Genomic DNA, 115,343 nt, shown 5'->3' with positions numbered 1-115,343 from the left:
TGCCGATTCATCCGCGGACACGGAAGATAGCCGAATCGCTCGGCCTCAAGACCGGCGTGACTTTGCTCGAGCCGGTCAGCTATTTTGATATGCTGCAACTGCTGCAGAAGTGCGAGATCGTGCTGACTGATTCGGGCGGTCTGCAGAAAGAGGCGTATTTCTTCGGCAAGCCGTGCGTGACATTGCGTGACGAAACCGAGTGGGTGGAGTTGGTGGAGGTTGGGGCGAACCGGGTTACCGGCGCGGATGTTTCGAAGATTGTCGCGGCTTGCCGCGAGATGCGGGGGACGACGATTGCGACGGACAGGCGGTTGTATGGGGATGGGGATGCGGCGCGGAGGATAGCGGAAGAGCTGGCTGGCTCTTGATCGCTGACCGGGGGTAGAACGTGAGCAGAAATCCAGGAGCTGAAAAAATTAAGGGAGAAAGTACAGGCAGCCTGTTGCGCCTGGCCGGCCTTCTTACTCTGGGTATTGCGCTGCTCTCCGAAACGCTATTCTTCATAATTGTCTCCACCTGCCCTGTCAATCTACTCGACAAAACTCTCTTACAGTATCCGGACATTTCAGGCAGTATCTTTGTTCGCAACCTTAGTTATTACTCGCCTTCCTGTGGGTGCAAAGGATCACACGAGTTTCCATTTCCATTTCAAGACGCCACGGTCCTCTGTACAATCGATAATGACACTCTCGTACTATGCTCTTATGCGCCGCTTGACACGGGCCTCACCCGTGAACAGGCGGAACAAATGACCACACACGAGGTCTCCTACTTCTACAAGCATCTGCCATTCACAGGTTTTTTCGAGAAGATCACAGCTTTGAATGGCATGTATTCCATCCCATACTTCCTTGACTATGATCAGGTCAGTAAACGCTTCGTTCGTTGGGACCCTAGGGACGATAAGTTGCAGTTACTCGATAGAGATTTCGAGCTGGTCAGAGAAATGACCCCCGATTTGAAGATTGGCGACGTCAACAACAGCATATGGGGGCTTGAATTCGTCAAGGCCGGAATAGCGGTACAGTTTACAGACACATTGCGGATCTACCAACTTGTTGGTGACTCATTGATAGCTACCGACAAGGTATACAGGTCAACAGACCTTGATGCAGTGTCGCATTCGGGAGAATTGGCTATCTTCAGTCGGCGAAGTGAGGATGAAGCAATACCGTACCTGCTGGACATTGCTACTGGAGATGTCAAGAAATTGCACTTCAAGCAGAAGTTCAGGAGCGCATGTTTTTCGCCAAACGATTCACTCATAGCGTACAGCCGTGTAACAAACAATTTGACGGATGACGTTACATTGTTCATTTATGACCTGTATTCGGGCAGGCTACGTAAAACTGGTGTACAAAACGCTGTCGGAATCAAAGCCTGGGTACGAAGCGGGCCGCCCGTGGCAGACAGCCTGGTTCAGTCGGACTGACCAAAATGTCGAACTAAGACTGGATTCCCGCCTGCGCGGAATGATGCGGCTACCTTCTGTCGGGTCGAACGGAGCATGCCCTGAACTTGTTTCAGAGACGAGACCCGAAACCCAACGACTCCCAAAGCGCTCTCGCACCCCAAATTTTTCACTTTCTTCTGAATAATCGATTCGGTACATAGTAGTAGTCATACAACCGGCTCCGGCCGGATAACCTGATAACAACAGATATCGATACAAGGAGAACCCATGAAGGTTTTCGGCATTATCCTCGGTGTCCTGCTACTGCTGGCGATCATCCTCGGTGGATGGATCTGGTCGGCTCGTGGCGGCCTGATCGAGAAAAACACCACTGTCGACCAGCAGTGGGCGCAGGTGCAGAATGTCTATCAGCGCCGATTCGACCTGATCCCGAATTTGGTCGCCTCGGTGGATAATTTCATGCAGCGCCAACAGCAGACGTTGGTTGATGTCATCGCCATGCGTCAGCGCGTGATCGACCTGAAATCGCAGGCCGACAATGCGCTGGGACAGCAGAACCCGGCGTTGCTCGATTCGATCTCCGGTCAGCTCTCCCGCCAGTTGAATTCATTCATCAATGTGGTGGTGGAGCAGTATCCCGAGATCAAAGGGGACCAGAACTATTCCGACCTGATGGCCGCGATCGAGGGTTCCGAAAACCGTATCGCGCAGGAACGGAAAGCGTACAACGATGCCGTGCGCGAGTACAATGTCTACCGTCAGAAAGGGGTCGGCCCGCTGATCGCCGGCGCGATCTTTGGATTCGCATACGAGCGGACTTTCTTTGCGGCACAGGCTGAAGCGCAGACCGCGCCGAGCGTGAAGGATGCCTTCAATTCCGGCCAACCGAGCGGCAACTAACGAGTAGATGACTGTGAAGCGACTGTTCTTTCTTGTCGGGCTTCTCTCTCTGCTGCTGACCCTTCCGGTCGCGGCCAAAGAGACGATCAAATACGATGGTCCGGTCACTGATATGGCCGGACTGCTCTCCAAGTCAGAGGAACAGCAGCTTGAGCAGAAGATCATCAGTTATCGTGAGGCATCAACCAACGAGATAGGTGTGCTGATCGTCCAATCGCTCGATGGGATGGCGATCGAAGACTTCTCGTATGGCATATACAAAAGTTGGGGAATCGGCGCCAAAGGTAAGGACAATGGCGTCCTGCTGGTGATCGCTCTCGATGAAAAGCGGACACGCGTTGAAGTCGGGTATGGCCTCGAAGGCGACCTGACCGATATCGAGTCCTCGCGGCTGATTCGCAAGGATGCTCCCATGTCGGATCTTTTCCGGCAGGGGAAATTTGCCGAAGGGATATCGATGGGGATCGACGGCATAATCCAGGCGATCGGTGGTGAGTACAATCCACCGAAGAAGAAGAAAAGCAAGAAGGATCTCCCCTTCCCGATCGTCGGGCTGGCGATCTTCATGCTCTTTTTCGTTCTGCCGGCGATCCGTCGCAGTAAGCGTGGTTCCTCCTGGACCTCGGGTGGGCCATTCGGCGGGTTCGGTGGCGGCATGATGGGTGGACGCGGCTTTGGCGGCGGTTCATCCGGTGGCGGCGGTGGATTCAGTTTTGGCGGCGGTTCATCCGGCGGCGGCGGCGCCAGCGGTGGATGGTAAGGTGATGTGACATGGCGACACTGGCAGACAAATATTTCTCCAAAAATGACATGGATGCGATCGAAAAAGCGATCGCCGGGGCCGAATCACACTCGGCCGGTGAACTGGTCGTGCAGGTAGCCTCACGCTCCAAAAACTGGTTGCTGGAGAAATCGCTGGTCGCTTCTCTGATCGGTATTGTCTCGCTGATCATTGGACTTTTTCTCACTCGCGAACATGCCTGGGGATACGACTACGACCTGGTTCAGGGAGCGCTTTTTGGAGTTGTTGGTTTTCTGGTCGCGTTTTTTCTGGGCGGCCGACTGATGAAAAATCGGATGCGCTGTCGCGGTATTGTCTGGAAACGCGGACTTGAGCTGTTCTCGCAACTGTCTCCAACCAAAGGACAAACAGCCGTCCTGATCTTTGTTTCGCTTGAGGAAGAACAGGCCGCGGTGATGGCCGACAAACTGATCGCCTCAAAACTACCGGCAGATTACTGGGATAAACCGCATGCGATGATCATGCGCGGCTTCAAGGCCGGTGCGCATGCGGAAGGGATCATCGAGGCGATCCAGGAGATCGGCTCACAATTGACCGCACACTTTCCACGGCAGTCGGATGATACCGATGAACTGCCGAACCGTCCGACCATACTCGACCGCTAGGCGTCTTTTAGAGCGCAATTTCTCTTGCATATTCCATCCTTCCGGCCATAAAATGGACTATGGCTGTCTCTTCCAACGAACTCTATTATATCCTGTTGCTGTTTGCGCTGTTCATCGTGCCGCGTGTATTACAGCGATTTCGCTTGCCGAGCGCAATCACCTGTGTCGGTTTGGGCGCAGTGGCCGGATTGGGATTGGAGCTGTTCCACGGGGATGGGACAGTCCAGATGCTGGCTACTCTCGGAATTGTGGCGCTCTTTCTGTTTGCGGGGCTGGATGTTGACTTTGTCGAGTTGTACCGGCATCGCGGGATAGTGGCACAACATCTGGCGCTGTTCGTGGGTTCATTGGCACTGGTGACCGTGCTCGCAGTATGGCTGTTCAAGCTTGATCTGCGACCGGCTATGCTGGTAGCGCTGGCACTGATCACTCCCTCCACCGGATTCATTCTCGATTCTCTGCATTCGCTTGGCTTGTCGGAACAGGAACGTTTCTGGATCCGGACCAAGGCGATCGCAAGTGAGATTGTCGCATTGCTGGTTCTATTTTTTGTGCTGCAGACAACCACTGTGCCGCAGTTTGCCAAGTCGCTGGGGATCATGGCCGGGCTGGTGATCCTGTTGCCACTGTTATTCAAGATGTTCGCGGACTGGATACTGCCGTACGCGCCGCGGACGGAATTTACCTTCATGGTGATCGTCGCGGTAGCGGCGGCGTTTGTGACTCTGCGGCTGGGGGTCTACTATCTGGTCGGGGCCTTCATTGTCGGACTGGTGGCTCACCGGTTTCAGCACGAGTTACCCGCGCTCGCCTCTGATAAAACCATGCATGCACTGGAGCTGTTTGCATCGTTTTTCATCCCGTTCTATTTCTTTTCCGCGGGCTTGCATCTGGAACGATCTGATTTCAGCCCGCTCGCTTTGTTGGTCGGTGGTGGATTCATCCTGATAATGGTGCCACTTCGACTTCTACCGGTGGCGTTGCACCGACGAATGGTGCTCAAAGAACCGCTCAAGGTTGGGATGCGGATCAGCGCGTCAATGTTGCCGACACTGGTTTTTACTCTGGTACTCGCCGGGATCCTGCGAGATCGCTTTGACCTTCCCGGCTATCTGTTCGGTGGGTTGATCGTGTATACGCTGGCCAATACGTTGATCCCCGGTTTTGCGCTGGGAATATCTCCGTCAAGTTTCATGGAACCAAAGATCACAACAGAGGAATTTCTCCAACCCAGGGATCCCTCGGCCAAGGCGTGAACAGTTCCGGCTGATCGCTATTAGTGGGGCTCAGTATCCAATCGGACAATATCTCCCTCGTGATAGACCGACAAAAACAGCAGCAGATAATCGCGAATATGTCGGGTGATCAGGAAGTTGGTCCGGACATGTTCCTTCCCGTTTTTCCCCAATTTTTCGGCAAATTCCGGCTCCTGTAACAACTGCTTCAGGTAATGCGCGGTCCCTTCGATCGAATGCGACAGCATTCCCGAATAGCGATGGGCGATCTGCAGAGGTATGCCGCCGACCGCCGTTGCGATGACGGGTCTTCCTTTCCAGAGTGCTTCCGAGACAGTCAGTCCAAATCCCTCCTTGAGTGATTTTTGCATGACGACCGCCGAGGCTCGCTGCAGGGCGTTGATCTCTATATCGCTCGATGGGGGCAAAAACAAGACGTGAATATCCGGATCATCGGCCGCCGCGGCCCGGACCTCCTGCAAAACCTGCATCCCCTCCGGGTCATCGGTTGCACCGCCTCCGGCGAGGACCAGTTGGCAGTCGAGATGTCGTTTCACCATCTTGTAGACTTTGATGACGCCGACCGGATCCTTGAGATAGTCAAATCGGGAGATCTGGGTGACGATCGGCCGGTCGCGATCGATACCGAATCGTTCGAGGATCGAATCGATCACTGACTGCGGCAGTTCCTTATTTTTGTCGGCGAGTGGGTCGATCGATGGTGCGATCAGGACCTGCGGAATAGAGAGCGTCTGGGCGAAAGCCGGCGCCGAGAAGACTGCCGCATCATACTGCTGTATGTACGGATCCAGAAGCGCCATCAATTCTGGCCGCGGATTGGTGACATCGATATGACAACGCCAGAGCCATTTGCTGCCGATCTCGCTCTTGCGTTCGACCAGCCCGATCGGCTGGGGATCATGAATGTAGGTGATGTCGCGAGCGAAGGACATTTCCGCGGCATTCTGGCGATTGGTTTGCAGGAAGTGCTCCCACTCTTCGGGGGAGATGGCAACCTCAACACCATGCAGACCGTTGTGCATCTTCTTGGTAGTGGAGTAAAACTGCTCATCCCCTTTGATGACATCCCAGCGTGCATTCACCCCCATTTCGCGTAACAGCGGGATCATGCGGCTCAATATCTCCGCTACGCCGCCGCCGACTGCAGTGGAGTTGATATTCTGTATCTCCTTCCCCTCGAGATGCGAGGCGAGCGCCCGGAGTTCGTCGATCGTCCCCTGACCAACCAGTTCGGCATAGTCGCGTAGTTCAGGCATATCGTCCCACCGTGGTTAACAGACGTTTCCGCAGGCGTTCGAGAGTGATGGTGTATGGGTCGAACGTACTGATCTCAGATGCAAGCTTCTCCTTGCCCAATAAGCGGAACCAGGCGGAGAAATCATTCTCATCCCGCTTGAGACGAAGTGGCGCCTCAAAGACATGGAAATAGAGCGTATTGAGGCTGACCTGTTCCAGCGCACTGCAAAACTCTTTGAGATCGGCCACCAAATAAGGGGTGGGCACGATGAACGTGCGGCAACTGATGAAGTGGAATTCTTCGCCGGCTGAAGACGATGTCTGGTGCCCTCCCGCCTGGAGATAGCTGTCGATCCGCTCGATAAAGGCAGCGCGGATCGCCTCGACCTGCTTGTAGGAGACGATATCCACACTGGCCAGACTTTCCGAAAGGCCGTCGAGATTCAGCACATTGCCGATCCAGAAAGCAAAATCATTGGGCGGTTCCGGCGAAAGATAGTGGTGCTGCTGCAAAAAATGATGCGTGTGATAATAGATGGAGGCCGGCGGAACAGTGCGAATGCCTGCCAGCAGTTCGGTAGCAGACCGCGCCCTGAGCCCAAGTAACAGCACCTGGTGAGAGCGGGAGTAAAAACGAAAAGGGGGAGTTGTATTCATCGCGCTGCCTCCGTGTCCCAGGCCATCTGTTCGAGCAACTGTCGGACATCAAGGTAACTTCGCACATTAAACCTCGCACGTGATTGGACCATCCCGACTCGGATCGAGTAAGCGGATTCCGGCAGTACCGCAAAGAGATCCTCGTCCGTCCAGTCATCGCCGATTGCCAGCACGAAATCCGCTTTAGCCTGCGACATCCAGTCGAGTGCCGCGGTCCCCTTGTTGATCCCGGAGACTCGCACCTCGATCACCTTCTTCCCCGCCAACACCTGAAGATCAATATTGGCAGTGAGATTGACCAGGGTGTCGCGAAGTTCCGCTGCCCGGATCGCCGCTAGCTCCGGATCGGAACGTCGATAGTGCCAGGCCACCGAGTATTCCTTTTCTTCAACGAAGGCGCCGGGGAGTCGATCGGAAGTAGCCTGCAGCAACTGGAGGATCTGCGGCTTCCATTGGTTGGTGGCAGGTTTCAGTGTTCGCCAGCCATGGCCGATCGATCGGATCCAGATCCCATGCTCGGCGATCAAGTTGATCGGAAGTGGTTCGAACCAGGCGGCCATCGTCTCCTTGTCTCTTCCCGAGATCATCACCACCTGATTCCGTTCATCGGCACAAAGCGCCTCCAGCAGATAGAGAATATCGTCTGTCGGCTGGGCCGACTGGGGGTGGTCGAAATGCGGCATCAAGGTGCCGTCATAGTCGAGTAACAACAGACGATTCTCTGCATTTTGGAATGAGTCAATCATCTGCTCACGATCTCGCGGCTGGAGCGCACGGGCATACAGACGCTGCTGCTCCTGTTTGATCTGCGATAGTGAATTCATGAAATCGTCAGCCCAGGCATTAACGTCGTATCGTTGCAGTCTGCTTTGCATAGCAGACATTCGTATCATCTGGTCCTCGATCGGCATCTTTAGGGCGAGCTGGATCCCCTCGGCTACTTCTTCGATATCGTGCGGATTGACCAGGATCGCCTCGGTCAGCTCGCGCGCGGAGCCAGCCAGTTCCGAAAGGAGTAAAACGCCATCGAGTTCTATCCGGCTGGCGACATACTCTTTGGCGATCAGGTTCATTCCATCCCGAAGTGGGGTCACTACCGCAAGCGATGAGGCACGATAGAGCGCCGAAAGCTGATGCGGCGGGACCGATCTGAACTGGTACTGGATGGGCGTCCAGTGCAACTGGCTGAACCGTCCATTTACCTTGCCGACCTCGCGGTCGATCTCTCGTTTCATTTCATCGTATTTCTCCACACCCACACGGGACGGGATGACTATGACAATGAAGGTGACTCGCCCATGCCATTCAGGATATTTCTCGAGGAAGCGGGCAAACGCTTTCAGGCGGGTCTTGATCCCCTTGGAATAATCGAGTCGATCAATTGAGAGGATCAGCTTGGTTCCCTTGAAATGGCGCTCCAGCTCGGCGCGCTCTTTGACCGTCTCCGCCGAGCGGGCGAGTGTTTGCCAGGTATCGAACTCTATCCCCATCGGAAAGGTTTCGGCCAGCGCAAGGCGATTGGGCATCGCAATGCGTCCCATGTTATGCTCATATCCCATGATCCGCATTGCACTCTGCAGGAAATACTGTCGGTACTCCGGCGTGTGAAACCCGATCAGGTCGGCGGACAAAAGTCCCTCAAGAATGCCGCGACGCCACTGAGTCGGAAGCAGGCGAAAAACCTCATATGACGGCCAGGGAATGTGCAGGAAAAAGCCGATCGATGCATCGGGGATCCGTTCGCGGATCATCTGGGGAGCCAGCATGAGATGATAGTCCTGCACCCAGATCAGGTCGTCGGGGCGAGCGATCTCAAGTACCGCATCGGCAAAAAGCCGGTTGACGCGCACATACTCCGTCCAATGCTCTTCGAAGAACTGAGCATACACCAGGAAATAATGGAAAAGCGGCCAGAGGGTGGCATTGCAGAAGCCGAGATAGAACTGCTCCATGTCCTCGACCGAAAGATAGACCGGATGCGAACCCTGATTCCGGAGTTCGATAGCCAGATCGGCGCGGTCTTTCTCCGGTATTGCGGAGCCGGGCCAACCAATCCAGATCGTCTCTTCAATCTCGGTGCGTTGTTTTTTGAGACGTTCCAGCCAGGTGGCGAGCCCGCTGACAAGTCCGCCCGGACTTCGTTCACAGATCGGTGTGCCTTGATCATATCGAATGGACACCGGAAGGCGATTTGCGACAATGATAAGCCGCATGTGCATTTCCTCCATTCCGGAGAATCAGACAGATTCTCGAGTCAACACCCCCATATTAGTCTTACTGATAAGACGGGGCGAGGTTCCCAACTAGTGGGCAGAATCGAAAGCGATTGTGTTATAGGAATTTAGGACGACTATTGCAGCGCGGAAAATTCGAATAATGAGATTGAGACAGCAGAATCAGCGTTTCGGCTTTTTTCCACTCAGCCAGATCATGCGGCTCTCCAGCGTCACCGGCTCTTCATGAAACCCACCGTATGCTTTGATATCAACATACCCGATCCGCTCGAAGATCGCGATCAATTCATGCAGGGAATACATTCGGATGCTCATATCCAGTTTGGATCGTTTCTGCTTCGTATAAATGGTCAACTGCGAGCGATTGTGCGACGTAGCAAAATCAAAATTGCGGCGCTCGAAATATCGAACCCCGGCCGATTTTTCCCAGCCGCTTGCCGAGAAATTGCGGATAATCCAGTCACGGTTGATGATGTGGAGGAGAAATCTCCCGCCCGGTTTCAGCGCGCGATAGATCCTTTTCAGTACTTCATAATCTTCCTTGTCGGTCTTAAAATAGCCGAGCGAGGTCCAGAGATTTCCGGCCGCATCAAACTGATTTCTGAACGTGATCTTCCGCATATCGCGATTCTGCAATTCGATCGGAAGATCGCGCAACAGTGCCTTTGTCTCCAGTTCATCCAGATACGATGTTGTGATATCGATTCCGGTCACCTTAATGCCGCGTTCAGCCAGCGGGAGAGAGATCCGTCCGATCCCACACGGGCAGTCGAGAAATGTCTGCCCCTTCTTGAGTCGTAAATAGCGAACGAGCGCTTCAACCTCGGCTCGCGTCGTGCGGGGAGAAATGTTGTCGAAGAATGTTCGAAAGATCGGAAAGAGCTCTTCGAACCATTCCTTCGTTGCTTTGGATTTTGCTGCTTTCATGAGATCAACCTCCTGGTACTTCTGCGATCGCGAGGACATGATTATCCGGATCGAGAAAGTATGCGACGGCGTGTCCCCAATCACGCGCATGGAGCGGTGAGAGCTGTCGTGCGCCGTTAATGAGCGCACGGTCTATATATGGTTGCGCCGATGCGACCATCAGATAAAGTTCGGCGCGCGGGACGCCGGACGCGCTGGCCGGATCCGGGAGTAATTCGCCAAGCAGGCGCTTGATACCGGCAGCCGGCATCAGTCCGAGTAAGGCAGAATCTCCGAGCGGAAACTCCGTCATGCCGGGGACATCGAGCGATGGCTCCATCTGAAGGACGGCATGGTAAAACTCGCGGGCACGTGCCTGATCGCTGACATAAAGAACAAAAAGCGGACGCATATAAGCCAGTCTCCCGGTCAGTCCTTTATCGGCGCGGGTTTGCCGTTGCGATCGACAGCCACCATGACAAAGTCCCCCTTAGTCGCCAATTCGCGAATTCCGGAGAGCGGATTCTCCGAGTAGAGCTCAACCTCGACCGTCACTGAGGTCCTCCCGACCCGTCCGATCTTGGCGATCAGTTCCACCAGATTCCCCTGCGGGACCGGTTTCTTGAAAACGATCTTGTCCGAGGCGATCGTCACCATCTCCTTCCGTGTAAAGCGGGTGGAGCAGACCCAGGCGGCACGGTCCATCCACTGGAGGGCGATCCCTCCGAATAGAGTGCCGTAGTGATTGACCAGCGAAGGAAAGACCACTTCAACAATGCGGGTGGCGGAATCTGTATGATCTGGTTGGGGATTATTCATGCCGCAATATCGACTGCTCAAGAAACTGAGTCAAGCGGCAGGAATTAATGCGAGAAGCAGCGACCGAAGGCTACTTCTTCTGACCGCGTGTACGGGCGGCCTTGACCGAATCAGGCAACTGCTCCAGATGGATATACGGAAGGGTCAGGTCAAACCAAAGATCAACCGTTTTCTTTGACTCGTTATGTACTGCTTTCACTTTGTCGAATACCCGCCCCGCCTCTTCGACTGTCTCTACCTCGCGCTTGGTGTAACCGAGGTAGGCAAGGAGAGGACGCTCTTCGAGATCTGAGATCAGCTTGTACGCGGTCTCGGGGGATTTACCGTCGCCGGAACTGCGAATCGACTCAAGAAGTTTTCGGGAGGTCCATCCCTGCAATTGCCCTAGCGTAGAATCTCCCAACTGCAAGTTGGCCGTGGAGGCCAGCGACTGTGCCTCGATATCACACAGCTCGCGCTGGAGTATCCTGGTGGCATATTGCCGCACGGCGTTCCAATTCTTAGCCGTATACGCGAGGTGCATCGAGTCGCGGAACTCACAAACCTGATTCCCCTGAGAGAGACAGAACGGATCATACTTTCTGGTCTGGGTGAACCAGAAGCGCATCCGGGAGTAATCGACCGTGGTGTCACCATCAAGCGACCGCATCAACAGCGCGGTATAGCGGACAAAGCCGATATCGCGAAGCATGTCCGGAGATATCCGCTTCTGTTTGGCGACCAGGAGCGAATCCATGGCAAACGGGCGGTCACCGGCGGTCGGTTGGATAACGGTTTTTTCCGAGGGTCCGGCCATCGCCGCAAGCAGTACTAAAACAGGGAGCAGTGACATATGGGGATTATACAATGGAGAGGTGCTAAATGAAAGAGGCTCTTATCCATATGGGGATCGGCCTGAAGCGAATTAGCCGGACTGAACTCAGGCTTGCACATTCTGACATTCATTGTATATTACTACCAATTAGAGAGTTATCCCTGTCGGGGTGGAGTTGTGTCGAAGTTATTGTTCTTTCTGGTGCTGCTATTACCTGCAGTTTCATTAGCTGAACCATCGGTCAGTTATCGTTCGATCGTCAAGCCCGAGACATTCATCCAAAATTGCGGCCAATGGCCTGATTCAATCCTCTTCCAGACCAAAGTCAACGGGGCGGTTGTCTGGTTTGGTCGGTCAGGGCTTTACTACCAACTGTTCAAGCGCAATGAGGCTGAGGCGGATTCCTCGGATCAGCATTTAACTCGACTGGTGCATGAAGAGCTTGTAGGTGCCAATCGGAATGCAGAAGTGGTCGGCGAGAATGAATCGAACTACTATTGCAACTACTTCCTCGGCAATGATTCGACCAAATGGACAACCGATGTCCCGACCTTTTCGTCTATCAGATACTATGATATCTATCCGGGTATCGACCTCCGCTACTACTTCCGAAATGGGCATTTGGAGTACGACTTTCTACTGTCGCCAAGTGCCGACCCGCTGGCAATTCAGATCAACTATCAAGGAATTGATTCTCTCATTACCGGCGCCGCCGGCGAATTGGTAGTAGCGACCGATTGGGGGAAGATCACACAACAGCCACCAACTGTCTATGAAGCGACCACGGGTCGACCAGTTATGTGTGAATATCAAATTGAGGCAAATTCGTTCGGTTTCTCTTTGCCTCCCCGACGAAGTGATTTGGCGATTGTCATTGATCCGGTGTTGATGTTTTCAAGCTACCTTGGGGGCAATCAGAACGAGTTTGCATGGGATGTCTCCGTAGATAAACAGAAGAACATTTACGTGGTTGGCTACACTCGGTCTGTTGACTTTCCGGGTCAGGTGTACTTAGACACCACATATGACTGGGACATTTTCGTCACGAAACTAGAACCCATGGGACGGAGCATACTCTGGACCGCCGTGTTTCGTGGAACCGAGATTGATATAGCGACCTCATGCAAAGTTGATCAGTCAGGGAATATTGTAGTTGTGGGTACAACAACCTCAACCGACTTCCCAATGTACCGGCCCTTGCCCGGACGACGGGAGGGAATTACGGACGGTATTGTTTTCAAACTCACGAAGAACGGGAATCAACTACTGTTTAGCACATTGATTGGTGGATTAGAAAAGGACTCAATTACCAGTGTCGCTCTAGACAAATCTGGCAATATTTACTGGTGCGGGAATACGTGGTCAACAGATTATCCCACCAAGAGTGCGTTCAGATCAGCGCCAACGGAAGTTCCGTGGGGATTCGTCTCCAAAATGTCTCCGGAAGGCGACTCGCTCATTTTCAGCACGTACCTTGGATTCTCCGATGATTATTTCTCGATTGCTGTTGACAACTCGAATCATGCTGTCGTCGCAGGACGGACATGGGACAAGTATTTTCCGCTAGTCAATCCGATTGACGTTACGAGAGGAGATGTGGGGACTTTTATTACGAAGTTCACTCCAAACGGAGATTCACTAGTATTTAGCACTTTTCTGAGCGCATCGCAGGGAAACGCCTTTAGAGGAGTGGCAATAGATTCAGAAGATCGTATTTACGTGACCGGTACGTCTCACGCTGTTTACTATGATGAGCAGCCTTATCCGCTGGCGAATCCATTGGCTGGCCTGGCTTGGTTGGAGGATGGGGTAGTCTCGCTTTTGGATCCGACAGGTCAGGACCTGATATTTTCCACGTATTGGGGCGGCTGGGAATCATCACATGACGAATTCCGAGACATTGCCGTTGATTCATCAGGCTATTTCACCGTAGTTGGTTATTTCGATTCTCCTGAGTACAGGTTCATTAACGCTATCGACTCAACGATCTACTGGGCGTCGGGAGAAGTCTCGATCGTCAAGTTCGCACCAAATGGCTCAGACATAGTTTATTCCACCTTATTGGGCGGTAGGCGTGGTGAGGGGTGTTGGGCTCTCGACGTAGATAATAGTGGTAATGTCTATGTTGTCGGTGCAACTGCCTCAGATGACTGGCCCTTATTAGACCCGGTGGACAGTATCTTTGCTGGCACCGTTGACCGACCTGCAGATTGTCTGGTAGCCATTATCAGCGATAGTCCAACCGATGTGTCGGAAGATACAGAGGGTGGTTTGCCACTTCGCTTCACGCTTCATCAGAATTATCCAAATCCTTTCAACGGCGAAACGATCATCCAATTCGACTTGCCACGGGCGGCAGTCGTCGATTTGAGCATCTTCAATATTCTTGGCGAAAAAGTTCGGACAGTCGTGACTCAACCCTATCCCGCAGGTTCTCACCAAGTGTTCTGGAGTGGCAACGACAACCACGGTAATCCTGTCGCTTCGGGTGTATATTTCTACCGAATTACCACTGAGAGTGGCAATCTATCAAAGAAGTTGCTTCTGCTGAAATGATTCGAGGAAGAAACTGGTCTTTTGTTTCCGCAGGGACTGAGCGCCTGCCTAAACCCCCGTCAGTTGAAACGAACGGACTGAGACCCACTGCTTATTGGCGGTCGGCGCGATCAGGTCGATAGAATCCGCCTCAAAACTTTCTTCTCCCAGATAGGGGACGATCTTCTCCTTCACCAGCACCACGCGATGGTCGGAGATCTCTTTTGCCACAGTCACATGGGGGATATAGTTTTTGTGCGGGAGCGCGAGATCCAAGCGTGCATAGAGTGTTTTGTAGATCTCGTCGATCGGCGCACAACGTTTTACTTCCCAATAAATGAGCGGGAAACCGGGATAAAAATCTCCGATCGATGACAGCTCTATCTTGATCGGCGGGATCGACTCGACTGTCCGGCGGATTGTCCTGGTGATCTCATCAAATGGTTGCGAACACTGGAAGGGGAAAACGAGGGATATATGCGACTCGACGAGCGAGTAGTCGGGGTCGTACTTTTCGCGGATCGGTTCGATCATCCGGCAAAGATGATCGGGCAGAAAAATGACCACCGCAAAGTTGTTTCCCCCGGTCGCATTCAGGTCGCCTGCAGAATAGCCAAACGGCATATCGTTTATATCCCTCTCAGCGCTTACTTGTGAAAAATGATCTCGATCCGACGGTTTTTCGCGCGCCCTTCCGCCGTCTGATTGGATGCCACAAAGTTGCTCTCACCCCGTCCGACCGTACTGATCCGGTCACCGAGCACACCATACACTACCAGGTAATCCCTGATCCGGTTGGCCCGTTTTTCGGAGAGTTTCTGGTTGGCCCCGTCCACCCCAATATCGTCAGTGTAGCCAACTATCTCCAGTCGGATGTCCGGCACCAGCGCCAGCGCGCGGGCCAATGCTTCGATCTTCGACTTGGTCCGGCTATCGATCTCAAACCCACCCGGTTCATAGTCAGGGTGAAGAATCATCGGTTTGCTGAAGATCGAAAGATCCATACAGCCATATTTGTCGACAGGGATCCCGATCAGAGTGGTCGGGCAATCATCCAGCCCATCCGGCACACCATCTTTGTCGGCATCGAGCGGGCAACCGGCCACGTCAACCTGTGCACCGACCGGATTGGTCGGGCAGTTATCTTTGTAGTCGGGGATACCGTCAAAATCCGAATCAACCGGGCAACCAAAGATATCGATCTTTCCACGGGCGGCTGGTTCGGTTGCAGGACAATCATCCAGACCATCGGCCACGCCGTCACCATCGCTGTCTCGCGGACATCCGGAGCGATCTACTTCGACTCCGCGGGGCGTACCAAGGCATTTGTCCTGATCTTCGGAGATGCCATCACCATCGCTGTCCACCGATGCGAGCTTTCCGGGGCGGGATGGTCCATCCGGCTGTTGCCAGGAAGAATCTGAGGCCCAGTCTTCTTTCGGTCGACCGCCGCCAAAGTGGAGATTGAATGTCAACATGCCGGAGAGAAGCCATCGATCGCGCGCATCATTGACCGGTGCGGCAAACTCCGCACCTGCTCCAGTCAGGTAGTCGGCTGTGCCGGTGAACTGGAACGAGACGGTTTTGGAGGGAAACAGCATTAACTTTAGGCCGGCGGTGGCAAACAGTTCGGACGCGGAGTACTCTATCTCCTGCCCGCGATTCCCTTCCACGCGCAGGGTGGTGTCGTTGAATTCATCCACCACTTTCCAGTCGAGCAGTCCGCCACCAAATCCTATCGCAAAATTGAAGCGGGACCAGGCGGGTCTGAAGGTGTGGCTGACCAGAGCGCCGACGCGGATCCCTTTCAGTTCGCCGCGAAGTCCTCCCATCGGCAGGAGAGTATCGGCCGGACTCGAAATGACATCTTCTTCTTTGGAGTTGATAAGGGAGCCGTTCAGTTCGACCAACCAGCGGTCATTGATCCGGTGTCCCACTACCGCGCCGTAGGCCATACCCATTTTGAATGAGAAGTCCTTGCCACCGGCAGGCTGGGTCAAACCGGCACCGCCGCCAAACCAATAGCGGTAATCATCGGCGTATGCCGAAGTGGCGATGAAGAGAATCACGATTATGGTGAGAAACCGGCGCATAGCTACAATCTCAGGCAGTCTGCCTGCCGATGCAATTAAAACTGTAACCTAATAAAGCTTTTTGACTTCGACACCGGTATAGTAGTGCTTGAGGATGTTGTCAAAGGTCCAGCCGACCCGCGACTTGCCGATCGCTCCGCACTGGCACATGCCGACGCCATGCCCATAGCCGCCGCCGACAAAGGCGATCCTGGCGATTTTGTCCTGACTATCCCGGATCAGTTCGACATCAAAGCGGTCCGACTGCAGGATCAGGTCCGGGTTGGAGTTGCGACCGATCGCCCAGCGAATGCGATCCTTGAAAAAGCGGTGATTGTCGGTCTCCGTCCGGATTAACAGCTTGGCGACCCGCCCGCCAGCGGTCCGCTCTTCCACTTTCAGATCGGTGATCGGCGCCAGCTTGATCTGGCGGCCACGGTCACCGGAGAGATACTGCTCGAGCCGTCCCCGTAACTGCGGTTCGGTGAACTCCTCACGCCAAGTATAGTATTTCGACCATGAGCAGGATGCAGAGTCCGGCACCGGTTTGAGATACGGAGCGGCCGGCTTCTCCCAAACATGCGAGATATCATCGGTCATCCCGCCGCACGTTGAGTGGTAGTAAGCGTTAATGAACGCATCCTCGAACATGATGATATCGCCGGTGGTCTGGTCGATCGCGCTATTGACCAATTGATTCTCAACATTCATTCCTTCGTACAACTGGTCGACCACGGTTGGCTTCATGTCGTACGGCTCCTGGCCATATTGCTGTAGATGTTTGATGGCATAGGTTCTGGCGGCCACTGCCTGTGCTTTGATCGCCTCGATCTCAGTTTCGTTCCGGTCGCCGATCTCCGGCGGTACCACGCCGCGCAGGTAATCTTCCATATACAGCACATTGACGATTCGGACATTGCTTCCGTATGGAACCGCTTTGAGGATGCCGCGATAGGTTTTCTTGTTGAAGCGCACATGCGAACTAGTGCCGCGCGGAATGAAATTGACTTCATCGAGATCTTCCTGGATCAGATCGCCGCGATTGTTTTCCACGCGAAGGCGCGGGCCAACCATCTTGACCGTCACATCCTGACCGGAATAAAAGACCGCCTGGCTTCCTCCCTGGAGGCATTCGATGGCAAAGGCGCCATCGGATTCGATCAATACCGAGGGTTCATTTTCGACCAGCAGGACACGGACAAACGGGACGCGGATGATCGGGGTCACCGATTCATCCTTCACTCCGGGGATCCCGGCACAACTCCAGAAAACGATGATCAGGATCAGGCCGAAAGTGGCGCGTACGCTATATCCAAGAACTCTGTTCACAATAGTCCTGCTTTGTTTAGTGCTCGTACTCTTTTACACCGGTGGCTGGGCGATAGTACCCAGGATCGGGAGTCGCGACTGACGATCCGCGCCGAAACGAGTCGGCAGCGGTTGCGACCAAAGGCAGGCCGCTCCCATCACGGCGTAGCTGGCTGCCTCGGTCATTGCGGGATCCATGCCGATCGCTTCAACCGAAGCGACCTCAAGACCGTCCAATCCCGCGGATATCCGCTCACGCAGAAAGCTGTTGAATGCGCCTCCCCCGGTCAAATATAAACTCCGGATAGTCCGGTCACGCTGAATCAGCGGTGCAACCTTGCGGCAGATGCCGTAAGCAGTTAGCTCGATTGCCGTGGCCACCAGATCGTCGGGTGACAACCGAAGCCGTTTCCCATCCGCTATCATCCTGGCGGCAAGCTCCGCCCCAAACTGCTCGCGTCCAGTCGAGATGGTTGCATCGTCAAAAAAGCGGAGGCGGGTCAGGTGCGACAGCAGTCGTTGCGAGATCTCCCCTTTGCGGGCATGCCTGCCGTTGCGGTCAAAACGTTCATGAAAAAGCCGCTCACACAGCAGATCCGAAAGCACATTCCCCGGTCCGCAATCAGCCGCCTTTATCGCGGTGACCTTTCCACCGGCCGGTATGTAGAAGAAGTTCGCCATGCCGCCGACATTGACCACCAGTCGTGACTTCTTGGGATGCTGGAACAACCGGACCACGGCCGCAACCGTGATTGGCGCCCCTTCGTTGCCGAGTGCGACATCGGCCTGACGAAAATCGCCAACCGTCACTTTTCCGGTCGCCGCGGCAATTGCGGCAATCGATCCAAGCTGCAATGTGCCATGTGTCGAGATTCCAGCCAGCTTCTGCTTTTTGGGGAGGTGACGAACAGTCTGTCCGTGAGAAGCGATCGCGTCAATCTGAATATGGCGCGAGCGCAAATGCTTCAGGCAGTTAGCGGCAGCCGTGCCGTAGAACTTCCCCAGCATCGAGTCTACTCTGATAACTTCATCGAGCGATGTCGCCCGGCTGTCGGCCATAGACAGAATGATATCTCTGATCCTGCTCGGGTATTTTTTTGAATCGGCATGTATCAGGGTGATAGTTTTCGTGGGGGACTTCGGCACACGCACCACAGCCAGATCCAGACCATCGGCGGAGGTCCCGGAGTTGAGTCCGAGAATCGTCAGGCTGTGCGTATTGCGCAAGGAGTCTGGTCGCATCAGCTTATGGCGGAACGCCCCAGCTTGAACTTGAGGCCGGAAACGCGCGCCAGCGAGGTGCGGATCCGTTCGGCGCTGATTTCGCCGCGCTTGCATGCATCAACAAAATAGTCGAATGCCTGCATCGCTACTTCCGACTGCTGTCCAAACAGCAGGATATCATGTCCGGCATTAAAGGCGGCGACTGCCCGCTCACCCGGATCACCGATCTCAACCGCGCCACCCATGCAGAGGTCGTCGGTAATGACGGGACCATCAAACTCCAACGATCCCCGGATCAGTTCCTGAATGATACGCGGCGAACAGGTGACCATCTTGTCATCCAGTTTGGGGAGCCGAAGGTGCGTGGTCATGATCATATCGGCGCCCGCTTCCAGGCCGACCAGGAATGGTACCCGCTCACGCTGTTGCCAAAGAACCAGTTCGTAATCGGCGATCGAAGTTTTCAGGTGTGGGTCATTTTTGGCAGCGCCAAATCCGGGGAAATGTTTGAGACAGGAGATCAAACCATGCGCTTTGCTGGTCGCCACCGATTGAGCGACAAAGCGCGCTACGAGTTCCGGCTGACTGCCGAAAGCGCGGTCCTTGATACAGCTATTTTCCGGATCGATCGCGATATCCGCCACTGGAGCGAGATTCATATTGATCCCCAGCTCTTGCATGTACACGGCGGCGCGGGAGTATTCCTCCGCAAAATGCTCCAGATTGCCATCCTTACCGTACGACGCGGCCGATCGATACTCTACCGGAGCGCCTTTCAGGCGACAGACCCGTCCCCCCTCCTGGTCGATCGCAATAAAGGGAGATTCGGTTCGATAGGCCGAGCGGATAGTCTCGATATTCTGGCGCGCAACCTGATGTGTGGCGCAGTTGTCGGCAAACAGGATCACCCCGCCGATCTGTTCCTCGGCGATGAAATGGAGAAATGACTTGGACGGCACCTCGCCGGGGTAGCCAATGATGAATAGCTGTCCGAGTTGCTGGTACATCGCTTTTGTCCGTCTGATCTTACCGGTCGTGTTCACTTCCGCTTGCATTATCCTGACCTCACAGTGTGCAGACCGAGTTTTTACCAGAGCCCTTCGCACGATAGAGCGCCTGGTCGGCGATTGAGACCAGCTCTTCCTGTGAGCGGCCATTTTCCGGGAACGAACTCACGCCTACCGAAACCGTGATCTTCACCTTGCCGGGCGTGCCGGTGTCAATGATCGTCCGTTCCACCTGCTCGCGGATCCGCTCGCCGATCAGCGAGGCTTCGGCGGCGGCCGTCTGCGGCAGGATGACGACAAACTCTTCGCCGCCGTAGCGGGCGAAGATGTCAACGTCGCGAATACATCGTTTGATGATGCGCGACAGTTCTTTCAACACGAGATTCCCGATCTCATGGCCGTAGGTGTCATTTAACTTCTTGAACCAGTCAATATCAACCATAATCAACGACACCGGCAGGTCATAACGCTGGGCACGTTTCTTTTCTTCCTGGAGCTTCTGTATGAAGTATCGATAGTTGTACGTTTCAGTCAGTTCATCGATGATCGTCAGCTCTTCCGTCCGTTTGTGCAGTTCCGAGTTTTCGAGCGCCAATGCGGTCGACCGGGCCAGGATCGAGAGGAACTGCTCTTCGCGATCCGTGAGTAGTTTATGCTCCGACACTTCCGCAAGCAGCAACCCGTTGGTCTGGCCGTGGGTGGTCAACGGGACGATCATCACCGCACGGGTCATCTGGCTGAGTGGCGTGTAGTCTTTCCGTTCCCGGACATCCTTGATCCTGATAGGCTCGTGAACATCAGCCACGCGACGGATCAGGTCATCATCAGCCACCTCCATCGCTTTCATGTTGAAGCTCTGCTGGCCATCCGTCGAACGTGCCCGGTAATAGAATTGGCCCCGCCGATCTCGGAAAACCACGGCGCAGGTGGAGAACCGCAGGGTGTTAGTCATGATCCGCATCACCTCTTTGACCACTCCATCAGTATCGAGGATGGCCGCGAGGATACGGGTGTTTTCGTAGATCATCTCCAGTTGCGCCTGGGATCGTTCTAATTCAGCGGTGCGCATATTCAACGTGTCGAACAGCTTCATCAGCCGTCCTTCGGAGCGGCGCAGGAACTCGGCGACATAGGAGATCCCGAGAAAGAGCGCCCAGAGCATGCCGACCCGGAGGGTGAGATCATTGAGGTCATGGAATGAATTGCGCGGCCAGACGATCGCCAGATAGGTGACCGTGGCTACCAGCGTGGCGGCGATCGAAACCCAGAATGTCAGCAGGTAAGCCGCAACCGAAATCGTCAGGTAATACAGCAGGTAGAACGACGAATCATATCCGCCGGTCATCTGGATATAGAGCGGGATAAAAAAGAGATCGAACAGGATGCAGGAGAGGTGCGCCAGTTTGAGGTCGAATTTCCCTCTGACTGCGGCGGCGAAAATACCCAGATGAATCAGGTAAACGAGCGGTAAGCCGACTGCGACCCAGTCCGGTGTCTCCCCGCGCATAAACACCAAACACCAGACCAGTCCAGCCAGCGTGACCACACGGGTCGCCAGATAGAATATGTCCAGTCGGGGAAGGAGGGTCTTATTCCGGTCTAGAAATAGCTTCATTCGCCTGTATCCTGCGCTACCGTAACAATATCGGCGCGAACCGGGGCTGGTTTACGCGACTTGGTGAAATAGCATCACAAGAGTAGTATCGGCAAAACCTCGCTTGCCTCAATCCACTGTGCTGTTTATTGTTAGGCAAAAGGACCGTGGCCCGTTACGCGGAGTTGATATGTCCCTCGCGCTCCTTGCGATTGCCTTTCTGGCGCTTCTGATGGTCGCCTACCGCCTTTACGGCGGATGGGTCGCCCGGCAGGTCTGTCTGGATGACCGGCGAGTCACCCCGGCTCACAAGCGCAACGACGGAGTCGATTATGTCCCGACCCGCATGGTCTATCTCTTCCCACAGCACTTTTCGGCGATTGCCGCCGCGGGGCCAATTGCCGGCCCGATTCTCGCCTGCCAGTCGTTCGGCTGGCTCCCCTGTTTGCTCTGGATCGGACTCGGAGTTGTTCTGATCGGCGCGGTGCATGACTTCTCGTCGCTGGCCGCATCAGTCCGTCACGGGGGAACCTCGATCGCTGATATCACACGCAATCTGATGGGGCCGCGCGCCGGTATCGCAATCATGATCTTCATCTGGATCACCCTGATCTATGTCACAGTCGCTTTCACCGCCATGACCTCGGCAAGTTTTGTCACTGCTCCGGATGAACTGCAGGGAGTCGCAGTTGATTTCAACCCCGGAGGCGCGGTCGCCTCGGCCAGCATTATGTATCTGCTGCTTTCGATGGTGATGGGGCTGGTTCAGAGATTTTTGAAGCCGCCACTCTGGTTGCTGACCATGATTTTTGTCCCGGCAACATTGGGTGTGGTCTGGCTGGGAACCTCGCTTTCAACCCTCCTGACATTCGACCTTCAAACCTGGGGGCTGTTGATTCTCGCCTATTGCGCGGTTGCCTCGGTTGTCCCGGTCTGGGCGCTCCTTCAGCCGCGTGGCTATCTGGGCGGGTTTATTCTTTTCCTGGCGCTGGGACTTGGAGTGATCGGGATATTCTTCGGCGGCTATGAGATCAAGCAGTCTGCATTCAGGTCATTTGATATCGGCGGCGCCACCGGCACGCTCTTCCCGTTTCTTTTCGTCACGATCGCGTGCGGCGCCTGCTCCGGTTTCCATGGTCTGGTCTGTTCCGGTACCACCTGCAAGCAGATCGACAAAGAGTCGCATATCAAACCGGTTGGCTATGGCGCCATGCTGGCAGAAGGATTTGTTGCTTTCATTTCGCTCGTCACGATCATGATCGTTGCATCCGGCGATATCACCGGGCTCAGCCCCGCTACGATCTACGGCAATGGCATAGGGAAATTCCTCACCCTGATCATCGGCGAAGAGAATCTGCCGTTCGCTATTACCTTTGGCGCAATGGCCTTTTCGACGTTTGTCTTTGATACGCTTGATGTCTGCACCCGGCTGGGACGATACATCATTCAGGAGATCTTCCACTGGCCGGGGAAACTGGGTGCGATAAGTGCCACCCTTATCACCGTAGCAGTCCCCGTCTATTTTGTGGCCAGTTCGCTTGATGCCGGCTGGCGCGGCTTCTGGACGCTTTTCGGCGCCTCAAATCAATTGCTCGCCGCCCTGACCCTGCTGGCGATTTCTATCTGGCTGTACAAGGCGCGTCGACGGATCGCCTTCACCTTGCTCCCAATGCTTTTTGTGCTGACCATCACCCTCTGGGCGCTGGGAAAACTGACCTGGAACAATTTCAGTTCGGAGCAGATAACCTCGGTCATGATCATCAACGGTATTGCCTCGCTTTCGCTGATCCTGCTGGCCGTTTATCTGGTGGTGAAAGGGATATTAGAGGCAAAGCGGGGAAAACGGGACGAGTCTGGATTTCTTGAGCCGGAAATGACGCGGTCGGCCAATTAGCGGGTCGCTCGGCTACGCCGCCGCTGGGCGATAAACAACGCCAGTAGAAAAAGCCCAGCCCCAAAGAGGAATCCGCCGAATCCGGTCTTCCCATAGACCGACCAGGGGGGAGTGATCTTCAGTCGCGAATCCGCCGGGTTTGACGGGTCGTAGTGTATCAACACCTGCTTGCCGACCGGATACTCCGAGGCCACCCCTTCGGCGGCGTCGCGCTTCGAGTTTCGTCCGCCAAATCCGGGTGGGTCAAGACTGGTGCTGTCGCGATAAACAATCGTATCGACTTGATACTCGTAGAGGATCTCCGGACGGTACGCTCGCTCACCGACTACTCGTGAATCGACAATCACTCCAGGCACCGATGTCCAACCGCGCAGATGTACGTATTGTTCGAGACGATCAATCTGTGCGACAACCAGCCAGATTCCGGTGAGTGTCACTATTGCAGCGACCAGACTGAGCCATCCGGGAATGCGGAAAGGAGGGTTGCGCCAGATGAGCCCAAAGAGCAGACCGGCGATGCCAAATGACATCAGCATGACAATCCCGATGACGAGCGGTTGGTCCATGGTCCCTCTTGATATACGTTTGGTGGCGTAACAATATATCCCGTGGCATGTTCCGGACAACCTTTTAGTTTGCGTTTTTCCGAACGGTGTGGCAACTTGTGTTGGCTCCAGTCGTAGAGAACACTAGCGGAGCATATGAAAAACCTGAAGACACATAATCGCCATACCACGGTCCTCTGGCTGCTCAGCGCGGCCATTTTCGCGCTAGTGCTCTGCGCCGATCTATCGGTCGCCTCCACCTTCAAAAAGACCAACAGCTACATGGTCACCAATCTCGAGACGATCGATGATGACCTGTATGTCTGGTCAAATCGCTTCCAACTGCAGGGACTGATCAATGGCGATCTCGCCTGCTTTGCTTATATCGCTTCGCAACAGGGTGAGGTCACCCAGTCCGCGAATTATTTCGGCCGCAAGATCGATCACTCCGGAAAGGTCGGCGGGACTCTCCGCATTTTCGCCGAAGAGATCGAAGTGAGCGGGTATGTCGGACGGTCTGCCTTGTTGTTCGGCAGCGAGGTCAGTGTTGCCCAGGGAGCGGTGATCGAACGGGACCTCAATATCTTTGGCGCAAATGTCATGATCGATGGCGCCATCAAAGGGAACCTGAAAGCGGAAGCCCGGCGTATCGAGATCTCCGGCGTGATCGCCGGCGATGTTACCCTGAATGCCGACGAGATCACTATCGTCCCCCCCGCAGTTATCATCGGCAAACTGACATACACTTCCAAAAACGAAGCCGTGATCGATTCCGCCAAAGGCGTGACTATCTCCGGCGGCACCAGTTGGCTCTTACCGTCCGAAGATGAAGAGAAAAAGGAAGAAGACGAAGACCGCTATACTTCGCTGGTCTTGCGGATCTCGTCGATCTTTGCCGCATTCCTTTTCGGCATTATCGTCGTGCGGCTGTTCCGTCCGTACGCCGAAGAATCCTTCTCGCAACTTCATAATCGCTTTTCAGTCGCCGTTGCGGCCGGTCTACTTGGGATCGTGATGTTGCTGCTCTGCGTGATCGTCTTGATCTTCGCCCTCGCCACCATGATCGCCGGAATGGTGGTGATCAATACCGATGCCGCACCGTTTGGCGCGTTGATCCTGATCTTCTCTCTCCTGATGGTCCCGATCACCAGTTTCCTGTCGATCACCGGGGCGATCATCTTCTACTCCGGCAAGATCGTCGCCGCTCTCGTGATCGGCTACCTGATCATCGGGCGCGTAAAACAGGGCTCGCAGCCGCTCAGCAAATCGGCGCTGTTCCTTGGCTTGATCCTTGTCTATGCGATGTTTGCGTTGCCGTATGTCGGGCTGGTGATTTATATCCTGGTCAGCGTGATCGGCGCCGGCGCAATCATCCTGGGTATCAAACATTGCCGTCGACCACTCAATCTCGATGGTACCGACCGACCGCTGCCCAACGACCCTCCTCCGGTCACTCCTCCGCCGCTTGTGCCGCCATCCAGTGGCATTGCCTGATTAAGTCCGCTGTTTCGTCTGGTTGGCGCGAAGCCATTCCAACACATGCTCTGCGCTTTGGTCCGGCGGAAAGACCGGATAGAAGACTTTCCGAATTACCGACTCTTCAATCACCAGCGAGATCCGTTTGATGACCGTCAACCCATCGATCGTCACGGTTGGCAAATTGAGTGCATGAGCGAATTTCAATTCGGCATCACTCAACACGAGAAATGGCAGATGCAGCCGCGACACCATCTCCTGCTGATAACTGCTCTCCTGACTGCTTAATCCAAACAGCCTCACCCCAAGCGCAAGAAACAGCTCGTAGCTGTCACGGTAGCGGCAGGCTTGCGGTGTGCAGCCTCGGAGTCCGGCGATCTGGTCCCATCCGGGAGGCGAATCAACATCCGGCAGGCCGGTACGTGGGTAGATGAAGACGACACTGCGCCCACTCAGTTTTGTCAGATCGACCAATGTACCATCGGTTGCCGGCAGAGGGATCGAGGGGAGCGGCATCCCGGCCAGATGGTCACACGCGCCATCATCGACCGGCACCGGCAGGTTTTCCGGAAGCGAGTAGAGATCATCCGAACGAGCCATAGCAGTGCACTCCAAAGGTTAATCGTGGGCCCGGTCACTCCAATTTAAAGGATTGATTTTCCCGCCGTCCAGCTTTTCATTGTCCCTGCAACAAATGAGGAACCGATGACCGCTGGAAGACTCGAAGCATTCTCCGATGGCGTGCTCGCCATCATCATCACCATCATGGTGCTGGAACTGAAAGTCCCGCACGGCGACTCGCTCGCCGCACTCCGTCCGATCCTGCCGACCTTTTTGACCTATATCCTCAGTTTCACTTACATCGGGATCTACTGGAACAACCACCACCATCTCTTGAAAGCGACCAAGCGGGTGACGGCCCGCGTGATGTGGAGCAATCTGCATCTGCTGTTTTGGTTGTCGCTGGTGCCGTTTGCCACCGGATGGCTCGGCGAAAACCATGGCGCGGTCTGGCCAACAATTTTCTACGGCGTCATTCTGCTCTTTGCGGCGATCGCCTACACGATTCTGCAATGGTCGATCGTTTGCCAGCACGGGAAAGATTCGAAACTGGCGGAATCATTCGGGACTGATCTGAAAGGGAAGATCTCGATCGGATGTTATCTGGCGGCGATTGCCGCGGCCCCGTTTGAGCAGTGGGTTTCCGATGCGCTCTTTGTCTCGGTGGCGATACTCTGGTTCATCCCGGACAAAAGACTGAAGAAGGTGGTGGAGGAGATAGAGGGGTAGGGAGATATCCTTGGTGCAGTGCAGGCTTGTCGCCCTGAGCGAAGTCGAAGGGTGACGACTGCAAACTTACGACCAAGTCTTGCTCATCATTTCTCCGGCCAGTACTGCCCGTAGTATTCCAGAATATTCGCGTAGTCCGACCTTTCCATTCCCAGCAACTCGTACTGTTTGAAGTGAAATCGCGACTGTTCCACATCACCTTGATTCAGACAGATGACCATCTGTATAAGATGAGCGCCCGGTATGTCTCCCTCGTGTATCAGTTGCTCTGCTGTCTTCTCCGCTGAGCCGTAATCCCCCTTGCGTATGTACGCCAAAGCTATCCCTTCGCCTGCGGCAAACAGCGACTTGTCTTGTTTCCATGCCTTTTCAAGTTCAGCGAGGGCCTCATCGTATCTGCCTGCATCGAGCAGGATCAGCCCATAGTCTGATCTGAGCCTCGCATCATATGGACGTAGAACGATTGCATTCCCGTAATGTTCAGACGAACGCTCCAGGTTTCTAAGCTTACCATAAGCCTCAGCGGCTACCTGATGAAACTCAGCGCGCAACGGATCGATAGCCAACAGCGAGTCTGCCAAACGAGCTGCGGATTGGTAATTGCCATTGGAGATTGCACCCCGCGCTTGCCACAACTGCAAATCCTCGGGAAACGCATTGAAGAAAGCTTGATGAGCCGCCTTCTGTTTCACAGAATCACCACCACGCTCATAGTAGTCAGTAAGTATCGCCCAGCCGCTCCGGCTCTTCTTTCCGTAATACTCCAGTAGTGCGGTGAATCGACGCTCACCGGCCGAGGGGATGGCCAGAACGGCTGCGAACAGTATCAACGCAGTCGCGGCCGTAAGTCCGATTAGTATGGCTTTCTTTGGCCAGTCTTCAACGGCCCCGAAGTCCCTGGTAAGTAGGACTAACATCACCAGTGGCAGAAGCGTAATAGACATCAGATCCCAATCAATCGCGATGCCAAAGGTCGGATCAATCAGTAGCAGAAACAGCGACATACCTATCGCCGTCATCAAGAGAAACTGCATGGTGGCCCTTTCGGACATGTCTATCACTTTCCGACGGGGAAACGCCAAGAGCGCCAGAATTCCAGGGAATACCAATACCACCAAATTGACTATATCAAGAATGTGCTGAGAAGAGAAGACTGCATAGTCCGGAGAGCCTGACCGCCCGGAGAGGAAGGGAAGGAATACCAGCGCGAACTGTAACCGCTGCTGGAGCACTGCAGACACAATAACTGCACCAACCGCGATAACAGCCAGATAGATTTGCCGGCGTCGCTCGAAATGATCACTCCACTTTACTCCAAAAATACTGTACCCGAGCAAAAATAGTTGACCAAATATCAGAGCCAGCAATTGTAAATGAAGGAATAAGGCAATTACATAAACGAGGAGGGACCATAGTATAGACAGTTTGAATCTCAGTGTCCTGATGGAGAGATGAAGTACTGTACTTGCTGCTGCCCACGTCAATGGATAGAATTCGACATAACCAAAGAAGAGTACTACAGCGCCAGTCGAAAGCAACGTGATTCCCGTCATCCATTGGATGCTCTTTGTGGCGCTGATTGCCCTTGCCATCAGAACGCTATTGGCGATGAATATGATGCCGCAAAGGAAAGAGAGTATACGAAAAGTGAGAAGTGCGGAGTCATAATCCTGGGCACCCAAGATAGACTGCACCGCTCTAACGATTAGTATGCTTCCCGGTTCCGTCCATTTCAGCGGAGGAGCAGCGTTGTCCGAAAAGTGCGCTAGAAGCTGATACCCATCGCCCATAAAGAAAGTGCGCGCTGGAAAAAGGTACGCCATGCCACCAAAAAGCAGAACAATTGAGAGTATCCCCCACCAGTTTCCCCGCAGAATTCCTTTCGAGGAATTCAAATCCTTAGTTAGACGATCTGTTGGGAGAAAAAGTATTACGCAAGCGGCAAAAAACACGGAAATGGCGAAATAGCTCCATTCATTCGGCAGATAGCTTAAGTGATTTATCGACCAGAATCTGGCTGGGAGAAACCGTCCAAATACAAGCAGCGCCAGCATGAGGATCGGTACAAACCGAAGAATGGAGTTTCGTGGGTTCATTACTGCAAAGCTACCCTGATACAACCGTTTGTCAATCGCTTGAGGTAGCGGGAGAGATGTTGTTCAATAGCCTTTCCCCCGCCAACCCTCACCCCTTTTTCGCCACCTCCAACCGACACCAGGCATACATCGCATCATATACTTCAAACTGCCGCGCGATGTTCTCGTTGTCATCGGGAAACCGCACACTATACCCGACCGCGATAGCCTCAAAACCCGCGGCCAGCGGATCAGCTTCAAGTCGATCTGTATCCGCCGCATTGATGATCTTGGCCATGCGCAGCAGCGCCTTGTCGGTTAGTTCGTAATCCTTGATAATGACATCGAACGTGCAAAGGTCGTCGCGATGGTGCAGTTTAGCGCCCGGCGCGTCAAACGGAATAGCACCCTCGGACTCGGCCCGCTCAAGTACTTTGCTTTTGGGGACGAACAGGAACTCTGCTTCAGAGTCGATAAATCGGGTGATGAGCCAGGGACAGGCGACGCGGTCGACATGAACATGTGAGCGGGTGATCCATTTCATCGGCAGCCTCCTGTGACAGAGCAGAAATCTTTGACCCCAACGGGAGTCGAACCCGTGTTACCGCCGTGAAAGGGCAGTGTCCTAGGCCACTAGACGATGGGGTCATCGAACGAAGCTTTTGGAGACCCGTAGTATATAGGTTTTGACCTCCCTGTCAAGCCAACTTCCCACCCCGCCATGAGGATAGTTTGGCTCCCTTGCGCCCTCAATATTTCGCACAATTTCCCCTCATCCGGCACTTCGTGCCACCTTCTCCCCAGGGGAGAAGGGAATCTGAACCGAGTCTCTCGGCCCTCTCCCCCGCTACCGTATCGCCATAGTAATCAAGACGTTCGCAAATTCGCGCTCCACCCCACCCTGCATCCCGTATACTCTCCCCCCGGTAAAACTGAGCCTCTCCCCCGGCTTGATTACCCACCCCTCGGCAAAGATCGGGTCGGCATCGGCCGGTCTGAGCAACTGCACCGAGAAGTTGACCGAGAGGATCTCCTGACCGGGGGACATCAGGCTGTACGCCGCCAGCCCGGCCATCTGATCGACCAATCCAATCACCGCGCCGGCATGCAACGCGCCATGTTGCTGCATCAGATCAAGACGTCGCGGCATTCGCCCGAGCACTCGCCCCGGCTCAATCCGGTCGAGCTCGATCCCCAGGAATGTCGAAAACGGCATCCGGCTGTTCAGGTCACGGACCGCCGCCTCGAAATCGGGCCGCCGCGGTTCAAACTGCCCCATAGACGCTCCTGTCTGTTGTTAGATTGACTCTGTAAGGCTGCTGCATCATAATAGCAGAATGCAGCTTGGTTCGAAACGATTTCTCGCGCTGGCAATTTTCACCACCCTGTTGATCATCCTGGTCAATTTCGCCTGGTGGTCATACTATCAACGAACCGAGAAGCTACTGGAGCGGCAGTTGAGCCGTCGGCTCCAGTCGATCGCCCAATCCTTCTCGCACACGCTTTCACCCAGCCTGGTCGACAGCCTGCCGTATGCCTCGGTCGAGCAATACACCCGTTTGTTGAGCCTGCTCCAGGAGATCCGGACAGTGGACTCGCTGGCGGAGGTCTTCATTCTGGATGACGACTTCACCTTTTGGCGACCAGTTCTCCCGAGAATGACACCAGTTATTTTCTGGCCGACTTGAACGGCCCGTATATCGACTCCCTCTTTTATGCAATGACTCCACGGGCGATCGTGACACCAACCTATCAGACCGGGAGCCTCTATCTTAAGACGGCTTTCGCCCCGCTTTTGGGAGAGGATTCATCGGTCATGGCTGTTGTGGGAGTCGAAGCCAATGTCGACTATTTTGAGGACCTCGCTTCGCTTCGCCAAAATCTGTTGTATGCGACCGCGGTCTCCACGGTGGGTGGGCTGATCCTCGGGCTCCTCTTCCTGGCACTTCAACAGCGACTCAACCGCGCCGAGCAGCAGCTTTTCCTCGGCGAGACCCATGCCTATCTTGGACGGATGGTGGCGGTCGTGTCGCACGAACTGAAAAACCCGCTGATGATCATCCGTGGCTCCGCCGAACGTCTCCGCAAAAAGACCGGCGCCGAGGAAGCGACATACATTCTCGAAGAGACCGACCGGCTGAATAATATCGTTTCCGGTTATCTTGCGTTTGCCAAGGCGGATGGTCCGCTTTTGGTCGGAGAGAGTACCGAGTCATTCGATCTGGCGGAACTTCTCAACTCGGCCGCAAAACATCTTGGAGAACGATTCGCCGACCAGCAGATTACCTGGACAGAGCCGCTCCCCGCGACTGAGCTAGCAGTCACCGGTTATCGACGGTCGCTCCGGCAGGTGATTCTCAATCTGATGGTGAATGGCGTGGAGGGATGTCTCGCCGCCGGAAAGCCGGTTGCCATGGCGATGGCTCTGACCGGAACCGCGAGAAACACGGTTGAGATCAAGATCACCAATTTTGGGGTTGAGCTTTCGGATAAGGAAATCCAAAAAATATTCACGCCGTTCCATACGACCAAACAGACCGGCTCAGGGTTGGGATTGTATATCAGTCGTAAATTGATCGAGGAGATGGGAGGGAAACTGACCCTCACCAGCTCCATCGGCTCCGGCGCGGTGACCGCGCTCATTGAACTACCCAAACAGGCAAAGTAGTAGCTATGGCTCGAATACTTGTTGTCGATGACGAACCGAAAATGACCTCACTGGTCTGCGGCGAACTGGAGGATGCGGGGCATACCGTCACGACCTCCACCAAGCCATCCGAGGCAGTCTCGCTGCTGGAACGTCACTCGTTCGATATTGTCATTACCGACCTTTCCATGCCGGAGATCTCCGGGATGGTGATCCTCGAGAAAGCGCTGGAAAAGCAGGGGACAGAGGTGGTGATGATGACCGCGTTCGGAACGGTCGAAAGCGCGGTTGCGGCGATGAAAAAGGGAGCCTCCGATTACCTGCTCAAGCCGTTTTCTCTGGATGAACTGACCCTGATAGTGGGAAAACTGGTCGACAAACAGCGGCTGACCTCGCTTAACCGTCATTACCAGGACGAGGAACGGACCGCGATGGCCGACAGCCTGATCGGCTCCTCCCCTGCCACCGAGAAGATCCGGAAGCTGATCTCGCAGGTCGCCCCAACCGAAACCACCGTTCTGTTGACCGGACGGTCCGGTACCGGCAAAGAGCTCGCGGCCCGGATGATTCATGACCTCTCCCCCCGCCAGGCGAAACCATTTATAGCGGTCAATTGCGCCGCTATCACCGAGACCCTTTTGGAGTCTGAGCTGTTCGGCCACGAAAAGGGAGCATTCACCGGCGCGGTCGCCCGGAAACGGGGACGGTTTGAACTGGCCGAGGGAGGGACTATCTTCCTCGATGAGATCGGGGAGATGTCGGCGCAGATGCAGTCGAAACTGCTTCGGGTGATCGAAGAGCGCCAATTGGTCAGGGTCGGCGGAGTTGATACGGTGCCGGTCGATGTCCGGATCGTGGCGGCAACCAACCGGATCCTGAAAGATGATATCCGCTCCGGAGCGTTCCGGGAGGACCTCTATTTCCGGCTGGCGGTTTTCCCGATCCTGATGCCGTCGCTGGCCGAGCGGGGAGATGACGTGCTCCAGCTCGCCACCTATTTCCTGGAGCGCCAGCGCTACCGGTTTTCGCAGCTTGATGCTCCCGTGGCAGACATGCTCCGGCGATATGACTGGCCGGGGAATATCCGGGAGCTCCGCAATGTTCTGGAGCGTGCCACCATCCTCGCCGGCGGCGAGCCGCTCACGGTGGAGGATTTTGCGCTGGAGACCGAGGATGCTCCGTTGACGCCGCACCACTCCCCCAGCCCTGGCTCCGGACTCGAGGATACCGAACGCACCATGATCCAAAATGCGCTGCAAGCGGCCGGCGGCAACAAAACGGAGGCCGCCAAACTGCTCAAGATCACCCGTCGACGGCTCTATAGCCGGATGAAAGCCCATGATATTCCATGGTAACCAAATGGTTCAGGAGTGGGCGGTTCGGGACAGCGGTTGTACCGTCAGGTACAAAAGAATCGGCGGCATACCGTGGTGAGGAACAGAGTTGACTATCGGGCAAGAGGTTAGTTATTTGAATCAAGGCGGCACATCGGTTGATATATAGGGAGTTGAAAGAGAGAATAGTTATGCGCAAGATACTCCCATACCTGTTAGTTCTGCTGGCCCTGACCGCCGGCTCTTCGCTATTGGCGCAAGCCGGGGGCGGACTGGCTGACAAAGTGCAGGAAGATCTGGATCGAACCGACCAGTTGATCCAGCAGGCGGAGGAGCAGCTCCAGACGATGGAGAATCCGACCGGATTGGCGTTCCTGGAGCAGGCCAAGGTTGCCCAGCAACAGGCGAAATCCGTCTTTGCGGAGAATCGGTTTATCGAGGCGCGTCGACTGACCTTGCTCGCCCGCGACCTCTTGCGCAAGGCGCTCAAAAGCAATCGTGCCACCGAACGGGGCGGAGATCAGGCCCTCCGGAAACTGGAGCGAGCCGAAGAAAAGCTGGAGCGGGCCCGGGAGATGCTGATCGGCAACGAAAACCAGGCTCTCAACGCCCTCCTGGAATCATCCCTGGATAATCTTAAGCGGGGTTGGGAATTCTACAATACGAATCAGTTCCAGCCCGCCGGCCGACTGGCAGAGCAGGCGGAGAAAGCCGCCGACCGGATCCTGGGAAGCGGCGCGGGGAATCTCTCTGCCAACTATGAACGTCGACTGGAATCGGTTCGGGAAGCGGTCGACCAGGCCAAAGCGGTAGTGGCGGATTGTCAGTCCGAACAGGGGAAATCCCTCATGCTCCAGGCCGAAAAATCGCTCGAACTGGCCGAACAGCTTGAATCCAATGGACGGACCCCTGCCGCCATGCAGGCTCTCCAACGAACCAAAACACTCGCCAGCCGGGCCTTCAGAGAATGTAACGGTTACGACAACCTCTCAGCCCGGTACCAGCGACTGCTGGGCCAGGCCGATCAACTCAAGGACCGCAGTCAGACCTTGAGCGGTGAGACCAGGGAATCGGTTGACCTGCTCCTGACTAAAGCATACGAACAGCTCGAACTGGCGTCGGTGGCGATCGAGGCTTCCGATCTGGAGAAAGCGACCCCCGCGCTCCAGGCCGCCCAGCTTGCGCTCCGTCAGGCTGAAGACATCATTCTGGAGTCAAACTAGCCTCAAAGGAACATAGGATTTGTTCAGACGCTATGTCGCGGTAGTCCTGATAGTCATTGCTGCAGCCGGGTACTCCGAAGCAGACAGCCGACCCTTCTCGCTTAAGGCCGGAATCGGGTACGATTACCTCTCCCAGAGATACTTCATGGATTCGCTCGCCGTGGCAGGGATAGATACTGTCCTCACGCGCTACGAACTCTCCAGCGACTATCTGAATGACCTCAAAGGGAGCCTTGAGCTTGCCTATAAGTATGCCGGCGAAAACCTCTTTGATCTTTCGACCCGCCTTGAACAGACTCAAGACATTACGCGACTGAAGCTTACCTCGAATTGGCTGGCGCGGTGGACCAGCCTTGATCTCCGCTGGCGTAACCAGATCGAATGGCGCCATCAAGCCGACTCTGCTTCCTCAACTCTCGGGAGCTATGTTTCCGGTGCTACCAACCTGAAAGCGCGCCGGTTTTTCAGCCAATCGACTGCCGTTTGGGGGCAGTTTCTGGCTGATGGCACAGATTTCCGCTCCGATCTGCAGTACGGCTATGACTTCTACCGGGTGACGGCAAAATTAGGGCTGGAGCAGTCGTTCGGGATCCTTTCGACCGCCTCTCTACACGGTTTTATGACCAGCCGTGAAGTCTCTGACTCGGTCACTCTCAACTACGACGGCTACGGCATTGAGGGGACATTCTCCGGTCTGCTCTCCCGTCTGGAAATTGACTTCCTGACCCGCTGGGAGAAAAAGGACTACAATAGGGCCGCCAACGATGACGACTACAATCGATTCGAACTGGACTCCCGGAGCAGACTGGATCTCGGGCGACAGCTATTCAGCCGACAGGTGCTTGAGCTGGAAATGACCTCGTTTGACCCGAACGATCCCCTCAATGATGACTACAGCCGCCTCGGCGGCACCCTGACAATGGGGGTCTCGCTGGGATCACTGGAGATTGATGCCGGCCCCGATTTTGAGCTGCTCCGCCAGCCCGATGCCGACAGCAGCAGTGCCGAAGATTACGACGAAATCGCCGCCCAGGTGGGCATGAACTACATTTCGGTTACCGGGCTGTTTGCCTCGGTCGAGCACCGGCTGGGGAAACGAAGCCTTGGCTACCCCAACGAATACCAGTCAGATTTCAGCTTCTATGACCTCTCAATGCTGACTAGTTGGCCGATCTCCCGCGGGTTGGAGTTGAGCCTGATTCTCTCCGCCACCTGGGAGTGGCATGACCAGGAGACCGAGGATAACCGGTCCCTGCTCCTCTCATCCGGCCTCACCTATCGGTTCTGACAACCAGACTCTGCCGTATTTTTGAGTACCCATTAGGATCATCCCGGAGCGACCACGGCTATCGGGCGATTGTTTTATTATGTGAAGGAAGTCACAAGCAGTATTCTCGTGAAGTGCTCCCGTTGGTCGTACATCATTGTGAAAGTCATCACAAGACACTCTCGTTGACGGATGGCTCCGGACTGTCTGATCCGACTGTCTTATCGCTGTGAGTCCGCTGGTCAACCGGTCATCCGGCGGCGGTTCGGGTGAGGCCCATGACCTGGCCTGTAGCCACTTCCAGCCGAATCGGAGCTGTGTTTTCAGCTACGCATAAAGACAGTGAAAATCAGTCTCCCCACCGCCTCAAGTCGAAACGCTGGAGAAGGTGCTGACTGGACCACCTTACGTGACGTCGTTTGTGATTTCCGTCACAAGTCGTCAGGCGGGTGAAGCTCAATAGATTTACGCGGTCGGCGGTCGGCTCGACCTGGGAGCATGTGATTGTTTTCACGTAATTGATGGACCGGTCGGGTTGGCGCTTTGACTTGACGAGTTGCTCAGAGCTGGTGGCCTTTGGATCAGCATATAGATGTAGGGGGAGCGCGGATCAGTAACGGGGGAGCGGCCTGGTCAGCAAGAACCAACTTGATTCCGGTTGGGAAAACTGAGCTGAACTGGGTCGATCACGGAGCAAAGTTACTACTACAGCCTATCGTAATTGGTGGCATGGTCAGAAATCCGGAATTTCTCCTTGACAGAAAAGGGATAATAGCGTATGTTGCATCCGTCTAGGGAAATAGTTGTGTGAATAACGCTTCTGTTTTGAATCTGCAGCACCTTTGTTAACGTTAACACAACATTAACGTTACGCGATCCTCAGCTCGACCTTCAGGTTTAATCAAACGAGTTTAAAACCTAAGCGGCGACATCTGTCCGTACGGTTTTACCAAGACTCCATATTCCATTAGTCAGTAGATCAGGCAGCCGGTGTGACGATGTGCCGTTGGCGCATCACCAGCTCACGGGGCACTTGAGATCTGACGGGTCCGGTACCCGATCTCAGTTGAGATTTATATCGGAAACTTAGAGGTGATTCCTCCCGGGTGAAACTGGGAAGATTACCCAAACTTCGATGACCTTTAGGTTCTTAAAGGAGCATTAAATGATGCAAAAAAGAAATTTATATTCTTTGATGCTGATCTCCTTTTTAGTGGTATTCGCTTCGTCTATGGCGCTCGCGAACCAGGTGACAATCGAATCCAAAGCGCTCCCGCGGTGTTTCAACTCCGCGTCGAACGTGACGGCGATTGTTTCAGCTGATTCCGTTAGCGCGATAGAGATCGTGGTTGTGGTTGATGGCAACCTCACGTTACCGCTTCCAGGAAGCATTTTCACCTTCGACGCTGGTTTCACGGCTTTGACCGACCGCGTTGTGGATGATACTTCCGGCGTTGACGGGGTTATGCCCGACACGATTCGAATTGCCGCTATGTTGCTCACTCCGAGCGCTGGAGCGTTAGCACAAGGAAATCATGTTGTCGGCCGGATAAACTATAGAACCAATGACGTCTGCTCAGGTTCTGGTACCCTTCAGGGCGGCGTTTTCGACTATCCGATCCCGGCAACTGTTACGACTCAGTTTGTTGATGCCGCCACCTCCTCCATTCTTCCGGTTGTCGTGAACAATGGAACGGTGACGATCACGAACCTCAGCCCGACCATCGCAGCGATCCCGAACGGGACTCTGTTCTGGGGCCAGACCTTTGTGGCGACGGCTTCCGGTACCGATCCTGACATGGCGAACGGTTGCGAGACCTTGACCTATGCCAAGGTTGCCGGTCCGGCTGCTATGACGGTCAATCCTGCCACTGGCGCCATTTCCTGGTTGACCACTGGAGCCGATGTCTGCACCCATAACGTGACCATTTCGATCACGGATAAGTGCGGCGCCGCTGCCCAGACGTCATTCACGATCTGTGTCCAGAACAACGCACCTGTCATCACCTGCCCCGCCAGCCCGATTATGGTCGTGCTCGGCGATCCGGCGAACGGTGATGTCAATGCGACCGATGCCGATTCCGGTCCGAAGCCGCTTATCTATAGCGTAGTGAGCTTCAATGGCCCGGGCACGGTGACGATGAACCCGGCGACTGGCGTATTCAGCTGGCCGACCGTAAACGATGACATCAGCTATCTCGGTTCCTTCACGCTCGTCGTGATGGTCACCGATAGCGCCAACACCTGCTCGCCTTGCAGCCCCTCCAACGCTGACACGTGCTCCGTCACGATCAACGTCAACTGGGGTAAGGTCGTGATCGAAAAGATCCACAACCAGATCCAGGGTCAGTACGCAGAAGTTGACATCGTCCTCGGCACCAACTACCCGATCGGCGGTTTTGACCTTCTGATCAAGTATGATAATTCTGCCTTGACGCTTTCCGAAGTGCTCCCGGGCGGCTTTATCACTGATTGCGGATGGGAATACTTCACCTATCGTTTCGGCGCGAATGGCAACTGCGCTGGTGGATGCCCGAGCGGACTCGTCCGTATCGTCTCCATCGCCGAGACCAACAATGGTAACAACCATCCGGATTGCTTCACCAACTATCCGCCGCCTCCGGGGATCGACAGCGTTATCGCTTCTCTGAAGTTCCTGGTCACCAACGACCGGACTCTGGAATGCCAGTACACGCCTGTTGAATTCTTCTGGATCGACTGCGGTGACAACGGTCTGTCGTCGGTCGACGGTGACTCGCTGCTCATTTCCCGTTACGTGTACGGGTACGGCGGCGGCGACCCGTACTTCCACATCGAAGAGACTGCTGGTATCGAATTCCCGACCACCCAGGGCGCCCAGGAAGAGTGCGATCTGTTCACTCCTGGCAAGCCGTCCACGTGGCGTGTAATCGACTTCTTCAACGGTGGTGTTGACATCGTTTGCGCCGACTCGATCGACGCTCGCGGCGACATCAACCTCAACAATTTCTCCAACGAAATTGCTGACGCCGTTCTGTTCTCTCGTTACTTCATCTACGGTCTGCCGGTCTTCACGATCAATCAGGCCGGTCAGATTGCGGCTACCGACGTGAACGCTGATGGATTGACCTTGACCGTCGCTGACCTCGTCTACCTGATCCGTGTGGTCGTGGGTGACGAAGCTCCGTATGACAAGGTTGCCGCTGTCAGCGCCAACTACAGCTTCGATAACGGTGCTCTCTCGATCGACGGTGTCGATCTTGGCGCCGCGTTCGTCGTGGTGGCTGGTGAAGTGACGCCGGTTCTGCACGCCGACAACGTTGGCATGCAGTATGCCTTCGACGGCACGAACACTCGTATCCTGGTCTCACCGATCATGGACGAGACCGTTACCAATATCACCGGCTTCTCGGGCACGTTCCTGACCGGTCTCAATGGTAGCATCGTGTCGATCGAAATGGCCACTGTCCTCGGACAGCCGGTCTCTGGCAAGATCATTCCGAAGAACTTCGGCTTGGCCCAGAACTATCCGAACCCGTTCAACCCGGCTACCACTATTGAGTTCGCTCTGCCGGTCGCTAGCAACTACACCCTGACGGTTTATAACGTCACGGGTCAGGTTGTGAAGACCTTCGAAGGAACTGAAGAAGCTGGTATGCACCAGGTGATCTGGAATGCTAATGAAGCCTCCTCTGGCGTCTACTTCTACAAGTTGAATGCCGGAACCTTCAGCAGCACAAAGAAGATGGTACTGCTCAAGTAACTTCTTCGGCATCTGCCGATACGAAAAGCCCCGGTTCTGCCGGGGCTTTTCTTTTGGATAGGGGAGAGGCTAGTTGTGGATATCAGAAGAATGCCGTCAGGTCTCGCGCTCGCGTGATGGAGCATTCTGATTTCGCTTGTGAAGTTAGGCGAGCGCTAGGACCTGACGGAACAATTGGTGGCTGTCGGAAAAAAAGGAAGAGAGATGAGAGAAGGAGAAAGGAGAAAGAGAAAGAGTGCTCCTTAGGGATGCACTTCATTCAAAGTTTCGTCAGGTCCTGCTTCGAAGCCGACTGGCAGATGTTTACCCTTTGATACCGATAGTCGTAAATTGCTTCGAAGTGTGACCTGACGATCCAACTGAACCAAGCCCGCTCTGGCCCGAAGTACTTAAAGTGAATGGGAAGCAGGGGAGGAGGTCTCTTCCGCAGGAAGCTGTGGCGGCTTGTGGAAAAGCACCTTGAACAGCAGGAAGACCAGCGCGCAACTAATTGCCGCATCGGCTATGTTGAATGTCCACCAGCGGTCGATCTGCAAACCGAGCAGATCGATATTGAAGAAATCAACATCCAGAAAATCGACCACCTTGCCGATCCGGATCCGATCGATAAGATTGCCGATCGCTCCACCGCAGATGAAGGAAAGCGGAATAGCGAATGAAGCGATGCCGCGATAGAGATAGAGGTAATACAGCAGGATCGGGACAATGAACAGGGCGATCACCAGATACCAGGTGGAGGAACCGAAACTGGTCCCCATAGCCCCACCCTCGTTGTAAACCAGAGTCAGTTTGAAGAACTCACCGATGACGGTGAGGGAGGGCTGGCCGGTCAGGGCATCGACCGCCCAGAATTTGGTTACCTGATCGACGGCGGCCACTACCAGAATAATGACCGCTCCCCAGATCAGCAGTGACGAACTAGGCTTTGCCAGTTTTCGCTTCCTCTTCGCGGGACTTGCAGTCGATACAGAGGCGGGCATGCGGGACCGCTTCAAGGCGAGCCACACCGATGTTTTTATTGCAGCTCTGGCAAACACCGTAAGTGCCGTCCTTGATACGACGCAAGGCTTCATCGATATGATAGATCAGACGTCCCTGCTTGGAGGCCATCATGAACGCCATTTCGCGGTCCATGGTTTCGGTCCCCTGGTCGGCCATATGATAGGAGTACGAGGAGAGGTCTCCGGTGGCTTCTTTGATCGAGGTGCCGATATGGGTATCCTGGATGATCCCCAGCTCTTCGAGCAAGTCGCGCTTTTTGGCGAGCAACAACTGTTCGTACTTTTTGAGATCCGCTTCTTTCAGAGCCATTCGACTCTCCCGCTGTTAAAGTTTCTCCACCGCGATCGCGGCAGTTTCACCGTTAATATTCCACTGCGTGCCGCCATCGAAGCCGTTCGTATCCAAGAACTCGATTGAGCGGGCCAGGGTTTCCCGCCGGATAAATTCGTCATATCGGCCGGCCGCCGCACGGAGGGGCGCAGAACCGCTCATCCGTATTGATATATGGTCGGTCACGTCAAACCCGGAACTCTTTCGCATATTCTGGATCTTGTTGACCATCTCGCGAGCAAACCCTTCATCGATCAGCTCCTGGGTCAGATCCGTCACCAGCGCAACCGTCAGGGGACCGTTGCTTTCTACCACAATGCCATCTTTTTCGACTTTCTGAATCTCAACATCCTCGGAGGTCAGAGTTACCGCCCCGGAGTCAGTTGGGAGATTGATTTTGCCGCTCTGCTCGAACTGCCGCACCTGCTCGCTGGTCAGACCGGCCACAAACGCCTGGGCCGCTTTCACCTGGGAACCAAGTTTGGAACCGGCCACCCGGAAATTCAGCTTGGCGCCGTAGGTGACGTAATTCCCCAGTTCGGTCGAGGCAATCACCTCTTTTACGTTCAGTTCATCTTCGATGATATTGAGAAATTCATTCAGGCGGCTGAATTCGGTGTCGTTTTTCACGCCTACCAGCAGTTTCGACAACGGTTGGCGAACCTTGAGGTTCTTGCGCGAGCGGGCAGCCCGACCCAACGAGACTATATCCCGCACCATCTCCATCGTACTGTCGAGCGATTCATCGATCTGCGACAGATCTGCGACAGGGAAGGAGGTCATATGGACCGAAAGCGGCATGCTGTGGTCCTGACGTTTTTCACCGGCCAGCTCTTTCCAGAGCAGTTCGGCAGTGAACGGCGCTACGGGGGCGCTCAGTCGGCAGACTCCCTCGAGTATCCGGTAAAGCGTCAGGTATGCCCGCATCTTGGATGGGTCATCTTCTTTGGCCCAGAAGCGTCGACGGTTCAACCGGACATACCAGTTGGAGAGGTCATCGATCACAAACGACTGGATCCGTCGAACCGGTCGTGTGATCTCGTATTTGTCGAAATCCTCTTTGGATGATCTCGCCATTGCATGGTAGCGCGATTCGATCCATCTATCCAGTTTTTCCGGCGTGCCGGCCTTGGATTCGAGGAACTTCTCTATCGTCACTCCGGCCTGATGGGCGCGGTCAACCAGGTTATCGATATTTGCATACAGCGCAAAGAAGCTGTACGTGTTGCGCAGGGTGTCGAAATACTTGCGACAAACCTCGGCCAGGCCGTCTTCGTCAAACTTGGTCGGTAGCCAGGGGTTGGAATTGGCGACCAGATACCAGCGCAACGGATCGGCGCCATATTTGGCGACTGTCGCAAAGGGGTCAACCACATTCCCCTTATGCTTCGACATCTTCTTGCCTTCTTTGTCGAGTATGAACTCGAGCACGACCACGTTCTTGAACGAGGCTCCCTTAGGGAGGTCGTCGCGTATCTCAGATAGCATGGTGGAGATCGCCATCAGCGAGTAAAACCACCCGCGGGTCTGATCGACCGCCTCGGAGATGAATTCCGCCGGGTAGGCGGCGGCGAATCGTTCTTTATTCTCAAACGGGAAATGCCACTGGGCAAAGGGCATCGCGCCAGAATCAAACCAGACATCGATCAATTCCGGGACACGGGACATCGTCCCGCCGCAGTCGCACTTCAGCTTGACCTCATCGATCGTTGGCCGGTGAAGATCAAGCGTGCCATCGGCGGCAAGCTGTTTCCATTTTGGGTCGGTCGCCTCATTGACCAACTGCTCAACCGAGCCGACACCGCGCATTTTCCCGCACTTGGCCTCTTCGCAGATCCAGATCGGAAGCGGCGTTCCCCAGAAGCGCTCGCGCGAGAGCGCCCAATCGACATTATTCTCCAGCCAATTGAGCATCCGGCCGGTTCGTATCTCATCCGGCACCCAGTTGATAGCGTTGTTGTTCCGAAGCAACTGCTCGCGGAACTGGGTCGTTTTGATATACCAGCTCTGTCGCGCGATATAGATAAGCGGAGAGTCGCAGCGCCAACAGAACGGATAATTATGCTCGTAGATCTCTTTCTTGAAGAGCTGGCCGGCGATCTTCATATCTTTGATGATGATCGGGTCGGCATCCTTGATAAACATGCCGGCGTACGGGCCGGTACCTTCTTTGAAGTGACCGTTTGATTCCACCGCCTGGAAAACCGGCAGATTATATGCACGCCCGATCTCATAGTCATCGGCGCCGTAGCCGGGAGCGATATGGACTATTCCGGTACCATCTTCGAGTGTGACAAACTCGCCGGTGATCAGATAAAACGCCTTGTCGGCTTCATGCTTAAACGTGTCGAAAAGCGGGATATATTTCCGCTTGAGGAACTCAGACCCTTTATGCTTTTCCAGCGCCGGTTTCTCTTCACCGAACAGCTTGCCGACCAGAGCCTCGGCCAGCACCAGCTTTTCCCCTTCATGCTCAACCATCACATAGTCGGCATCGGGACTCATACAGAGCGCGGCGTTGGACGGGAGAGTCCAGGGCGTAGTGGTCCAGACGAGATAGCTGAAATCGCCATCGGCCGCTTTTACTTTCACATAGACCGAGGGATCCTTGACCATGTCATATCCCTGCGCTACTTCGTGCGATGACAGGCCCGTACCGCAACGTGGGCAAAACGGGACGGTCTTATGCCCTTTGTAAAGGAGGTCGTGGTCGAAGTAGTTTTTCAGGATCCACCAGACCGACTCGATATACTCATTTTTCAGCGTGATATAGGCATCATCGAGATCCAGCCAGTAACCCGTCTTGCGGGTTATCTCATTCCAGTCGGCGAGATATTTGAATACCGACTCGCGGCATTTCTGGTTGAACTTTTCGATCCCGTACTCGACCACCTTTTGCTTGGAGTCGAGCTTAAGCAGCTTTTCGACCTCGATTTCAACCGGAAGGCCATGCGTGTCCCAGCCCCCTTTGCGATCGACCCGGAACCCCTGCATATATTTGTAGCGGCAGATCAGATCCTTGACCGTGCGGGCGATCACATGGTGAATGCCGGGACGGCCGTTGGCGGTCGGCGGGCCTTCGTAGAAGACGAAGTGCGGCTTATCTTTATGTGCGGCCTGGGCTTTGTGGAAGACCTCGTGCTCATCCCAAAACTGCAGGACAGCGTCTTCGGCTTTCGGCTGCGAATAATCGTCTTTAAATGCGTCGAATTTCATGTCTCAGATTCCTTTAGAGCCGCTAAATGTAGCTAGGTTATCAACATTTGCAAAAGGTTTTTTGAGCGGGGACAGGACCACTCGCCGACCGGGTTTTTTCTGCCTAACTTGTTTTGAAACAATTGATAAGGAGAATGCGTCTCTATCCATAAATGGAGGAAGTTCCTCTATAAACCCACATATGCGGAGCTGCTTTATGTGTGCTGTGCGGTTTCTCCTTCTTGGATTGTTTTGATTCCTCGGTTTCGGTTGCCCTAGCGACCTGCCTGCGAATGGTGTCCGGTGCTCGACACACCGAGCGTGCTGAATTGGGAGATCACGATCGCTGACACATCCGAACCGGGTGAACGCATTGAGATCAGTGGCCGAGTGTTGAAGGCAGACGGCGTTACGCCAGCCGCCAATACTATCGTGTATCTCTACCACACCAATGCGCAAGGCGTCTATCCTCGTCGGTCCAGCGACAGTCGCTCGAGCCACGCCTATTGGCATGGCTACCTTCGGCGGTTGGATTGAAAACAAATTCGCACTGGAGAATCTCGCTTTTCAGACTATCAAGCCAGCGTCATATCCAAACAGCCAAATTCCGGCGCATATCCATTGCGTGGTTAAACCGGAGCATGACAGCATCGGCTATTATGTCGAAGACTTTCTTTTCCACGGAGATCCGTTTATCGATTCTCCACAGGTCCAGCCGGAAGGCTCACACATAGTGCGTTTGACACCTTCCCCCGACGGGTCACTTGTCGGTCGCCGCGATTTCCGGCTACGCCCTTGAGAACGTTATAGAGCAGACTCGAGTTTTTATTGGCGGATGCCGCGATCTGGTTGATACATTCTCTCCATGACTACCAAGTCCTTCCTCCAATGGATCGAGCTCTCACGCTCGGCGCTCAACCATAATCTCGACCGACTCAGCAAATTGGCCAGAGGACGCCTGATGGCTCCCTCGGTCAAAGCCGATGCTTACGGGCATGGCCTCCCGGAGATCATCTCGCTCCTGATGGAACGTGACGATATTCCCTATGTCTCAGTCCATTCGCTCGAGGAAGCGATCATCTGCCGCCAGGCCGGATGGGATCGAAAGATCATGGTTCTTGGGCCGCTGCCGGTCGATCAGGCCGATGCCGCACTCGACTATGGCCTCGAACCAGTCGTCACTAGCAGAGAATTGCTCAATGCGCTTGGCCGCTGGGCCGACAAATACCAGACGAAGATCCTGACTCATCTCAAACTGGAGACCGGGACTAACCGCCAGGGGATCACGGAAAAAGAACTGGCGGGTATCACCGCCATCTACAAAAAGCACCGCTATCTCGTGCTGCATGGCGCGAGTACTCATTTCGCCAATATCGAGGATACCACCAGCCATGAGTATGCCCAGTTCCAGTTGAGCAATTTCAACCGGCTGGTTACCGCTCTGAAGAGAGCAGGGCTGAGGCCGAAATACCGGCATACTGCATCATCAGCGGCACTTCTGCTTTTCGAGAAGACGAGATTCGACCTGGTCCGCCCCGGTTTGGCGATGTACGGCCACTGGCCATCCAAAGAGACCTATCTTAGTTATCGTTTGCAGGGGAAAACCAACAACATCCTCAAACCGGTCCTGACCTGGAAAACTCGGGTGACGCAGATCAAGGCAGTCCCGGCGGACTCGTTTGTTGGCTATGGCTGCAGTTACCGGACCACCGCACCGACCAAGCTGGCAATACTGCCGGTCGGCTATTACGATGGGTACGACCGGGCGCTTTCCAATCAGGCGTATGTGCTGATCCGAGGGAAACGGGCACCGGTCCGGGGCCGTATCTGCATGAATCTGATGATGGTTGAGGTGACGGATATCGCGGGGGTGAAGCTGGAAGAACCGGTTATCCTGATCGGGACGGCAAAAGGGGAGAAGTTGACCGCCGAGCAGTTGGGAAATTGGGCTGGGACAATCAATTATGAGATACTGGCGCGGCTATCACCAGCCACTCAGAGAATTATTACAACATAGACCTTATATTCAATAAATGGCCTTTCCTCGGAGTCCAGATACAAGCTACGGGGACAAGGGGTAATACCCCCTAAATAGGCCGCTATAATTGTTAAAAGTTTCACTTGACAGGTTTGGACGGTCGCTATATACTAATTTTTGTGAAGCTTTTCACATAATCGACGGACTGCCAAAAACTTATGGAGATCAGCCCATGACTACTGCTCCGGTGCCGATGGCAAAAAAACGAATCTCCGAGTCAACCATCCACCGGCTGTCGATGTATTACCGAGCTTTGTCTCTCCTCCAAAAAGAGAATTACGAAACGGTATCATCGAAAGAGCTGGCCAAGCGTGAAAAACTGACTCCGGCCCAAGTTCGCAAGGACCTCTCCTTCTTCGGCTCATTTGGGACCCGCGGACTGGGGTACCCGGTAGGCGAACTGAAATCCCAGATCGCCGGGATTCTTGGTCTCGACCGAGCCTGGCGAGTGGCGCTGGTGGGAGTCGGGAATATCGGTTCAGCTCTTGTCAGCTACAAAGAGTTCTCCAAACAAGGCTTCCAGATCGTCAAGCTGTTCGACAATGATCAGCGGAAGATCGGTTCCAACCATAAGGGGATCATTGTCTCCGATATCCGGAATCTGGAAACCGAACTTCGGGACGCCAAGATCGAGATGGTGGTGCTGGCGGTTCCGGCGACCGTAGCGCAGTATATCGTGGATGATGTCATCAAGGGAGGGATCAAAGCGATCCTCAACTTTGCGCCGGTCAATCTTCGTGTCCCCGATGATGTCTACCTGCGGAACGAAAATATGTCCATGGAACTTGAGTTCCTGTCGTTTGCCCTGGTGAACAATCATCCGCAAAAGAAGGCGAAGTAGCTCTCCCGCCTCTTCGGTAGACAGTTGATGGCCCGCTTTGGCGGGCCTTTTTTTATGCCCAATGCCGCCCTCGACGGCCAATTCAAAATAATCGACAAATCCGGCGAATCGGGCTATCTTGGGGTAGAAGGAATTGATGCCTATGTTTTTGCTCACAATCGCTCTGGCAATCTGGTCTGTTCTGGAAGTAACCCCTACTCCCGGCCGCCCTGATTCACTGCAGAACCTGCTGGTCAATGCCGGCCGCGCTCTCAATTTGCGCGAATACGCCAAGGCCCGCGACTATTACGATGCTGCCTATCAGTTGGACTCAAACAATGTCGAGGTACTGCGCAATCTGGCAATTCTGCACACCACGGTGGGCGACCATCCCAACGCGCTGAAGCTCTTGTTGAGAGCGGAGCAGTTGGCGCCGGAGGATCCGTCAGTCTGCAATAATCTTGGCACCACCTACTCGGTGATGAACCAACCCGACAAAGCGGTTATCTATTTTGAGAGAGCGCACCAGCTTAAGCCGAAAAATGCCACCTATATGACGAATCTTGCGCTGGAGTACGCCAAACTGGGGAAAATGCCCCAGGCGATGGAACTCGCCAGGCAAGCGATCGTGCTGGATACGGCGACGGCTGATATCCCGATCATCCTGGGTGACTGCTTCAGTCTCCAGCGGCAATACGATTCTGCCGATTTCTACTATTCGCGCGCCATCTCTCTGGGGGGAAAGACAGCCAAGCTGTTTTATCAGCGCGGCTTCGCCCGACAGAATCTCAAGCGGACAGCAGATGCCGAAACCGATTACCGCTTTGCCATTCAGCGCGATTCCACCTGCCGCGACTGCCGTCAGGGACTTGGTGTCCTGTTTGTCACCCAGGGGAAATACAGCGATGCGCTCGAACAATTCTCGCACGTGGTGCAGCTTGATTCGATGTTTAACCCTGGCTGGGTTTCGCTTGGCGTGATGTACGCGATGACGGGGCAGGGGGAAAAAGCTGACTCGGTACTTTATAAGCTGATGGCGAAAGATACGACACTGGGATACCGGATGGTCGATCTGATCAATCTGGAGAATTCAAAACAGCAGAAAAAGAAGTGATCCACTTCCCCCTGGATTAGAGCAGTAACTGCTTGGCGGCCAGTTCGCGATAGAGCGGACAACGCGCTGTCAACTCCTCATGTCTTCCCTGGTCAATGATCCGCCCATGCTCCATCGCCACGATCCGATCGGCGTGTTGGACAGTGGAGAGCCGGTGCGCAATGATGATCGCCGTTTTGTCCGCCAACACTTTCTTCAGAGAATCCTGAATCAGATGTTCCGACTGAGAATCCAGCGCCGAAGTTGCTTCATCCAGGATCAGCACCGCCGGATCTTTGATTATGGCGCGGGCGAGACAGATGCGCTGGCGTTCGCCGCCGGATACTGTCACTCCCCGTTCTCCTACCTCGGTCTGATAACCGTTCGGAAGAGCCATGATGAACTCGTGAATGTTGGCGATCCTGGCAGCCGCAATCACTCTGGATTCCGTCGCTGAGATATCGCCATAGGCTATGTTGTCGTAGATCGACATTTTGAACAGGACCGGATCCTGATCGACCAGCGCGATGCTGTCCCGCATTGTACGCAGGGAGAGGGAGCGAAGGTCGATTCCATCGAGCGTGATCGTTCCCTGTTGCGGATCAAAGAATCGCATGATCAGGTTGATCAACGTTGTTTTGCCGGAACCGGATGGTCCGACCAGCGCGATCTTCTCTTTCGCCCGAATGTGCAGCGAGAGATCTTCGAACTGAAACCCACCATTCCCGTAGTCAAAGCTGACCCGTTCAAGCTGGATCTCACCGCGCGGCGCTTTCAGCGTGACCGGAGAAGCAGATTCGATCACTCCCTCAGGAAGATCGAGATACTCAAAAACGCGGTCGACAGACGCCATGGCGGTTTGCACCTGCAGGTTCGTCTCGGCAAGGCTATGGATCGGCGTGTAGAGATAATTGAGCAGAATGTAAAAAGCGATCAGCTCTCCCAGCTTCATAGAGCCAGCGGCGACCAGATAGACTCCCCAGCCGAGCACGATGATCGGACCGATCATATTGACGAAATGGGTAACATTCACCGCGAGTGAATTGGTCACACTGCTCTTGATATACAGGCCGGTCAGCGAATCGAGAACCTTGTTTACCCGCTCTTCTTCGCGCTTTTCCTGTCCAAATGCTTTTACCGTCTTGATCGAAACCAGGCTCTCCTGGAGTCGCGCAGTGAAGGAAGCGATATTCTGCTGTATGCTGGTGGCGATCAGGTTGAGCTTCTGACCGTACTTGTTGGCCAATACGATCGTCGCCGGTACCGGCAGGAGCGCGACGACGGTGAGCATCCAGTTGGTATGTAGCAGATATGCGACGACCGCACCCAGCATCAGGATATTGGTAAAAAACATCAGCAGGGTAGAGGTGAGGAGATCCTGGACACGACCGACATCGGACAACGTGCGGGACATCACCTCTCCAACCTGATGATCCTGATAGAAGCGGAGCGAAAGCCGTTGAAGATGACCGAATAACTTCGATCGGATATCCTTGATGATATTGGAGCCGACATAAGCGACCAGATAATCCCGGAGCCATCCCAGCAAGACCATCGCCAGATACAACCCCATCAGCAACAGCACGAAAACGACTACTGGTTGCACCTCGACCGGAGCGCCGGAGGTCTGCACCAGGCCGGGGATCAGTGTATCGATCATGTACTGGATGGCGATCGGCAACGCCAGCGACAGCAGCGCAATCGCTCCCATCGTCACCAGAGTGAATGATTCCGCTACCCAGTATGGGCGGAGAAATCCCCAGAGCCGTTTCAGCTTCTCAACGTTCATCTTCGGACACTACTGTTCATAAGACACGCGCGGCCCATCCTCGGGAGATGAGCCGCGTCATCAATCGCTCGAGCACGCGGTCAGACCGCCTTGCTCCCCTTTATCGACTCCGCTTCCATTTCGCGGACTTTCTCAAGGACATTGCATACATATTCGCTGTCCACCGGCTCGATCCCCTGCTGTTGTTCAAGATGGTACATACAGTAAGGATTCTCGGCGCGTTTTCCGCTGGCCGACACTGATGTCGTCGTACAGCCACCGCGACAGAGCGGAAGGTACTTGCAGTCATGGCAATGCCCGGTTGCAGTATCTTTCGTGAATTGCCGGTTGTACGCAAAACCGTTCGGGTTATTCCAGATCTCAGTGAACGAGCTGTCCCGGATATTCCCTTCGACAAACTCCTCAGGCATCGACAGACACCCTTTGACATTGCCGTTGGATTCTATCCCGGCGATCCGGGTACCGGCATAGCAACCGAAATAGGGGAAACCATCCAGGAGCTCGGTCCCTTTGCATCCATAATACCCGATATTCTCGCCAACATCCACTTTGATCCGGCTGTCCTTCTTGATCTCGAGGATCTTGTCGACCAGCTTCGGATAGTTCTCGATCGACATCACCGACTTGGCATTCTCTTTCATGCGGCCGGTGACAGTCGTCATCTGGATACGCCAGACTTTGCAGCCGTGGGCGATCAAGTCTTCCTTGATCTGATCCAATTCATCGAGATTCAGGTTAGAGACCTGCGTAACGGCACAATAACGGGCGCCGGCAGCACGAAGCATATCCATCGCATTCAGGCAACGAGTGTAACTATCAGGGCGCTGCCGGATGTAGTTGTGCGTTTTCTCGGTCCCGTCGAAACTGATACCGATGTTGTTGATCTGAAGGTCAGCCATTGTCTTCGCGATCTCCGGGGTCATAGCATAGCCGTTGGTAATGAAATATGCCTTTACTCCACGGTCTTTGATCCGCTTCGCCAGAATGGGCCAGTCTTCGCGGAGCAGCGGTTCGCCACCGGAGATGGTGATCGCTTCGGAACCGAGATCAGCCAGTTCGTCGACCAGCTTCAGCGATTCCTCTGTAGTCAGTTCATCGGGACGGCGCTTGCCAGCCGAGGTCCCGCAGTGGATACAGCGCATGTTGCAGGCGAACGTAATCTCCCATACGACCGCCGAGGGATAGAATTTGAACTCGTTCATACTGTCTCCTTCGCAGCCATTGCTTTCTGGTGCGCCTGTTGACGCGACCAGGCGATGATCTCGAGCATCGGCTGCAGATTATATTTCCAACTCTCACATATTTTGTCTTTGGTCAGACCGCGGTCGGCGCGACGAGCAGGACAGCTCCCCATGCAAACCGGCAGTATATTACAACTGAGGCACGTTTCATCTTCAAATGGGTCAAATTGAAAGAGCTTGAGAAAGTTGGGATGATCGAAATTGATCGGATCTTTCACATTCCCTGAGGCTCTCGATTTGTCCCCTACATAGTTGAAACAGCGATAGCAATCCCCATCCGGGTCGATCAGGAACGAATTGACCAACTGCGCCATGCAGAAAGTCGGTGAGGGGGATGGCAATTTTTCTATTCTGAATCCCCGTTGTAGTAACAGGGCGTAATAGTCGATCTCAATCTGGGAAAAGTCAGTCATCTCGTAACAGCTCTCAGTGATATTTGAGCACGCGGTAGTGGCAGCCTCGATCAGGCCGAAATAGACCCCCACTCGATCGCGCAATCCGGCTTCCTCGAGCTGGTCTAGCAGTTCAGCGACCATTTCTATCTGAAAGCTTTTGTCGACATTCACGCGAACGCCGATCCCCATCTTCGTGGAGGCATACAGCAGATTCTGCAGGATGACATCAAATGACTCTTTCCCATTTTTCAACGGGCGCTTGTCGTTGTGGAGACGAGCTGGTCCATCCAGCGTTACCTGTATCGAACTGACTTTAAGTTTGATCAGCCGATCGACTACATCGTTGGTCAGCAGGTAGCCGTTGGAGATCATCGACGCCGTGTATTTGAAGTTGTGGACTTTCCCCATTTCAAGGAGGGCGACGGTGATATCTTCGATGACGTCAAGCGCGAGCAGAGGTTCGCCGCCATACCAACTGACATCAACACTGGTCAGGCGGGGGGCTTTTTTCTCTACGAAGCTGAGGAGCGATGCAACCACCTGCGGGGACATCCGCCCTTTCTTGTTTTCCTCGAAGCAATACTTGCAGGCCATATTACAGGCCATGGTCGGCGCGATCACCAGGCCGAGGCTCGCTTCGTCGAAGCGGAGGCGGCGGTGATCGAATTTAAGATGCTCGATCTCGTCAAACGAGTCGGCATGCACAAAATTGCCGTACTCGAGTTGTTTCAACAGTGCTTGTTCTTCAGACGATAGCCCGTCAATCGCATCAGTGGCCAGCTTGCTGCCGAGTTCTTCGAATCTGGCATAGTTTTCGCCGGTCATCAATGCAACCGCTCCGGAGCGGGCATTAAACGCCAGATAGTGTCCATCCCGCCAGGGATAGAACTGATTGTAGCGTGACAGCTTGGGCATATCCTCGTCTTTCTTTAGGGAGGGGTCGACAAGCGGCCCCACCCTTCGTTACGATTCACGGTCCTGGTGACTGGACCGGCGAAACCGGGATCCTGGATCTGCGGATGGGCGCTACGATCTGTGGGAGTTGATCAGGTAGATCATGCGTTACCTCCTTAAGAAGCGTCATGCACATCGTCGCGAGATGCTGGTCCGGACCGCCCGCCACTCACCAATGAGAGTGTTTACATCGTGTCAGTCGGCACGCCATAAAGCGGCACTGCGACCGGCTTGCAGCCGCACAGAGTCTTGCAGAAGACTTTGCAGCCATTACCGACGACCGTCGGGTCGATCAAATAGATCATCCGGGTCTCCGTGGGTTGAGGTTTCGTGTTTCGCTTCAGATCGTCCGATGATCACTCACCGGATCGTTTTTTTTTGTCGATGCTGCGACGATCACACAGGGGTGCCGTACAGCGGAACGAAGCGCGGGCTGCACTTCTTGACGTACGTCGTGCATGCGCTTCCGACAATCTCTGGGTCGATCAAATAGATCATGATCGTCTCCTGTCTACAGGGTCAATTACATCGTGTCGTTAGGCACACCGTAGAGCGGCTTAATGCCGCACTTGGTCGTGCAGAACCGGGTGCATACGCCACCGGCAGTGTTCGGATCAATCAAATAAATCATGCGTTACCTCCGCATATCCGATAGTTATGCCCAGCTGGGCGGATGCGGCGTGTCGACGGCAAGACGGAGTCTCACCATGGACCCGCCGAGGAATTGTCTGACAATGTCTGATTGATCGTGATCTCTGCAGTTTCTTCAGCGCCGGCGCGATTGCTGTGCCGGGCAAAGAGATATCGGGCGCTTGACCGACGCGACATGCGCGCCGCATCGCAGTAATAGAAACGTGACCGATGGGCATACTACTCCGCGTACTCTCAAAGCCTCCCACCCTTGCAGACCATTCGAGGGGATAGATCACCGCCGCCGAACGGGCCATGCCGTCATTTCGCGCCCGGATTGCCGAAAAAACTTGTCAGCTGTTGTGAGGTCCTGCTCACCTGATACGAGTTCGAATATAAAATCAAGATATTCCTTATGGACAAAATTGTCAAGGATAAAGCGGTCTCTGTTTGTGAGAAAGTGGTGAGTGATTTTAAAAGTGAGATCGAAGAGGGATTTCGTGTGCGATTGTAATCTGATTATGTCGCAACAGGTTTACGCCGATGGAAAGATTGCAATGAAGAGCGAATCCGTCGATAAAGTGGCATTCCTGTCGCCACTTTGCGTGTGACTGTCACCTCACTTCGTGGAAACAGAATCCGACCGCTTTATCGCCTTCCGCAATGCCTTGCCGAGGTCGGCCGCGATCACCGGTTTCATCACCACATCGCGGATCCCCAGATCATGTGCCTCCTTGAGTTCGAGCGAATCGCTGAACCCTGAGCAGAGGACGATCGGGATATCCGGGCGTATACGGAGCAGGTTGACTGCGACCTGATCACCGGTCATTTCCGGCATCCGCTGGTCGAGGAGAACGCAATCGAAGTCGGTCGGACGTTCCTGGAATACCGTGATCGCTGCACGCGGGTCGCATGCCACCGTCACTCGATAGCCAAGACTGGTCAGGCTGGCCGCATGGCTGTTGGCCACGGCCGGTTCATCATCGATCACCAGAATCGACTCGTTACCGCCCTCTACCGCCGCAGGAAGCACCTGAGGGATACTCGACTGTGCCTTATCTGCCACCGGCAGGAAGAGGTGGAAGGAGGTACCTTCACCAAGTTTACTTTCGGCACAAATATGACCGGAGTGTTGGGTGACAATGCCGTGTGTGACGGCCAGTCCCAAGCCGGTCCCTTTGCCGACTCCCTTGGTGGTGAAGAACGGATCAAAAATGCGCTTGATGGTCGCTTCGTCCATGCCGCAGCCGGTGTCACGCACCTGGATGCGGATCATTTTCCCATGCAAACGTCGTTTACAATTCGGACAGGCGAGCGGAGATGATTCGAATGGCGACGTTTCCACCGAGAGCTCACCACCTTCAACCATGGCCTGAACCGCATTCTCGCAGAGGTTCATCAGGATCTGGTACATTTGGCCGGGATCGGCCAGTACCGGCGAAGTTGTGCCGGGGGCGCTGTATCGGGCAGTGATCCTGTTATCCAGATCCTTGGACAATGCAGCGATAACTTCCGCGACAACATTCTCGATCTGAACTGGTTTTCGTTCGCCGGTTTGCTGACGGCTGAACGCCAGTATGTGCGCGACCAGTCCTTTGGCGCGATAGGCTGCTTTTAGTACTTCCTGCAAATACTCGCCCGTAAATCTTCCCGGCTGTTTGTCAGAAGAAACCAGTTCGGTATAGCCGATGATCGGGACCAGCAGGTTGTTGAAATCGTGGGCGATCCCCGCCGCCATGGTGCCGATCGTCTCCAGCTTTTGCGCGAGGCGAAGCTGTTCCTCCAGGCGGGTACGGTCAGCCTCCGCCGCTTTGCGTGCGGTGATATCCGAATTGCTCCCGCGTATGCCAAGATAGGTACCGTCCTGTCCAACGATCGGGCGGCAGACATGGGAGATCCAGCGCTGATTACCCTTCCGATCAAAAATACGCACTTCGAGCGCACTGACCTCGCCACTCTCCGTGATCTGAAGCGAATGATTGCGGAAGGCATCCTGATCCTCCGGATGCAGTATGCGCAGGAAGAGATCGGGGTCTGCAATGAACTCCTGCGGCAAATAGCCGGTGATCCGGGTACAGGAAGGTGATATGTAGATCGGTTCGTTCTGCGGTCCGAACCAGAACTCCCAGTCATAAGTGAAATCGGCGAGAGCGCGATACTGCGCCTCGCTCTTTCGAAGGGCGGACTCGGCCTGACGCTGCTCAGTTACATCATGAATGGTCCCGAAAACCTTGCAAACCTCTCCCGCCTGGTCGTAAAGCGGTTCGGTGACCGTCTGGACATATCGTTCTTTGCCGTCAACGCGAATGATCCGAGAAGCGATCCCGAAGCCACCGCCCGACTGATGTCCTGCGATCCGCTCCCGTTTCACTTGTTGGATATCATCCGGATGGATATGCCTATCCAGGAGGGCAAGACTCGGTACAATGGCCGAAGGCTCGTAACCGAGGATTCGATACATTTCGTCCGACCAGACCGCTTCGCCGGAGACGAGATCGAATTCGAAACTCCCCAGACGGGCGAGACGTTGTGCCTGAGTGAGTCGTGCTTCGCTTTCCAGCAACGCCCGCTCTGCCAGCTTTCGTTCGGTCACATCACGACAGACGCAGAAGATCAGTTTCTGGCGTCCGAATTGCGCACCATTCGTGGAAATATCGGTATAAAACGTAGTGCCATCTTTGCGGCGGTGAATGGTCTCGAAATGAGCACCCTCGGGTCCGCAGACGCGGATCATCTCAAGCAGTTGTTCGCGGTCCCACTGGTAATCCCAATCCCAAACATATAGTGACTTCACTTCTTCCGAGGTATAGCCCAGCAATTCGGCGAACCGTTGATTGGCTTCGAATACTTTTCCATTCTTATCGAGGACGACAATTCCATCATGCGACTGATCGATCAATACCCGACGACGAACTGATTCCTCTTCCAGCGTCTCCTCAGTGCGCAGGCGGTGGAAGATGATCCCGACCTCGGAGACCAGCGTCTCCAAAGCATGAACATCCTGTTCTCTTGGAGGCTCAGGCGAGAAGGACGCCAGATTAAGGAATCCAAACACGTCACCTCGACCGGATCGAAGCGGGAATGAGTAAACATGTGAGAGGCCCGTTTGCTCACACAGCTCTTTCAAACCAGGCAGATCAGTCGGCAAATAAATACCCCGTTCTGACTCCATCACCAATTTTATATAGGGAGTGTCGATGGGCATCGATGTAACTGCTTGACGGAAAGACTCCGGCAGTCCACTATCTCGCACCAATTCCGCCGCCTGATCGTGTATGAGATAGATTCCACCGGCAGTCAGGCCGGAAAGGTCGAAAGCGGCCTGAAGAAGCGGATCAAGCGTCTCTTCCAGGGCGACACATTTATTCAGATCGAGAAATGCCCGTCTCATCCGGCTGCTCAGGAATTCGGCATGCCTGAGTTCTGCTTCATAGTGCTTTCGTTCTGTAATATCGGTGTTCACGCCTACCATGCGGACTGGCTGGCCCTTCGCATCAACCTGCACTTCACCAAGGGCCTCGATCCACCGGATCTCGCCATTGTCCAGGCGACTGATCCTGAATTCATTCCGCATGCCGCCACCGCGCGAAACATCCTGCGCCAATTTGGACAATGTCTCCTGTAATTCCTCAGGGAGTAACCGGTCGGTCCATTCCTTGAATGTCCCCTTGAAGGTGCCGGCTGGGATACCGTACAATTCCTGCAACTCTTCCGACCACTCGAGTCGATTCTCGGCAATGTCAAATTTGAACGTACCGGAGCGAACCGCCTGCAGAGCCAATCGTAACTGCGCGACATGGTCGCGGAAGTGATTTTCAGATTCAAGCCGTTCGGTAATGTCAAAGCAGGTGCCGACATATCCGACCGGCTCGCCCTGAGCATTGAATTGAGGCACACCCCGATTGACGACCGATCGGTACTGACCATCAACCCGTCGCACTCGAATGGTACACTCAAACGGAAGGCATGCGCCCATGGCATTCTGCAATAATTGCTCGAAGGCCGGGCGGTCTTCCGGATGTACCGTAGCGAGCCACTGACTCCCGCCGAGGCTCTCTAAAGTCCCACCCAAAGCATCAAGGGTCTGGCGGTTGAAGTAGAGGACATTACCCACCGGATCGGTGGTCCAGACATAGGCAGGAAGGTTGTCCGCGAGAGTCCGGAAACGCTCCTCCGAATTGCGCAGTTGCTGTTCGATCAGCTTGCTCGAAGTGATCTCTGTTGAGACCCCGGTGACCCCAATCACCTCGCCGTTGCGATCGATCAACGGCTCAAGAGTGCAATCCCAGTAAGTAGTCTGCCCCATATAGACAATATCAGTTTCAAAGCGCTGTCCGACACCGGTTGCCATGATCTCACGCTTGATCGCGACAAACCGATCAGCCAGTTCGGTCGGGAGAATCTCGTGGTCGGTTTTCCCGATGATGAAATTGTTGGCTTGTTCATCACGAGGATTGTGGTTCCAGATATACCGAAGGTCTTTATCCTGGTGGAACATGATCACCGGCGAATTGCGCAGCGCCAGGCGGAACCGCTCTTCACTCTCACGCAGTGACTCTTCAACCATCAATCGGCTGTGGTTCAAATGCGCATCGTGATGGGCTATCTCCAGGTAACCCGCCACCTCGACCAACATCTTCATTTCGTAGTCTGTCCAGGTGGTTGGCTTATTGTTGTCAAAACCGAGCGCGCCGATCACTCGACCATTCAGGTTGACTGGAACGACCAGCATTGCCAAAACGTCGATACTCCGGGATAACTCCGCCAGCTTCTCATTGTCCGGATCGATATCTTTGAAAGACGAGATCAAGACTGACTCGGATCGATTCAGCTTGGCCAAATGATCAGGGACTTTCGCCAGATCAAGCTGTTGAGACCTCAGGCTCTTTCGGCCGGACGGCTGCAGCGAGCGTCTGAAGTGGAGGATGCCTTCGGCGGTGATATCTCCGTATGCCACGCGGTGCTGCGGATATGCCTGGAACATGCTCATCAGCGCGCGCTCAAGAATGGAGTCGGTCGGTTCGTGATTGGTGATGCCGCGGGCGATATCGTTGATCGTCTGGAGCCTGATCTCCCGTTGGCGGAGTGCTTCTTCCGCCCGCACTCGGTCGGTCACATCCTTAAACAGGGCTACCATTCGATTGGCGCCGGTCTGGAATGCCGAGACCTCATACGCGCCATCGACTACTCCATCCGTGTAGCGCACCTGAGAAGATTCCCAGGGTACTCCAGTAAGAGCGACAGAGCGATAGATCTCCGGTACCGGCCCATCGAGACTCGGGAAGGCATCCTCGATTCGCTGGCCGATCAGCACTGAGTGATCGAAATGGAGGATCCGCTCGGCTGTTTTGTTCGCGCCGCTGAATCGAAGTTCTCCGTTCGGATGCAATTCGTAGTGGTGCGCTCCGAAGGGGGCGGAATCGATGAATTCGCGGAGCAGATGTTCGGCTCTCGCCGCTGCCTGTTCTGCGGCCTGCAGCTCGGTCAGATCGAAGGAAACACCGATCGACCCGATCCGATTCATTGTCTGGTCAAAGATCGGTGACTGGATCAACATCGCCGGCGACCAGTTCCCCGCCGAGTCTTTATAGCTGATCTCTCCGGTCCAGCTCCGACCACTGATCATACACTGGCGGATCTGCTGAATCATTTCTTCGGTGAGGTTGACATTCAGGAGCGTTTCCACCTGCGTCCCGATCACTTCACGCTCCTGCCAACCATACATCTCGATCGCGTACTTGTTGCAGTAGGTAACTCGTCCGTCCTCGGCAAATGCTATCACTGCCTGCTGGACGGTATCGAGCAATTCAGATTGGAAGCGAAGCCTATCAATGGCCGCATGATGTTCGGAAATGTCGCGAACCGACGCCATGTAATTGCCATCAGGAAGGCGGCGCGTGTGTACTTCGGCGAAAATCGCTTCGCCATTGGCCTTTCGAAATTTCCGTTGCGAAATGACCAGCTCGCCACTCTTAAGCGAATCCCAGCGTATTGGCATTCGCTCAACCTCTTCTTTGTCGAGAATATCCATGACCGTCAATTTGGTCAGCTGTCCAAGCGTATAGCCAGTCAATTCGAGGCCGCGCGGATTGGCATTCAAGTACTGACCTTGAGGATCAGCTATATAGATAGCCTCTGTGCCATAGTCCATCAGTCCGCGGTAATACGCTTCGGAGATGGTCAGCCGCTCGTTGGTTTCCATCATCCGGTCGATCATCCGCTTGGCCATATGCATACCGACCGCCATGCAGAGAGAGACCGCGCCACTGCTCAGCGTGTAGGCCAATCCGATTTCGTATCCAGTTAACTCGAGATAGGATGCCATCTCGAAGGCTCGGCGAAACATGATGATAATGAGGCCGAGTGCCAGTGAACCCCAGGCAAAGCGGTGCTTGGTCACGGTAACAAGTTTTACCGCGAGTATGACAGCGTATAGCTGTATGGCTAGAGTAAGAACAGTGATGATCACCGCAAGCATTGCGATGTTCCCCCTCCAACTAGTAGACTTTTCGACCCCGCCCGGTAGTGGTCTATCCGATTTACCGTACGACTCATATCCAATTCGCTATTTACAGGTCCCACGAATCCCAATCCGAGATTCGCCGATATCTGTCAGGATTATCGACAGATTCGACGGAAACTTAAGTGAGAAGAGCAGATAGCGAGGAATTCGCCCGGCTAGCTTGGGCTGATTTGAGTCAGAGAATCATCGAAGGGGTCGGTGTGGATAACCACATGGGCGGAATGCAGCCGATCGCTGATCCGGCGCTCCAGATCATCGGCTATCTCGTGGGCTTCCAACAGGGTAGAGTCAGGTCGTAAAACTATGTGCAGGTCGATATGCCGATAGCTCCCCGATTTGCGGGTCCGCAGGTCATGCCAGGACTGAATGCGAGACTCGGTCTCCAAAATCTCCTGGATCTGACCTACCTCCGCCTCCGGTAGCCGGTAATCCATCAGGTGGCGGCTGGCATCTCGAGTCAGTTTCCAGCCGATCCGCCCGATCAACAGCGCCACCGCGATCGCCATCAACGGATCGATGATCTGCCAGCCGGTGATCCAAACCAGCAGGAGTCCAACCGTCACCCCCAAAGAGGTGTAAACATCGGTCGACAGATGTTGCGCATCTGCCTCCAGGGCAATTGAATCCTCGGCTTTGGCCACCTTGAACAGGTATCGCGACACGAAGAAGTTGACTACCACCGAGAAGACCATCACCAGCGTGCCAAATCCGACATGCTCGATCTCACCGCCCGAGAAGATCTTGCGGATCGCTTCGACCATGATCCAAACCGCCGCGAGGATGATCAGGCCGGCCTCAATCGCTCCGGAAATCGACTCCGCCTTGCCATGTCCAAAGGGATGTTCTTTGTCGGGGGGGCGGTCGGCGATTCGAATCGACCAGAATGCGATCAGCGATGCGAGCAGATCATTGGCGGAATGGATCGCTTCGGAAATGATACTGACCGAACCGGAGAAAATACCGGCCATCAGCTTCATCACCACCAACGTCGTATTGGAGGCTACAGAAAGCGCGGCGGCGCCACTTTTTCGTTCATTCCCCATCGCACAGGCCCGTCATCTGTCGCAGTCGTTTCTCATCAGTATATCGGACAGTGATCATCCTTTGACCACTCCGATCGGTTTCAGGCGAACGACCTTTTTCGCTATACCGGCATGGTGCGAAATTTCTATCACTTCGTCAATATTCTTATATGCGCCGGGCGCCTCTTCGGATATCCCTTTCCGACTCTTGGCGCGCAGATAGATGCCTCGCTCTTCCATAGAGGCGAGTACTTTGTCAACCGGATGCGCCTTGATCGCCGCAGTCCGGGATAGGCGCCGTCCGGCACCATGACATGAAGATCCCCAGGTCTCCTGCATTGCCCGTTCAGTCCCATGCAACAGATAGCTGGCTGTTCCCATATCACCCGGTATGATCACCGGCTGTCCGACCGCACGGTACCGCTCTGGAATATCAGGGTGACCCGGCCCAAATGCCCGAGTCGCTCCTTTGCGATGGACATACACCCAGCGCTTCTTCCCGCCGAATTCATGCTGCTCCAGTTTCGCCATGTTGTGTGCGATATCATACACGATGTGCATGCCGAGGCGGGTCGATGGCGTTCCCAGTTCCTGCTCGAATGACTCTCTGATCCAATGGGTGATCATCTGGCGGTTGGCCCAGGCGAAATTGGCGCCGCACTTCATCGCCCTGAAATACGCCTGTGCCTCGGGCGACGATGCCGGCGCACAGGCCAGTTCGCGATCCACCAGCGGGATCCCGTACTTTTTGTTCGCACGCTGCATCAGGTCGAGATGATCGGTGCAGATCTGGTGACCACATCCGCGTGAACCGGTATGAACCATGATCGTCACCTGTCCGCGTGATGTTATCCCATATGCCGCCGCGGCTACTTCATCAAAGATCTCATCCACTTTCTGCAATTCAAGAAAATGATTTCCGGCGCCGAGTGACCCGAGTTGCGGCGCACCACGCTTGCGCGCGCTGTCACTGACGAGCGATGGATCCCCTCCATCGATACACCCACCCTCTTCCATGTATTCCAAATCCTCGTTCCACCCGTAACCGTTGCTGACCGCCCAGCGCGCCCCTTGTTCCAGCACCATTTCGAGCTGAGCGGGGGATAACCGGACCCGTCCCTCGGAGCCGACTCCCGATGGTACATTCGTAAACAGCCGGTCAATGATCGCGCTGATCTTGTTCTGGATCTCCGCCACCTGAAGATCCGTGCGGATCAAACGGACACCACAATTGATATCGTATCCGACACCGCCGGGAGAGATAACGCCGCTGGTGGCATCAAATGCCGCCACTCCGCCGATCGGGAATCCATACCCATGATGAATATCCGGCATGGCGATCGATGAACCGAGTATGCCCGGCAATGTTGCCACATTCGCGACCTGATCAGGAGAATCATCGGCGAGGATCGCACGGAGCATCTCCTTATCGGTATAGATCAGGCCGGGGACTTTCATCTTCACGCCGAGTCGTTTCATCGACTCCGACTGATAGCTCGGGTCGATCTCAAATCGATACCGGTCGATCTCACGAATTGGTCCACGCCAGGTCATTGAATTGCTGAACTCCTAAATATCGAAAAGAACTTTCACGTACGCCGGGCTGTCGCCGGAAGGGGGGACGATCTCCATCAGATGATAGGAAACCGCCTTAAACATCAGACCATGCCGGTGCTTTTGTTCATCGAATTTCTCCCCCCAGCATCGGGCTATCAACTGATGGTCTGAGGTCAACTGAACCTCGATCCGCCCCAGTACCAGATTCCGAGTCTCATGAACCACAATCAGTTCGGACAAAAACGATACCAGCAACTGCTCGCTGTCCAGGCCGTCTATGGTCAACACAACTTCTTCGATCTCCGCAATTTCGGTCTCATCAACCATCTGCAGAAACATCGCTTCTGCAACGGCCGCATACGCTTCGGCCAAAGTCTGGCCGTACGCTTTGATGAAAATGTCCGCCGTGTGCTCGATCAGTTCATAGTCCGGCTTCATACCTCATTAATATAGCAGGCGGCAAGTCCACCGCAAAGCGGCATTCAGCTTACCTCAATCTACCGCAAACTCCTTTCCATCCATGCGGTTAACCGGTTCCTGGTACACAGCTCCCCGTCTCCTAACCGTATCCTCAGCAACACCTAGTAACTGCGTAATGAGACCCTAACACAAAAATTCGACCGTGCTTTCGCGGACTTAGGGAAGTGGTGTGTCCGCGGGAAAAAACAAATACATGATGTGAGGGAAGAGGTCTCAAGATGTTTCGAACCAACTGCACGAATCCAGTCTCCGAGTCGGGGTTCATCAGTCGCATGCTCACAACACTGGTGTTGCTGATGGTTATGGTGGCCGTCGGCTTTGCTCAGGAGCCTGCTCAGACATTCAAAGAAGGAAAAATTTCCGGACGCATGATCGATGCCGAGACCGGCGAAGCTTTGATCGGCGTGACGGTCATGCTCGAAGGAACCAAGCTCGGCGCGGTGACCGATCTCGATGGTAATTTCACCATCAAGCGAGTGCCGGTCGGTACTTACACACTGGTGGCATCGTCGGTCGGATATACGGCGACGAAAGTAACCGCAGTGGAAGTGACTGAGGGAGAGATCGAACGAGTCGATCTCGCACTCAAACCGCAGGTGGTACAGACCGAGGGGATCGAGGTGATCGCCAGGGTCGAAAAAAATAACGAAGCCTCGCTGCTGAAACTCCGCCAGAAATCCAACTCTGTATCGGATGCCATCTCCGCCGAGCAGATCACTCGCTCCGGCAGTTCCGATGCTGCGGCCGCGATGACTCGCGTCACCGGTGCGTCGGTTGTTGGAGGCAAGTACGTATACGTGCGCGGGCTAGGTGACCGCTATGCCAACACTCGCATCAACGGCGCACTGGCACCGAGTCCTGACCCGGACAAACAGGCAGTTCCGATGGACATGATCCCGACTGCCATGCTCGACAACATCGTTGTCGAAAAGACTTTCACTCCTGACAAGCCGGGGAATTTCTCGGGTGGGTCGGTTGATATGACGACCAAAGATATGCCCGAGGGTCGGTTGCTCAGTTTCAACACCAGCGCTACCTACAACACCCAGACCACATTCGAAGAGAATGCACTGGCCACCCGTTCCTCAGGTGACGACTGGATGGCGATGGGTGCGGATGACCGCGATATCGCCGACTGGCTCAAGCAACCGCTTACTCCCAAAGATCTCACTTACGGTGATATCATTCGTGACACCGCCAATGCGCAGTACATATTCAAGCAGAGCAAAGCGGTCAATTCACAGATGACTCCGGTGCGCCGCACTGCGCCGCTCAATCAGTCCTACGGTCTCTCTTACGGTGACTCCTGGAGCTTTTTTGATATGCCGATGGGGTTCATCTCCTCATTCAGCTATAGTCGCAATCGTTCGTACTACTCCAATGGTCAGTCGAGCCTGCGTAACTGGTCCTACGACTACAACGAGTTAAAACCAAACGATACTCTCGACATCACCACCGACTATATCGACGAGCAGGGGAAAGAAGAAGTCCTCTGGGGCGGGCTTTTCAACAGCACGATCCGTCCTCATCCGAATCACAAAGTCGGTTTCGCGATGATCTACAATCGCAACGCAGAATCAACTGCCCGCATTGTGCAGGGCTTCGATTACAATGTTGCCTCCGGACAGTACTATCGTTCACAGAGCATGACCTACTCCGAGCGGACGCTTGGCACAATGCAGTTCAAGGGTGAGCACGCCAAGTTGCCGTTAGACAGCCGCTTTGAGTGGATGCTCTCGCTGACCCGTTCTTCGCAGGAAGATCCGGACATGCGCTTCTTCTCCGACGTGATCGACACGGTCGAAGGCGGCGGATCGATCTGGCTTACTTATCCCGCCCACTATTATCGCAACCTGCTCGAGAAAAACCGCGAAGGCCGAGTCGACTACTCGCTCCCCTTCAAGCAATGGAGCGGCCTGTCCTCCAAGGTCAAGGTTGGCGGATTCTACCTGCACAAAACGAGAGAATTTCGCGAACGCGAATTCAAGCTGGCCAATGTCGGCTCAATACAATATACCGGCGACCCCGATGCATTTTTGGATGATTCCAATTTCGGACCGCGCCCGGATTCCACCCCCGATAATTTCATCGACTACGGTCTACTTTGGGCGGCCACCAGCGGTAAGAAGGCGAACTTTAACGCTGACCAGGATATCACTGCCGTCTACGGCATGATGGAACTCCCGATCACCTCCAAACTGACTGTAGTTGGCGGTGTTCGCTTTGAAACGACAGAGATGAATCTCGACCAGATCTACGTCTCGACCGACACGACAGACGTTCTTGATGGAGAAGACCTGCTCCCATCTGTCAACCTCATCTATAAGCTGACAGACAATATGAACGCTCGTCTCGCGTATGGTCGTACGCTGGCTCGTCCGACGATGCGCGAAGTCTCTCCTCACTCAACCTGGGAGTTTGTCGGCGGCGGCTACTTCATCGGCAATCCGAAACTGAAGTACACCAAGATCGACAACTATGACGCGCGTTGGGAGTGGTTCCTCCGCCCCGGCGAGATCGTTGCAGTCAGCGGTTTCATCAAACGCTTCTACGATCCGATCGAGCGCGCTTATCTAAATTTCAATGGCGACGTTACCGCCATCAACGTCAATCGCGCCGATGTCTACGGACTTGAGTTCGAATGGCGCCGCCGTCTCAACCATGTTGACGCTCTTCCTTTCCTCCAGAACTTCCAGATCGGCGGAAACCTGACCTTTGTGAAATCTGAGGTCCGTTTGCCCGAAGAAGAATTTCGACAGGAAAAGAACTGGGATCCGGCGAACGCCAGTGAGACTCGCGAATTCCAGGGACAATCACCTTTCGTACTTAATCTCGACCTCGGATACGACAACGAGAAAACCGGAACCAATGTCAACCTGATGTATAATCGCTTCGGCAAGCGGCTTTCCGAAGTCACCCTCGGCGTCACCCCTAGTGTCTACGAACAGGCTCGCACCACCGTTGACGTAACGCTCTCCCAGAAACTCTGGGGCGGTGTCACGCTCAAGGGATCGGCGAAGAACCTGACCGACTCCGAACATCTCAAGACCTACGAGCTGTACGGTCGCGACTATGTCGCGCAGTCGTACAAAACCGGAGTCACTTACGGGATCGGCATGAGCTATTCGCTCTAATGCCACACGCAGGAACATGATGAATACATTGCTGACAGAAAGAACCTACAACTTGAAAATCGAGCGTGTGGTGAACGGTGCAGAGAGCCAAAATGTGCAGCGCCACCAACGTTATGATAGCCTCTTATTATTCGGAACGATTAGGTAAACCATGAAAACTAAGAAGGAGAAAACACCACTGAAAGCACTTCACTTTCTTCGCTGTACGGTTCAGAGTTTTTCGACTGTCATGCAAACTAACTCATCCTGTTTGGAGGAATTCATGTTGCGTAAATTATTCATGGCTGTCTTTGTTCTGATGTTGCCTGTTCTTGCTTTCGGGCAACTGTCAGAAGCGGGCAAGCCGGTTAAAGTCGTGACCGATGCCGATATCACCGGCACGACCGTCTGGTCGCGGGACACGATCTGGAATATGTCCGGGTTCGTGTATGTTGAAAATGGTGAGATCCTGATCATCGAGCCCGGCACGATCATCAAAGGTGATCCGGGTACGGCTGAAAACGCCACCGCGTTGATCGTCGCCAAAGGCGGCAAAATCTACGCCGAAGGAACCCCGACCAGCCCGATCATCTTCACCTCGATCTCCGACGATGTTGATGATCCGAATGACATACCGCTCGGCTCGGCCGGTCGCGGTCTGTGGGGTTCAGTTATTATTCTTGGCGACGCCCGCCTGAACACCGCCTCCGGTACTGCGCAGATCGAAGGTATCCCTGGTACCGAAGTTCGCGGTAACTACGGTGGCACTGACGACAACGACAACAGCGGCGTCTTCCGCTACGTCTCGCTCCGTCATGGTGGTTCCATCATCGGTGCTGCCAACGAAATCAACGGCCTCACCATGGGTGGCGTTGGTCGTGGCACTGTCATCGACCACGTCGAAGCCTATCAGAATCTTGATGACGGTTTTGAGTTCTTTGGTGGTACGGTCAATACCTCCCACCTCGCCACCATCTTTTGTGATGATGATGGCTTCGACTGGGATTTCGGTTTCACCGGTACGGGCCAATTCTGGTTTGTGCTGAAGGATTCAGTCCTTCCGTCCTCCGGTTCGCGTGCATTTGAAATCGATGCTTGCACGTCGCCGGCCACTCCGGCGACACCGGCCATCCTGTCGCAGCCGTACATCTCCAACGCCACCGCCATCGGTTCCGATGCTGACGTCGTCGAGTCCGACAACGACTATGCGATCTCTTATCGCACCGGTACGGCTGGCCGCATCTACAACTCTATCTTCACCGATTTCTCGAATCGTGCGATCGACCTTCCGAACGCCAGCCAGGTTTACATTGGGAACGAGTTGAAGCTGGTCAATAACATCTTCTTTGGCTTCAAGAATTACACCATCGTTGACTCGCTGGTTCGTGACGCCGATCAGATCGCTGATGTCGCTCCGTACCTCTCCGCGAACAACGACCTGTTCGTCAATCCGGGCTTGGGTGGCATCAGCCGCACCAATTCCGGTGATCTCGATCCGCGCCCGTCCGGCGCCGCCGCCACCGGTGGTGTTGCCGTTCCGGGCGCTGACGATCCGCTTGGTCTGATCTCGGATGTCGCCTATCAGGGCGCGTTCCATCCGACCGATGCTCCGTGGATCTGCCACTGGACCGCTACTTCCTTCTGCGGTATTCTCGCCCCCTGCGCGGCTCTGGCCGAGTGCGACTGCATCACTGAAGCCGGCAAGCCGGTCGCCCTGTTTACCGATGCCGACATGGTTGGCACGATCAACTGGACGAAGGACACGGTCATCAATCTCTCTGGTTTTGTGTATGTTGAAAATGGCGAACAGCTCATTATCGGCCCCGGCACGGTCATCAAGGGTGACCCCGGCACAGCCGAAAACGCCACCGCTCTGATCGTCGCCCGTGGTGGCAAGATCTATGGCGAAGGCGCGGCTGATTGCCCGATCGTTATGACTTCAATCACCGACGATGTCGACAATCCGACTGATATACCGCTCGGCGCTTCCGGCCGCGGCCTCTGGGGTTCGCTCATCGTTCTCGGTGATGCCCGCCTGAACACCGCCTCCGGTACCGCTCAGATCGAAGGCATCCCGGGTACCGAAACCCGTGGTAATTATGGTGGCACGGATGACGACGATAACTCCGGCGTTCTTCGCTATGTGTCGCTTCGTCACGGCGGTTCCATCATCGGCGCCGCTAACGAAATCAATGGTCTGACCATGGGTGGCGTTGGTCGCGGCACAGTTGTCGACCATATCGAGGCCTATCAGAATCTTGATGACGGCTTTGAGTTCTTCGGTGGCACGGTCAACGCCAAATATCTTGTCAACGCTTTCTGCGATGACGATGGCTTTGACTGGGACTTCGGATTCTCCGGAACCGGCCAATACTGGTTCACCATTAAGGATGCCAGCCTGCCGTCTTCCGGTTCGCGCGCATTTGAGATCGATGCCTGCACCTCTCCTGCGACTCCGGCCACGCCGGCTATCCTGTCGCAGCCGTACATCTCCAACGTGACGGCGATCGGTTCCGGCGCTGCTTCCGGCGAGACCGACAACGACTACGCCATCTCGTATCGTTCCGGTACTGCCGGCCGCATTTACAATTCGATCTTCGTCGATTTCGCCCAGCGCGCGATCGATCTTCCGAATGCTAGCCAGGTCTACATCGGAAACGAATTGAAACTGGTGAACAACGTCTTCAACGGTTTCAAGAACTTCACGATCGTTGACTCACTTGTGAAAGATGCCGACCAGATCGCTGATGTTGCGCCGTATTTCTCCGCCAACAATGATCTGTTTATCGACCCGAAACTTCGCGGTATCAGCCGCACGCAGAACAACGGTCTCGACCCACGCCCCGGCACAGCGTTCCCCGCTGCTACTGGCGGCATCGCGGTTCCGGGTGCCGATGATCCACAGGGGCTGATCGACGATGTCACGTACCAGGGAGCGTTTAATCCGTCTGTCACGCTGGCGAATAGCTGGCTCGGCGGCTGGACCTTCCTCTACTGCGGCGACCATCTTGGTGAGCAGGCGAACCCACCAGCAGGTTGCTGCATTGGCACCACCGGTAACGTCAACAAGAGCGTGGCTGAGACTCCGGACCTTTCGGACCTCTCACTCATGATCTCTTACCTGACCGTCACGCCCAAGCCGACCCTGCCGTGCGCGGCCGAAGCGAACGTCAATGGTTCAGTAGCGGTTGTTCCGGACTTGTCCGACTTGTCGCTGCTGATCTCTTACTTGACAGTCACTCCGAAACCGGCTCTTCCGAACTGCCCGTGATTTCGGAATAACAAAAGCATGCTGGCCGGTCTCACCATGACCGGCCGCCATGATACACCACTACTGTAGTCGCTCATTCACTCTTCCCCAAGTGACTACACCCGGAAAGGACGGTCTCACCACCGTCCTTTCTTTTTTGCTCGCCGGACAGTTCCTCAACTCGAGAAAATTAGTTGCCTTTGCCTCCCACAGTCCCCAGAATGCACCCACCTGACCATCACCCGGCAAACTGGAGAAACCAATGACTGAACCACGCGGAAAAGGTGCGGCTAATCCTCATCTCCGTTATCTGACAATTCTGGGGATTCTTTTCGGGATCCTCTGGATCTTCCTGGCGATCTCGCCGCACGATCGCAAAGACTGGGCGCTGGAAAATCTGCTGGCCGTGATCCTGGTCGTTCTTCTGGCAGTCACCGCCAGACGATTCCCTTTTTCGCGGGTCTCATACACCCTGCTGTTCCTCTTCCTCTGTCTCCACGAAGTGGGGGCGCATTACACCTACGCTTTGGTACCATACGATCAATGGTTTGAGGCGATTTTCGGACGGACCTGGAACAGCATCATGGGGTGGGAACGCAACCACTTTGATCGGCTCGTCCACCTCTCGTATGGTTTGCTGTTAGCATATCCGATCCGCGAGATGTTTCACCGCGTCGCTGCGGTCAGGGGGTTCTGGGGATATTTTCTGCCACTCGATGTTACCATGTCGACCTCCATGCTTTTCGAGCTGTTTGAGTGGGGAGCCGCGGAGTTTTTTGGGGGAGACCTGGGCGTCGCTTACCTCGGCACGCAGGGTGACATTTGGGATGCTCACAAGGATATGGCTCTCGCCAGCCTGGGCGCGGTGATCGCCATGACAGTCACCGCCGGTATCAATCTCTATCTTCAGCGGGACTTTGGACGCGAGTGGGCCGAAAGCCTGCGGGTCAAACATGCCGGTCCGTTGGGTGAGGAAGAGATCAAGCGGATGTTGCGCCGAAAGAAGTAACCGAAATTTTGTTCTGCAAATAAGAAAGCCGACAACCCTGAAGTTGTCGGCTCTTTTTATACTGCAGACCAATTGCCGCTTACTTGAGCAGCAGCATCTTCTTGGTCATACTGATGTCGCTTGATTCAAAGCGATAGAAATAGAGACCCGTCGGCACCTGATCACCGCCGGTATCTCGTCCATCCCACACCACTTCGTAGCGGCCGGCATCATACACCTGGTCAGTCAGTGTCCGGATCTCTTGACCCAGGAGATTGAAGACCACCAGACGCACATGCTGATGTTTCGGTACCGCAAACGCAATGGTTGTCGCCGGGTTGAACGGGTTCGGATAGTTCTGCTCCAAAGCAAAAGTCGTCGGCAGACCTGAAGTCGTCAGCGCGCCAAGTTGCACCGATGTCCCGTTGCCGGTCCAACGAATCTGTTCTACGACCTCAATCCCATTCACCTTGAGAGTGAGTTGGTCATCGAGGACAGCCAACCGCGCCGAAGCATTATCGCCATCAAATCCATACACTGGCATGAATTTGAGTACGCCATTCAGATATACGCCGCTTCCGACCAATTCACCCTCCGGCGTGAAGACCTCGATCGTCGAATTGTTCGCCAGTGGCTGACCATTGAGTCTCAGGCCATCGCCATAAAGCGACATCCAGACTCGTGATCCGAACGGCTCCGCCTCGCCATTTGACTGGGCGAGCGGCTGATGTGACTCATCGTTATCGGCCGGGATCAGTCCATAAGCAAGTATCCCCTCTTCAGAGAGTCTGATCCAATAACCGAATCCTGGCTCAAGCGTGGTCAGGGTGCTGAAACCCGGATTCGACGGCATGTAGACTTTCGCACCATTGTCATATCCGATCGCAACTTCGAGGAAATCCCCGACTGTAAAGAATGCGGTGTACGGTTCAAGGTTGTACGATGGTAGGTAGCTTACCAGATTCCAGCCGCGATCGACCGGGATACCGGGTATGTTGTCAAGAGGCTCACCGCAGATCTCCAGATCTGCCGCGCAGTTCATCTTGATCCAGTAGCCGTGCATATAGTCCACTCTAGTGAGCGTTGAGAACCTCTCCAACTGCGGATCATAAACAAGTCCGCCATTGTCAAACGCCAGGACAAATTCCACGCATCCAACTATCGGCGCAAGGAGCTGACGAGGCATGCCACTCCATCCGACATTCCAGGAGACCAGATTCCAGCCCTCCTGCAGATGCAGGGTGATGCAGGCTTTGCGCTCAAAGGAACAGCCCTGGAATTGGTCACCGTTGGTGGTCCAGTAAATGGCAGGGGAGACAACCACCATCTCACCATTGATAGTGAAGCTGATTTTATCTCCGGGTATCGCCCCTTCATCCGTTGCTGTGTACTGGTCGTCACGATACACCAGCATAAATCCAAAGGATCCATCGGCTCGCACAGTCGCTTTACCACACAGCACACCTTGCGGGTCGAATGCCCGGATAATAGAACCGCCCGGAATGGTTTGGCCATCCAGATGCGGCGATGCACAGAAAACGGATATCCACTCGTTGGTGGCGATTGGCTCGTCCACGACCACCGTGTCATTCGGTCCAAACTCAACCACTGACCAGTACTGATGTAACTGATTCACTGTGCCGTCCGGCAGAGAGTTGTTCCAGGTGCCCGGTGTCGCATAGGAGTACGTGTCATAGTGACCGTACATGCAAAGCGCGGTCTCGATGCCGTTATTGTTTGGTTCGCCGTTCGACCAGTTAGTGTAACCCCATGGTTCGCCCGTGATCCAGCTCCACGCGCCATTGATGTCGCGTCCGCCGATAAAGAAATTGTCGAACCGATTATTCTGATTCGCCCCGATCAGGACATGGTCGGTGATGAACTCATTCTCCAGATTGGTGCTGATCGTGGCGAGATGTCCACTGTATCCGCCGGCACTGTATGTTTTTGCCTTCAGGTCCGCCTCCACCCAATAGAGTTTCTGCGGGATGACCGCGTACCAGTGATCATTGCCGCCATCGGCAGCTCGCCATTGCACGAGATTAAACAGCTCGTTCGGCTGGCCGCCGCCGAACGGCACCGCCCCCATATCGTTGCGCGAGCCATCGGGATCATTGTAGATCGAGTCGGGGTCACCTGCATTGATGCAGGGTGAACCAGGTGCCAGCGTGTAATTCGGATTAAACATCGGATCGACCGCCAGATGCCCTGGTCCAGGGTCTGCGACATTGTAATATGCCACCTGGTTTCCGTACACGTCGTTGTACGAAACATCATTCGGCCCGCCGCCATCGATGTGGATCCCATATTTGGCATTATTGGCAATGATATTGTTTCTGATGATCGGTGCGTCGGTGGAGAATGACGAAATTCCGCCGCCCGAACTATTGACGATCGTATTGTTGATGATTGTCGCACCGGAAGTCCCAGTCTGACCATATCCCCAACCGCTTAGAATGATCGCGGCCCAGTCGGTGTAGGTCTGATTCTTGAAGATATTATTACGAATGAGCGGATTGGAGTTGGCACAGCGAATTCCGGCTCGACCTCCATCAAACGTGAACCCTTCGATCACGCACCCGGAAGCTCCCGATAACACCATCAAGTCATGCTGGTTGTCGTTGGTCAAGGTCGTAACAAGAGGGCCCTCTGTCGATTTGATAATGTACTGTCTATACCCGAATTCTATCGCCTCGATGTAAGTGCCGGGCAACACGAGAATTGTTCCTGAATTGATCCCCTGGACCGCTGCCGAAATTGTCGGGAAATCGGTCGGCACATAGACGGTATCTGACAGCGGAGGTATAATGCCGGAATAGGGTAGTGCTCCCATGTCATTGCGAGAGCCGTCAGGATCATTGTATGACGGATCGGGATCGCCGGCATCAATACATGGAGAATTGGGAGAGAGAATTCCATTGTTGTCAACTCGTGGTTCGGCGGCAAGTGCGCCGGGGCCGTAGTCTTCAACATTGTAATCTCCATCCGGATTCCCAAAGATATCATTGTACGCCATCACGAGCGGCAGGGAAGAACTCTGTTTGTGAATACCGTAGGCGTGATTGCCATATATGATATTGTTTCGGATCACCGGAGCCACTGACGAGAAGGTAGAGATACCACCATTCTCGCAATTCATAATGGTATTATTCTCGATGATGGCTGGCGCGGGGCCCTCTGACGCATAGACACCGTTCCAACTTCCGGCCAACGAGATCGCCGCCCAGTTGTTCACCTTCTGACTCTTGAATATGTTCCGACGGATGGTCGGACCCGAATTGAGACAAAGTACCGCAATTCTACCTGCCTCAAACCTGAATCCCTCGATGACCGCCTGACTGTTCTCTCCATGGTCGAATGTTACCAAGTCAATGAGGAGTGACTGTCCATTCACGATCGGTGGGACAATCAAAGTTGCCAGGGGTCCCTCGGTCGACACCACCTTGATCAGCTTCCCATTGAAATTGAAGCCACCGTAAAAAGTCCCGCGGGAAACCAAAACCACCTGCCCGTTACTCGCCGCATTGATCGCATCCTGAATGGTCGTATACTGCGCAGGCACGCGAAGTGTGTCGCCGACCGGCGGTTCAACCGAACCGTCGAATGGGAATGCTCCCATATCATTGCGTGAACTATCCGGATCATTGTAGAGCGGACTCGGATCGCCGGCGTTGATACAAGGTGAAGATTCCGTCAAGGTGAAGTCGCCCGCAAACAGCGGGTCGGCACTGATCGTCCCAACTCCCGGATTCGGCACATTATAGTAAAGCACCGGACTCCCGAAGACATCATTGTACGATGGATCCACCTGAGGATCCATGTCATCCTGAATATGAATGCCGTATTTCACATTGTTCGCTATGATGTTATTTTTGATAACCGGCGCGGCGGTTGAAAAACTCGAGATGCCGCCGCCGGAATTGCCGAAGATCGTATTGTTGATGATCTGAGCCGGTGAAGTGCCGATCGTTCCCCATCCAACTCCACTCAGGACGATCGCCGCCCAGCTAGTCGCATGCTGACTCCTGAGCAGGTTTCGACGGATGGTCGGCGCCGCGTCCTGACACCAGACTCCCATATAGCCGCCCTGAAGAGTAAATCCCTCGAGCAGTGAGCCGTTGGTTTCCGGCCCGATAAACGTCACCAGATGCTGATTGTCTGCGTTGGTGATTGTCGTACTTAAGGCGCCGTGCACCGATTTGAGGAATACTTTCTTTCCGGTGATCGTGATTGTTTCGGTATACGTGCCGGGACTTACCAGGATCGTTCCATTCGGATTGATCGCGTCGACTGCCTCCTGGATCGTCGAGACTTCAGATGGCACACGCAGCGTATCCGCGCCTGGCACTATCCGATCCCCGATCGCAAAGCAGAATCCGGAGCCATCGCGGTCCGGCCCACTTCCGGCAGAATAGGTCTGTCCCGGTAGACCAGCGTATGTCGGGAAATAATCGATCAGCGAACTACTGACCCAGACCCAGGTCCCACCGGCTCCCCAGAATGAAGAATCTATGCAGATATGTTTATCTATCGAAGCGTTGTCGTGCATCCAAATTGTCAGCGCAACAACAGTATCATTGAATGTTTCAGGCATCCCTTGATTGGGTCGAGTGGGCATGCCGGCGCCAAGCATGCCGACGGTATCCGGATTGATCCCATCGCCACCTTTGATGACGCCTCCCCACATGGCAAATACGATATCGAAGTAACTGACGAATTGATTTTCACCGCCGGAATTTATGCCGGCCGAATCGATCGTGACGCTGTCCCAGACAGCTCCATCCGGTGTCGACACTTTAAATCCGTTCGACACGTTGCAGCGAAGGTTAGTCGTGTTATCGAATCTGAATACAAAGCGAGCCGGCTGACCAGCCTGGATCGCATAATTCGAGACGAGGGTATTGACCTGATCGATCGATACCGCTCCCTGGCTATGGGTCAACGCCGGAATGGCGCAGAGCAACATAACGCACAAGATGATCCGCTTCATGAGAGTCCCTCCAAAGATTGGACGATATACCTATTTGTCAGCGCCGCCAAAACGGCAACGAGTACTTTGCTCTAACCTGAAAGAAGTGTGGAATTTGGCTCGAATAGGGTGCGCGACAGATTGGGCGAGTGTGAGTCGAGCACCGGTCTATAACCCCTGAAGTATTCGGTTTGCCCGTCCAACCCAATCTATGGAAAATGGATGCAGATGTCAAGTCTTTCTCCGGAAACAAGATGTCCCGCAGCCAAACAGGTTGCAGACTCCCCGCCTTTGCACTATTTTGCCTCCCAACCCAGGGAGTAGGATGTGGCCAAAGAGATACTGATCATCATAGGGTGCGATACCGATCCGGATCGGGAGAGCTTTGTAGGGAAACTCCCTACCGATCACTTGGTCTGGCACGGCATGACCGACGGGATCCCTCGCGCCAAAGATCGGCTCGCTCGACTGACCGATTCCGATGGCAACCCACCCCGCTTTTCCTGGTGCCTCCGGGTCGACCATCAGGTTCAACAGCTCCATGGCAGTTTCAACTGGGTTCTGGCAAACCATAAATCGTTTTTGCTCCAGTTGGAGAATGCCGGGGATGAGCTTTCCTGGCATCCCCATTTCTGGCGGTTTGACCCCGGGCAGAAGATCTGGTATCAGGAGTATTGGGATGAGCAGTTCCAGCTTGGTATGCTGGCCGAAGCTTATGCCGCATATCAGGAAGTTCTTCCCGGACGCGCCCAGACTGTGCGGATGGGGTGGGGGTACCACAACACCCAGACATACGCGAAAATGCAGGAGCTGGGAGTTAAGGTCGAGTATAGTGCGATTCCGGGCCTCAAAATACTCCCCCAGCATGATCAGGTTCGTTCGTCGAATTTCTTCGACTGGTCACTCAGCCCGGACCGCCCCTATTTTCCGTCACAGGCAGATTATCGCCGCGAAGCCGCGGCGGGAGAGAAAGCATTCTCGCTTGTCGAAATCCCGGTCTTTGTATCGCACTCGCTCTTCTGGGGAGTGGGCGCCGGTCTGCAGTTGGCCCGCAAAATGAAAAACCTGATGCAGGTCTGGTACGCCTTCACCCGCCCCACTTTCCTGATCAATATCACCGGCAAAACCGCCTACTTCAGTCCGATGTTGGCGCAGATACGCCGCGACCTCCGTTCGCGAGACCGCGTCATTTTCAATACCTATCTCCATGCTGACGAATTGATCGAAAACAAGCACCCGCTCTATTCTCTCGAAAATATGGAGCAGAATCTTGGTTCTATCCTGGCGCTGGCGCGTGAAGAAAAAGCGGCTGTCAGATTCATCCGGGCGATCGATGTCCGGTCTTACCTCAACCCAGATCAGAACGCGTGACCATACCAGAGCAGACTCCCGAAGTGACCACCACGCCGCACCCCGCGCGCAAGTGGATCATCCGTGCGGTGAAATTCATCCTCACCATTCTGGTGATCTATTTTGCCGGACGCGAGATCGCCGCCAATTGGCAGGAGATGGTCAACTACGAGTGGAAGATCAACTGGTGGTTGTTGCTCCTCTCTGTGGTACTCCATCTGCTTGCGTTCGCCTTTTTCTCGCAGGATTGGTGCTGGTTGATGCGCGGGTTCGATCTCAAGGTCCCGTTGCGACACGGCTTTAAACTCGCCTATATCGCCAACCTCGGACGCTACATTCCGGGGAGGATCTGGCCGATCTTTGGCATGGTCTACATCGCCAAGCAGATGAAGATCTCTGACTCGGTCGCGGTTGCATCGTGGGGATTGGCGTTGCTCTTCGGTATGCCGCCTTCTTTCCTGGCAGTTTTTCTTGCGACCAGTTTGTATCCGGAAATGCTCTCGCCCGACCTGCGACAATATCTTGGGTCAGCGCTCTATCTCGGAATGGCGGTGACACTCGGTATCTCGCTGTTATTGCTGTTTGCGCCGAATCGTTCTCTCGCTCTGGCCAACTTCTGTCTGCGATTGATCAAACGTCCGAGCATCCATTTTCATCTCAAGATCCCGCAGGCGGCGTTGGTCTATTTCGGCTACTTCTTTGGCTGGCTGTTGTACGGTCTGGCGTTTTATGTTTTCATCCATGCGGTCGCCCCGTCTTCCAATATCCCGGTCCTGGCGGCGATCGGGGCATTTATCCTGTCATATCAAATCGGCTATCTGGCGATCTTTACGCCGGGGGGACTCGGGGCCAGAGAGCTGGTGATGATCGCGGTTTTGACTCCATTTCTGGGCCCGGCGGCCGCCGGAATCGCCGTTGCGGCACGGCTCTGGAATACCTTATCCGATATAGTAGCCTCAGCCATCGCCCTCAAAATCAAGATTTGAGGTGGCATTGACATGTCTGTAACATATTGTGAAGGAATAATATAAGTGAAATCTTCAAATACTATTCGCTCTTTCTTCAGAAAACTATTGACGGGCCGATATATATTCGTATAATAGCATGTGATTAGAGGTTATTGATGATTTCAAAAACTGGTGTACATGCTGCTTTGGCCCTGACGATGATGGCCCAACTGAAACCCGGCGAATATGCCGGGACTGTGACTATCGCCAAAGAGATCGGCGCACCTCAGAATTATCTCGGCAAGCTTCTCAATACCTTGGCGGGAGTAGGACTGCTCGAGTCGCAGAAGGGGTTTGGTGGTGGATTTCGCCTGGCACGCAAAGCGGCCGAGATCTCTCTCTATGATATAGTCGAACCGATCGACAAGGTCAGCCGATGGTCCGGTTGCTTGCTGGGAAAAGGGTCCTGCACACCAAGTTCGCCGTGCGCCGTGCATGACCGATGGAAACGGGTGCGCGAAGAATATATGCACTTCCTGAAAGAGACAACGCTGGAGGATCTGGCTCGCAACCGAGTGATGTTGCCGGCCTGACCCCTTTTTTTGAGATATAATCGGATAATGACATGGGATTCATGCTTACGAGTCAATTAACTAATAGAGGTGAGGTTACGATGAAACCGACTGAAATTCTCTCAAGCGAACACCGCGTGATCGAGTCAATGCTGACTGTCCTCGAGCGGATCTGTCAGAAGGCTGAAGAAGCCGGGAAACTTGACCGCGAGGATGCCAGCAGTGTGGTCACTTTCATCCGGATGTTTGCGGACAAGTGCCATCACGGCAAAGAAGAGGGGCAGCTTTTTCCGGCCATGGAGGCCAAAGGTGTTCCTTGCGAATCTGGACCAATTGGGGTAATGTTAAGCGAGCACGAGCAGGGTCGCCTCTTTGTGCGTGGCATGGCCGAGCATCTCGAGTCCGCCACCACCGGTGATCATCCTGCCCTCCGGTCGTTTGTTGAAAACGCACTCTCCTATGTCCTGCTGCTTCGCGCTCACATTCTCAAAGAAGACAATATTCTTTTCCCGATGGCGGCGCGGCTGATGTCGCCCGAGGAACAGGCCGCATTGCTGGCGCAGTTCGAAGTTGTCGAGTCCGATCATATGGGAACCGGCACGCACGAGAAGTTTCTGCAACTGGCAGAAGAGTTGACATCCAAATACGGTGTCGAAAAGAAATGGACCGCGGCGACCACCCAGTGCGCCTGCAGTCATCATCACTAATCGGAACTAGTCAGAAACGGAGATACGAGGAACGTCATGAGAAAACTATGGATCGCTTTTTGGAGCGTGATCATCATCTCCTTCGCCGTGCTCGGCTGGGCCGGTTTTAAGATCTATCAGGAGAAGCCCCCGATCCCGGAGAGTGTGGTCACCACTGACGGTACTGTGGTGATCGCGGCCGGTGAGATCACTGCCGGCCAGAATGTCTGGCAATCACTCGGCGGCATGGAGATCGGCTCGATCTGGGGACACGGCGGCTATGTTGCCCCCGACTGGACCGCGGACTGGCTTCATCGAGAGTGCGTTTTCATTCTCAACGACTGGAGTGCGACCGACTTTGGCACTGCCTACGACCAGCTACCGCTGGAACAACAGGCGATGCTGCAATCTCGCCTGACCAGCCTGATGAGAACCAACGGTTACGACAAGTCGACTAACAGTATTCGGATCGACCCGGTCCGCCAGCGAGCCTTCGAAAGCAATCTGGCGTATTACACGAATTTGTATACCGAAGGGCATGTTAAGTACGCTATCCCGAGCGGGACTCTGACCGATCCGGTGAAGCTGCGACAGATATCATCATTCTATTTCTGGACCGCCTGGGCGGCTTCGACCAATCGGCCGAATGATAATATCACTTACACCAGCAACTGGCCACACGAGCCGTTGATCGAAAACCGTCCGACACCAGATGCCATGATCTGGACCGGCGTTTCCATCCTGATGTTGCTCGGTGGCGTTGGTCTGCTGGTCTGGTACCATGCGTCGCAGCCGAAAGAGGCTCTGGCGGAAAAGATCCCTACTACTGATCCATTGTTGACCAATCAGCCGACCCCTTCGCAATTGGCGACAATCAAATATTTCTGGGTGGTGGCTGGCCTTTTCCTCCTGCAGATCATCATGGGTGTGATCACTGCACATTATGGTGTAGAAGGTGACGGCTTCTACGGAATTCAGATCGACAAATGGCTTCCTTATGTTGTGACCCGCACCTGGCACACGCAACTGGGGATCTTCTGGATCGCCACTGCCTGGCTGGCCGCCGGTCTGTATATCGGCCCAGCCGTCTCAGGATTCGAGCCGAAATACCAGAAGCTTGGTGTCAACGTGCTGTTCGGCGCTCTATTGGTTGTGGTCCTCGGTTCGATGACCGGTGAATGGTTGTCGGTGAAGGGAATGCTTTCGGGTGACGCCTGGTTCTACTTTGGTCACCAGGGATATGAGTATGTTGACCTTGGTCGTGTCTGGCAGATCGCCTTGTTGATCGGACTTGTTCTCTGGGTCTGGTTGGTCGGGCGAAATATCTTTGCCGCGATCAGAAAAGGGGGAGAGCAGAAGTCACTCCTTACCATGTTTATCATCTCGGCGATCGCGATCGGCGCGTTTTATGCCGCCGGCCTGATGTGGGGGAAGAGTACTCATCTTTCAATAGTAGAATATTGGCGCTGGTGGGTTGTCCACCTTTGGGTGGAAGGGTTCTTTGAGGTCTTTGCCACTGTCGTGATCGCCTTTATGTTCGCGCGACTGCAGTTGATACGGATCTCAACCGCCAACTCTTCGGTGCTGTTTGCGACCACGATCTTCCTGACCGGCGGGATCATCGGCACATTGCACCATCTCTATTTCTCCGGCACTCCGACAGCCGTGATGGCGCTTGGATCGGTCTTTAGTGCACTCGAGGTTGTCCCGCTGACGATCATCGGATTCGAGGCCTGGGATAATATCCGGTTGTCACGCTCGACGCCATGGGTGGCGCGCTACCGATGGCCGATCCTCTTCTTTGTTTCAGTCGCATTCTGGAATATGGTTGGCGCTGGTCTTTTCGGCTTCATGATCAATCCGCCGATCGCCCTCTATTATATGCAGGGTCTGAACACTACGCCGGTGCACGGACATGCCGCGCTGTTCGGAGTCTATGGAATGCTCGGAATCGGCCTGATGTTGTTCTGTCTGCGCATTCTCTACGTCCGTTCGGACTGGAATGACAAGGTCATTAAGTTTTCATTCTGGACGATCAATTTTGGTCTGTTTGCGATGGTCGTAATCAGCCTTCTGCCCGTTGGTCTATTGCAGACCTGGGCCTCGGTTGAGCATGGCTACTGGTTCGCCCGAAGTGCGGAGTTCCTCTATTCACCGACCGTGCAGGTATTCAAATGGCTGCGCGCGATCGGTGATACCGTATTCGCAGTTGGCGCGGTTGTGCTGTCGCTGTTTGTCTTTGGATTGGCCACCGGCCATTCACTGCTAAAGCGCAAGGGGGGAAAGATGACTGATGCTGGAGAAGTGCGGGACCAGGTCATCAAATAGCCGGAAAACCCTCGTTTTCTCTTCATATAACGCCGGAGGATCTGATTTCCTCCGGCGTTCTTCGTTTCAGGATCATCACCCTTCGACAGCGCTTCGTTTGCCGAAAAGCGAGTAAAGGAGAGGGAGAATGATCAACGTTAATGCAGTCGAGGTCAGGATCCCGCCGATCACGACTGTTGCCAGCGGACGCTGAACCTCGGCGCCGATCGACGACGAAAGCGCCATCGGCAGAAAGCCGATTGCCGCCACCAGCGCAGTCATCATCACGGGACGTAACCGTGACACCGCACTTTGCTCGATTGCCACTTCCAACGAGGCACCCTCCGAACGGAATCGTTTGATCGAAGAGACCAGCACCAGTCCATTGAGGACCGCGATACCGGAGAGCGTGATAAACCCAACTCCTGCCGAGATTGAAAACGGCATTTCGCGAATGGTCAACGCGATCACGCCACCCAATGCTGCCAGCGGGACGCCGCTGAAGATCAGGATGGCATCGCGCGCAGAACCGTAGGTCCAATAGAGCAGACCAAAGATCAGCAAGAGGGCGAGTGGCACGACCAGCGCAAGTCGCGCCTGCGCTCGTTCCAGATTTTCAAACTGCCCGCCATACTGAACAAAATAGCCGGGCGGCAAGGTTATCTCGTTGGCGATCCGCTCCCGAACTTCATCGACGAATGAGCCGATATCGCGGTCACGCACATTCGCCTGCACGATTGCCCGACGTTTCCCCCACTCGCGCGTGATACTGGCCGGACCGGATGAAAGCGTCGGACTGGTCACCTGATCAAGAGTCAGTTGCGCCCCGGCATACGATTGGAGTGGGATCCGCTCGATATCATCCGGTACTTCCGTATAAGCCGAGTCAAGCTTCACCACCAGATCGAATCGGCGCTGACCCTCGTACACTTCGCCTGCTTCGATCCCGCCGATCGCCTCTACATAGGTCAACACTTCTGATGCTGGGAGATCGTGGCGGGAGATCCGCTGACGGTCCACCGCCAGTTGAAAGACCGGCTGGCCGGTCAACTGCTCGATAGTCACATCGGCCGCACCGGGAATTGTCTCCACCAGCGCGGAGATTCTCTCCGCCCGTTCTTCGAGCACTCGAAGATCATCTCCGAATATCTTGATCCCAAGATCCGCTCGGATGCCTGCGATCATTTCATTCGCCCGCATCTCGATCGGCTGGGTGAATACGCGGTTCATGCCGGGAAGATCATTCACCTCGGCATCGATTGCCGCCACCAGTTCTTGCTGAGATGAGGCCCGCGTCCATTCTTCCTGAGGCTTAAGCGTAATGAAGAGATCCGAGACCTCCAGCCCCATCGGGTCGGTCGAAAGTTCAGCCGTCCCCGTACGCGTCCAGAGGTGATCGACCTCATCCGGGAATCTCGCCTTGATCAACTTTTCTACCCGGTCACCGTACATTGTCGACTGTTCGAGCGATATGCCCGTCAACTTGACGAAATTGACCGCAATCGTCCCTTCATTCAGTCGCGGCACAAACTCCGAGCCGAGTCGATTGAATTGAAGCAACCCGATTATGAGGAACAGCACTGCGGCAGTCAACACAACCGCACGGTGCGCCAATGACCACCCAAGCAAACTCCGGTATCTCTTCTGCAACCAGAGCACGAGTTTTGGTTCAGCGTGAACTTTCGGTCGTTTGAGAAATGCTCCCAGCATCGCCGGAAGCACGGTAAATGACAGCAGCAACGAACCGAGCAGCACAAATATCACTGTCAGCGCCATCGGGCGGAACATCTTCCCCTCGACTCCTTCGAGTGTCAGGATCGGGAGATAGACCAGCATGATGATCAGTTCTCCGAAGAGAGTCGGCTTGCGCACCTCCAGAATGGCATCTCGTATGACCGTCAATCGCGACTGCGACTCATTGCTCCGGGAGAGACGGCTAACCGCGTTCTCCACTTGTATCACCGCATTATCGACCGCCAGCCCAAAGTCAATTGCCCCGAGCGACATCAGCGACCCTACCACCCCAAAGCGAGTCATCAGATCAAACGCAAACAGCATTGAGAGCGGTATCGCCGAGGCGACGATAAGTCCTGCGCGAATATTCCCCAGAAATGCAAACAGCACCGCTATGACCAGTAACGCACCATACATTAGATTGTGCGTGACAGTGTCGAGTACTCTGTTGACCAGGTCGGTTCGCGAGTAAACAGTCTTGATCTCCACGCCGGGCGGGAGCGTTGGTTTGATCGCTTCGATCCGGTCGACCAGTCGCTGTGTCACTTCGCGTGAATTCTCGCCGGTCAGCATGAAGCCAAGCCCGAGCACTACTTCGCCATTCCCTTGATAAGTAGCGGAGCCGCGACGGATCTCATGTCCCACGACTACATCGGCGATATCATGCAAATGCACCGGCACGCCATTGCGCGATTTCACCACCAGCGACTCGATCTCTTCACGAGTGCTGACCTGGCCGATCCCCTGCACGACGGTCTGTTCGCCGCCGCGCACCATCTCGCCACCGGGGACATTCCGTACCCCGCGGCCGATCGCCTCGACGACCTCTTCCAGATGCAGATCGTACTGGATGATCCGATTCGGATCGATCAGCACCTGGTATTGCTTTTCAAAACCGCCCCAGCCATTGATCTCGGCGACACCCGGCACCGATTGAAGTTGCGGTTTGATTATCCAATCCTGTACGGTGCGGGCATCCGTCTGATCGGTCGACGAACTGACGACCACATATTGAAGCACTTCACCTAGACCAGTGGAGACCGGTCCCAGCTTAGGTGCTTCAACACCATCGGGGAGTTCAACCGAACCTAATCGTTCGCTCGTCTGCTGACGCGCGAGATAGGTGTCGATGCGATCTTCGAAGACGAGATTCACCTGAGAAAGTCCAAACTTGGAAACCGAACGGACCTCGGTCAGACCGCTCAGACCGGAAAGTTCTCGCTCGACAGGGAAGGTGATCTGACGCTCAACTTCTTCCGGCGACCAGCCGGGAGCAGAAACATTCACCTGGACCATGACCGGCGTCGTATCCGGGAACGCATCAAACGGCAGTCGAAGGAGCGCAAAGAAACCAAGCAGGATCATCAGCCCGGCAAGCGCGAGAACAAACCACCGCCGCTGCAGTGTAAACTCTATGAGCTTCTGCAGCATGCTACTTTGCCTCGAGTCCGCAGCATCCCGCGCCAATTGAGCCTTTCTTTAGTTCTGTCTTCAGCAAATAGCTTCCATCCACCACCACCTGCTCCCCCGGAATGACTCCCGAGAAAACGCGGTAGTGATCGTTGTCGCCGCGAGCGATCGTCACTTTGCGCGGGCGATACCGGTCGACCGCTTCCTGCACGAAAACCACATTGCAGCATCCCTCCCACTGCACGGCATCTCGCGAAACCACTGCCAGCGCAGACTGGTCATCAATCAGGAACTTGGCTCGACCAAACAAATTGGCCGATATTTCACTGGATGGAGAGAGCAGTCGGGCGCGGACAGTGCCGGTCCGTGTCTCCTCATCGAGATACTTGGAGACCCAGATCACTTCAGCGGCAGTCCGTTCGACCGCGCCGCCATCGGCGGAAAACTCCACTCGCTGTCCGACCTTGATCGCCGAAAGGTCCCGCTCGCGGAGATTCGCTTCCAGCCAAAGTGCCGATGGATTACCGACGATCGCCAGTGGACGGCCAGCTTCGAGCAGTTCGCCGATCGGCGCGCGGCGTTCGATCAACAGACCGGTCGATGATGCCCGCAATGTGTAGCGCTGCGTGATCTGCCGACTGCTATCCAGAAGCTTGAGGTCGGTCTCGGAGAATCCGCCGGTCAACAGCATTCCCCGCACACCGGCAAGGTCCGCTTCTGCGGCGAACGCATCCGCTTCGATTCGCTCCATTTCAGATTCACTGATGAGATCACTCTTACGAAGCGACTTGCCGCGCTCCAGCGACTGTGCCGCCACCCGGTAATCGGCCGTCGCCTGCAGGTAATCCGCCTGAAGGCGCGCTATGTCCGGCGACTCCAACTCCGCCAGTTTCTGTCCGCTGAAGATCTGCTCACCCGGTTCAACAAACCAGCGTGTCACCAGGGTCGGAACAGTCAATGTCAGCATAGTCGTTTTCGTATCGTCAAACTTGATCTCGGCGGGCGCCTCGATATATGCATCGCCAGAGAACGACAGCACCGGCTCAACCGTCAATCCGGCGCGACTGGCTGTCTCCGCGCTGGCGAATTGGATGATCGCGTTGTTAGTCGCGCAGTCAACCACATTGGCCGGATAAAAGACCGAGGTTTTGATCGGGTCAGTCATCGCCACTGTCTGCACCGGTTCATTCGGGAAATGAATATCCGGATTGCAGAGCCGGCAGTGCGACTCCGGTATACCATGTCCTCCACACCAGTCATTCGCTTCTTTGAATTTTGGTATCAGATCAGGATTACAGAGTGTACAGGCTGATTCCGGCACGCGATGTTCCGCGCACCAGTCATTGGCTGTCACGGCGTCATGTCCGTGGCCATCATCGGCAGAATGTTCGGTGGTGGCCTCAACCGCATCAGTATGGTCGTCGGCAGTAAAGAGGGTAGAGCCGCCCAGACCGAGCGCTATGCCGACCGCTAGTATCAATATGTATGGGATCCAGTTTTTCATTCCTGGCGCACCTCATCGAAATAGGTTACCGCAGATAAACAGCTACCTGCGTTCAATCTGTTGAAAAGAAGAAGGAGGTGTCAGGAAAGTCGCGGGGGAAGATCGGGAAGCAACGCAAATCCGGGAGCGGTCGCGGCTTCCAGGAACTCCATAGAGGCATCGGCGGTCATCGTATGATTGGCAAATTCAATCAGCGTCGCCGGCAAAGCGGAGAACGTCAGACTGCACGAGCAATGGTAATAGCAGTCCGCGCAGGGGAGATCACAACAATCATCCCCTTCGGAGCAAAATTCTTCCAGCGGCAGCACCATCGGCGCGGCCAGGAGGAAGATCAGTAAGAATGAAAGGGCTGCTTTGCTCATGCTCATATTGTACCCATAAGATACCTTATCGGTCCAGAATCGCAAGGCTAAAGCGGTACCGGAGGCCGGCAGTTATCTATATGCCGGCCAATCGGTTATTTATTCTTGGCGATCCGCTTGGCCAGCATATGGATCTTCTTCCAGCGAGCTTTCTCCTCCAGCGCGGCTCGGATATCCTGCTTGCGGTGAAGGTATTTCAGCTCCCTTTGAAGTTTGTCATATGATGCAATCCGTTCGGCCGACAGTCGCCCATCGGCCAACGCAGCCTGGACCGCGCAACCGGGCTCAGATCCGTGACTGCAATCGCTGAACTTGCATTGCGAAGCCAGGGCACTGATGTCGTCGAATGATTCATCCAGACTGGATTCATCCGCCCAGAGTTCGACCTGCTTCATCCCCGGCGTATCAATCACCAACGCTCCGGATGGAAGTTGTATCAACTCCCTCCAGGTCGTGGTGTGGCGGCCGCGGCCATCCTCCTTGAGTTCGCGTGTCAGCAATTTCTCTTCGCCCAACAACGCGTTGATCAAAGTTGATTTCCCCGCACCCGAAGATCCAAACAGCGCGACAGTTTTCCCCGGCTCAAGATATTGCTGGATCTGCTCCATCCCCTCGTGTGCCACCGCGCTGACAGCATGCACCGGCACTCCGAGAGCGATCGATTCGATCTCGGCGACCGAACTATCGATCTCAAGCGCAACATCGGTTTTGGTCAAGAGGATCACCGGTGAGGCGCCCGACTCCCAGGTGAGAGTCAGATATCGCTCGATTCTGCGGGGATTGAAATCGCGCCCGAGATCCATCACCAGAAAAGCGATGTCGACATTGGCGGCAACTACCTGCTCCTCAGTCGTAGCGCCAGTAGCGCCGCGACTGAAGATCGACTTGCGCGGAAGGACCGCGTGGATCAATCCGATATCAGATTGCGGCGGAATCTCCACCGCCACCCAATCGCCGACCGCCGGAAAATCACGTCGCGTTTTCGCATTGTGACGAAACCGTCCGGTTACTTCGGCGCGGATCTCGCCATCGTTGGTCAGTAACTGAAATCGTTCGCGGTCTTCGCGAGCGACGCGAGCCGGTTGATAGCCGGCCTCGCGATATTGGCGGAAGCTCTCATCAAAAGTATCGCTCCAGCCTAAGGATTCTATACTCATGTTTTTTTCCCTGAGTCTTTGGTTCAGGAAGCCCGTGAGCCAGAAGATCGCGCAATTTTAGCTGTGGGCGATCATTTTTTTCATCCGGCGGACGAAGCTCCTTTAGTTGTTTAGTCAGGTCAGCAGTCATGTCAGACATGGCTACTCCTTTCGTACATGCAAAGGGTTATGCCGCAGAGGGATATTGTGAGATCACGCCGCGGCTGGGCGAAACGCCCCGTCCGGACTGGGTAATAAAAAAGCCGTCTATCGACGGCCGCGCATGCAATGGAGAATTATTCGATTGCTAGCGACAGGCCAGACCGAGGCGCACCGGTGCACTCTTCAATGATCTTTGCATATGTACGCCTCCTTCCTGCTGTTGCAGCACTGTGTTCGATTATGTTATCGGTCTACTATACGACCTGCCTAAGATAGGGTTTCAAGAAAATTTGTCAAGACAGAAGTATTTCCGGCGGGGCGGGTCCGTCGCCCCAGGAGTGTAGGTCGAAACCGATGCCCCGAAGGGGTGCGCAAAGCGCAGGTTTCGACACCATCCTCCACCATCTTTTTGATTGGACAACGAGGACAGGGGAATCCTATTATGAAGATGCGGAAGGAGGAATGGGTATGATGCTCTCGCAAGGTCCAAGAATAGTGATGCCCTTTTTGATGTTGGCTGCAATGGGTTTGATTGTGGTCGCGTTGTTATCCGGTTGCCCAAATCCGGAGATGCGTTTGTTCTTTGGCGAGGAACGTAAATCCAATTTGACTATTCGAAAACTCGATGGACGACTTAGGCTTCGCTTTGACAGTTATACTAACCGGCCTTGTGGCGATTACGATCTCTACTTAAACCTTGAAGTTGCCTTCAGTGTCAGTCGAAACGATATCAAGTTTCGGCCAGAGGAAGTTCAAGTACTGGTTGCAGATTCCGTGATGCAGTGGAGGAAAGAAAGTGACACCTACGCACTAAACGACACCGCCCAGTATGTGGAAAGGAAAGATAGTCCCAGTAAATACATGTTCAGGCTACATTATCGAACATTTGTAGAACCTTCAATCGTTCCTGAAAATGGCGACCTCCCAGTGAGAATTGTATTGAATGAATTCATAACCTATAAGGGGCAAACCGTACAGTTTGATACAATCCAGGCGATTGAACGAAAGGGATGTAACTATTAACTGCCGCTGATTGGTGAGTCTCGGCTCTTGGTGTGGTCAATCAAAAGTCTGGATCCCAGCTTTCGCTGGGAAGAGGCACTAAATGACAGATGTTAAAGGGTAAAAGGGAGCCTACACCAATGCGGCGACTTTGAAGGCCTGCTTCACGCAGTCATTCAGGCTGATACCATAATACGCGTTGTTCGCCAAAAACAGTCCGATGTTCCGCGACAACTCCATCTCAATACTCGCCATGATCTTTGAATGGCCGATCCGATACTGCGGAATTCCATATTTCCAACGATATATCTTCACCAACTCCGGCTCACCAACGATACCTATCACGTCACCAAGATCCTTCTTCACGGCTGTCAGCAAATCTGCATCTGACAGATTGATCGAATCATGGTCACCGTCGCCGCCAACCATCGTCCGAAACTGGATCTTCCCTTCCGGCGCGCGCTTATCAAATATCGATGAGGTCCAGATCGACCCGAGAATCCGCCGATTCTCTTTCGAGGGCACCAGGAATCCGAATCCATCCATACTCCGCTTGATCTGCTTCGCATCGTACCCCATACAGATCACTGATATCGGTGCGTACGGAATCTGCCCGAGAAGTTCCGTCAGTGGCAACGACAAATGCGAGACCACTCTTGCCGCCTGAAACGATGGCGTCGCCAGCACGACCGAACCGGCATGCAGTGTCGTTCCATCCGTCAGGGTCACCAGGTAGCCGTTTCCATTCCGCTTCACGTGCGCGACCGCATTTCCGGACATAATGCTGTCGCTGTAGCGCTCATGAAACCGCTCGATAATTTTATTCAGCCCGCCATGAAACGAGGTAAGCCATCCACCCGGCCCCGAGGGACCACCCGATTTCTTTCCCTCGGCTTTTGCTTTCTTCGCTTTAGCGATCATCGCCTTGAACAGCGAACCATGCTCATCTTCCATTTGGCGCATCACCGGAAAACATGACTTGAGCGAAAGCTTGCTGGCAACTCCGCCAAAAACGCCGGAGACCATCGGCTGAATCAGATAATCCGCCGCCTCCTGACCAATGCGCCGCTTCCCAAAATCGTAAATCGATTCATCGACCCCATCCGGACGTTTCGCCGCAAATGGCTCTTTCGCCAGCCGCAATTTTCCCGGCCAACTGAGAATGTCGGACATCAGGAATTTGGGGGGAGACATTGGCACCGGACGGAGCCGTCCGCCGCGAAGGATAAAGCGATTACTGACATTCGGATTCGCCCGCTCAAGCTGGTCATTTAATCCAAGCTCTTCGCACAGCTTGAGAGTCAGCGGCTCTCTATCCAGAAATCCGTTCGGTCCCCAGTCAAAACTGTATCCATCTATCTGGTCGGTCCCGATCGTCCCACCCAACCGATTCTCCGCCTCGATCAGCCGAACCGTCTTCTCCGCTTTGCGCGTTTTGAGATAATGCAGAACGCTCAACCCGGATATCCCGCCACCCACTATGATCACATCATACTGCTGCATGGTGCGTCATCCTTTCGCGGACGATCCCGGCCAGCATCTCTGCGAAAGCCGGGTCATCGTTGAACATCGGCATCCGGCGAATCCGTGCCGCATCCGATGAGTCGAGCATCCCCGCCAACTCAATGTCGATCTCATACAGCGTTTCTATATGATCGCAGACAAACGCGATAGGCACAATGAACAGCCCACCCGTACGCTCTGCCAGTAGCCGCTTCGTTTCTACTATCGTATCCGGTCCGACCCATTGTACCGGGCCGGTCCGACTCTGAAATGACACAAAGTACTCCCGCCCATTCGCTGCCAATGCCGCCGTCCGACGGATCTGATCCACATACGGATCCCCTTCATCCACAAATGTCTGCGGGATGGAATGCGCCGAAAAGAGAAGTGTCTCGCCCGAACGGATATTCTCTGCGATGTATCTCCGGAGCAGTTCTATATACGAGCGGTCATCATGAAAATCCTTCACAAAAACCGACTGCACACCGGTGAGTGATGTGAGCGAATTGGCAGCAACCTCAAACGATGATCCTGTTGTTGCCTTGCAATACTGTGGATACATCGGGATAAAGCAGAATCGCCGAAATCCATCTGTATATGCCTGGCGAATCACCGCATCCGTATATGGATGATAATACCGCATCGCGACATATGCCCGGAACTGCGGTTGCTCCTGCTGGATGATTTCCTCCAGAAGAGCGCGCTGCGCATCCGTCCATCTAAGCAGGGGAGAGCCGCCGCCGATAAGGTCATAATGATGCTGCACTTTCTTCTTACGAAGCCGCGAGATCATTGCCGCAAACGGCTTCTGCAGAATTGCCCCCCCGGGGAGGCGGATGATTGAACGGTCAGAGAAGATATTATAGAGATACTGCTGTACTCCGGCGGTGGAGTCCGGACCGCCCATCGCCAAAAGAATTGCGCAGCATTTAGTGGAAGACGTAGACATCAGATCGTCCTTGAAAAGGTCGAGGCTTTGCCCGCCTGACTTCCGTTCAAATAGGCATCGTAGGTCATCGCAATATTCCGCACAAATGTCCGCCCAACTGGCGTGATAGAGAGGCCATCAGCGGATTCCTTTATGAGATCATCATCAAAGAAAATCCCAAGATTCTTGTGCTCGTTACCGAAGTACTCACTGTACTTCACCCCGTGCTTCGCTTCGAGCTGGTCGTATTGCAGTCTGAAATTGCACATCAACTGCGTAATCAAATACTGTCGCACCAGATCATCCTGATTCAAATGCAACCCGCGATAGGTGGCAAAGCCTTTTTCGGCAATTGCGTTCTGGTAGCTGTCCAGCTTGCTTAGATTCTGGAAGAATGAATTGTCGATATACCCGATCGAAGACATCCCAAGCCCGATCATCTCAGGCGAATGCTGCACCGTATATCCCATGAAATTCCGGAACAGCCGCCCATCCGCCTGAGCGCGGGTTAGTTCATCTTCGGGGAGCGCAAAATGATCCATGCCGATCTGCCGATAGCCGGCCGCCGTAAACTTCTCCACCGCCGTCGCAAAGAGGCGATACTTCACTTCTGTCGATGGCAGATCCTCGGGGAGGATTTTCGACTGGTGCGCCATCGAACTCGGAAGATACGCAAACGAGTAAACCGCCAGTCTGTCGGGCCGCATCTGAATCGCGGTGTCGATCGTTTTCGTGAATCCCTCGACTGTCTGTTTCGGCAGGCCATAGATCAAATCGAAATTGATCCCCTTGAATTCGAGTCGGCGGCAATGCCCAAGCAGATTTTCAATCATCTCGACCGGCTGGATCCGCCCGCAGGCTTCCTGCACGAGCGGGTCGAAATCCTGAACTCCCATCGAGATCCGGTTGAACCCGCTGTTGGCCAGAAACTCCAACTGCTGCACGGTCGTTACCCGCGGGTCGATCTCCATCGACTTTTCGGCATCCGGCAAGAACTCGAAGTGCTTATCCAGATGCCTCAGCAGCATTGCCATTCCCTGGCAATCCAAATAGGTCGGTGTACCGCCACCAAAATGCAGTTGACTGATCTTGTTTCGTTTGCCGAGCAACCGCGCGGTATTGTCTACCTCATTGAGGAGAGTGTGGATGTAATCTTCGACTCGTTGCTGGTTGTTGGTGATAACCGTGTTACATCCGCAGTAGTAGCAGCGACGCTGACAGAACGGAATATGCGCATAGATCGCCAGCGGCTCATTTTCGCGCTGTGAGGCATTCCGCAAGGACTGCTCATAATCACTCGGGCCAACCGCATTCGACCAGACCGGGACAGTCGGATAACTGGTGTAACGGGGTCCCGGACGGTCGTACTTCTTCAGCAGGTCGACAGAAACAGTCGTTGCGGTTCTCTCGTGCGCCATGGTCAGCTCCTGTAACGGTGGACAGTCTCGACAACTGCCTCGACCGAACTCAGCGGTGTTTCCGGTTGAATGCCATGCCCGAGATTAAAGATCAGATTGTCGTGTGATTCCAGAGAATCAAGAATTTGCAGTGTCCGCTCAACTACTTTCTCTCTGGTATTGAAGAGAATTGAAGGATCGAGATTCCCCTGCACCGATTTCCCCGGCAACGCCACCGCGACATCCGCCAGATCTGCGCGGTAGTCAACTCCGACCACCTCGCAATCGACATCCTTGATCAGCTCAAGATACGGCGCGACGTTGTTCACAAAGAATATCCGCGGCACCTGATACTGCTTCAACCCGCGGAATATCAGATTCGCCGGACGGGCAGACCAATCACAGTAGTCATCCTTGGAGAGAATGCCACCCCAGCTATCGAACAATTGCACGGCATTCGCGCCGGATTTGATCTGCATGGCGAGATATTTGGTGACCACTTTGGTCAGCAACATGATCAGTTCTTCCGCCGCTGCCGGGTACTTGTGCAGGAACTGTTTCGGTTTGTCGAAATTATTCGATCCTTTTCCCTGGATCATATAGCATGCGAGTGTCCAGGGGGAACCGGCAAAGCCGATCACCGGCGTCTCCGGCAGTACTTTTCGAATCTCGCCGTATGCTTCGGCGACAAACGACAGCGCCTTGTCGACATCCACATCCTGCAGCCGCTTGACATCATCGGGACCGTTAATCGGATTCGCCAGCTTTGGTCCACCGTCCGGAAAAGAGACCTGCATCCCCATCGGCTCCAGCACAGTCAGGATATCTGAAAAAAGGATTGCCGCATCGAGTCCAAACCGATGAACCGGCTGGCGTACCACTTCCGCTATCAAGCTTGGCGACTTGCAGAGTTGCTCGAATGTCGTCTTCTCGCGCACCGCGCGATACTCCGGCAGATATCGCCCTGCCTGACGCATGATCCAGACCGGGATCCTTCCATGGTTCTTGCCATAGCATGCGTTGATGAACGTGCTTTCCATCATCCCCATACGTGTGCTTCTTCCTTGATAGCGTCGGCCAGCAGATCGGCCGCATCACTCAGTTGTTCGTTGGTCTGTGCCGCGGAAAGGAAACAGACTTCGTAGCCGGAAGGTGGCAGATAAATGCCAGCCTCCAGGATACCGGCATGCATCCTGTTATAATGCGCGATTCCATCTGTGGAGATCTGGTGCGCGGCGCGGGGGAGATCGCGCTGGAAGACGATCCAGTAGATCGAGGCTACTCCGGCGATATTCACCGAACTGCCATGCAGGTGACTCATCATCTGCGACACGAATCGTCGATTCCGCTCTTCAAGTTGCTCATGAATGCGGCCATCGGCCAGCTTCTTTAGTGTCGTCAATCCCGCGACCATCGCAACCGGATTGCCGGAGAGAGTACCGGCCTGATAGACCGGGCCGAGAGGGGCCAGGATATCCATAATATCCGCACGACCGCCGAAGGCGCCGACCGGCATGCCGCCGCCGATGATCTTGCCGTAAGTGACAAGGTCGGGACGAATCCCGTAATAGGCTGCTGCGCCGCCCATCCCTAGGCGGAAGCCGGTGATCACTTCGTCGAGGATCATCAGCGCTCCATGCTTTTCCGTAAGCGCGCGAAGCAGCCGCATATAATCATGTCGCTGGATCAGGAGGCCGTTGTTGGCCGGTACACCTTCAATAATGACAGCGGCAAGTCGGTCGCCATGTTGAGAGAAGAATTCCTCAAGCGCATCTTCATCGTCGAGCGGCAGGACCGCCGTCTGCGCCGCAAATGAATCAGGAACACCTGCCGATGACGGATTACCGAATGTCACCAGCCCGCTGCCGGCCTTGACCAGCAGATAATCACTATGACCGTGATAACATCCTTCAAACTTGAGAATCAAATCCCGCTTGGTAAACCCGCGGGCAAGTCGGATCGCCGACATCACCGCCTCGGTTCCCGATGATACAAACCGTATCTTTTCGACCGAATCAACATGGTTGACAATAAACTCGGCCAGTTGATACTCCAGCTCAGTGGAGGCGCCAAATGTCATCCCCCGTTCGACCTGTGTTTTCACCGCCGCGACAACATCCGGATCGGCATGCCCCAGGATCAATGGTCCCCAGGAACTGCAGAAGTCGAGATATTTGTTGCCGTCGACATCAAACAAATATGACCCTTCGCCTCTGTCGATAAACCGAGGAATTCCGCCGACCGACTTAAATGCGCGCACTGGCGAATTGACCCCGCCCGGGATGATCCGGCTGGCGAGTGTCATCAATTGTTGAGATCTATCCGTCTTATGCATGTTGCCACCCGTTTTTCAGAATGTCGCGAAGGTGATAGGTCAGGATGATATTTGCTCCCGCGCGCTGGATCGCCGTCAGGTTCTCCAGCACCATCGCCTTTTCATCCGCAAGTCCAGCCTGCGCCAGCAGCTTAACCATGGTGTATTCACCGGAGACGTTGTACGCGGCGACCGGCAGTCTGCTTTGCTGTCGGAAGTCGGCTATCACGTCAAGATACGCCAACGCAGGCTTGACCATGACGATATCAGCGCCCTCTTCGTCATCCAGAGACAGTTCGCGGAGCGCTTCCGTGCGGTTTCTATAATCCATTTGATACCCTTTACGATCTCCTTTGCCGGGTGCCGATTTGGCAGCCTCACGGAACGGACCGTAGTAGGCCGATGCATACTTTGCCGTGTAGGCCATGATCAGCGTGTCGACATAGCCGTTCCCTTCGAGCATATCGCGAATCGCCACCACACGGCCATCCATCATATCCGATGGAGCCACGCAATCAACCCCCGCCTGGGCGAGAGCGAGTGACATGTCGGCCAGCACATCCACCGAAGCATCGTTGTCGATAGCTCCTTCGAGCGTCACGCCGCAGTGGCCGGTATCGGTGTAGGCGCAGAGGCAGACATCGGCGCCAATGAAAAGCGAGTCACCAAACTTCTGTTTCAGCTCCTTCGTTGCAAGGATGACCGGATTGGCGTCATCGTGCGCCGTCGACGCCATGATATCTTTCCGGTCAGTCACACCAAAAAGCATGATCTTGTTGATGCCCAGCTTGTGGTCCGCACTGATTGATTCAACCAATTTGTCGACTGACTCGCGGTTGATCCCGGGGAGTCCCTTGATCTCCTCACGGATCGAACTTCCATCGGTGACAAAATACGGCTGTATCAGACCGTTAGTCGTAAATGTCTTCTCCGCGACCATTTCGCGGATCACCGGAGTGCGGCGTAAGCGGCGAGGACGATACATCTGCTCCATTAGAGATACTCCAGGATGGTGGTGATATCAGCATGCTTCATGGTAATGAAGCCAAACCAACCGTATTGATTCATTTGTGATGCGGTCGAGCGACCGATCGCGATCGGCCGGGCGACCGGCATACCATATTGTTGCGCGTACGAATCAACTGTCGAGGGGGCCGTGAAGAGAATGAAATCATTTTCCGTCAATCGGGCGACGGCATCGGCAGTCACCGGTTGTGCGATTGTTTCATAACAACAGATGGCGTAATAGGCGACCGGCCTGCCGGCAAACAGTTTCGACGGGTCATAATTCACTTCTCTGGCCCGTGCGTAGAGCAAAGTCTGGCCGGCTCGAAGTTCTCTTCCCGCAAACTCCTCGAACAACAACTCCCCGTAGGAGTCCGATGGCAAAAAGCCAACCTTGAGCCCATTCAACGCCAGGGCGTCCGCCGTTTTACTGCCGACTACCGCATACCGAGTCGTGGGAGGCATACGCAGGCCAAGTTCGTCCAGACGGTGCAGGAATGCACTGACTCCGTTTGCACTGCTGAAGAAGACCCAATCGATCTTGCTGATCTCCAAACCTTCGGGCCAGTCAAACGGGATCTCTTGCACCGAGATGAGGGGGAGAGGGACGACCTCGATCCCTTTCGCGGCAGCATGGATAGCCAGTTCGGCCAATTGTGCGGGATAGCGAGTGACAGCTAGGCGCGGCATACCGGGCTACCTCGCAGGGCGTCGTATGCTCTGCTGATGACGTCGTCGACATCTGTCCCGGTAATGTCTGTACGTTTCAGTCCTGTCCATTGGTCATCCACGCGAGTGCCGAGAACCGCTTTGAGGCGGAGCTGACCATCGCGTACTTCGGAAAACACCCCCAACGGCAACGAACAACCGGAGTCAAACCGTGCAAGGAGCCCCCGCTCGAGATTAGCTTCGAGCATCGCCGCGGCTGAACCGAGTTTGCTGATCACTGACTCGACTGTTGGATCGTTGTCACGTATCTGAATGCCAAGAATCCCCTGTGCGGGAGCCGGCAGAAATTGTTCGGGATCGAGCGAAATAACATGCAGGTCGGAGAGATCAAGTTCAAGGCGTGTCACTCCGGCGGCGGCCAAGAGAATGGCGTCATACTTGCCATCGCGCAATTTAGCTACGCGGGTCGGGACATTTCCGCGAAGGTCCGCGACTGCCAGTGACGGATTATGAAATGCGACCTGACCTTTGCGACGAGCCGCCGATGTTCCAATGACGCCACCTTTGCGAACCGGAAGGAGATTCTCTCCTTCCACTGAGCTTCTTCTGATAAGAAGTAGTTCGCGTCGGTCTGCGCGATACCCAACCGAGCCGAGCTTCAGCCCGGACGGCATAGAAGTCATCAGATCTTTGAGGGAGTGAACTGCCAGATCGATCTCGTGCGCAAGCAGGGCATCCTCGAGTTCCTTGGTGAAGAACCCTTTTCCTTCCATCTGCTCGAACGAGACATTATCGATTCTGTCCCCGACAGTTTTGATGATCTTGAGCTCAACCGTGCAACCATGTTCCTGCTCCAGGATGGAGCGGATGAAGTTGGCCTGGTAGAGAGCGAGATCGGAACCGCGAGAACCAATAATCAAACGGGTCATACCGCTTCCTTCCGAGTCGATGTCAACTCGGTGATCGTCAGTTCGGTCTGGGTCGCGGCCAGTCGGTCAGAAAGGATCTTGACTGGCTGGAACGACGAATGACCGATCAGTTTGGTCACCAGCCGCTTGACCGCCTCGCGACCGGAGTCGTCGAGTGAAGCAAGTTTCGTGGTGAACAAATCTTCCAACGCCCGGTTGGCCAGCTCAAGCGATTCCTGATAGCTATCATGGAAGATCGGCTTGAGCGTCAATTCGACACGGTCGGCGAGATACTGATTGACCGCATCGCGCACGATCTCATTCGCTTTGCCGGCCTCGACAAACTTCTGACGAAGGTTGCCGTTGCCGCGCGACTTGAGGTGCGGAATGTCAATCAGGGTTACGCGTGGATCGGAGCTGAACTCCGCGGAGAAATCACGGGGGACCGCCAGGTCGATACAAACAACCGGCGTTCCGCTATCTGAAAGTCGATTCAAAAATGCTGAGTCAAAAACTGCTTCGGTGGCCGAGGTAGCCGAGATGATCGCATTGACCGGACCGGGTGTCGCGACGAATTGCTCGAACGACATCGCCTGTCCGCCAAACTCTTCGGCCAACGCTTCCGCTTTGGCAACCGTCCTATTCACAAACAACAAGCGACCGACCAGATGTTCATTCAAATACTTGGCGATCTTCTGGGTCATCGGCCCGGCGCCGACTATTGCTACCAGCGGCGTGTCGATTCCGTTCAACCGTTCTTGCAGTTCAGAAGCGGCCAGCGATGCCATCGATAGCGCGCCCACTCCCAGATTCGTTTCGCGCTTCACGCGCTTGGCGACTACCAGTGCTTCGTTGATGAGACCGGAGGTAACGGTCCCGGCAACTCCGTACTCAAGCGCATCCTGATGCGCCTGTTTGAGCTGACCGGTAATCTGCGTTTCACCGACCACGAGCGATTCAAGCGAAGCTGCAGTGCGGAAGAGGTGCAGAATCGCTTCGCGTCCGGTGAAATGATAAAAGTCATTCGGGAAAAAACTGATCTCCCGCTCAGAACGGAAGAAATAGTCGATCAACCGATGCAACAGCTTGCCTGGGGTTACTTTCTTCGATGATGCATACAGGAACTCCACCCGATTGCAGGTGGCGAGATATACCAGCTCATCAACCCCCAGCACCTGCTTCAATCGCGCAACCTCGGCCGGCCGTACTTGACGGTCGATCGTCAGCCGCTCTAACAGCGGCATGTTCTGTTGCCAGATTGAAGTTCCGATGATCCCAAAGTTCATATCTATTCTCTGTCTCAGCCTTATTGTCGTCGTTCGTTGAGAACAGATATAATAGAATATCAGTCCTGATTGTCATTTGTTTGTCATGTTTGTGAAAAACAGAACAAAAAGACGGATTTTATTGTCTATTCTGTACTCGCTAGTGCATGTTTCGTTATTTGTTGCGATGCAGTATGTTATGCGACTGACATGCGATTTCATTTAGCTTATGCTTCGAGTGGTTCTATCGCCTAATAAATACAAAGATAGGTGCATTTCTTTGAGACGGGTAGCGGAGAGTGATCTGTGTCCCGCTATTTTCAACCTGTTACCGCATATGTTTGAACAGGTTAAACTCTCCCCAGCATTGCCGCAGTCAGCGTTCTCACCTATTCCCCTCATTAATGAGGAACACGCACTCCAACCCGACGCGCCAATCGGATCTGGAGTAATTAAATCTACATCTTTCAGTATCTCTTTTCTGCTTCGCCCTTGATCTACACCGCGCGGGCTGTCTACTGGGTCAAACATTGCCTGGTTCGTCCGCAATCGGCAGATTCATGATTGCACGGATCGGTTCTGCACATTACTTTAACAAAATATGGATAAAACAGCCCCCGCTCGGCACTAGCCGAATGCCCGCAAGGAGAAATCGCTATGGCGAAACATCATCCGACAGCTGTCAATGCAGATACCAAAGCCTCACAAGACGCCTACGAAAACTACGAACTCCCGATCGAAGGCTTTAAGGGAACTCCCGAAGAGATCGAGAGGCAATGGTACGAGAAATGTTATGTCGGCCGCGGCGACACGGTCAAGCAGCTTACCTGGCGGGCGATCATCATGGGGTGGGTGCTGGGATCGGTTCTTTCACTGACGAACATCTACATTGGACTCAAGGCTGGATGGGGATTTGGTGTCGCCATCACCGCCTGCATCCTCTCCTACGCGATCTGGACCGGCTTCTATAAACTGAGACTGGCCAAATCGCAGATGACGATCCTCGAAAACAACTGCATGCAGTCATGTGCCAGCGCAGCAGGCTACTCCACGGGCGGAACCCTGGTCTCCGCCTTTGCTGCATATATCATGCTTAACGCCGAATCACTTCCGCTTGGGCTAATGTTAGCCTGGGTCTTCTTCATCGCGATTCTCGGCGTGACTATGGCCGTCCCGATGAAACGCCAGATGATCAATCTCGAACAGCTCAGATTCCCTAGCGGTATCGCCGCCGCGGAAACTCTTCGCGCCTTGCATGCCAAAGGCCAAAAGGGGATGCGCGCCGCTCGCGCCCTCTCTATCTGGGGACTTCTGGCGGCTTTAAGCGCTTTACTCAGCGACGGTCTCCGCCTCATCAGTTCAAGCCTTGAGTCTATTCAACTCTCAACGTTGGTGGGACGATTTAATGCCTGGATCATCCCGGAAGCCTGGATCGGTCGTACCGTCACTTTCGTCTGGGATCCGGTCTTCATCGCCGCCGGTATGTTTGTCGGCATGCGCGTCGCCCTTAGTATGCTGTTCGGTTCGATTCTCTGCTGGATGATCTTCATTCCGATCGTGCAGGCGAATGTCGTCGAAGCAAGTCAGCTGAATGGATTCCGTTCATTGGTGCAGTGGTCACTTTGGGGCGGAACCGCCTGCATGGTGACCTCGGGCATTCTCTCGGTCTTGTTCCAGTGGAAAGCCGCAGTCCGCGCATTTAAGGGGCTCGGCGATATGTTCTTCAAGAAATCCGGCGGGAAACAGGATGAGATCGAAGCAATTGAAACTCCCAGCTCATGGTTCCTGATCGGCCAGATAGTCTCTTTGATCGCTCTTGCGATCCTCGGACATGTTACTTTCGACATGCCATACTGGCAAAGCGCGATCGCGGTGGTCATGAGTTTTGCCCTCGCGTTGGTTGCGTGTCGTGTGACCGGTGAAACCGACACGACTCCCGTCGGCGCAATGGGAAAGATCACGCAGCTTACCTTTGGTGTCCTCTCCCCGGGAAATATGAATGTCAACCTGATGGCCGCGAATATCACCGCCGGCGCGGCGACCTCGTCCGCTGACCTGTTGACCGACCTCAAGTCCGGCTACCTGCTCGGCGCGCATCCGCGCAAGCAGTTCATCGCGCAGTTCTCCGGTATCTTTATCGGGACACTGGTCACGGTTTTTGCGTTCCGCATCCTGGTCCCGAATGCGTCAGTTCTGGGGACCGATCAATTCCCGGCACCCGCCGCTCAAACATGGAAGGGTGTCGCAGAAGCAATGGCGCTCGGCCTGAGTAATATGCATCCGGTCAAGATCTGGTCGATCGTCATCGGCGGTCTGGTCGGTATTCTGCTTCCGCTCCTCTCAAAGCTCTTCCCGAAAAATCAGTGGATCCCGTCGGCAGCCGGTGTTGGACTTGCCTGGGTCTTCCAGTGGTTCTATGGATTGCTGTTCTTCCTCGGCGCCGTTATCGCATGGTTCTGGCAGAAGAAAAACGCGGATCAGTGTGAAGAGTATCTTTTCCCGGTAGCTTCCGGTATTGTCGCGGGTGGCGCGCTCATGGGCGTTATTCTCGTCTTCTGGGAATCCGGTGCGGAGATCGTCAAGCAGTTCTTCGCCAACTGATCAAACAGAATTCGGTTCTGATATACCAAGGGGCGGCTCATATGAGTCGCCCCTTGATTGTATTTGGTCTTGATGCCCCCTCGGGAGCCGTTTCGACTATTTCAGATAAACTACGACCACGATAGCCACGCCCAGGATCAGTAGTGCCAGGCAATAATTGAGGATCGTTCCGGATTGCCGCTTTTTTCCCTGATTGTACTGGTGGTGAACGGTAGACATTCTTTTCCCCGCGACAACATTAATTGGTTCTGGCGAGTTGGTTTCATGTCGACCGCGCGGCGAGACTGTGGTCAACGGTGGCTTTCTCAACTATATCTATCGGCAACTACCCGCAAAAAATGCAGAGTCGGAGCGCATCCGACCCTGCATTTGATAGATTCTTTTTGTGATTTGGCTATCAGGGAGCCAAATACTCTTTGTTCGCACTGCAGAGATAGGCGATAAGGTAGAGGATTGCCGCAAAAACAAGGGCAAGGCTGAATCCAAAGTTAATGGCGATCATTACGGCCAGTACCGAACCAAGCACTGAAGCTGCTCCATTGACCGCGAACCCCCAGTCGACCAGTGGGCCAACCCGTAGTGTCCCTTTTGGGAAAGGCATCCCCATAAAAAAGCCGACCGGCGCGATCAAAATGACCGCCACCAGCATTCTGATCGAGACCGGCATTCCGCCGAATAGCCCAAACAAATACCGAAAGACAAGAGCATCCAACAACAGCCAGCCAATAATTGCGAGAAATACGGTCCGATTTGAGAACTGACGCGCAAACCGACTCCCGATCCCGGACGCGATCAGCAGAGTTAACAGCACTGTCACGATACTATGCAGCGAGGCTCCGATCAGCAACGCATACTTCTGGATCAACACCACCTCCACCGCCATGAAGCCCACGCCGATCGCAAAGAAGTAAAGCCAGGGTCCTGCCGCGAGATGCTCCCCTTTGCTCAGATAGGGGATCAGGTTGACCGGCAAGATGATCACCACCACTACAGCGAGAATGATCAACAGCGTCACTTTGGAAAGCGGAAAGCCGGAGAACTCCGCATAGTTGGATACTTTCTGCATATTCTCCGAGGTCAGATTGCGCCAGAGCCCAAGTTGCGCGACAAACGGTCGGTTGTCGGAGACGGGGGAAAGATCTATCTTTGCAGAATCCGCGAGCTTTCGCCAGCCATCGTTAACTATCCGCGCGATCTGATTATTCGCCAATGAATCATTCGCCGGAGGATACAACAGATGGATCTGGCCGAATCGTTCCGGAGTAAGCGGCCCGAGCGCATAGTAGCGAAGTGAATCGGTCAACGGCCGTTTCGAGAGAAGCAATATCTTTCGCCGCATCTTGGGCAAGTCATACACCGCGATATGCCGCGACGGGTCAGAGATGCCGCTTGCTCCGCCGAGAGCACCTCTGTTCTCCAGCGCGGCCAATGCCTCTGATACCAATCTCGGCGTGTACACCTGATGTTCCATCATCAGGAAGCCGCTGTCGGAAAGCGCCTCCCAGTAATCCTCGAATGCTTCGGTCGTAAAGAGATAGTTCTCCGCCAGGGCAAACGCGCCTGATGCCAGCGCCGCCCAGCTATTCGAACTGAGCGAGTAGATAACATCGAACTTGTTCTCGAATCTCCGAACATATGAGCGCGCATCCTCGGTTACCACAGTCACTCGTGGATCGCGATAGAGATTCCCGGTGAACTCCGCAACCGAAAGCATCCGCGTCGTATCATACACCGCCTTGGCTGAATCGACCTGTGTCGTGCTCCAACTGCTATCCGGGACGAATGGTGCCTTGTGGTAACCGGTTGTGTCGTCATTTAGCATCATCCAGTTGATATGCGGATTTACTTCAACCGCATGAACCTCAGTCGCACCTTCCACCAGTGCCTGCAAAACATCACCGCCGCCGCCGGATCCCAGCGAAAGGAATCTGCACGAATCAAACTGCTGGATCAAATAGGAGACATCGATCCCCCACTCAACCGAATCAGGATTGATATCTTCCCATTTTCCGTCGAATCGATTGACCGGCGAATTGGCGACATTATCTATATTCAATCCGCGATAGTCCGGACCATAGTCGTACATTTTCAATTTAGAGACGGCATCCCAGTGCGTGTAGATCACTGGTGCATGTTCCTGTCGAGGGGCCGTCAAACGTTCCTCACTCCCCGGCGCCACGAAAAAGACCGCCACCGCCACAATTACCGGGAGAATCCTGAGCCATCCGGCGGCAAGCAGAAACGAGGCTGCCAGAATAGGCAAAGCTACCAGTACCGAGGCGACCGGAGTACCGAATTGATTCATTCCCCAGAGTCCAACCAACAACCCCAGCCCCGCGCCTATCAGATCAGCCATATACAGGTAGGGCATCTCTGCGGAACGGCGTTTGAAGAGCATGGCCAGCCCCATGCCGCCAAAAAAGAACGCGGACATCAGAATCAACACCGTCACCAGCAGTTTCCCCACCATCGCCATACTGGCAAAGAGGGCTGAGAAATCGAGCCCCAGTTGAAATACCAGCATCGGCCCCACCAGCGCGCAGAGTCCTGAGATTGCCAGATAAGGACTTAACAGCAGATCGCGATCCGCCGCTTTGCACAGCCGCAACATCAGACCACCCAGGCCAAGTCCCAGGATCGCCAGCGAAAGAACAAGAAACGCAAAGGTATAGAAGAATTCTGCTGAGAAAATGCGGGTCCAGGTCAGTTCAAGGGGGAGAAGGGTCAACGAGATCAGCGCAATTGCCATCAATATTCGAGTCATGGTCACTCCAGGTGTCTTGCGGGTTGCGTACCAGGGCCACCTGTAAGGTACGCATATCCCCACTCACTTGTTGTGGGTAAACTTGTCCAATTTTGACTTCCGAAAAAGTGGTTGCCTCACGCCCAAACCGACCTGACATTGCCTGAAGTCGGGCCTGTCGAAACTGCACCACCCCATTCGTGAGGGCATACTTGTGAGGATCACTATCATTCAGTTTGCACCGGCTTTGGCCGACCTGCAAGCCACCCTGCAAAGCCTGGACCGTCTCATGCCTCAGGCGATCGGCTCAGATCTGGTCGTCCTGCCGGAACTCTGCAATTCAGGATACAACTTCACTTCGCAGGAACAGGCGTGGGCAAGTTCTGAATCCGTCATCGATGGCTCCTTCACCGGCTATCTCCATGCATTCTGCAGACAGCATAACTGCACGATCGTCAGCGGCCTTAACGAGCGCGATGGTAAACAGCTCTACAACTCGTCGATCCTGCTCACTCGCGATGGTGTCATGGGCAAGTATCGCAAACTGCATCTCTATTTGAACGAAAAAGATTTTTTCCAGCCCGGCAATCTCGGCGCGCCCGTCTTTGAGGTGAATGGCGCCCGCATCGGCATGTTGATTTGTTTCGACTGGTGGTTTGGCGAAGTCTGGCGTCTGCTTGCCCTCAAAGGCGCGGATATCATTTGCCACCCCGCAAATCTCGTCATTCCCGGCAAATGTCAGCGCGCTGTTCCCATTCATGCCATGACCAACAGAGTTGCGGTCGTGACCGCCAACCGGATCGGTTCCGAGGGAGGCCTCAACTTCACCGGCCTTTCGGTCGTCTGCGATGTCCGCGGAAATGTCATTGTCACCGGTCCGGAGAGGGAAGAAGCGGTGATCACCGTTGATATTGATCCGAGAGAGTCGCGCGACAAAGCAGTCAACCCCCGCAACGATCTGTTCGCGGATCGTCGCCCCGATATCTACGCGCCGATCATTTCAACCGGTCAAATAGAGAAACCGCGGTGACGAAATCTCCTGTCGTCAAAGCGATCTGTCAGGTGATCCGCAAGATCCCGCGCGGAAAGGTTGCTACCTACGGTCAGGTCGCCGCAATGGCCGGCAATCCTCGTGACCCACGGTCTGTCGGGTGGGTGCTACATGGCTGCTCCGAATCCGAGAAACTCCCCTGGTTCCGCGTTATCAATCGCGAAGGGAAGATCTCGCTCCCGCCGGGCGAAGGGTACGAAGTCCAGCACAGTCTACTCGAAAGCGAAGGGATCTACTTTGATTTCCGCGACCGTATTGACCTGAAGAAATTCCAATGGCAGCCGGAAATCGCCGTGGCTCCGGCGAAGAAGAAATCTGCGCCTTCAACCAAAAAGATCCCACGCAGGAAACCACGGTAGCGCCGCGCCCCTCTGTCTAGTAAGTTACGCCAATGAATCAATCCCCCTCTCGACGACTGCAGTTTTGGTCCGACACCGGACTTTTCTATGCCGCCCTTATCTGGGGAACGACCTTTGTCATTGTCAAATCAGCGCTGACCGGCGTCGATGCCGTCACTATGGTCGGCTATCGTTTTCTGATCGCCGGTGGCCTGTTGTTGGGCTATCTCCTGATCAAGCGTAAGCCGATTCTCCCCAATTTCCGCGAAGGGTTTTTCCTCGCCATTATTCTTTGGACACTTTATGTCACGCAGACAGTCGGTCTGAATTACACCACCGCCTCAAACTCCGGCTTTATCACCGGCCTGTTTGTTCTCTGGGTGCCGGTTTTTCTCGTGACCCTCTTCAGGCGTCGCCCCACTGTGATGGAGATCATCGCCTCGGTCATTTCGCTGGTCGGTCTCTGGATACTCACCGGCGGCCTGAAAGAGGTGAACATCGGCGACCTCCTGACAATCGTCGCATCAATGGCCTACGCCCTGCACTTGCTCCTCTCCGACAAGTACATTAAGGCCGGTGTCGACCCGATCGCCATCAGTTGTCAGCAGTTTCTGTTGGTTGGCCTGGGCAGTATTGCCATGACCGCGATCACCGGGCGCTCTTTCGATGTCACCACCAATGCTGCCTGGGGTGCGATCATTTTCCTCGCCCTCTTTCCGACACTTTCTGCCTTTGTCATCCAGATGTTTGCTCAGCGCCACACGTCACCACTCCGTGTGTCACTTATTTTTGCACTGGAGCCGGTATTCGCGGCGGCGGCGGCCTGGACAGTCGGGGGAGAGCAGTTCACCATGCACAGTGGCATCGGCGGCGCATGTATTGTCATCGGCTTAGCCCTGTCGGGTATCCAACTCCCGAACAAGAGTAAGTCAGGTTCTGTTAGTTGATTCTCCTCGTCTCACTCATTTTCTCCTTGCAAACGAAGACATGGCACGCTACGTTATGTCTGGAGTGAATGACTGATCGGGTAAGTTTCGCCAAGCTCCGTCGTCACTATTTCACCACTCCATTTTAAGCGCTCAATACACCATCGAAAGCTTCACCGGATCACTTCCGTGCATTTTTTGCATTGATCGTTCCGGCGACCATGAACTGAGTCTTCTGATATACAGATGTATCTTCAACCTTCACCGGTTCCCCAACCGGCGTTCATCTCATGGAGGTGAAAAAAATGGTTCGCCTGATTCTCTCATTCAGCAGAGTTGCCGCGATCATCTGCTTCCTGGGTTCAGTGTCGCTGGCTAACTCACCCGTGGCTCCGGGACATCCACCCGGGTCCGAACAAAACAACACAGCAGTCTCCTGGAACGAGATCAAACCGGGAGAGATCTACACCCTTTACAACAATCATTTGCCAGGCCTTTTCCAGGCGGTGACGATTGACTGGGCATGGTCACCGGCTTTCGGCGCTTCTGGTTCCTGGCTGCCAATGGGTGTGACCGCGCCGCCCCCCTATCCTAGCTACTGGAACCCTTCACTTGGCTCTGCTCCAGGTGGTGGATTCATGATGGGCGGCACTGCCTTTGGACCAGGACAGCAATTCACGCCGATCGGAAACGCGGTCTACATGTCTGGAAGTCTTGGCGGTGGCGCACCGTTCGCCGCACCTTTTCCGATCAGTATCAGCCCGGCAATCAATCAATGGTTCGACTACACTAGTCTTTCCATTGTTGATGTCCCTGGTATCCCCGTTCCAATGATGGGTGAGGCTACTTATGCCTGGGTGCAATACACCGACATCGATGGCGACCCCAACGGAGACTTGAACTTCTACAATGATCCTGCCGACCTTGCCGCTATCTGGTCCTCCTCCACAAATCTGCTTGGCGGACCTTTCCCCTATCCGGCACTTTCTCCGCCCGCCCCAGTCATGCCGGGCATGCCCGCATGGCGCGTATCTGCAGGACATAAGCCAGCCCTCGATTTTGCCGGCCCAGCCGGAACCGGATTTCTCGCTCCCGGCGCGACTTACTGTATCTGGCGCGACATTCTGGCAGGTAACATCGTGATGTCTTGGAACCCGACTCCTACCGGCGGTGCGCCATGGTCCCTGCCGGCAATCATTACCGGTGGAATTCTTCCTGTACCTCCCACACTCGCTCCGGGAATCGAAGTCGCCAATACGGTTGACCTCGCGATTGACAAGGGTGTTGCCGGCGGATGTCCCAGTTATGTCTATATTGTCTGGGATGCTCCCGGTCCGACCGGAACCGATATCGATATCTGGATGACCGTCAGTCCGGCTGGCGGAGCTCCCGGATCATTCCTCCCGCCGATGCGCGTCAATCAGGACCCGGTTGGTAATGGACGCGATCAATGGGCGCCGACGATCACTCTCGACCGCAACACCGGCGCGGTGATAGTCAGCTACAACGACCGTCGCAATGACCCGGCCAACAACGCCGTCGAGATCTGGTCATCCATCTCGCGCGACTGTGGCGTTACTTTCCAGGATTGCATACTCACGCGCAATGGTCCATTCCCGCCGGTTAGCACCATTCCGCGTCCTTTGGGACAATACATCGGGTCCTATTTCGATTCGGATTTCAACCTGATCAATCCTTTCGGCATCGTCTGGAACGATGGCCGCAATGGTGTCGATCAGGATGTGATCTTTGAGAATGTGTTCGCCTGCGATACCGACAACGACGGTATCATCGATTCGCTCGACAATTGCGACTTCACGCCCAATCCCTCGCAGGTCAACTCCGATCTCGACACGCTTGGCGATGCCTGCGACAACTGCAGAGCGGTAACGAACAACAATCAGCTCGATACCGATGCCGACACCTTTGGTGATGCCTGCGACAATTGCCCGACCATCTCGAATCCGACTCAGCTTGATGGCGACCTGGATGGAGTTGGCGATCTGTGTGACAACTGCCCCACTGTCTCAAATCCAACGCAGTCTGATGTCGATTTCGATCTGATCGGCGATCTGTGCGACAATTGCCCCAACAAATACAACCCGTTGCAGGAGGATTCTGATGGCGATGGTGTCGGCGATTCCTGCCAGACAGTCAGTTGCTGTGTTGGCACCACCGGCAATGTGAACGATGGCGTTATTGAAACGCCTGACCTGTCGGATCTCTCTCTGCTCATCAGCTATCTGACTATTGTTCCGCGACCGGTTCTGCCATGCCTGCCGGAAGCGAACGTCAACACCACAGGCTCTATCGACCTGTCTGATCTGTCGCTCTTAATAGCCTATCTGACACATTACATCCAATCCCTCAGAAATTTCTCCTCTCCCTCTGGGAGAGGGGGCCTGCTATCGGCGGACGGTGAGGGCGCAATTTCCCCCTCGCATCCCTGCAACTGAACCGTTACCTTACCGTAAGTATGGGAGGCTGTGCTTCGCACGGAATCAATGGATTGCTTCGCTACGCTCGCAATGACTTTGCGCGGCAGACGTCCTCGTCTGCCCGAGTAAACATAAGGGAAACCAGAATGCGCCACCTTCGCACCATCTTTGCAATCGCGCTTCTCATCAGCGCCACCCTCGCCGGATCATCCGTCGCCCAGACCGACACCACCGGCGACACCCTCACCGCACTCGAAGTGCTGAATCTCCAGGCGGACACGCTTGCGACTTTCGTCACTTCACCCATCGCCAAACAATTCCTCGCGGCGGTCCCCGATCTACCGTCGATCGAATCCCGCGTCGTTTATGTCAACAAAACGACCCGCTCATACATGTCCGAAGCTGAATACAAAAAAGCCACAGACACGTCCAATGTCATTGCGAGGAGCGAAGCGACGAAGCAATCCATTGAAGGCTACGAAAGACGCGATGTCGGCGAAGAGTTCTACTACTTCACCCGCTATGGCACACCGCTCGCCTTCGCCCGCGCGCTCGACCTCGTCGGCATGGCCGGCCTGGCCAAACTGATTCCGCCCGTATTGCCGACTACGGCTTCGGTTCGATCGGTCATCTCCGCCTGATGGCCTCCTGCGGCGCGAATGTCACCGGTATCGAGGTTGACCCGCTCCTCAAACTGCTCTATGCGCAGCCTGCCGATGCCGGCTATATCGCGCGTGCGCGTGTGGCAGGTCAGGGAGCGCCGGGACACCTCACGCTCGCATTCGGTTCATTCCCCGCAGACAGCGCGACGCGCGCCACGGTCGGCGATGGTTACGATCTCTTTATTTCCAAGAACACGCTCAAGCATGGGTACATTCATCCCGAGCGCGAGGTTGACCCGCGCATGCTGGTGCAGTTGGGTGTCACTGATTCCGCCTATGTGAAAACTATCTACGATCTGCTTAAGCCGGGGGGATATTTTATGATCTACAATCTCCATCCGAAACTGAGCGGGCCGGACGAGAAGTATGTGCCGTGGTCCGATGGCCGCTGCCCGTTTACGCAGGAGCTGCTCGAAAAGACCGGCTTTACGGTGTTGGGGTATGACGTCGATGATACCGAACCTGCCCGCGAGATGGGGAAGTACTTTGGCTGGGACAAAGAGATGGACTACGCAAAGGACATGTACGGCCAATACACGCTGGTGAAGAAGTAAAAGGGGGGGACGAAGGAATGCAGAGTGCCGCCAAGGCTTGGCGGCACTATTTTGCTCTCCCGAGTTCCAGAATGGGAAGTTAAGTGACGAACCGAGTTCTATCGCGCGTTATAATTTTACTGTTCATCCTGTTTCACTCCGTCTGCGGTATGGATGGTGCACAGAAGCCAGTGAACGTGAGGCTTCTCGACACCGCATCGATTTCCGCCAAGATCGAATCCTACGTGTTCCCTGATGGGAATCCTGAATTTTCTTTGTCCGACGCCACTATTACTCGCGGGACATACTCTGATTCGACGCTTCCTTTCCTGAGTTCCGCTGTTTTCGGCAGACTTGTCATTCGAACTCAAGACGTACACTTCAAAGTGATGCGAAGAGAGCAGATAAATGGCGATAGCGTCACTTTCACATCGCACTATGGTTTTGAAGCGATTGTGGACGAATTATCAGGGAACCTCATGCAATTCCACCATGCGGCAACCTGCAGCGATTGCGTTATACCGCCAAACCCACCAGTGGCTGATGCTGAGCGACAATTGTGGATGGGTTTCGAAAGATATTGGGGTTTCCCTGCTGAAGCACCAGTTATAGGACTGGCGCAGATATTGGGCGGCGATTTTGTTGTGGCTGTTCCAAGCGATATGCTCGATTTGACCGCACAATACCTGCTATATGGGCGTGACAGTACTGATGCAGTTCCGGCTTGGGTGGTCACTTTGAAAGGTGTTAATCTAAGTAGCATGGTGGGAATTGGAGCTCGAACAACGCAACCGCCTGGACAATTATCGGTGTTGAGGACTGTCTTTAGCGCACTGGACGGTCGTGTTCTAAGATGCAACAACCGTCCCCATATGCCAGACGAATGGAGACCACAGGATTCAACATTGAAGTAGAAGTACGGTTCCCCCCCGTATTACCCCCGCTAGCGCTCCTGAACTCCCCCCTCTAGTAGAGGGACCATCTGATGCTTCGGCGGCAATCTGATATCGAACCAAAACGCAACGCCTGCCGCCAAAGGTCAATCGATTCTCCCCCAACAACCTGATGATTCCACCCCGGCACCGCCTCGAGTACTCGTAGGTCAGGCGCGGTCGACAAGCCATGCGAGGTCGATTATCTGCGCGCCTGACATTGTGGAAAGTTGATAGGTTGGAAATTGCGATAGAAGATGTCAGGTCCGTCTTTTCCTCTGCTTCGCATCGGGGCGGACCTGACCTACAAGCCAAACCTCAACGCCAGCCGCCAAAGGTCAATCGATTCTCCCCCAACAACCTGATGATTCCACCCCGGCACTGCCCGTGGATCCTGAATCAAGTTCAGGATGAGGCAGGAGAGAGGGGATGAGGCGGTGGGGAGAGATGAGGCAGTGGAGATGGATGAGCATAAGAAAGGCGAGTCCGTTTCCGAACCCACCATCTTAATGCTATTGCTACTTCACCCCTCGTCTTCGCTCGGGGCGACGTTATTGTACGTTCGGGACGATACTACACTACGCTTAAGCCAGACGGTGTCTGGGCGGTTTCCCACGAGAAATGGTGGAATACGCATTGGCACCATTTGTTGTCCTGAGTCCACGGTCCCTTGGACCGTCGAGTCGAGCGAAGACGAGACCCGATATAACCACACCCGTTACGCCACCGGATACTGCTTCTTATGCCCGACATAATACAGAATCGGGACCGCCACACGGCTGATCGCCAGCGAGGCGATCTCGCCGGCCATCAGGGCGATCGCCAGTCCCTGGAAGATCGGGTCGAACAATATCACTCCTGCGCCGACAATCACCGCGCCGGCCGTAAGCAACATCGGACGGAACCGCACCGCGCCGGCATCGATCACCGCTTCCGCCAGCGGCATCCCTTCCTTCAGACGAAGCTCAATGAAATCGACCAGAATGATTGAGTTTCGTATGACAATTCCCGCCCCCGCCATAAATCCGATCATCGAGGTCGCCGTGAAAAACGCCCCCATCGCACCATGCGCCGGCATGATCCCAATGAGCGAGAACGGAATAGCCGCCATCACGATGATCGGCGTCAACAGCGACTGGAACCATCCCACCATCAAAATGTAGATCAGGATCAGCACCGCGGCGAACGCGATTCCCAGATCGCGGAAAACTTCTATCGTGATGTGCCACTCACCATCCCACTTGAGCGCCGGCTCAAGCGTGGAGAAGGGCATCGCGGCGTTGAGGATCTGCAGTTTGTTTTCTGTCCCGCCATACTGGATCATCTCAAGCTTCTCCAGCTTTTTGTTCATATCCATGATGGCGTACACCGGCGACTCGATCTCACCCGCGACATCGCCGATGATATACGTCACCGGCATCAGGTTTTTCCGATAGATCGTTTTCTCCGCGATCGTGTCAATCACCGTCACCAGTTCTCGCAGCGGCACCAAGGGGGCATCGGCGGCATTCGCCGACTGAACCGTGTTCGGCATCCGTATCTGCAGGCCGAGAATATCCGCCGCGGAGGTTTTCTGCGCGCGGGGGAGTTCCAGTATTAACGCGACATCTTCGCGCTCATTGTCGCGATGTCCGATATCGACCTGTATCCGCTGACCGCCAGCTTCACCGACTGCCCGATCATCTCCGCAGTGATGCCGTGGAGTGCCGCCTTTTCATGATCGATCGTGAAAGTCAGCTTTGGCTGATCCATCTCCTCGTAGGCGTCAACATCAACCACGCCGGGCGTCGATTTGAAGATCTCCTCGACCTTGCGCGAAAGCGCGGTCCGGGTGGAATCAGTCGGCCCATAGATCTCCGCCACCAGAGTCTGCAACACCGGCGGGCCGGGTGGTACCTCGGCGATCGCCACCGCCGCGCGATACTTCTTCGCGATATCATCCACGCGCGGGCGCACCCGCTTGGCGATATCATGCGACTGGTCGGACCGTTCACCCTTTCCGACCAGGTTGACCTGGATATCCGCAGAGTAAGAGCCGCGCCGCATGAAGTAATGTCGCACCAGACCGTTAAAATTGAATGGCGATGCATTCCCCGCATAGATCTGGTAATCCGTTACCTCGGATTCTTTGGCGATTGCTCCGGCGATCTCGCGTGAGGCCTGGACAGTCTCCTCAAGCGAACTCCCCTCCGGCATATTAATGATAACCTGGAATTCATTTTTGTTGTCGAACGGGAGCATCTTCACCTGCACCCAGCCGATCCCGACCAGCGCCATCGCGCCGACCAGCAGCACAGTGATAGTGGTCAGGTAAATCATGCGGGTTTTCGGCTTGGTGATCAGCTTGGTCATCTGACGGCGATATGCGCGCGTTGACCAATCCTCATTGGATGCATCATGAATGATATGTTCTTTTGATTTTCCCCATTTGAGTACACGGACTGCCGCCCATGGTGTGACGATAAATGCGACCACCAGCGAGAAGAGCATCGCCGCGGTGGCGCCAATCGGGATCGGCCGCATGTATGGCCCCATCAATCCGCCGACAAACGCCATCGGCAGCACTGCCGCGATCACCGCCCAGGTGGCAAGGATAGTGGGGTTGCCTACCTCGGAGACGGCATCGATCGCGATCTTCGCCCAATTCCGTCCTTTGTTCTGCGCCAGATGCAAATGCCTGGTGATATTCTCCACCACCACGATCGCATCATCCACCAGAATACCGATTGAGAAGATCAGCGCGAAAAGCGTAATACGATTGAGCGTAAATCCGGCAAGATAAAATACAAGAAGTGTGAGCGCGAGAGTTGATGGTATCGCCAGCGCGACAATGATCGACTCGCGCCATCCCAGCGCCAGCAGGATGAGCAACGACACCGAAAAGACCGCGATCATCATATGGAACAACAGCTCGTTCGATTTCTCTTCGGCTGTTTCGCCATAGTGGCGGGTGATGGTCATGTCGACATTTGACGGGATGACTTTCCCTTCGAGAAACTTCACCTTCTCCAAAACATGTTCGGCGACCTGGATCGCATTGGTCCCGGGACGCTTGGCGATTGAAAGCGTGACCGCCGCTTCCTCTTCGTGATGCGGACCGGTCGCAGCCCCTGAACCAAACAAGACCACCTGATTCAGCTCTTCCGGACCATCGATGATCTTCGCAACATCGCGAAGATAGATCGGGGAGTTGTTGTAGACGCCGAGGACGACCTTTTCCGCATCCTCTTTGGAGCGGATGAATCCGCCGGTCTCGATCACCACTTCCTGATTGTTGTATACCAGCGACCCGGCCTTGTTCTGGCGATTTGCCTGACGGAGCACCGGGATTATCTGTAACGGGTCAAGTTGCCGTGCGGCGAGCGCTTCCGGATCGAGCTGAATTCGGTATTGACGGCGGAGTCCGCCGATGATGTTTGTCTCTGAGACATCGCGCACCTGCTTGATCTGATCTTCGACCTCGGCGACAACGCGCCGGAGCGAGTAATGATCCAGTTCCGCGCTATGGAAAGTCATAGCAAGGATCGGGACATCATCGATCGAGCGGGGCTTCAGCAGCGGGAAAGAAACATTTGGTGGAATCTTGTCGAAATTGGATTGGAGTTTCTGATTCAGCTTGACCAGACTTTTCTCGACATCCTCACCGACGAGATATCGCACGATCACCAGCGCTTCTTCGGGGCGGAGAGATGGAGTAGACATATTCAACTCCGGGGATCTCCCAGATCAGTTTCTCCATGGGAGCGGTGACACGGTTTTCGACTTCCTTGGCGGTGAAGCCAGGGACCGAGACCATAACGTCAACCATCGGCACCTTGATCTGCGGTTCTTCTTCGCGGGGGAGCATCGCCACCGCAAAAGCGCCAAGCAGTACCGAAGTCAAAATGAGCAGTGGGGTCAGTTTGGAATTAATGAACCCCTTCGCCAGCATGCCGGCGAGGCCGTGGGCCGGAACTGTGTGATGTTCCTGGCTCATGGCTGGACCTCAACTTTGTCGCCATCGACCAGACCGGTCAATCCACGCGTCACGACCAGGTCGTGGCTCTCCAGTCCGGCAAGAATCTCGATCTTGTCGCCAAGGGAACGTCCAGTTCGGACAAACTTAAGCACCGCGACATTCTCCGCATTAACGACGTACACCAGCTCGAGCTGTCCACGACGAACCAACGCTGCGGTGGGAATGTAAATCGACTCATCCCCTCCCACCGAAAGAAGCAGCCGACCGAATTGGCCGGGGCGCGCGATCGAGGCTGGAAGATCGATCTTCACGATAAACGACCGGGTCACCGGGTCTGCGCTGGGGGAGAGCTCCTTCACCGTGCCGGTGATGGCGGTGTCCAGCGATGATATTTCACCTGCACCTGATCGCCGATAGCGATCTTAGTGCGCTATGATTCCGGAATGGTGACCACAAACTGCGGCGCTGATTCTTCCTCGAGAGTGAAAAGCGGCTGGCCGGGTATCGCCAAATCGCCGACATCAACCATCTTGCGTGTCACGACTCCGGAGAAGGGGGCGGTGATTGTCGCGTAGCTCATGAGCGCTTCGGCTTCATCGAGATTCGCTTCTGCTACCGATGCCCGCGCCTTGACTGCGTCAAACTCCTGTTTGGTGACGGCATCTTTGTCCAACAGCGACGTGTAGCGGGTCAGATCCAGATCGGCTTGCTCCTTCACGGCGCGCGCCTGCTGAACGCGGGCCTGAATTCGCGGGTATCCAGTTCGGCCAGTGTGCCGCCTCTGTTTACCCGACTGCCGATCACCACCGGGATCCGGTCGATGCGCGCCTGGACTTTGGTGCTGAGGTCGGCGGTGTTGCGGGCGCGGACTGTCCCCATGATCTCGTCATGCGCGCCGGTAGTCAGACGGTCCGCTTTGACCGCGCTGACCGGCATGAGTTCCGGTTGCGGTATTCGCCGTCTGTTCGCTGGAACTACATCCGGTGAGCGCCGCGGCGAGCAGCAATCCGGAAAGTAACAGGGTTGTTCTCATACCTCTTCCTTTATGGTCAACTTTTTTTTTGTCGGCTCTTGACAAACAGATAAACATATAGTTATATATAAATGTGCCAACAAAAAAAGCAACAGATTTTTCGCAGATGCCCGAGCAAATGCTCGAACTGGTCGCCGGATGCTTCCAGGCATTGTCCGACCCGACCCCGGCTTAAAACTCCTGCGGGCCTTGAAGTCCGGGGAAAATCGGTACTGGGATCTGGTCGCGCTGTTCGACTGGACCCAGCCGAATATCTCCCGTCACCTCGGGATCCTTGCCCGCGCCGGTATGGTCAAAAGACGAAACAGGGGTCTTTCGTCCTCTATTCTATTGCCAATCCGAGGTCTTTTCGTTGTGTGACAATGTTTGCTCCACGTCAATCGGGTGCTCAGCGGCTACGCCGAAGAAAAGGACTGAAAAGTAGTCCGGTTTTCTGGACCGCTCCTCTATTATAGTATAGAGTAGCAGAGGAGTGAACCGCGCTATCGGTTCTGCGCGGACGCAGTCTGCCGGTCGGGCAGAACCAGGCTGATCAACGGAGCAGAGATAAGGGAGGCGAGCATTCCGATCGTCCCTGCCTGCGGTGAGGGGGTCCCACCAATATACAGCCCGACGCAGAGCGCCAGGCTGACCACCGATGATGTGATCGCCGCCAGTTTGGAGGTCCGTTTCCAGAGAAGACCCCAAACGAACGGTCCCAAA

87 protein-coding genes, 1 tRNA gene and 1 pseudogene (1 of these 89 running past the window's edge) are annotated in these 115,343 nt (G+C 54.7%); 38 read left to right on the top strand and 51 right to left on the bottom strand.

The annotated features are described in order from the left end of the window. The 6 genes from wecB to IPH75_06845 all read left to right on the top strand — a co-directional run. Nucleotides 1–368, top strand: partial view of a UDP-N-acetylglucosamine 2-epimerase (non-hydrolyzing) gene (gene wecB / locus IPH75_06870; GenBank protein ID MBK7141783.1) — the 3' portion only. It extends 703 nt beyond the left edge of the window; only the last 368 of its 1,071 coding nucleotides appear in the window; its start codon lies beyond the left edge, outside the window; the stop codon is at nt 366–368. Nucleotides 369–388: 20 nt separating this feature from the next. Further along, nucleotides 389–1,432: a hypothetical protein gene (locus IPH75_06865; GenBank protein ID MBK7141782.1), complete on the top strand. Its 1,044-nt coding sequence runs from the start codon at nt 389–391 to the stop codon at nt 1,430–1,432. Between the two features lie 249 nt (nt 1,433–1,681). Next, nucleotides 1,682–2,314 carry a LemA family protein gene (locus IPH75_06860; protein MBK7141781.1) on the top strand — a complete coding sequence of 211 codons (633 nt, stop codon included), beginning with the start codon at nt 1,682–1,684 and terminating at the stop codon, nt 2,312–2,314. A 13-nt stretch (nt 2,315–2,327) separates the two neighbouring features. Continuing rightward, nucleotides 2,328–3,074 (top strand): TPM domain-containing protein, encoded by a 747-nt coding sequence (locus IPH75_06855; GenBank protein MBK7141780.1) that lies wholly within the window; start codon nt 2,328–2,330, stop codon nt 3,072–3,074. A gap of 11 nt (nt 3,075–3,085) precedes the next feature. Continuing rightward, entirely contained in the window at nt 3,086–3,721 is a 636-nt protein-coding gene (locus tag IPH75_06850; protein MBK7141779.1) for a hypothetical protein, read from the top strand. 59 nt (nt 3,722–3,780) lie between these two features. After that, nucleotides 3,781–4,977, top strand: coding sequence for a cation:proton antiporter (locus IPH75_06845; protein MBK7141778.1), 1,197 nt, complete (start codon nt 3,781–3,783; stop codon nt 4,975–4,977). A gap of 20 nt (nt 4,978–4,997) precedes the next feature. Here IPH75_06845 and IPH75_06840 read toward each other — a convergent pair whose 3' ends face one another. The 7 genes from IPH75_06840 to IPH75_06810 form a co-directional block, all read right to left on the bottom strand. Continuing rightward, nucleotides 4,998–6,233: a glycosyltransferase gene (locus tag IPH75_06840; protein ID MBK7141777.1), complete on the bottom strand. Its 1,236-nt coding sequence runs from the start codon at nt 6,231–6,233 to the stop codon at nt 4,998–5,000. Next, the gene (locus IPH75_06835; protein ID MBK7141776.1) at nt 6,226–6,870 is read right to left on the bottom strand and encodes a hypothetical protein; all 645 of its coding nucleotides are present in this window, start codon (nt 6,868–6,870) and stop codon (nt 6,226–6,228) included. Before IPH75_06835 ends, IPH75_06840 begins: the two co-directional genes overlap by 8 nt. Continuing rightward, entirely contained in the window at nt 6,867–9,083 is a 2,217-nt protein-coding gene (locus IPH75_06830; protein ID MBK7141775.1) for a bifunctional alpha,alpha-trehalose-phosphate synthase (UDP-forming)/trehalose-phosphatase, read from the bottom strand. The genes IPH75_06835 and IPH75_06830 overlap by 4 nt, the downstream gene beginning before the upstream one ends. A 183-nt stretch (nt 9,084–9,266) precedes the next feature. Beyond that, nucleotides 9,267–10,031, bottom strand: coding sequence for a methyltransferase domain-containing protein (locus IPH75_06825; protein MBK7141774.1), 765 nt, complete (start codon nt 10,029–10,031; stop codon nt 9,267–9,269). 4 nt (nt 10,032–10,035) lie between these two features. After that, nucleotides 10,036–10,422, bottom strand: a complete 387-nt coding sequence (locus IPH75_06820) for a glyoxalase (protein ID MBK7141773.1) — start codon at nt 10,420–10,422, stop codon at nt 10,036–10,038. 17 nt (nt 10,423–10,439) lie between these two features. Then, nucleotides 10,440–10,829, bottom strand: a complete 390-nt coding sequence (locus tag IPH75_06815; GenBank protein MBK7141772.1) for an acyl-CoA thioesterase — start codon at nt 10,827–10,829, stop codon at nt 10,440–10,442. 70 nt (nt 10,830–10,899) lie between these two features. Further along, nucleotides 10,900–11,661, bottom strand: a complete 762-nt coding sequence (locus IPH75_06810) for a DUF4919 domain-containing protein (GenBank protein MBK7141771.1) — start codon at nt 11,659–11,661, stop codon at nt 10,900–10,902. A 159-nt stretch (nt 11,662–11,820) separates the two neighbouring features. On the opposite strand from IPH75_06810, the gene IPH75_06805 reads away from it, so the two are divergent. Continuing rightward, nucleotides 11,821–14,199 (top strand): SBBP repeat-containing protein, encoded by a 2,379-nt coding sequence (locus IPH75_06805; protein MBK7141770.1) that lies wholly within the window; start codon nt 11,821–11,823, stop codon nt 14,197–14,199. A gap of 48 nt (nt 14,200–14,247) precedes the next feature. Here the strand turns inward: IPH75_06805 and IPH75_06800 are convergent, their stop codons facing one another. The 6 genes from IPH75_06800 to IPH75_06775 are packed head-to-tail and all read right to left on the bottom strand — an operon-like array spanning nt 14,248 to nt 21,404. Further along, a complete protein-coding gene (locus tag IPH75_06800) occupies nt 14,248–14,802 on the bottom strand; it encodes a 2'-5' RNA ligase family protein (GenBank protein MBK7141769.1) in 555 nt (184 codons plus the stop codon). Nucleotides 14,803–14,825: 23 nt separating this feature from the next. Further along, nucleotides 14,826–16,271, bottom strand: coding sequence for an OmpA family protein (locus IPH75_06795; protein MBK7141768.1), 1,446 nt, complete (start codon nt 16,269–16,271; stop codon nt 14,826–14,828). Nucleotides 16,272–16,319: 48 nt separating this feature from the next. Beyond that, nucleotides 16,320–17,579, bottom strand: coding sequence for a SpoIID/LytB domain-containing protein (locus IPH75_06790; protein ID MBK7141767.1), 1,260 nt, complete (start codon nt 17,577–17,579; stop codon nt 16,320–16,322). A 33-nt stretch (nt 17,580–17,612) separates the two neighbouring features. Further along, nucleotides 17,613–18,800, bottom strand: coding sequence for an anhydro-N-acetylmuramic acid kinase (locus IPH75_06785; protein ID MBK7141766.1), 1,188 nt, complete (start codon nt 18,798–18,800; stop codon nt 17,613–17,615). Then, on the bottom strand, nt 18,800–19,837 hold the full coding sequence (locus IPH75_06780; protein ID MBK7141765.1) for a glycoside hydrolase family 3 protein: 1,038 nt from the start codon (nt 19,835–19,837) through the stop codon (nt 18,800–18,802). Before IPH75_06780 ends, IPH75_06785 begins: the two co-directional genes overlap by 1 nt. A gap of 10 nt (nt 19,838–19,847) precedes the next feature. Continuing rightward, entirely contained in the window at nt 19,848–21,404 is a 1,557-nt protein-coding gene (locus IPH75_06775) for a diguanylate cyclase (protein MBK7141764.1), read from the bottom strand. Nucleotides 21,405–21,573: 169 nt separating this feature from the next. Here IPH75_06775 and IPH75_06770 point away from each other — a divergent pair, with 169 nt between their 5' ends. Beyond that, the gene (locus IPH75_06770) at nt 21,574–23,277 is read left to right on the top strand and encodes a carbon starvation protein A (protein ID MBK7141763.1); all 1,704 of its coding nucleotides are present in this window, start codon (nt 21,574–21,576) and stop codon (nt 23,275–23,277) included. Here the strand turns inward: IPH75_06770 and IPH75_06765 are convergent. Further along, nucleotides 23,274–23,843, bottom strand: a complete 570-nt coding sequence (locus tag IPH75_06765) for a DUF3592 domain-containing protein (GenBank protein MBK7141762.1) — start codon at nt 23,841–23,843, stop codon at nt 23,274–23,276. The two genes, IPH75_06770 and IPH75_06765, sit on opposite strands and share 4 nt — an antisense overlap. A 135-nt stretch (nt 23,844–23,978) precedes the next feature. Between IPH75_06765 and IPH75_06760 the strand changes: the two genes are divergently transcribed. Continuing rightward, nucleotides 23,979–25,316 (top strand): hypothetical protein, encoded by a 1,338-nt coding sequence (locus IPH75_06760; protein MBK7141761.1) that lies wholly within the window; start codon nt 23,979–23,981, stop codon nt 25,314–25,316. On the opposite strand, the gene IPH75_06755 is transcribed toward IPH75_06760, so the two are convergent. Beyond that, nucleotides 25,317–25,898: a peroxiredoxin gene (locus IPH75_06755; GenBank protein MBK7141760.1), complete on the bottom strand. Its 582-nt coding sequence runs from the start codon at nt 25,896–25,898 to the stop codon at nt 25,317–25,319. Between the two features lie 105 nt (nt 25,899–26,003). On the opposite strand from IPH75_06755, the gene IPH75_06750 reads away from it, so the two are divergent. Continuing rightward, nucleotides 26,004–26,588, top strand: coding sequence for a DUF1211 domain-containing protein (locus tag IPH75_06750; protein MBK7141759.1), 585 nt, complete (start codon nt 26,004–26,006; stop codon nt 26,586–26,588). Between the two features lie 86 nt (nt 26,589–26,674). On the opposite strand, the gene IPH75_06745 is transcribed toward IPH75_06750, so the two are convergent. From IPH75_06745 to IPH75_06730, 4 genes are all read right to left on the bottom strand, one after another. Continuing rightward, nucleotides 26,675–28,684, bottom strand: a complete 2,010-nt coding sequence (locus tag IPH75_06745; protein ID MBK7141758.1) for a hypothetical protein — start codon at nt 28,682–28,684, stop codon at nt 26,675–26,677. An 88-nt stretch (nt 28,685–28,772) separates the two neighbouring features. After that, nucleotides 28,773–29,207, bottom strand: a complete 435-nt coding sequence (locus tag IPH75_06740) for a chromate resistance protein (protein ID MBK7141757.1) — start codon at nt 29,205–29,207, stop codon at nt 28,773–28,775. Between the two features lie 31 nt (nt 29,208–29,238). Continuing rightward, nucleotides 29,239–29,311 (bottom strand) — tRNA-Glu (locus IPH75_06735). A gap of 199 nt (nt 29,312–29,510) precedes the next feature. Next, nucleotides 29,511–29,942 (bottom strand): PaaI family thioesterase, encoded by a 432-nt coding sequence (locus tag IPH75_06730; protein ID MBK7141756.1) that lies wholly within the window; start codon nt 29,940–29,942, stop codon nt 29,511–29,513. A gap of 58 nt (nt 29,943–30,000) precedes the next feature. Between IPH75_06730 and IPH75_06725 the strand changes: the two genes are divergently transcribed. The 6 genes from IPH75_06725 to IPH75_06700 all read left to right on the top strand — a co-directional run bounded on the left by IPH75_06725 (nt 30,001) and on the right by IPH75_06700 (nt 38,876). Then, nucleotides 30,001–30,351 (top strand): hypothetical protein, encoded by a 351-nt coding sequence (locus tag IPH75_06725; protein ID MBK7141755.1) that lies wholly within the window; start codon nt 30,001–30,003, stop codon nt 30,349–30,351. Then, entirely contained in the window at nt 30,348–31,331 is a 984-nt protein-coding gene (locus IPH75_06720; GenBank protein MBK7141754.1) for a HAMP domain-containing histidine kinase, read from the top strand. The genes IPH75_06725 and IPH75_06720 overlap by 4 nt, the downstream gene beginning before the upstream one ends. Before the next feature lie 5 nt (nt 31,332–31,336). Continuing rightward, on the top strand, nt 31,337–32,665 hold the full coding sequence (locus IPH75_06715; protein ID MBK7141753.1) for a sigma-54-dependent Fis family transcriptional regulator: 1,329 nt from the start codon (nt 31,337–31,339) through the stop codon (nt 32,663–32,665). Between the two features lie 170 nt (nt 32,666–32,835). Continuing rightward, on the top strand, nt 32,836–33,867 hold the full coding sequence (locus IPH75_06710) for a hypothetical protein (protein ID MBK7141752.1): 1,032 nt from the start codon (nt 32,836–32,838) through the stop codon (nt 33,865–33,867). 19 nt (nt 33,868–33,886) lie between these two features. Continuing rightward, complete coding sequence (locus IPH75_06705; protein ID MBK7141751.1) at nt 33,887–35,155, top strand: hypothetical protein; 1,269 nt, start codon at nt 33,887–33,889, stop codon at nt 35,153–35,155. A 1,174-nt stretch (nt 35,156–36,329) separates the two neighbouring features. Beyond that, entirely contained in the window at nt 36,330–38,876 is a 2,547-nt protein-coding gene (locus IPH75_06700; GenBank protein ID MBK7141750.1) for a T9SS type A sorting domain-containing protein, read from the top strand. Nucleotides 38,877–39,265: 389 nt separating this feature from the next. Here the strand turns inward: IPH75_06700 and lspA are convergent, their stop codons facing one another. The 3 genes from lspA to IPH75_06685 are packed head-to-tail and all read right to left on the bottom strand — an operon-like array spanning nt 39,266 to nt 43,424. Next, nucleotides 39,266–39,856, bottom strand: coding sequence for a signal peptidase II (gene lspA, locus IPH75_06695; GenBank protein ID MBK7141749.1), 591 nt, complete (start codon nt 39,854–39,856; stop codon nt 39,266–39,268). After that, the gene (locus tag IPH75_06690) at nt 39,795–40,187 is read right to left on the bottom strand and encodes a TraR/DksA C4-type zinc finger protein (protein MBK7141748.1); all 393 of its coding nucleotides are present in this window, start codon (nt 40,185–40,187) and stop codon (nt 39,795–39,797) included. Before IPH75_06690 ends, lspA begins: the two co-directional genes overlap by 62 nt. A gap of 15 nt (nt 40,188–40,202) precedes the next feature. Beyond that, entirely contained in the window at nt 40,203–43,424 is a 3,222-nt protein-coding gene (locus IPH75_06685) for an isoleucine--tRNA ligase (GenBank protein MBK7141747.1), read from the bottom strand. Between the two features lie 282 nt (nt 43,425–43,706). On the opposite strand from IPH75_06685, the gene IPH75_06680 reads away from it, so the two are divergent. The 4 genes from IPH75_06680 (at nt 43,707) to IPH75_06665 (ending at nt 47,375) form a co-directional block, all read left to right on the top strand. Next, nucleotides 43,707–43,940, top strand: coding sequence for a hypothetical protein (locus IPH75_06680; protein MBK7141746.1), 234 nt, complete (start codon nt 43,707–43,709; stop codon nt 43,938–43,940). A gap of 328 nt (nt 43,941–44,268) precedes the next feature. After that, a complete protein-coding gene (gene alr, locus IPH75_06675; GenBank protein MBK7141745.1) occupies nt 44,269–45,420 on the top strand; it encodes an alanine racemase in 1,152 nt (383 codons plus the stop codon). 214 nt (nt 45,421–45,634) lie between these two features. Beyond that, nucleotides 45,635–46,282, top strand: a complete 648-nt coding sequence (locus tag IPH75_06670; protein ID MBK7141744.1) for a redox-sensing transcriptional repressor Rex — start codon at nt 45,635–45,637, stop codon at nt 46,280–46,282. 142 nt (nt 46,283–46,424) lie between these two features. Continuing rightward, complete coding sequence (locus tag IPH75_06665; protein MBK7141743.1) at nt 46,425–47,375, top strand: tetratricopeptide repeat protein; 951 nt, start codon at nt 46,425–46,427, stop codon at nt 47,373–47,375. Between the two features lie 16 nt (nt 47,376–47,391). Here the strand turns inward: IPH75_06665 and IPH75_06660 are convergent, their stop codons facing one another. The 7 genes from IPH75_06660 to IPH75_06630 form a co-directional block, all read right to left on the bottom strand. Further along, a complete protein-coding gene (locus IPH75_06660; protein MBK7141742.1) occupies nt 47,392–49,143 on the bottom strand; it encodes an ABC transporter ATP-binding protein in 1,752 nt (583 codons plus the stop codon). Nucleotides 49,144–49,223: 80 nt separating this feature from the next. Continuing rightward, nucleotides 49,224–50,345 carry a radical SAM protein gene (locus IPH75_06655; GenBank protein MBK7141741.1) on the bottom strand — a complete coding sequence of 374 codons (1,122 nt, stop codon included), beginning with the start codon at nt 50,343–50,345 and terminating at the stop codon, nt 49,224–49,226. Further along, nucleotides 50,342–51,694, bottom strand: a complete 1,353-nt coding sequence (locus IPH75_06650) for an SPASM domain-containing protein (GenBank protein ID MBK7141740.1) — start codon at nt 51,692–51,694, stop codon at nt 50,342–50,344. The genes IPH75_06655 and IPH75_06650 overlap by 4 nt, the downstream gene beginning before the upstream one ends. A 1,288-nt stretch (nt 51,695–52,982) precedes the next feature. Further along, nucleotides 52,983–58,841 carry a PAS domain S-box protein gene (locus IPH75_06645; protein MBK7141739.1) on the bottom strand — a complete coding sequence of 1,953 codons (5,859 nt, stop codon included), beginning with the start codon at nt 58,839–58,841 and terminating at the stop codon, nt 52,983–52,985. 200 nt (nt 58,842–59,041) lie between these two features. Beyond that, nucleotides 59,042–59,929 carry a cation transporter gene (locus IPH75_06640; protein MBK7141738.1) on the bottom strand — a complete coding sequence of 296 codons (888 nt, stop codon included), beginning with the start codon at nt 59,927–59,929 and terminating at the stop codon, nt 59,042–59,044. A gap of 54 nt (nt 59,930–59,983) precedes the next feature. Next, nucleotides 59,984–61,462, bottom strand: a complete 1,479-nt coding sequence (locus tag IPH75_06635; protein MBK7141737.1) for an RtcB family protein — start codon at nt 61,460–61,462, stop codon at nt 59,984–59,986. A gap of 15 nt (nt 61,463–61,477) precedes the next feature. Continuing rightward, complete coding sequence (locus tag IPH75_06630) at nt 61,478–61,903, bottom strand: archease (protein MBK7141736.1); 426 nt, start codon at nt 61,901–61,903, stop codon at nt 61,478–61,480. Nucleotides 61,904–62,163: 260 nt separating this feature from the next. Here IPH75_06630 and IPH75_06625 point away from each other — a divergent pair, with 260 nt between their 5' ends. The 3 genes from IPH75_06625 to IPH75_06615 all read left to right on the top strand — a co-directional run bounded on the left by IPH75_06625 (nt 62,164) and on the right by IPH75_06615 (nt 69,317). Beyond that, complete coding sequence (locus IPH75_06625) at nt 62,164–65,079, top strand: TonB-dependent receptor (GenBank protein ID MBK7141735.1); 2,916 nt, start codon at nt 62,164–62,166, stop codon at nt 65,077–65,079. A gap of 262 nt (nt 65,080–65,341) precedes the next feature. Beyond that, the gene (locus IPH75_06620; GenBank protein ID MBK7141734.1) at nt 65,342–68,329 is read left to right on the top strand and encodes a T9SS C-terminal target domain-containing protein; all 2,988 of its coding nucleotides are present in this window, start codon (nt 65,342–65,344) and stop codon (nt 68,327–68,329) included. A 241-nt stretch (nt 68,330–68,570) separates the two neighbouring features. After that, a complete protein-coding gene (locus tag IPH75_06615; GenBank protein MBK7141733.1) occupies nt 68,571–69,317 on the top strand; it encodes a DUF2238 domain-containing protein in 747 nt (248 codons plus the stop codon). A 79-nt stretch (nt 69,318–69,396) separates the two neighbouring features. On the opposite strand, the gene IPH75_06610 is transcribed toward IPH75_06615, so the two are convergent. After that, nucleotides 69,397–74,286, bottom strand: a complete 4,890-nt coding sequence (locus IPH75_06610) for a right-handed parallel beta-helix repeat-containing protein (GenBank protein MBK7141732.1) — start codon at nt 74,284–74,286, stop codon at nt 69,397–69,399. A 306-nt stretch (nt 74,287–74,592) separates the two neighbouring features. On the opposite strand from IPH75_06610, the gene IPH75_06605 reads away from it, so the two are divergent. The 5 genes from IPH75_06605 (at nt 74,593) to IPH75_06585 (ending at nt 80,148) form a co-directional block, all read left to right on the top strand. Next, on the top strand, nt 74,593–75,636 hold the full coding sequence (locus IPH75_06605) for a hypothetical protein (protein MBK7141731.1): 1,044 nt from the start codon (nt 74,593–74,595) through the stop codon (nt 75,634–75,636). Then, nucleotides 75,633–76,601: a flippase-like domain-containing protein gene (locus tag IPH75_06600; GenBank protein MBK7141730.1), complete on the top strand. Its 969-nt coding sequence runs from the start codon at nt 75,633–75,635 to the stop codon at nt 76,599–76,601. Before IPH75_06605 ends, IPH75_06600 begins: the two co-directional genes overlap by 4 nt. A gap of 137 nt (nt 76,602–76,738) precedes the next feature. Next, nucleotides 76,739–77,155, top strand: a complete 417-nt coding sequence (locus tag IPH75_06595; GenBank protein MBK7141729.1) for an Rrf2 family transcriptional regulator — start codon at nt 76,739–76,741, stop codon at nt 77,153–77,155. A gap of 80 nt (nt 77,156–77,235) precedes the next feature. Beyond that, nucleotides 77,236–77,841 (top strand): hemerythrin domain-containing protein, encoded by a 606-nt coding sequence (locus IPH75_06590; GenBank protein MBK7141728.1) that lies wholly within the window; start codon nt 77,236–77,238, stop codon nt 77,839–77,841. A 36-nt stretch (nt 77,842–77,877) separates the two neighbouring features. Beyond that, on the top strand, nt 77,878–80,148 hold the full coding sequence (locus tag IPH75_06585) for a nitric-oxide reductase large subunit (GenBank protein ID MBK7141727.1): 2,271 nt from the start codon (nt 77,878–77,880) through the stop codon (nt 80,146–80,148). 75 nt (nt 80,149–80,223) lie between these two features. Here the strand turns inward: IPH75_06585 and IPH75_06580 are convergent, their stop codons facing one another. From IPH75_06580 to IPH75_06560, 5 genes are all read right to left on the bottom strand, one after another. Then, complete coding sequence (locus IPH75_06580; GenBank protein ID MBK7141726.1) at nt 80,224–83,292, bottom strand: efflux RND transporter permease subunit; 3,069 nt, start codon at nt 83,290–83,292, stop codon at nt 80,224–80,226. A 1-nt stretch (nt 83,293) separates the two neighbouring features. Beyond that, the gene (locus tag IPH75_06575; protein ID MBK7141725.1) at nt 83,294–84,775 is read right to left on the bottom strand and encodes an efflux RND transporter periplasmic adaptor subunit; all 1,482 of its coding nucleotides are present in this window, start codon (nt 84,773–84,775) and stop codon (nt 83,294–83,296) included. An 80-nt stretch (nt 84,776–84,855) separates the two neighbouring features. Then, the gene (locus IPH75_06570) at nt 84,856–85,137 is read right to left on the bottom strand and encodes a hypothetical protein (protein MBK7141724.1); all 282 of its coding nucleotides are present in this window, start codon (nt 85,135–85,137) and stop codon (nt 84,856–84,858) included. A 95-nt stretch (nt 85,138–85,232) separates the two neighbouring features. Then, nucleotides 85,233–86,294: a ribosome small subunit-dependent GTPase A gene (rsgA, locus tag IPH75_06565; protein MBK7141723.1), complete on the bottom strand. Its 1,062-nt coding sequence runs from the start codon at nt 86,292–86,294 to the stop codon at nt 85,233–85,235. Then, nucleotides 86,257–86,433: a hypothetical protein gene (locus tag IPH75_06560; GenBank protein ID MBK7141722.1), complete on the bottom strand. Its 177-nt coding sequence runs from the start codon at nt 86,431–86,433 to the stop codon at nt 86,257–86,259. Before IPH75_06560 ends, rsgA begins: the two co-directional genes overlap by 38 nt. Nucleotides 86,434–86,903: 470 nt before the next feature. Here IPH75_06560 and IPH75_06555 point away from each other — a divergent pair, with 470 nt between their 5' ends. After that, nucleotides 86,904–87,458 (top strand): hypothetical protein, encoded by a 555-nt coding sequence (locus IPH75_06555; GenBank protein MBK7141721.1) that lies wholly within the window; start codon nt 86,904–86,906, stop codon nt 87,456–87,458. A gap of 111 nt (nt 87,459–87,569) precedes the next feature. Here IPH75_06555 and hemG read toward each other — a convergent pair whose 3' ends face one another. Genes hemG through hemA form a run of 9 tightly spaced genes read right to left on the bottom strand, consistent with a single transcriptional unit; the run spans nt 87,570 to nt 97,447 of the window. Beyond that, a complete protein-coding gene (gene hemG, locus IPH75_06550; protein MBK7141720.1) occupies nt 87,570–88,940 on the bottom strand; it encodes a protoporphyrinogen oxidase in 1,371 nt (456 codons plus the stop codon). Continuing rightward, nucleotides 88,927–89,889, bottom strand: coding sequence for a ferrochelatase (gene hemH / locus IPH75_06545; GenBank protein ID MBK7141719.1), 963 nt, complete (start codon nt 89,887–89,889; stop codon nt 88,927–88,929). The genes hemG and hemH overlap by 14 nt, the downstream gene beginning before the upstream one ends. Continuing rightward, entirely contained in the window at nt 89,889–91,286 is a 1,398-nt protein-coding gene (hemN, locus tag IPH75_06540) for an oxygen-independent coproporphyrinogen III oxidase (protein MBK7141718.1), read from the bottom strand. The genes hemH and hemN overlap by 1 nt, the downstream gene beginning before the upstream one ends. A 2-nt stretch (nt 91,287–91,288) precedes the next feature. After that, nucleotides 91,289–92,314 carry a uroporphyrinogen decarboxylase gene (gene hemE, locus IPH75_06535; GenBank protein MBK7141717.1) on the bottom strand — a complete coding sequence of 342 codons (1,026 nt, stop codon included), beginning with the start codon at nt 92,312–92,314 and terminating at the stop codon, nt 91,289–91,291. Further along, the gene (gene hemL, locus IPH75_06530; GenBank protein MBK7141716.1) at nt 92,305–93,600 is read right to left on the bottom strand and encodes a glutamate-1-semialdehyde 2,1-aminomutase; all 1,296 of its coding nucleotides are present in this window, start codon (nt 93,598–93,600) and stop codon (nt 92,305–92,307) included. The genes hemE and hemL overlap by 10 nt, the downstream gene beginning before the upstream one ends. Then, nucleotides 93,593–94,573, bottom strand: coding sequence for a porphobilinogen synthase (hemB, locus tag IPH75_06525; GenBank protein MBK7141715.1), 981 nt, complete (start codon nt 94,571–94,573; stop codon nt 93,593–93,595). The genes hemL and hemB overlap by 8 nt, the downstream gene beginning before the upstream one ends. Then, complete coding sequence (locus IPH75_06520; protein MBK7141714.1) at nt 94,573–95,274, bottom strand: uroporphyrinogen-III synthase; 702 nt, start codon at nt 95,272–95,274, stop codon at nt 94,573–94,575. The genes hemB and IPH75_06520 overlap by 1 nt, the downstream gene beginning before the upstream one ends. Beyond that, on the bottom strand, nt 95,262–96,182 hold the full coding sequence (hemC, locus tag IPH75_06515; protein MBK7141713.1) for a hydroxymethylbilane synthase: 921 nt from the start codon (nt 96,180–96,182) through the stop codon (nt 95,262–95,264). Before hemC ends, IPH75_06520 begins: the two co-directional genes overlap by 13 nt. Beyond that, the gene (gene hemA / locus IPH75_06510; protein ID MBK7141712.1) at nt 96,179–97,447 is read right to left on the bottom strand and encodes a glutamyl-tRNA reductase; all 1,269 of its coding nucleotides are present in this window, start codon (nt 97,445–97,447) and stop codon (nt 96,179–96,181) included. The genes hemC and hemA overlap by 4 nt, the downstream gene beginning before the upstream one ends. Before the next feature lie 636 nt (nt 97,448–98,083). Here hemA and IPH75_06505 point away from each other — a divergent pair. Then, nucleotides 98,084–100,027 carry an OPT/YSL family transporter gene (locus IPH75_06505; GenBank protein ID MBK7141711.1) on the top strand — a complete coding sequence of 648 codons (1,944 nt, stop codon included), beginning with the start codon at nt 98,084–98,086 and terminating at the stop codon, nt 100,025–100,027. 397 nt (nt 100,028–100,424) lie between these two features. On the opposite strand, the gene IPH75_06500 is transcribed toward IPH75_06505, so the two are convergent. Continuing rightward, the gene (locus IPH75_06500) at nt 100,425–102,791 is read right to left on the bottom strand and encodes a hypothetical protein (protein ID MBK7141710.1); all 2,367 of its coding nucleotides are present in this window, start codon (nt 102,789–102,791) and stop codon (nt 100,425–100,427) included. Nucleotides 102,792–102,984: 193 nt separating this feature from the next. Here IPH75_06500 and IPH75_06495 point away from each other — a divergent pair, with 193 nt between their 5' ends. The 7 genes from IPH75_06495 to IPH75_06465 all read left to right on the top strand — a co-directional run bounded on the left by IPH75_06495 (nt 102,985) and on the right by IPH75_06465 (nt 109,632). Beyond that, a complete protein-coding gene (locus tag IPH75_06495; protein MBK7141709.1) occupies nt 102,985–103,800 on the top strand; it encodes a carbon-nitrogen hydrolase in 816 nt (271 codons plus the stop codon). A gap of 23 nt (nt 103,801–103,823) precedes the next feature. Then, on the top strand, nt 103,824–104,180 hold the full coding sequence (locus IPH75_06490; protein ID MBK7141708.1) for an MGMT family protein: 357 nt from the start codon (nt 103,824–103,826) through the stop codon (nt 104,178–104,180). Nucleotides 104,181–104,212: 32 nt separating this feature from the next. Next, nucleotides 104,213–105,106, top strand: a complete 894-nt coding sequence (locus IPH75_06485; protein ID MBK7141707.1) for an EamA family transporter — start codon at nt 104,213–104,215, stop codon at nt 105,104–105,106. Nucleotides 105,107–105,375: 269 nt separating this feature from the next. Next, complete coding sequence (locus tag IPH75_06480; protein ID MBK7141706.1) at nt 105,376–107,541, top strand: thrombospondin type 3 repeat-containing protein; 2,166 nt, start codon at nt 105,376–105,378, stop codon at nt 107,539–107,541. A 128-nt stretch (nt 107,542–107,669) separates the two neighbouring features. Next, nucleotides 107,670–108,164: a hypothetical protein gene (locus tag IPH75_06475; GenBank protein ID MBK7141705.1), complete on the top strand. Its 495-nt coding sequence runs from the start codon at nt 107,670–107,672 to the stop codon at nt 108,162–108,164. Continuing rightward, entirely contained in the window at nt 108,164–108,739 is a 576-nt protein-coding gene (locus tag IPH75_06470) for a hypothetical protein (protein ID MBK7141704.1), read from the top strand. The genes IPH75_06475 and IPH75_06470 overlap by 1 nt, the downstream gene beginning before the upstream one ends. Before the next feature lie 83 nt (nt 108,740–108,822). Then, nucleotides 108,823–109,632: a hypothetical protein gene (locus tag IPH75_06465; protein ID MBK7141703.1), complete on the top strand. Its 810-nt coding sequence runs from the start codon at nt 108,823–108,825 to the stop codon at nt 109,630–109,632. 736 nt (nt 109,633–110,368) lie between these two features. On the opposite strand, the pseudogene IPH75_06460 reads toward IPH75_06465, so the two are convergent. The 5 genes and pseudogenes from IPH75_06460 to IPH75_06440 all read right to left on the bottom strand — a co-directional run bounded on the left by IPH75_06460 (nt 110,369) and on the right by IPH75_06440 (nt 114,641). Beyond that, a pseudogene (locus IPH75_06460) lies at nt 110,369–113,626 on the bottom strand (efflux RND transporter permease subunit). Beyond that, nucleotides 113,623–113,967 carry a hypothetical protein gene (locus IPH75_06455; GenBank protein MBK7141702.1) on the bottom strand — a complete coding sequence of 115 codons (345 nt, stop codon included), beginning with the start codon at nt 113,965–113,967 and terminating at the stop codon, nt 113,623–113,625. Before IPH75_06455 ends, IPH75_06460 begins: the two are co-directional and overlap by 4 nt. A gap of 71 nt (nt 113,968–114,038) precedes the next feature. Then, on the bottom strand, nt 114,039–114,326 hold the full coding sequence (locus IPH75_06450; protein MBK7141701.1) for a hypothetical protein: 288 nt from the start codon (nt 114,324–114,326) through the stop codon (nt 114,039–114,041). Then, on the bottom strand, nt 114,323–114,544 hold the full coding sequence (locus IPH75_06445) for a hypothetical protein (GenBank protein MBK7141700.1): 222 nt from the start codon (nt 114,542–114,544) through the stop codon (nt 114,323–114,325). Before IPH75_06445 ends, IPH75_06450 begins: the two co-directional genes overlap by 4 nt. After that, nucleotides 114,495–114,641 carry a hypothetical protein gene (locus IPH75_06440; GenBank protein MBK7141699.1) on the bottom strand — a complete coding sequence of 49 codons (147 nt, stop codon included), beginning with the start codon at nt 114,639–114,641 and terminating at the stop codon, nt 114,495–114,497. Before IPH75_06440 ends, IPH75_06445 begins: the two co-directional genes overlap by 50 nt. A 189-nt stretch (nt 114,642–114,830) precedes the next feature. Between IPH75_06440 and IPH75_06435 the strand changes: the two genes are divergently transcribed. Next, nucleotides 114,831–115,001, top strand: a complete 171-nt coding sequence (locus IPH75_06435) for an ArsR family transcriptional regulator (GenBank protein ID MBK7141698.1) — start codon at nt 114,831–114,833, stop codon at nt 114,999–115,001. Between the two features lie 122 nt (nt 115,002–115,123). On the opposite strand, the gene IPH75_06430 is transcribed toward IPH75_06435, so the two are convergent. Further along, the coding region (locus IPH75_06430) for a hypothetical protein (protein MBK7141697.1) at nt 115,124–115,343 on the bottom strand (220 nt) is incomplete at its 5' end.

The organism is bacterium (assembly GCA_016708025.1).
Lineage (GTDB): Bacteria > Zixibacteria > MSB-5A5 > GN15 > FEB-12 > FEB-12.
The sequence above is the reverse complement of the archived record's forward strand: the minus strand, read 5'-3'. Positions and strand labels throughout refer to the sequence as shown.

Bases quoted from the DNA above. Each gene is read 5' to 3' on its own strand.
- IPH75_06505 (MBK7141711.1), top strand. From the start codon at position 98,084: ATGGCGAAACATCATCCGACAGCTGTCAATGCAGATACCAAAGCCTCA.
- IPH75_06670 (MBK7141744.1), top strand. From the start codon at position 45,635: ATGGCAAAAAAACGAATCTCCGAGTCAACCATCCACCGGCTGTCGATG.
- hemA (MBK7141712.1), bottom strand. From the start codon at position 97,447: ATGAACTTTGGGATCATCGGAACTTCAATCTGGCAACAGAACATGCCG.
- IPH75_06850 (MBK7141779.1), top strand. From the start codon at position 3,086: ATGGCGACACTGGCAGACAAATATTTCTCCAAAAATGACATGGATGCG.
- IPH75_06470 (MBK7141704.1), top strand. From the start codon at position 108,164: ATGGCCTCCTGCGGCGCGAATGTCACCGGTATCGAGGTTGACCCGCTC.
- IPH75_06795 (MBK7141768.1), bottom strand. From the start codon at position 16,271: ATGCGCCGGTTTCTCACCATAATCGTGATTCTCTTCATCGCCACTTCG.
- IPH75_06595 (MBK7141729.1), top strand. From the start codon at position 76,739: ATGATTTCAAAAACTGGTGTACATGCTGCTTTGGCCCTGACGATGATG.
- IPH75_06440 (MBK7141699.1), bottom strand. From the start codon at position 114,641: ATGAGAACAACCCTGTTACTTTCCGGATTGCTGCTCGCCGCGGCGCTC.
- IPH75_06740 (MBK7141757.1), bottom strand. From the start codon at position 29,207: ATGAAATGGATCACCCGCTCACATGTTCATGTCGACCGCGTCGCCTGT.
- IPH75_06715 (MBK7141753.1), top strand. From the start codon at position 31,337: ATGGCTCGAATACTTGTTGTCGATGACGAACCGAAAATGACCTCACTG.
- IPH75_06725 (MBK7141755.1), top strand. From the start codon at position 30,001: ATGCAGCTTGGTTCGAAACGATTTCTCGCGCTGGCAATTTTCACCACC.
- hemN (MBK7141718.1), bottom strand. From the start codon at position 91,286: ATGGCGCACGAGAGAACCGCAACGACTGTTTCTGTCGACCTGCTGAAG.
- IPH75_06575 (MBK7141725.1), bottom strand. From the start codon at position 84,775: ATGAAAAACTGGATCCCATACATATTGATACTAGCGGTCGGCATAGCG.
- IPH75_06690 (MBK7141748.1), bottom strand. From the start codon at position 40,187: ATGGCTCTGAAAGAAGCGGATCTCAAAAAGTACGAACAGTTGTTGCTC.
- IPH75_06830 (MBK7141775.1), bottom strand. From the start codon at position 9,083: ATGCGGCTTATCATTGTCGCAAATCGCCTTCCGGTGTCCATTCGATAT.
- IPH75_06685 (MBK7141747.1), bottom strand. From the start codon at position 43,424: ATGAAATTCGACGCATTTAAAGACGATTATTCGCAGCCGAAAGCCGAA.
- IPH75_06665 (MBK7141743.1), top strand. From the start codon at position 46,425: ATGTTTTTGCTCACAATCGCTCTGGCAATCTGGTCTGTTCTGGAAGTA.
- IPH75_06615 (MBK7141733.1), top strand. From the start codon at position 68,571: ATGACTGAACCACGCGGAAAAGGTGCGGCTAATCCTCATCTCCGTTAT.
- IPH75_06445 (MBK7141700.1), bottom strand. From the start codon at position 114,544: ATGCCGGTCAGCGCGGTCAAAGCGGACCGTCTGACTACCGGCGCGCAT.
- IPH75_06710 (MBK7141752.1), top strand. From the start codon at position 32,836: ATGCGCAAGATACTCCCATACCTGTTAGTTCTGCTGGCCCTGACCGCC.
- IPH75_06860 (MBK7141781.1), top strand. From the start codon at position 1,682: ATGAAGGTTTTCGGCATTATCCTCGGTGTCCTGCTACTGCTGGCGATC.
- IPH75_06500 (MBK7141710.1), bottom strand. From the start codon at position 102,791: ATGACTCGAATATTGATGGCAATTGCGCTGATCTCGTTGACCCTTCTC.
- IPH75_06760 (MBK7141761.1), top strand. From the start codon at position 23,979: ATGAAAAACCTGAAGACACATAATCGCCATACCACGGTCCTCTGGCTG.
- hemH (MBK7141719.1), bottom strand. From the start codon at position 89,889: ATGTCTACGTCTTCCACTAAATGCTGCGCAATTCTTTTGGCGATGGGC.
- IPH75_06645 (MBK7141739.1), bottom strand. From the start codon at position 58,841: ATGCTTGCGGTGATCATCACTGTTCTTACTCTAGCCATACAGCTATAC.
- hemG (MBK7141720.1), bottom strand. From the start codon at position 88,940: ATGCAGCAGTATGATGTGATCATAGTGGGTGGCGGGATATCCGGGTTG.
- rsgA (MBK7141723.1), bottom strand. From the start codon at position 86,294: ATGAGTATAGAATCCTTAGGCTGGAGCGATACTTTTGATGAGAGCTTC.
- IPH75_06640 (MBK7141738.1), bottom strand. From the start codon at position 59,929: ATGGGGAATGAACGAAAAAGTGGCGCCGCCGCGCTTTCTGTAGCCTCC.
- IPH75_06755 (MBK7141760.1), bottom strand. From the start codon at position 25,898: ATGGCTCGTTCGGATGATCTCTACTCGCTTCCGGAAAACCTGCCGGTG.
- alr (MBK7141745.1), top strand. From the start codon at position 44,269: ATGACTACCAAGTCCTTCCTCCAATGGATCGAGCTCTCACGCTCGGCG.
- IPH75_06820 (MBK7141773.1), bottom strand. From the start codon at position 10,422: ATGCGTCCGCTTTTTGTTCTTTATGTCAGCGATCAGGCACGTGCCCGC.
- IPH75_06480 (MBK7141706.1), top strand. From the start codon at position 105,376: ATGGAGGTGAAAAAAATGGTTCGCCTGATTCTCTCATTCAGCAGAGTT.
- hemB (MBK7141715.1), bottom strand. From the start codon at position 94,573: ATGGAGCAGATGTATCGTCCTCGCCGCTTACGCCGCACTCCGGTGATC.
- IPH75_06555 (MBK7141721.1), top strand. From the start codon at position 86,904: ATGATGCTCTCGCAAGGTCCAAGAATAGTGATGCCCTTTTTGATGTTG.
- IPH75_06590 (MBK7141728.1), top strand. From the start codon at position 77,236: ATGAAACCGACTGAAATTCTCTCAAGCGAACACCGCGTGATCGAGTCA.
- hemC (MBK7141713.1), bottom strand. From the start codon at position 96,182: ATGACCCGTTTGATTATTGGTTCTCGCGGTTCCGATCTCGCTCTCTAC.
- IPH75_06800 (MBK7141769.1), bottom strand. From the start codon at position 14,802: ATGCCGTTTGGCTATTCTGCAGGCGACCTGAATGCGACCGGGGGAAAC.
- IPH75_06620 (MBK7141734.1), top strand. From the start codon at position 65,342: ATGTTGCGTAAATTATTCATGGCTGTCTTTGTTCTGATGTTGCCTGTT.
- IPH75_06835 (MBK7141776.1), bottom strand. From the start codon at position 6,870: ATGAATACAACTCCCCCTTTTCGTTTTTACTCCCGCTCTCACCAGGTG.
- IPH75_06775 (MBK7141764.1), bottom strand. From the start codon at position 21,404: ATGAAGCTATTTCTAGACCGGAATAAGACCCTCCTTCCCCGACTGGAC.
- IPH75_06485 (MBK7141707.1), top strand. From the start codon at position 104,213: ATGAATCAATCCCCCTCTCGACGACTGCAGTTTTGGTCCGACACCGGA.
- IPH75_06810 (MBK7141771.1), bottom strand. From the start codon at position 11,661: ATGTCACTGCTCCCTGTTTTAGTACTGCTTGCGGCGATGGCCGGACCC.
- lspA (MBK7141749.1), bottom strand. From the start codon at position 39,856: ATGCCCGCCTCTGTATCGACTGCAAGTCCCGCGAAGAGGAAGCGAAAA.
- IPH75_06750 (MBK7141759.1), top strand. From the start codon at position 26,004: ATGACCGCTGGAAGACTCGAAGCATTCTCCGATGGCGTGCTCGCCATC.
- IPH75_06660 (MBK7141742.1), bottom strand. From the start codon at position 49,143: ATGAACGTTGAGAAGCTGAAACGGCTCTGGGGATTTCTCCGCCCATAC.
- IPH75_06845 (MBK7141778.1), top strand. From the start codon at position 3,781: ATGGCTGTCTCTTCCAACGAACTCTATTATATCCTGTTGCTGTTTGCG.
- IPH75_06770 (MBK7141763.1), top strand. From the start codon at position 21,574: ATGTCCCTCGCGCTCCTTGCGATTGCCTTTCTGGCGCTTCTGATGGTC.
- IPH75_06560 (MBK7141722.1), bottom strand. From the start codon at position 86,433: ATGTCTGACATGACTGCTGACCTGACTAAACAACTAAAGGAGCTTCGT.
- IPH75_06580 (MBK7141726.1), bottom strand. From the start codon at position 83,292: ATGCTGCAGAAGCTCATAGAGTTTACACTGCAGCGGCGGTGGTTTGTT.
- IPH75_06745 (MBK7141758.1), bottom strand. From the start codon at position 28,684: ATGAACCCACGAAACTCCATTCTTCGGTTTGTACCGATCCTCATGCTG.
- IPH75_06570 (MBK7141724.1), bottom strand. From the start codon at position 85,137: ATGAGCAAAGCAGCCCTTTCATTCTTACTGATCTTCCTCCTGGCCGCG.
- IPH75_06630 (MBK7141736.1), bottom strand. From the start codon at position 61,903: ATGAAGCCGGACTATGAACTGATCGAGCACACGGCGGACATTTTCATC.
- IPH75_06700 (MBK7141750.1), top strand. From the start codon at position 36,330: ATGCTGATCTCCTTTTTAGTGGTATTCGCTTCGTCTATGGCGCTCGCG.
- hemL (MBK7141716.1), bottom strand. From the start codon at position 93,600: ATGCATAAGACGGATAGATCTCAACAATTGATGACACTCGCCAGCCGG.
- IPH75_06765 (MBK7141762.1), bottom strand. From the start codon at position 23,843: ATGGACCAACCGCTCGTCATCGGGATTGTCATGCTGATGTCATTTGGC.
- IPH75_06650 (MBK7141740.1), bottom strand. From the start codon at position 51,694: ATGCCCAAGCTGTCACGCTACAATCAGTTCTATCCCTGGCGGGATGGA.
- IPH75_06635 (MBK7141737.1), bottom strand. From the start codon at position 61,462: ATGACCTGGCGTGGACCAATTCGTGAGATCGACCGGTATCGATTTGAG.
- IPH75_06825 (MBK7141774.1), bottom strand. From the start codon at position 10,031: ATGAAAGCAGCAAAATCCAAAGCAACGAAGGAATGGTTCGAAGAGCTC.
- IPH75_06625 (MBK7141735.1), top strand. From the start codon at position 62,164: ATGTTTCGAACCAACTGCACGAATCCAGTCTCCGAGTCGGGGTTCATC.
- hemE (MBK7141717.1), bottom strand. From the start codon at position 92,314: ATGGGGATGATGGAAAGCACGTTCATCAACGCATGCTATGGCAAGAAC.
- IPH75_06610 (MBK7141732.1), bottom strand. From the start codon at position 74,286: ATGAAGCGGATCATCTTGTGCGTTATGTTGCTCTGCGCCATTCCGGCG.
- IPH75_06780 (MBK7141765.1), bottom strand. From the start codon at position 19,837: ATGCAAGCGGAAGTGAACACGACCGGTAAGATCAGACGGACAAAAGCG.
- IPH75_06785 (MBK7141766.1), bottom strand. From the start codon at position 18,800: ATGCGACCAGACTCCTTGCGCAATACGCACAGCCTGACGATTCTCGGA.
- IPH75_06655 (MBK7141741.1), bottom strand. From the start codon at position 50,345: ATGAACGAGTTCAAATTCTATCCCTCGGCGGTCGTATGGGAGATTACG.
- IPH75_06520 (MBK7141714.1), bottom strand. From the start codon at position 95,274: ATGCCGCGCCTAGCTGTCACTCGCTATCCCGCACAATTGGCCGAACTG.
- IPH75_06840 (MBK7141777.1), bottom strand. From the start codon at position 6,233: ATGCCTGAACTACGCGACTATGCCGAACTGGTTGGTCAGGGGACGATC.
- IPH75_06730 (MBK7141756.1), bottom strand. From the start codon at position 29,942: ATGGGGCAGTTTGAACCGCGGCGGCCCGATTTCGAGGCGGCGGTCCGT.
- IPH75_06815 (MBK7141772.1), bottom strand. From the start codon at position 10,829: ATGAATAATCCCCAACCAGATCATACAGATTCCGCCACCCGCATTGTT.
- IPH75_06475 (MBK7141705.1), top strand. From the start codon at position 107,670: ATGCGCCACCTTCGCACCATCTTTGCAATCGCGCTTCTCATCAGCGCC.
- IPH75_06585 (MBK7141727.1), top strand. From the start codon at position 77,878: ATGAGAAAACTATGGATCGCTTTTTGGAGCGTGATCATCATCTCCTTC.